The sequence below is a fragment of the Sphingomonas gellani genome (genome assembly GCF_900110035.1).
In the GTDB taxonomy this organism is placed as follows: Bacteria; Pseudomonadota; Alphaproteobacteria; order Sphingomonadales; family Sphingomonadaceae; genus Sphingomonas; species Sphingomonas gellani.
On the sequence record NZ_FOCF01000007.1, the window covers coordinates 1 to 115,343 of the forward strand.

Sequence of the window (115,343 nt, forward strand, 5' to 3'; positions counted from 1 at the left end):
CGAAGGTGCCGAGGCTCTGCCAGCCGGTCTGGAAGGCGATGTCGATCACGGGCAGGTCCGTGTCGCGCAGCAGCGCCTTCGCGCGCTCGATCCGGCGGGTCAGCAGGTAGCGGTGCGGCGGCAGGCCGAACGCAGCCTTGAACGAGCGGGCGAAATGCGCCTGCGACACGCCGCTGACGTCGGCCAGCCTCCGCACGGGCCATGGCTCGTGCGAGCCCGCATCGATCCTGTCCTTCGCGCGCAGCAGCCGTCGTAACAGGGCCGGCCAGCGTGCCGCATCACCATTGGCCATGAGAAGAAGCTGCCAACACGGACAGGCCTAGGCAAGCTCTCCACGATGCTGACACCATTCGCTTGCCCGACGACCAGCCTTCTGGCCGCTGCCAAGTCGCCCCAGAAGCGGTAGCTCAGCGTCGCTTTTGGTCCACCCACAAACTGCCATTCGTTAATCAAGCCGGACGACGACTGCGCATGCATGGCTCCGGTGGCTAAGGTGCACCAACTCGGCGGACGGTCTGCAACACATTGCCCTGTACAGCCAAGTGCGATCCTAGCTGTCAGCGGCACCCAAACCGCTGATCGACCAGGTGCCGCCTAGCGCAACGAGCGAGTCACTGCGCATCGACGACCCGCTGATAGATAAGGTCATGGAGCTGGCGAACTGGCGGGCTCAAGCGGTCGCGCCGCCGTAAAATGCACGTCACCTGCGGTAAGCTCGGAAGAGCCTCATCCGGAAAGCTGGGCAAACCTGCAAACAGATCGGTGCGGCAGGTAACGCCGACGCCGCCCAGTACTGCAGCCCGCAAGACCGACAGGCTCGCCGTCTCTACAACCAACTGATACGTCCTGCCGGCCTGCTCCAAGGCGGAAATCGCTGCATCCCTGAAACGGCAGGGACGCTCGAGTACCGCAAGCAGAACTGGATCGCGCTCGGAGAGGCCCGACTGGCCAAACCAGCGCATGGCTTCCGTGCGGATCGCTGCCGGATCGCCTGGTGCTCCCATACCCAGGATCAGGTCCAGACGGTCGCTGTCGAGCAGCTCGTGAAGGTGCGGCGTTCCGCCCACGCGGATCTCCAGTCGAGCTTCGGGATGCAAGGCGGCGAATTGCGCAAGCAGGCCCTGCAGCAGCGTCTCGGCGAAATCCTGGACGAAGCCGATCCGCACCGGGCCGGCGAACATGTCGCCGCTCAACGCCGCCACGATGCGATCGTTGAGCGCCAGCATCTCGCGTGCATGCGCCAGCACCCCCTCGCCCTGCGGCGTCAAAACCAGCCGTCGGCCTTCGCGGACGAACAGCGGCAGCTGCAGCAGTTCCTCCAGCCGCTTGATCTGCAGGCTGACCGCCGGCTGGCTGAGAAATACCCGCTCGGAGGCGCGCAGCATCGAGCCACCATCCACCACGGCCACGAAGCTGCGCAACACGTCGATCGGAAGGTTCAGCGCCATGACGCGGCTTATAAGCGGCACCAATCAGCCAGGTAAGCAAATCTATATTGATCCAGTAGGAGATAAGCTGTCCCTTGTCGTCATCCCCGGCCCCCGCCGGTGGAGGGAGCGACATGGCCAGCATCGATGCCAACCCCGAACAGCGGCGCTCGCCGCGATCGCGACGACGCCCGGCTGCCCGTGCCGGCGCCCGCTGGTTCTCGCCGCTGGTGTTGCTGGCCCTGTGGGAGGCAGGATCGCGGATCGGGCTGATCCCGCCGCGCACGCTCGCCGCACCGTCGGCCGTGCTGGCGACCATGGCCGGCATGATCGCCTCGGGCGAGCTCGGCCACAACGTGCTGGTGTCGCTCGGCCGTGCCGGGCTCGGCCTTGCCGTCGGCGTGCTCGTCGGCGGCGCGCTCGCCATCCTCGCCGGCCTGTCCAGGCGCGGCGAGATCGCGATCGATTCACCGGTGCAAATGCTGCGCACGCTGCCGACGCTGGCGCTCACCCCCTTGTTCATCGTTTGGTTCGGGATTGGTGAGACGCCCAAGATCGTGCTGATCGCCGTGGCAACCACCTTTCCCGTCTACCTCAATCTCTACAACGGCATCCGCGGCGTCGATAGTCGGCTAATCGAAGCCGCGCGCGCCTTTGGCCTGTCGCACGCGGCGATCGTCCGCCACGTCGTGCTGCCCGGCGCGCTGCCGGCGTTGCTGGTGGGGCTGCGCTATGCGCTGTCGATCTCGGTGCTGATCCTGGTCGTCGCCGAACAGATCAACGCCTCGTCGGGGCTTGGTTACCTGATCAACAACGCCCGCGACTTCATGCGCACCGACATCATCGTCGTCTGCCTGATGGTCTATGCCGCGCTCGGCCTGGGCGCGGACGCGGCGGTCCGGCTGGTCGAGCGCCGCTCGCTCGCCTGGCGGCCGACGGTGCTGGCGGCGTGATCATGACCGATCCAATCCCCTTCCCCACCCGCCCGCAGCCCGCCGTCAGCCTGCGCGGCCTCACCCGCCGCTTCGGCACCAACACCGTGATCGACGGCCTCGACCTCGAGATCGGCGATGGCGAGTTCGTCGCCCTCCTCGGCCGCAGCGGTTCGGGCAAGACCACGCTGTTGCGCACCCTGGCGGGGCTGGATACCGCCACGGCCGGCGACGCCATCGTGCCGGCGTCGCGCGCGGTGGTGTTCCAGGACGCGCGGCTGCTGCCGTGGAAGCGGGTGTGGCAGAATGTCGCGCTCGGGCTCGGCGGCCGCGACGCGCGCGCCCGCGCCGACGCGGCGCTGGCGGAGGTGATGCTCGATCACCGCGGCGACGCCTGGCCGCTGACCCTGTCGGGCGGCGAGGCGCAGCGCGCCGCCCTCGCCCGGGCGCTGGTCCGCGCGCCCAGCCTGCTGCTGCTCGACGAGCCGTTCGCCGCGCTCGATGCGCTGACCCGGCTGCAGATGCATGATCTCGTGCTCGGGCTGTGGCGCCGCCACGCCCCGGCGGTGCTGCTGATCACCCACGACATCGACGACGGGCAGTGGGACTATTACCGCTACTACAACACCCATTTCGCCTCGGCGGTCGCCGACCTGGACGCGGACAAGGCAGCATCGATGGCGTCGATCTACAGGCGGGGCGACCCGTCCGTCATGGAGAAGCCAGCGGAGAACGCCAGGGTCACGCGCAGCTGCGTGCATAGGAGCGCAGCGCAGCCTTGGTCGCGGCGTAGGTGCTGAAGGGCGTCACGCCCATGACGTCGGCGATCGAGCCGATCAGCACGACCGATGCGCCATCGCTCAGCACGGGCAGCGCCGCCTGAACGCCGAACAGCGCACTGCGGACGTTGACCGCAAAGTGCCGGTCGAAATGCTCCGCCGATGCCTCCGCGATCGTCGCAGGTTCAGACAATCCGGCGTTCAGCACCAAGGCGTCGATGCGGCCGTGCAGATCACGGGCTTCATCCACGACCCGCTCCAGATCGGCTTGAGAGGCCGCGTCGGCCACCATGCCGTGCGCAGACGAGCCAATGCTTTCGGCCGCCCCTGCGACTTCGTGCTGTCTGCGTCCGGTCAGGATCACGTAAGATCCATCCTCCGCGAGCGCGCGCGCCGTTGCGAAGCCGATCCCCTTCGCGCCGCCGACCACGACTGCGACTTTGCCTGCCATTCGTCCCATTGCCCGTCCTTCATTCGTGACGGCTGTCCAGATATAGGAAGCATATCTGCTATCAAGAACGCACCTGGAGTAGAGTAGATATGGCCAGCGATACCGACCTGGAGGCGCTGTCGTGCAAGGCGATGGTGGATGTGCCGCGCATCCGACCCGTGCTGGACAAGATCGCGGACAAGTGGACGATCATGATCCTGACCGTTCTGTGCCCTCGGCCCGCACGCTTCAACGACATCAAGCGCCGGCTCGACGGCATCACGCACAAGTCGCTCGCCGACGCGTTGAAGCGGCTGGAACGCCACGGACTGGTTATCCGCACCGTGCTTCCCACCAGCCCGATCGGTGTCGAATACACGATCACTTCGCTGGGCCATTCGCTCCGCGAGCCCTTCGAGGCGCTCTGTTCGTGGGCACTGGCTCATGAGCAAGACTTGGCCGCCGCTGCTGTCGATTATGATCAGGCGCGCGGGTGAGGATTGCGCTTGAGCCCGGTCCAAATGTTGAGAATGTCCGGGGCAACGTGGATAGCGGCCCTCAGATGACGGGGATGCCGAATGGGAGCCGCGTCCACGGGATCGCCAGTGGCTGCCGCAAAGCGCCGGCACGAACCCCGAAGGCTTTCGTGCGGGCGCCCACGACGATTTCGCGCAGTATCGTCGGTTGATTCAAGCGACGCAGATGCCCGGCACTGAGACACGCTGGAACAGATGAGGCGCGATCACCGCGCTCGCGGGATAGTCGGCCAGCTTGGCCTGGAACTCTGGATTGCCGAACGCGGCGCGGAACGCTTCAAGCGTCTCCCACACCGCTTGGTTCAGATAAGCCGGGCTGTTGCCCACCGCGCGATGCAGTTGCGTCGAGATGAAGCCCGAACGGCCCTTCATGTAGGCGGCATCCACCGCCCACGCATCGAGAAAGGCTGCTTCGTCCGCCGGATCAAGCCTGAACAGGTTCACCAGCACCACCGGACCATCGACGGTCAGCGTCAACTGCTGCTGGATGGGAAAAGCGGGATCGAGGGGTTGCATCTGCATAATAGCGCTCCTTTGACAATATGCTGTCATACGCCGTCTGGACATTCTTTTGTCAACATGCTGTCATTATCGACATGCCCGACACCTCCCCTGAAGCTATGACCGAGCTGATCCTGCGCATCTTTCGCGCGAATGGCGCGTTACTCGCGGCAGGTGATCGGCTGGTGGGAGAGCTGGACCTGACCAGCGCACGATGGCAGTTGCTGGGCGGTATCTCGGAGCAAGATGGCCCACTCACCGTCTCCCAGTTGGCCCGGAACATGGGGGTCACGCGCCAAGCGGTGCAGCGCATCGCTAACGAGCTGGAGAAAGACGGCGTGGTCGGGTTCAGCGCCAATCCCCATCATCGCCGGGCGCAACTGATCGAACTCACCGAGCGTGGCCGCGACCTCTTCGCACGCGCCATGGATATCCAGCGGCCATGGGCTGAAGCCTTGGGCCGCGCTGTCTCGTCAACCCAGTGCGCCGCTGCGCGCGAAGCGCTCGACACTCTGTTGGCCGCACTTCGCGAGATGGAGGCCACCAGCTCGAGCTAGATCAATGTTTGCGGGCATTATCGACGTGATACGCCGTCTTGTCCTGAACGAAGTGCTAAGACGGCCGGGACCGATAGGAAAGGGACGGCAACCAGGCCGGAATTGATAAGGGGCTGAGTTTCGCATCTTAGCGCAGCCCTGCCGCGGCGATTGATACTCGAGTGGCACCCTGTCCTCACGACAAGTATGAGCAAAAAGGAAACCCAGGATGCACATTCGTGGAGTGCTGACCCGCCGGCTTGTCATGGTCGAGGACTTTGACGACGCAGTTGCCTTGTATGAGACTCTGTTCCGCCAGCCGGTCCGAACGCGCTTTGACTACAGGGAAAAGGGCTTGCGGGTTGCACAAGTGGGTCAGGTGCTTCTTATCGGCGGAAGCGCCGCGTCCCTTGAGCCTTTCCGCGCCACGGCCATGACGTTTCTGGTGAGCGACTTGTCAGGATATGCCGCGTATCTGCCGACAATCGGCGCCACCATCGTTCGCGCGATCCAGAAAGTGCCGAGCGGTCGTAACATGCTCGTGAGGCATTCTGATCAAAGCCTCATCGAATATGTGGAGCATGATAACCCTAACCCGGCAGATGATGTTCTCGGTTTAACTGAGAGCGAGTGAGTGCCTCCATCCTCGTCTCCAACACGTCGTTGATCGGCAGGATGACAATCGCGTGCCGCCCTTGGCCTGGATACACTCGACCATCGGCTGCGCAGTTCTCCCCTTGGTCGCTGATTGTAGAATTCGCACGCTCCTCCGCAGCGCCAAAGCGATCGCCGCGCGATCACGCGCGGTGACGCTTGGAAACACTGTCAGTCGTTCCGGACGATCAGCTTCTTGCCGCTACGCTTGCCCCCGAAGAGTTTGAGTAACGTGGCCGGAAGCTCACTGAAGCCATCCACATATTCTTCGCCGTAGATGACTTCCCCATTCGCCACCAACGGCGTGACCTCGGCGAGGAAATCGGGGAACGTGTCCATCACATACGGTGTGGCGAACGCCTTGATGCTGATGAAGCGGTAGTGGATCAGCGAGATCAGGCGCGGCAGATAGTTGGTACCCTGAGGTGGCTCAGCCTCGCTGTAGTCCGAGATGGTGCCGCAAATCGTCATCTTCGCATGCTGGTTGAAATGCTCCATCAGTACCGGAAAGATCGGCCCTCCGACGTTCTCGAACAACGCGTCCATGCCATCGGGCAGTGCGCGCTCAAGTTGCGCCTCGAACTCGTCGGCCTTGTAGTCGACCGCCTCATCGGCCCCGAGCGTCTTCGTCAGCCATGCGGTCTTCTCAGGGCCGCCAGCGATGCCGACGACGCGCAGGCCGCGACGCTTGGCAAGCTGCACCACCATCGAGCCGACCGATCCTGCCGCTCCGGTGACGACGAGCGTGCCACCCGGCTTGAAATCGTGAACGCGGGTGAGGCCGTACCAGGCGGTAAAGCCCGTCAGTCCAAGTGGGCCGAGGGCCGTTGATAGCGGCGCGGCATTCGGGTCGAGCTTTCGCAGATCGGACCCGTCCGAGACGGCGAAATCCTGCCACCCCGTCCATGTCTGAACATGGTCACCGACCCCGAACTTGGGGTTTTTACTTCCCTCTACAACGGCGATGGTGGGGCCACCCATGGGCTCCCCGATGGCGATCGTCGGCCACTCGGACGAGCCGTTGCCCATCAGGTTGCGTTGGTAAGGATCGATCGAGAACAGGGTGTTCCGGACCAGAACCTGGCCGTCCCCCAGCGCAGGCACTTCGCTTTCTACGAGAGAGAAGTCGTTGAGCCTCGCTGGACCATTCGGGCGCGCGGCGAGCGTGAACTGACGGTTCCTTGGTTGCTGCATCGGGCATTCCCTGTAATGATCGTTACGTAACATTCGTTATGCTCACTGGACGTAAGCCGTCAAGCGGTTTAGTAACGATCATTACGCAAGCAGGAGCAAGGAATGCCGCGCCCGCGCAGGATCGATCGAGAGGAGGCTTTGGAAGCCGCGCTCGGCATGTTCTGGCGCAAGGGATACGAGGGTACATCCTACGCCGATCTGGTAGCGGCGACGGGTGCGGAGCGCCCCGCGCTGTATGCTGCCTTCGGAAACAAGGAGGCGCTGTTTCTGAAGGCGCTCGACCGCTACGGCAGCCATTACGGCGCATATGTCTGGGAAGCACTGAAGCAGCCGACTGCGCGCCAGGTCGCGCAAAGCATCTTCACGGGCGCCATCGATCTCGCAACCCGGTTCCCTGACCGTACGGGCTGTCTCGGCCTCAATGGCGGGCTGGCGGGAACGGACGAGTCCGCGAGCGTGCGTCAGGCACTGATCGATTGGCGGGCATCGGGCGAGGATGCGCTTCGCACCCGACTGGAACGCGCAAAAGAAGAAGCCGACCTTCCTTCAGACGCCGATTGCGCCGCTTTGTCGGCCTTCGTCCTTGCCGTCGCCCACGGCATGGCCATCCAAGCCAAGGCAGGCTTTTCGCAGCAGACGCTGACGGCGGTCGCGCAGCAGGCGCTTGCGGGCTGGCCGACACGCGCCGAATAGCAGCCTTTGCCTGTAGCCCGATCTTCCAAACGGCCTGCGCAGGGATCGATCAACGAGGACGCTATTGTCTCTCCTGCGAGACGGCGCGTCTAGATCTCGTATCTTCTGCTGTACCGACGGGTCACTTACCTACCGACCTGTCGAGCCGTGGGCGGTTTCGCCGCTCCTCGACACCGGGGGCAAGGACGATCGGCTTACGAATCTTACGCTTCTTCGCAGACTTGGTCGGCGCCTGGCGCGGACGTGGGCGGCCGAGGACCAGGTGCTCGAAACGCTGGCGTTCACGCTCAGCGCTGGTGTTGACGGTCATGCTGCTTCCCCGGGGCTATCCGGGTCAGGCAGGTAGCGGAGCGTGGGCAGGCGCGGCAGCTGGACGTGCGGATAGGGGGTGGGCGCAGGCGGCGGATGATCGTTGAAGTTCCAGCCTAGCCGATTGAGGACCTCGCTCAGCACCTCGCGCGATGCCGCCACATCGCGGACGACGAGGCGCCGCTGCGCGCCTGGCCTGCGTTCCAGCCGTCCCTCCGCCACCAGCTGGCCGATCAGCTGGTGGACCCTGCCCTTGCTGACATCGAGGGCGCCAGCGATCTCCTCGAGCGTGGGGCTCACCCCATCTCGTGCGATTCGCTCTATGATGCACGCCAACACCAGATCCCGCCGTCGCGGTTCCGGTGGTGGCCGAAATGGCGCGACCATCGACCCCCGGTCTACATGCCCCATCCGGCCATCCGGAACATAGCGTGAAGAAGCGGATGTAGGAAAGCGAGAGGTCCTCCGCTCCCCATCGACGACCGGAACCCGCTAATTGTCCTGGCGGATCGTGCCGGCGCGCGGAAGCCATCCCTTCGGCGGTGGCGAGTCCCAGACCCATCTCCGCGCATCTTGCGGCAGCACCTGCGGCGCCAGCCAGCCGCCCTGCTCCAAACGATAGCGGATTACCGCCATAGGTTCCTGCAGACCACTTGCGGCGGGGCGCTGCGCGTTCCCTGCCCTCTCCCACAGCTCACGGATCGGCTCCGGATCGCGGATGTACCGATGCACGACGAGGAGCGCGAAGCGCAGATCAAGCGTCGCCACCTCGCGGCCCGGTGATCGCGCGACGATATCCTGCAGAACGCCCACAGCAGCTCCGATCAGCTGTTCGTCATATTTGCCGATGCGTCGCTTCAGGTTCGGCTGCCGACGCGCGTAGGGCACCACCAAAGCCTTCAGCCGGCGCGAACCGCAACCGAAGCGGCTACAGGTCATGTAGCGGGTAATCTCGGACCAGGTCGTGTTCCCGCCGATCAGGCGCAGGTGCCGCGTCAGCGCCTCCACAGTCCAGTCGTCCTCGTAACGGCAGTCCCGGCAGACGATCCGCACGTCCGCCTCGATCTTCGTCAGGTCTGAGAGGTGCTTGGGATCGCCGACCATCCGGGCGACCTAGCGAGAACAAAACGTGATTCGCCACAGCTTTGCGGCGAACCATGGCGGATACCCTGTCCGCCTTGTTCGCCGAACACGACAGAATTCGGTGGGGTCTAACCAGCTGATCTTCCGACGATACCCCGCCGATACCCCTTCACATGCAGTGATGACGCCGGCTGGCAGGGGCAGCCCCTGCCCCTGCCAGCCTAACCGGGTCAAGCCTTCGTTCCGGGTGCCTTGCGACGGCGCGCGGCCGGCGCAGAACCCTCTGTCGCTTCGTCACCGCTGCTGGGGCCCGGCTTGCGGCCCAGGCCGATCTTCTTCGCCATGGCACGGCGGCTTTCCGAATAATTTTTGGCGACCATCGGATAATCCGGCTTCAGGCCATAGCGGTCGCGGTATTCGGCCGGCGTCAGGCCGTTGGTCGCCAGATGGCGGCGCAGCGTCTTGTACGGCTTGCCGTCGATCATCGAGATGATGTGATCCTTGGACGCCAGCGACTTGCGGGCGGTGACGGCCGGGACGTACTCGGCCGGCTCTTCGGTCGGCTGCTCCGTCGATCCGCCGCTGCCAAGCAGTGCCGACACGGTGTCGTGCACCTTGCCGAGAAACGCCGGAACCTCCTCGGCGGAAATCCGAGTGTTAGGGTTGCCCAGCCACGCAATGGTCAGCTCGGTCGCCAGTTCGACCGCATTGAGGTCAGGGCTCTCAGTCATTGTCATGCACTCCTTCAAATCAAGACATTCGCGAACGCGGTCTCGCCGGCATCAGCCACTACCAACCCAACTCAGCATTTAGCACGGCGGTGAACTGTCAAATTCTTCCAATTAATGCCGCAACAGCCAGAGAGAAGTCCTTGACCTTAACTGGCTTACAAAGAAATTTGCTCGCCCCTGCTGCCAAGCAGGCATCTTCGACGCCACGCTCGGTTGACGCTGTAATGGCCAGGATTGGCGTTTCCGCCGTTTGAGGATGACGGCGCAGGTGTGCGATCACGTCCCGTCCGTCGATATCGGGTAGCAGGACGTCAACGATGATCAAATCCGGTTCCGTGGCAGCAGCCATGGCAAGGCCCTCTCGCCCTCTCAGGGCAGTGGCCGACAGGATCCCTTCGCCTTTGAGCAATTCGACAAACAGCCGGGCATGAAGCGGCTGGTCTTCAACAATCAATGCCAACGCGGCCATCCACCCTCCAGGATTGATCGCAACCTGCAGGCTGCACTCACGCAACTGATCTACGAGAGCGCGGTAGAAGCGCTTCGACAACGCTTGTTAGCTGGCGAAGCGAAATATCTTGAGCGTTCGTAACATATGTTGCCCTAGCAACGCTTGGCTGTGTGGGCCAGCCTAGGCGCTCGATAATGTCCGGCGCGCTCCCGAGGTGGAATAATGCTGCAAATCGCCTATACCAGCCGCGCTGCCGGCTCCTTCGGCGAAGCGGACTACAATTCGCTGATCGGACAGGCGCGGAGCAACAATGAGCGCGATGGGCTCACGGGTCTGATCCTGTTCGATGGATCGCGGTTCCTCCAGGCAATTGAAGGGCCGAAGGCTTCCACAAGTCACTGTATGGCTCGCATAGCGTCTGACGGCAGACATCATGATATCGACATTGTGAAGCAGGGCGATATCCGTGATCGCGACTTCGCCAACTTCTGAATGGCGAGCCGCATTCCACAGCCCAGCAATCCTGATGCTTTCGTAGAGGAGGTGAAAGCGCTCGTCGGCGAGGTCCGGTGTCATCACATCCAGGCGCTCTTTATCGGTTTTGCTGTCCTAGGCCGTGATTGATCGCCTTGGGCCTAGTGCGCATGGAACCCACTCCGGTCGCGGCAGGAACAAATCACCGCGCATCGACATTGATCGGGCTTACGGCCGGCGCAGGAGCGTGCCGTTCTCTCGCGCTAGGAATCCCGATTGACTGACGAAACCTCCGAAACACCGCCCGGTGGGCCGCCGCCGCATCTCGCCGGGTTGGCGAACCACGACATGGGCGATGATCAGAACACGATCTTCTTCGCCGCGGTGAAGACCACGCGGATGCCGATGATCGTGACGGACCCGAACAGGCACGACAATCCCATTGTGTTCGCCAATCCGGCTTTCCTCAACATGACCGGCTATGGCTGGGACGAGCTCATCGGACATAACTGCCGGCTCCTCCAAGGGCCAGAGACCGACCGAGAAACGATAGCAGAGGTTCGTCGGGCGATCGAGCAGCGGCAGGAAACTTCGGTCGAGGTGCTCAATTACAAGAAGAACGGCGCCGCATTTTGGAACGCGCTCTTCATCTCGCCCGTCTTCGACGCCGATGGAAAGTTGATCTACTTCTTTGCATCACAGCTTGATGTGACCCGCCGGCGCGACGCCGAGGACGCCCTGCGGCAGGCACAGAAGATGGAAGCGGTGGGCCAGCTGACCGGTGGCGTCGCGCACGACTTCAACAATCTCCTGACCGTTATCCAGGGTTTCGGCGACATCCTCCGCAATCAGCTCGCCGGAGACGGCGCCTTCGACAAAAAGCGCGCGACGCGGTCGATCGATGCGGTAATGCAGGCGGCCGAGCGCGGCGCGACCCTCACGCAGCAACTCCTCGCTTTCTCCCGCAAGCAGAAACTGCAAGGGCGTGTGGTCAACTTGGTCGAGTTGCTCGACCAGCTTCGGCCGCTGATCGAACGGACAGCCGGGGGTTCGGTCACTATCGACATTCGCCATCCCGGCAGGACGTGCAACGCCAGGATCGATCCGACACAGGCCGAGCTCGCCATCATCAACATCCTCATAAACGCGCGCGATGCGATGCCGCGGGGTGGCAAGATCACCATCGAGACGGCATCCCGCACGATAGAAGCCGGCGACAAGGGTTTTGGCGAGTTGAACCCCGGCAACTACGTGATGCTCACCATCACGGATGAAGGAACCGGCATGTCGCCGGAGATCCTCAGCCGGGTAACAGAGCCATTCTTCACCACCAAGGAGCAGGGCAAGGGCACAGGCCTTGGCCTGTCGATGGTCTACGGTTTCATGAAGCAGTCGGGTGGCCTGCTCCGACTGTACTCCGAAGAGGGTTTTGGCACGACCGTCCGGATGCTGTTCCCGTGCGAGGATGCCAAGGCCGACGCGCCTGCTCGCCAGCCGTCGCGTACGCTTGATGACAAGCGCGGCACCGAGACCATCCTGGTCGTCGAGGACCAAGTGGACGTGGGCGACTATGCCGAGATGGTCCTGACAGACTTTGGCTATACCGTGATGCGAGCCGAGAATGCCGACGCAGCGCTGGAACTATTGGACGGCGATAAGTCGATCGACCTCCTGTTCAGCGATCTCATCATGCCCGGCGGCATGAACGGCGTGATGCTGGCACGGGAAGTGAAGCGCCGCCGTCCTCGTATCCGTGTCTTGCTGACCACCGGCTATGCCGAGTCATCGATCGAGCGCATCGACGCACGCGGCGCGGAGTTCGAGCTCATCCAGAAGCCCTACAAGCGTACCGACCTCGTGATCAAAGTCCGGCAGGTGATCGAAGGGCCGACCGGCGTGGGAACGCATGGTGCGTAGGTACAAGGACGCCGAGAGGTCATTGATGAGCGCCGTTGCTGACCATGGCGGAGACGTCCTCCGTCATGGTTCACGGAACTGGCGGAAATGCGTGGCTCTACCGTGTTGAAGGCGGCTGAATACCCCAACGGCACCCCATCGTCGACCAGGTGGAATTAGGGGCCGGTCCGCATCCTTGGGTGGTGAGCGGCACGACCGCTTTGAGGCGCTACCGCCGTCAGGGCATCCGCACGAAGCCCTGAAAACAGCCAAGTTGGCCTGAACCAACGTCCGCTCTCCCAGCCCGCTCAACCCTGCACGAACGGCCGACTTTGGGTCCACCTGTCGCCGGGCGACCCCAGCGGCAGGTGGACGGGTTTACGGAAGATCAGGCGCCGGCGAGCCGAGCCGCGGCCTCGCGATAGCTGTGAAGCGGACGGCCGAGCAGCGCAGTCAGGCGCTCGACGTCGCGGGCCTCGGGGATCATGCCGTCGCTGACGTAGCGCTCGGCCATCAGCCGCATCTCATAGGCGGTCCACTTGGGCATGAACGTCGCCATGTTGGCCTCGAAGCCGCTGGGATCGTCGCCGCCATAGACGATCGGACGACCGAGCACGTCCGACCAGATCGCCGCCACCGCCTCGCCGGTCAACGTGTCCGGCCCGACGACGTTGATCGTCTCGATCGGCAGCATGGTCTCGGCGGCGTCGCGGCGGATCAGCTCGATCGCGGCGACCTCTGCGATGTCACGAGCATCGACCATCGCCACGCCCTTGCCGCCGATCGGCATCGGATACCCGGCCTATTCCGCAATCGATGAGGGCTATGCGTCCTACGTCGTCGTGGACGCATCGGGTGCCTTCAGCCAGACGCAGCGAGAGGCGGGAATCGCCCGGATGACGCAGAAGGGCGTCATTCTGACAGATTACCTCTCGATCATGGTCGAGATCATGCGGACCAACGCCGATCCCAAGGCGCTTGACGTCTACAAGGCGCTGGACGTCGACTTCTCGGTCCTCATCGAACAGATCAGCGCCGCTGACGCCGAGAAGGCCAAGAAGTCCTAACCTATGCTTCAAGGGTCCGGGGAGCGGCCGCATTGTTGCGCCAATCTCCGGTCCTGCCTTCAGCCAGATGGGAAGGGTGATTGATGCGGGAGCAACAAGGCAACGATCCCCGCTGGGTCGATGTTCTACTCGACTGGCGATGGACGTGGACGATCGCGCGCCTGCTGGTCGTCGGCCTCTATTTGATCAGCGGCATTCTGAAATTGGTTCAGTTCCCGTCGGCGGTCCAGGAGCAGGCAGCGGTCGGCCTGCATCCACCTGCCCTTTGGGCGGCCCTGACGATCCTGGTGGAGATCGGCGCGCCGCTGCTCATCCTCTCTGGACGCTTCATATGGCTCGGCGCCGGAGCCCTGGGCGTCTTCACAGGCCTAGCGGCGTTCATCGCCCATCACTTCTGGACGCTTCATGGCGTCGCGCGGTTCAACGACATGAACGACTTCATGGAGCATTTCTCCATCATCGGTGGCTACATGATGACTGCCCTCGTCGCGGAACATATCGAGCGTACGAAGCGCGCGAGACAATGAAGTCGCGCCGGCTGTCACACCGGCAACGAGGGCGTAGCCCGGCGCCAACGCTTAGCTGCTGGAGGGCTTGTCACCCTTCTGAGTCGTTTCAGGAATGGCAGTGGATTGCACCGCGATGAGCAGCCAGCCGCCCCCGCTCTTTGCCCACACGGATAGCGCCGTGGAGTGCACGGGATGAACGTCGCCGTTGAAAACCACCGTCATATCGAGCTGATTGCTGACGAGCGCCGCATCACCGAGTTCGGTGATCGTCTCGTCCGAGCGGCGGACCTCGCGGTACACCCAGACCTTGTTGGCCAGATCGGACAGGTACTGGTCCCGATTTTGAACCGTTCCACTCTAATGGATGTATCGCAGGTCTTTGTGTAGCAACGGCGCAAGGGCGTCTGCGTCACCTGAGAGGACGGCAGCGTAGCGACGGTTCTCGTATTCCCGTATTTTGTCGTTCACAGGTGTTACCCCTCTACTTAATACGCCCTCATCTATGGCGTTGCATGGTATAACGCGGACAGTAGGGGATGGCCCTTCCGATTTCAGCAAGGCCCCTTGTCATACAAGGTTTTCGCCGGTTCAAACTCTCTACCTGACCTGCGACAAACTTGAACGCTGCCAACCAGGCGAGCCGCAACGCGCGCCCGGCCATCCTCGATACTCACAAGACGGTTCGAATGGGCAGGATAGCGGCTTCGTTGTTCCACTTCGCGAGGTCAGCACGGATTGCATCGGCATCATAATCACTGATTGCCAGCAAGGCCGCGCGACCGATCCGGCGGGGCCGATTAGGGCGTCGCTCGCCTTGGCGTCTGCCGCTGTCGCCGCTCGTCGGGACGTCGTGCGCTTGTCCGCGGACATGGCCGACCCGTTCCACATGCGAAAACACACGACCGCGTCGCCTTGCGACAAAACGGGTGTGTGGACGGGTGTCCGTCCCGCACTGAGCGCGCGGGACGGGCACCGGTCGCCGAGCGTCAGCCGCCGACGATCTCCTTGGCCTTTTTCGCGGCGCGGCTGATGAAGCCTTCCTCAGCCTCCTCGGCCTCTTCCTTGGTCTTGTGCGCGACGCCGGCAGGTTCGGCCGGCGGGGCATAGACGGAGAACAGCTTCAACGGGGTCGTGCCCTTGTTGACGATGTTGTGCTCCGCGCCCTTCGGGATCACGATCAGGTGGTTGCCGCTCACCTTGGTCGAGTGACCGTCGACGATCGCCTGCCCCTCGCCCTCGACGAAGAAGGTCGACTGGTCGGCGCGGTGGCTCTCCATGCCGATTTCCTCGCCCGGCTTCAGGCTCATCAGGACGATCTGGATCTGCTTGTCCAGATACACTTCCTTTTGGAAGAAGTCATTGCCGCTCGCCAGCTTCACCATGTCCTTGTTGAAGATCGCCATTGCTTGTGCCTTTCGCGTGGTTCGGCGGCCCAACGCACATCACGGCGGATGGAGCCGTGGCGGGTTTCCCCCGCCCTCCGGCACGTTTATACCGACGCCGACGATGCCCCCCGCCGCCCCCCTCCTGCCGCCCGCCCACTGGCGCGACTTCCTGGCCCTGACCAAGCCGCGCGTGATGACGCTGGTGGTGTTCACCGGCCTGTGCGGGATGCTGGCCGCGCCCGTTTCCGTGAACCCGGTGATCGGCTTCACGGCGATTCTGTGCATCGCGCTGGGCGCGGGCGCGGCGGGTGCGCTGAACCAATGGTATGAGGCGGATCTGGACGCGCAGATGCGCCGCACCGCCCGTCGCCCCCTGCCCGACGGGCGCATGGACCGGCAGGCGGCGCTGCATTTCGGGGTTGGGCTGGGCAGCTTTTCCGTGATCCTGATGGGGCTGGCGGTGAACGTGCCGGCGGCGGCGATCCTGACGCTGTCGATCCTGTTCTACGTGCTGATCTACACCGTGTGGCTGAAGCGCCGTACGCCGCAGAACATCGTGATCGGCGGCGCGGCTGGGGCGTTCCCGCCGCTGATCGGCTGGGCGGCCGCGACCGGACAGGTGGCGCTGCTGCCGCTGCTGCTGTTCGCGCTGGTGTTCCTGTGGACCCCGCCGCATTTCTGGGCGCTCGCGCTGTTCGTGAAGACGGATTACGCCAATGCCGGCGTGCCCATGCTGCCGGTGGTCCGGGGCGAGCGGGTGACGCGCGCGCAGATCGGACTGTACACCATTCCCATGGCCCTGGCCGCGCTGTCGCCCTGGCCGCTCGGGCTGACGGGGCCGATCTTCGGCGTGACCGCCCTGGTCACCACCATCGTCTTTGCCGTCCTGGCCGCGCGCGTCGCGACCCGTCGCCAGGTGCCCGGCGACCCCATGAAGCCGGAGAAGCGCTTGTTCAGCTATTCCATCCTCTACCTGTTCGTGGTGTTCGGGGCGCTGGTCGCCGACCGGTGGCTGGCATGATGCCCGACGATCAGGATCTGATCCGCCGGCGCCAGCGCGGCCGCGCCGTGGTAATGGCGCTGCTGCTCGGCGGCCTCGTCATCCTGATCTTCGCGATCACGCTGGCGAAGATCCGCATGGGCATGCTCGGGTGAAGCGGCGCCTGACGCGCACCGGCCGCACGGCGCTGCTCGCGGTGCTGGGGCTGTGCTTCATGACCGGCCTCGCCTGGGCCAGCGTGCCCTTGTACCGGGTGTTCTGCCAGGTCACCGGGCTGAACGGCACCACCCAGCGCGGGCAACAGGCGCCCGGCGGCGTCGATCATCAGGTGCGCATCGACTTCGACGCCAATGTCAGCCCCAATCTGCCGTGGAAGTTCCGGCCAGAGAATCCCTCGGACACGGTGTCGGTCGGCGCCCGCGACATGGCATTCTTCACCGCCACCAACACGTCGGACCACCCGATCACCGGCACCGCGACGTTCAACGTCACGCCTAATCAGGCGGGGAAGTATTTCACCAAGATCCAGTGTTTCTGCTTCACGCAACAGACGCTGGAACCGCATGAGACGGCGCGCATGCCGGTCATCTTCTACGTCGATCCGAAGATGCTGAGCGACCCCGATGCGGCCGACGTGGAAACGATCACCCTGTCCTATACGTTTTATCCCGTAGATTCCGGCAAGTCTCGCAGCTAGACATCCGGTCGAAGAGCCTTTGAAAGGGGGATGCCACGCATGGCCGGCGCCAAGAACCACGATTACCATATCCTGCCCCCCGACATTCACCCGTTCCTGGTGTCGATGCTGGCGCTGGGCACGGCGGCCGGCTTCATCGGCTGGATGCATGGCGGCCATACCGGGCCGGAACATGCCAACGGCCTGGGCTGGGTCGCGCTGATCTCCGGCGGGTTGCTGATCGCGACCGTCTTCTCCTGGTGGGCCAGCGTGATCCGCGAGGCGCATCACGGCGACCACACGCCGGTGGTGCAGCTGCATTTCCGCTATGGCATGATTCTGTTCATCGCGTCGGAGGTGATGTTCTTCGTCGGCTGGTTCTGGGCGTTTTTCGACTTCTCGCTGTTCCCGACCGCGATGCAGGTCGTGGAGGGCCAGGTGGAACGCGCGACGGAGGGTGCAGCCGCAATCGCCGCGCAGTGGCCGCCAAAGGGGCTGGAGGTCATCGACCCGTTCAAGCTTCCCCTGCTCAACACCTTCATCCTGCTGACCAGCGGCACCACGGTGACCTGGGCGCACCACGCGCTGATCCATGGTCAGCGTGGCGGCGAGAAGCGCGGCCTGTGGGGCGCGCTGGGCGTCGGCGACCGCGACGGCGTGCTGAAGGGGCTGTGGCTGACGGTGATCCTGGGCGCGCTGTTCAGCTGCATCCAGGCTTATGAGTATGCCCATGCGCCGTTCCCGTTCAAGGGGATCAACTATGGCGCGGCCTTCTTCATGGCGACCGGCTTTCACGGTTTCCACGTGCTGGTCGGCACGATCTTCCTGATCGTCTGCCTGATTCGCGCGTACAAAGGTGAGTTCACGCCGCGCCAGCATTTCGGGTTCGAGGCGGCGGCCTGGTACTGGCACTTCGTCGACGTGGTGTGGCTGTTCCTGTTCGTCACCATCTACGTCTGGGGCGGCTGGGGCGCGCCGATCGAAGGCGCCTGAGGTCGTGACCGGGGTGGACGACACCTCCACCCCGCCCCGCCCGGCTGATCCCGATGCCGCGTCGGCGGCGCTGCCTGCCACCGGACCGGCTGTTCCGTCAGTTCAAGCGGTTGCTCTGAAGGGACTGTGCCCGCGCTGCGGCGCAGGCACGCTGTTCGACGGTCCGATCCGGTTCGCGCCATCGTGCCGCGCCTGCGGGCTCGACATCGCGGGCTTCGATGTCGGTGACGGTCCGGCGGCGTTTCTCACTCTTATTCTGGGCGCTCTGGTGGTCGGCCTGGCAATCTGGCTGGAACTGGCGCTGTCGCCGCCGCACTGGGTGCACCTGATCTGGATTCCGGTGACGATCGGCGGCGTGATCGGATCGCTGCGGCTGGCCAAGGGCGCGCTGATCGCACTGGAATATCGCAACGCGGCGCGGGAATGGGCGGCACCGCCCTCCGCAGAGCGCGCGGCCATCCCGCAAGACGACGCCCGGTCGTGAGGCGCATCCCCGTCCTTCCCACCCTGTTGGTGACGCTGGCCGTGGCCGCGATGATCGCGCTCGGCCTGTGGCAGCTGGTCGACCGTCGCCCCGCGAAGCTGGCCTATCTCGCCCGACTGGAGCGCAATCCGGCCCTGCCCGCGATCGCCTTCCCCCGCATGCCCAACGACACGCTGCTGTTCCGGCGGACCAGCGGCTATTGCCTGCAACCCGTCGGCGTCACCCTGGCCGGCGCCGGATCGGCGGGGTTCCGCGCGATCGCTGCCTGCCGTACCGGTGCGGAGGGGCCCGGGATGCTGGTGCAGATGGGCACGACCCGCGATCCGAAGGCCGCGCCACGCTGGTCCGGCGGCCCGGTCGTCGGCTATCTCAGCCACGCGCCCGACACGCGGCCGCTGATCGCCACGCTGTTCCATCATGAGCCGCAGCGGATGATGCTGGTGTCCACGCCGCCGCTGGCGGGCCTGTCACCCAATTCACCGCCGGATGTCGGGTCGGTGCCAAACAATCACCTTGCCTATGCCGGGCAGTGGTTCTTCTTCGCCGCGGTGGCCGCGATCGTGTACGTACTGGCGCTGCGACGCCGCCTGCGCTCCGCCCCGCCACGCTGAGCACCTGTTGTCAGGTCGGCATCGGCCGGTTACGCCCGGCGCCATGCGCTACATCAGCACTCGCGGTACCGCGCCGGTCATCGGCTTTCGTGACGCCACCCTGACCGGTCTCGCCTCCGATGGCGGCCTTTACCTGCCGGAGGCATGGCCGACGATGTCGGCGGAGGCGATCGCCGGGCTGGCGGGCCTGTCCTACGCCGAAACCGCGGTGCGGGTGATGTTGCCCTTCGTCGGCGACGACCTGTCGGAGGACGCGCTGCGCGACCTGTGCGAGGCCGCCTATGGCCGTTTCAGCCATGCCGCCGTTACGCCGCTGGTCCAGTTGAGCCACGACCAATGGCTGCTGGAACTGTTCCACGGCCCGACGCTGGCGTTCAAGGACGTGGCGCTGCAACTGCTCGGCCTGTTCTTCGAACGCTTCCTGACCGGCACGGACAAGCATCTGACCATCGTCGGCGCGACCAGCGGCGACACCGGCTCGGCGGCGATCGACGCGGTCGCCAATCGCGCGGGCGTCGACATCTTCATGCTCCACCCGGCAGGACGCGTGTCGGAGGTGCAGCGGCGCCAGATGACCACCGTGTCCGCGCCCAACGTCCACAACATCGCGATCGATGGCGATTTCGACACCGCCCAGGCGCTGGTGAAGGCGATGTTCAACGACCGTGCCATGGCCGACCGGTTCAGCCTGTCGGCGGTAAACTCGATCAACTGGGCCCGGCTGATGGCGCAGGTGGTGTATTATTTCTACGCCGCCGTCCGGCTCGGCGCGCCGGAGCGTACAGTCGCCTTTTCGGTGCCGACGGGCAATTTCGGCGACGTTTTCGCCGGCTATGTCGCCGCGCGCATGGGGCTGCCGATCGCGCGCCTGATCGTCGCCACCAACGTCAACGACATCCTGCACCGCGCCTTGTCTGCGGGCGATTACAGCAAGGGCCGGGTGGAACAGACCGCGACACCGTCGATGGACATCCAGGTCTCCTCCAATTTCGAGCGGCTGTTGTTCGACATCGGCGGACGCGACGGCGCCGCGCTCGCCAGCCAGATGCGCGGGTTCGAGGGGTCGGGCGCGATGCGGCTGACCAACGCGCAGAGCGGCGGCCATGCCGGCCTGCTGACCAGCGCGCGGATCGATGCGGACGCGATGGCCGGCGCGATGCACTGGGCGCATGACGCCGCCGGCCAGTGCATCGACCCGCATACCGCGATCGCCCTTGCCGCCGCGCGCACGACGGCGGGCGATGTGCCGATGGTGACGCTGGCGACCGCGCATCCCGCCAAGTTCCCCGACGCGGTGGAGCGCGCGATCGGCCTGCGCCCCTCCCTCCCCGCCCGTGTCGGCGACCTGTTCGAGCGGGAGGAGCGGTTCGTCACCCTGCCCGCGACGTTCGAGGCCGTGTCGGGCTATATCGCCGAACGCGCGGTGCCCTCCGCGTGAAGCTGGAATCGCTGATCGGGGAGCCATGGGCCGATTACGGCCTGATCGATTCGGGTCATGGCCGAAAGCTCGAACGCTATGGCCGCTACCGCTTTATTCGACCGGAGCCACAGGCGATGTGGGCGCCGGCCAATGCCGAGTGGCAGGCGGATGGCGAGTTCGTGCCGGGATCGGACGAGGATGGCGGCGGCCGCTGGACCTTCAACCGCCCGACCCCGCGTGACGGCTGGCCGCTCGCCTGGGACGATGTCCGCTTCACCGCGCAGACCACGCCGTTCCGGCACCTGGGGTTCTTCCCCGACATGGCGCCGGTATGGGGCTGGATGCGGGAGCAGGTGGCGGGCACCGACGCGCCCGAATGCATGAACCTGTTCGGCTATACCGGGGTCGGCACGCTGGCGATGGCGGGCGAAAAGACAGCTGCGCGCATGGTGCATGTCGATGCGTCCAAGAAATCGGTGGAGGCGGCACGCGCCAATGCCCGGCTGTCCGGGCTCGACTCGGCACCCGTCCGCTGGATCATCGACGACGCCGCGAAGTTCGTCGCGCGCGAGGTCCGGCGCGGCCGCCGCTATGACGGCATCCTGCTCGATCCGCCCAAATACGGTCGCGGGCCGGAGGGTGAGGTGTGGCGGCTGGAGGAGGATCTGGCGCCGCTGGTCGCCAACTGCCGCCAGCTTCTCGACGCCGACAGCCGCTTTCTGTTCCTGACCGTTTATGCGGTCCGGATGAGCGCGCTGGCGATCGGCGAGCTGCTGCGCCAGCTCTTCGCCGATCTGCCCGGCACCGTGGAGGCGGGGGAGCTGGGCGTGCGCGAGGAGGCACGCGGCCTGGTCCTGCCGACCGCGATCTGGGCGCGGTGGCACCGCTAGCAAACTGTAACCGCACGATAGTTTTTCACGTGCGCTAACCTGCATCACGGACTCGATCCTGGGGCTTATCTAGGATCATCCGGTCTCGATTTGCGAACAGGGGATTTCGCTGATGACCGAGGATGCACTCTATTATTACCGCCGGGCGGAGCGGGAACTTGCCATGGCGCGACAGGCCGTGGTGCCGGAGGCGAGCAAGGCGCATTACACGCTGGCCGGCCATTATCTCGACCGCGTGTACGGCGGGCCACAGGGGGACCGGACCTTGCCGGCCCTGTCGCTGCCGCCGATCCAGGCCTGATCCGGCTTCCTGGCGTCAGTCGCGTGCGGCACCGATCGCCGCCGCCGCGACATAGGGCGCGCCCGCCAGGTACAACAGGCTGACCGCGCCCAGCAGCTTCAGCGCCCCGGTCCCTTGCTGCACCGCGCCCGCGCCGAAGATCAGCAGCGGCACCGCCAGCGGCAGCATCAGCAGCCCCGCCAGCGCGCCGGCACCGCGCAATCCGGCGGTCAGCGCGCCCGTTGCGACCGCCAGCGCCGCCAGCCCGACGGTGCCGATCGCCAACCCGGCCTCCACCCGCGCCAGGGTGACGGCCGACAGGTCCAGCAACCCCGCGGCGATCAACGCGGCGGCCATCAGCGCGGGTGCGAAGCCCAGCCAGTGCGCGGCGGTCTTGGCCAGCATGACCATCGGCACCGACACGCGCCGGACCGTCAGTTGATCGAGTATACCGCTGTCCAGATCGGGCGTGACCAGCCGCTCCACCGGCAACAACGCGGCGAGCAGCGCCGCCGCCCAGATCACCCCGCCTCCGACCCGCGACAACAGCGCGCCGTCCGGTCCCACGGCGAAGGGGAACAGCACCGCGACCAGCAGAAAGAACACCACCGGCGTGATCAGCCCGCCGCCCGTCCATGCGCGGCGCAGCTCGCGCAGGATCAGCGCGCCGATCACAGCCGCACCTCGACGGCGTTTGGAAGAGTCACCGGGATATGCGTCGCGATCACCACCGCGCCGCCGCCGGCGCGGTGCGCCGCCACCAACTCACCCAGCAACGCCGTGGAATCGGCATCCAGTCCGTTCGCCGGCTCGTCGAGAAGCCACAGCGGCGCATCGCTCGCCACGACCCGCGCCAGATTGGCCCGCTGCCGCTGACCGGTCGACAGCAGCCGCACGGGCACCGCCGCCAGATGATCCAGCCGCAAGGCCGCCATCGACTCGTGCGTCCGCGCCTTCCCGCTCCAGAAACGCAACGCCCGCTCCAGCGGCAGTTCGTCGTCCAGCGCCAGCCGGGCATCCGCCAGCGCGCACGGCGCCGCCTCCACCGTCCCGACCGCAGGCGGCAATAGCCCGGCGCACAGCCGGATCAGGCTCGACTTGCCGACCCCGTTGGGGCCGGTGACCAGCGCCGCGTCACCCGGCTCCAGCGCGATCGAGAGCCCCTCGACCAAGATGCGCCGCCCCCGCGCGACCGTGACCCGATCCAGCACCAACAGGGTCAATCGCGCGCCTCGTCTTCCAGTGCGTGCATGTCCGCATCGCTCAAGCCGAAATGGTGGCCGATCTCATGGATCGTCACGTGCCGCACCAGATCGTCCAGCCGCACGCCCGTCTCGACCCATTCGTCCAGGATCGCGCGGCGGTACAGGTGGATGCGATCGGGCATCGCGGCCGGATCCATCGACGATTTGTCGCCCACCGGCCGACCATGGTAGACGCCGGTCAGGTCCAGCGGATGCTCGATACCGAGTGCGGCCAGCGTCTCCTCGTCCGCCACCTCCTCGACCAGCAGCACCACGTCGCCGAGATGCGCGCGGAACTGCGCCGGCAGGCGCGCGATGGTGTCGCGGGCGATCGCTTCGATCGCGTCCGCGTCCGGCGCCGGCCCCGTCATGCTGATCGCTTGCCCGTTCATCCTGCCTCGCATACCCGTGCCGCCACGGCGGGGAAAGGACGGGAACATGGTGGAAGCGTTGAACGAGACCGAACGGGCCGACGCGCTCGATGGTCTGCCCGAATGGGACTATGACGAGGCGCGCGACGCCATCACCCGCCAGCTGGTGTTCGCCGACTTCGTCGAAGCGTTCGGCTTCATGACCCAGGTCGCGCTGATCGCGGAACGGATGAACCACCATCCCGAATGGACCAACGTCTGGAACCGCGTCGACGTGCTGCTCACCACGCATGACGCCGGCGGCCTGTCCCCCCGCGACATCGAGCTGGCCGAGGCGATCGACGCCATCGTCGGGGATTGAACGACGCCGGCCCGCGCCGTGGCGCTTGACGGGAAGGCGCCGCTCAGAAGAACAGCTTGCGGATGGACAGGCGGACCGATCGGCCGAGCGGGTCGAGATAGCCGGGCTGGAAACTGATCGGCGTGACGCCTCGCGCGTCGCGGACCTGCTGGCGCTGGTTGAACAGGTTGTCGAACGACACGGTCAACCGGGTGCCGCGCAACCAGGGGTGCTTGCGGAACAGGTCCAGCCGACCGCCGAAATCCGCGAACAGTCGCAGGTTGGCGGTGGTCAGGCTGGAGAAGTCGAGGACGTTGGGACTGGCGGGGGTGCCGCCGTTCACCGTCGTGCCGCTCTGATAATTGACCGACAGGCGCGCGCCCAGGCCGTTGTTGCTGTATCCGGCCTGCCCCTCCAGCTCGTGGCGCGGCTGGCCACCGGTCTGGCCGATCGCGTCGCCGTTGAGCAGGTCCAGGAACGGGCCGTTCGCCCCGATGTCGACCCGGTCGGTGAAGTGCCAGGTGTGATACAGCGCGAATTGCAGCCGACCGCCGGCGCCGCCCCGGCCGCGGAAGCCGCCACCACCACCGCCCGGCCCACCGAAGCGGCCGCCGCCGGGACCGCCGGGGCCGGAGACCGCGCCGCCAGCTTGTCCAGGGGCAGGCGCGGTGTCGCCACGGTTGCCGCCCGCCGCCGCTCCATTACCACCCGGCGCGCGCGCGGCGTTGCCGTCCGCTTGCCCGCCCGATCGCGCATCACCGCGCCCGTCGCCGCCCCACGGCCCACGTCCGCCACCCGGTGGGCGAAGTCCGGCGAACGGGTTCGGTCCGGTCCCGGCGCGGAATGCTTCCAATTGCTTCTGGATGCTCGACTTCAACGGCACGGACAGGTTGAAGCCATAGCGCAGCTCCGACCGCTCTGACCGGGCGAAGTTGATCGGTCGCGAATCGAGCTGGAGCAATTGCCCGTCCGCGCCGCGCAGGAATCGCTGCGGGAACGCCGCCTCGATCGCCGCCGTGGGCGTGGGAAAGCCGGCGATGACGTCGTCGGTGTCGCTGTTCACGTAATTGGCCGACAGCGTCAGGTCGGTGGTCCTCAGCGGCTTCACCGTCAGGCCGATCTTCGTGGTGTGGCTGTTGTTGGCGTTCAGCAAGGGATTGCCGCCGGTGATCGTGGTCACCACCGCGTTCGCACCCGACACGTAATCGAACACGCGCACGTTCGGCGTCACCACTGTCGGATTGCCCAGCTGCGCGGCGCTTGGCGCGTTCTCGTCATCGGTGTGCGACGCGATCACGCGCACGCCCTCGATCGGGCTCCAGTTCGCGCCATAGCCGACCGTGGTCAGCGTGCCGAAGTCCGACAGCTGGTCGATGCCCAGATTGGCGTTGAGCGACAGGGTGCCGATCGCGCCCAGTACCGCCCGGTCGCGGCTGGTGATCGGCAGGTCGATGTTGAGCTGTCCGCTGGCGATGTCGCGCGACACGTCGCCACGCGTCGTCACGCCGGACCGGAACGATCGGCTCGACAGGTCGCTGGTGGTGCCGCCCACGCGCAGGCTGGTGGTGATCGGCCCCGCCGGCAACGAAACGGGCGACCCCGTGACCAGCGCGTTGATCGCCCCTTCCGTGCTCAACGAGTGGCCGCGATTGCCCGGCAGCAGGGAGAAGTCGCCCGCGCCCAGCGTCGCCGCACTGAACGCCGCAAAGGGGTTGGCGGTCGGATCGCCGGCATTCAGCCGATCCTGAAACGCCCGCGCGTCGATCCCGAGGTCGGTGTCCGTGTCGCTGGCAATACGGTCGTAGCTGCCCGTCACGTTCCACTGCCACCCGCCCAGCGACCCGTTGACGGTGGTGCCCAGATGGGCGGAAATGCTGGACCCGCGCTGTTCCAGCGGATCGAACGCGCTCAGCGCCTGGGTCAGCGTCACCGTGTTCGCAAAGGGGGAATAGGGATTGCCAGCGGGTAGCGTCAGCGACAGCGAGGGCAGGCCCAGCGTCGACCGGTTGTCGCTCACCTCCAACGTGCCGTTCAGCGTCGCGCCGACGCTGCCGAAGCTGCGCGCATAGGTCGCGTTCGCATTGAACTGCCGCGAACTGCCCAGCAGGGTGCGATAGGCGCCCTGGTCGGCACTGGTCGGTGCCACCCCGGCGAAATCGCCCAGGATCGGCCGCGCGCCGGCAAACGAACCCGGCACGCCGACCACGGTACCGGTGCCGAGCAATGGGTCGATCACCCCGCTTCCCGTCGCCACGATGTTGCCCGGCGCGCCGAACAGGCTCGGCTGTTGGGTGATCCCCCGCTCCGCCTCCGTCAGCGGAGAGCTGGCCGTATAGTCGAGGTGCAGGTTGACCCGCCCCCCGTTCGCGATGCCGAGCAGGTCGAGGCGCGGATTGGCGGTGTTGCGCCCGCCGGAGGTCGGAATGCGGTCGGCCAGCTCGACCGTCGCGGCGCGGAAACGTCGGCGCAGGACGAAGTTCACCACCCGCTGATCGGCGCGATAACCATATTTCAGCGCGACCTCCTCGGGCAGGATGTCGACGCGCGCGATCGCTTCCGTCGGCAGGTCGCGGACCTCCTGAAATCCTGAGATGCGCCGCCCGTTGAGCAGCACCACCGGCCGACCGCCCGACCCGCGCCCGCTGCGCGTCTGTGGCGCCAGTTCGTCGAGCAGCTCGCTGACCGAACTGACACCATAGGAGCGGATGTCGGACGGGCCCAGCTGCACCTCAGGCGGGATATCACCAATCACCGCGCCGGGCAGGTTGCGGCGACCCTGCACGATGATGTCCGGTTCGTCGGGCGTGTCCTCCTCCTGCGCGGCGGCCTGTTGGGCCTGCGGCGTTTCGGGGGCAGGCGCTGGCTCGGGCGCGGCGACGCCGGGCTGGGTCGGGTCCGCGCGTTGCGGATCGGGCGCGGCGGGAGACACGGGCACAGCCGATGCCGCCGGGGGGCTGACCTGCTGCGCCACCGCGGGGCTCGCCACCACCGCCATCAATCCGATACCCAGCGTCCGCATTCTCGTGTTCCGGCAAATTTCGTGTCAGGCGCGGCCGTAGTGGCGATTTGTCGCACAATTGTGCCGGGCGCGCGCGTCAAAGGGAAAGCCAGTCTGCCACATCCGCGCCGCCGTCTCACCGCGTCAGCGTGCGACAGCCCCAGCCAGCGCCAGCGTGCGCCGCGCCTCCTCCAGGTGCAGCCGTTCCACCATGCGCCCGTCCAGCCGGATCGCGCCGCGATCGTCCTGCGCAAAGGCGTCGACGACGCGCTGTGCCCACGCGACCTCCTCCGGATCGGGCGCGAAGGCGGTGTTGGCGGCCGCGATCTGGCTGGGATGGATCAGCGTCTTCCCGTCGAAGCCCAGGTCGCGCCCCTGCCTGCACTCCGCGTCCAGCAGGTCGCCGTCGCCGATCGCGTTGCATACCCCGTCCAGGACCCCCAGCCCCGCCGCCCGCGCGGCCAGCACGATGCCGGTCAGCGCGGACACCAGCGGCGCGCGCGACGAGCCCGGCCGGCATCGCATCTCCCGCGCCAGATCGTTGGTCCCCGCCACCAGCACCGCCAGCCCATATCCCGCATCGGCGATCGCCGGCAGGGTCAGCACCCCGCGCGCGGTCTCCACCATCGCCCACAGCGCCGGCCCCTCGCCCAGCAGCGCACGCGCCTGTGCCAGCGTGTCGGGCGACGACACCTTGGGCAGCAGCACGGCGTCCGCGTCGATGCCGGAAAGCGCGGACAGGTCGTCCGCCGCCCATTCCGTGTCCAGCCCGTTGACCCGCACCACCAGCTCGCGATTGCCCCAGCCGCCACCCCGGACCGCCGCCACCGCCGCCTCTCGCGCCGCCGCCTTCGCCTCCGGCACCACGGCATCCTCCAGATCGAGGATCACCACATCGGCATCAAGGCCGCGCGCCTTCGCCACCGCCCGCGCATTGGAGGCCGGCAGGAACAGCGCACTGCGGCGGGGACGGATGGCGGGGGTCGTGTAGTCAGGGGTCATCCCGCCTTCTCTCCCGCCCACGTCCGCCATTCAAGCGCGCGCGGCCAAGACAGGCGGCGGTGGGACCAGGCTTCGCCAGCAACCGATCCGCCGGCGCATGCCGAGGTCCAGAGCCCGGCAGCACATCGTGCGCCCGGATCGTAGAACCAGACCGGCACGGGGTGGAAATCGAAGCTGTCCTACATCACCACGCCAAGCCATGGCGGCGGCATGTCCGGTTTCGTCGCCTCTCCGCCATCCCTGCCCAGCACGCGACCGCCAACCGGAGGCAAAGTGGAGAAACGCGTTTCAGCTCTCCACTTTCTCCACTTCACCCCGCGGGCGGGTCACGCGCCCTCTGGCGGAACGGTGGTGCGGCGGGCACGTTGCGGTGAGCATGGCTGACGATTTCCTGATCTTCACACCCGATGCCGTCGACCTGTCCCGCTCGCCGCTTCGGCGCGGGATCGATGCGGACACCTATGTGCTCGGCGCCTTCAACCCGGGGCTGACGCGGCTGCCATCCGGCAACCTGCTGCTGATCGTACGGGTGGCGGAGGCGCTGCGCGAGCCGGAACGCGACGGCCATGTGCACGCGGTGCGCTGGACGCCAGACGGGTATGTGCTCGATACCCATGCCATGACCGGCGTCGACATGGCCGACCCGCGCCAGTTCGAGTTCCGCGGCGCCGCGCATCGCATCCTCGGCCTGACCTCGCTGTCGTGGCTGCTGCCGGTGGAGCTGACGCCGGACGCCGCGGAGGTGGTGGCGGTGCATTACGACCGCGCTATCGAACCCGCCGCACCATGGCAGGATTACGGGGTGGAGGACGCCCGCATCAGCCGCATCGGCGACCGCTGGTACATGACCGAATGCTCCGTCTCGGCGCAGCGGCACTGCACCGCGCTGCACACCAGCGACAACGGCCTGGACTGGCGTTTGGAGGGGATCATCCTCGACCACCAGAACAAGGACATGCTGTTCTTTGAGGGCAAGGTGGATGACCGCTTCGTCGCCCTGACCCGGCCGCTGGGGGAGGTGTATTTCACCTATCCGGCCGAATCACCCTATGTCGGCGGCCCGTCGATCAACCTCGCCACTTCCCCCGACGCGCTGCACTGGAGGCCGCTGGAGGCGCCGGGCATCCGCGCACGGAAAGGGTCGGCCAGCGCGATGAAGGTCGGCGGCGGCACCCCGCCGATCCTGACCGATGCCGGCTGGCTGCACATCTGGCATGGGGTGGAGCGACAGGGAAAGGTCGGCATCTATCGCAGCTTCTGGGCGCTGCACGACCGCGACGATCCCGGCGTGCTGCTGCGGCTGGAGGATACCGAGCCCCTGATCGAGGCGAACCCGGCCCTCACCGCCGGCATCGCGCACCAGATGTACCTGCCCACCCCGGTGGTGTTCTCGACCGGCATCGTCGATGCGGGCGACCATTACATCGTCGCGTCGGGAGAGGCCGACCTGGCGTGTCGCATCACCCGCCTGCCCAAGAGCCGCTTTTCATGACGGAGGAACGCACGCCGTGGTGGCGGACGGGATCGATCTACCAGATCTATCCCCGCTCGTTCCAGGACACGGACGGCGACGGCATCGGCGACCTGGCCGGCATCACGCAGCGTCTGGATTATCTGGTCGACCTGGGCATCGACGCGGTCTGGATCAGCCCCATCTTCCCGTCACCCATGGCGGATTTCGGGTACGACGTGGCCGATTATGTCGGCATCGACCCGCGTTTCGGGACGCTGGACGATTTCGACCGGCTGCTGGCCGCCGCCCATACCCGCGGGCTGCGCGTGCTGCTCGACTTCGTGCCCAACCATTCGTCCGACCGGCATCCCTGGTTCGTCGAAAGCCGGTCATCGCGTACCAATCCGAAGCGCGACTGGTACATCTGGCGCGATGCGAAGCCGGACGGATCGCCGCCCAACAACTGGATCAGCGACTTCGGCGGCCCGGCATGGGAGTGGGACGCGGCGACGGGGCAATATTACAGCCACGCCTTCCTGCCGCAGCAACCCGACCTCAACTGGCGCAATCCGGCGGTGGTCGATGCGATGCTGGACGCGATGCGCTTCTGGTTGGAACGCGGCGTGGACGGGTTCCGGATCGACGTGCTTTGGCACATGGTCAAGCATGCCGAGTTCATCGACAACCCGCTCAACCCGGACTGGCATGCCGGCATGGGCGACATGCACCGCGTCCACCAGACCCACTCCACCGACCAGCCGGAGGTGCACGACATCGCCGCGCGGATGCGTGCGCTGGCGGAGGCGTTCTCCACGCCCGATTGCGAGCGCGTCCTGATCGGGGAGATCTACCTGCCGTTCGAGCGGCTGATGCAGTATTACGGCACGGCGGAGGCGCCGGGCGTCCACCTGCCCTTCAACTTCACGCTGATCGATGCGGCGTGGAACGCACGCGCGCTCGCCGCGCTGATCGCGGAGTATGAGGCGGCGCTGCCTGCGGACGGCTGGCCCAACTGGGTGCTGGGCAATCACGACCGACCCCGTTCCGCCACCAAGCGGGGCGCCGCACAGGCCCGCGTCGCGCAGATGTTGCTGCTGACACTGCGGGGCACGCCGACGCTCTATTACGGCGACGAGCTGGGCATGGAGGATGTCGCCATTCCGCTGGGCCAGGTGCAGGACCCGCGCGAACTGCGGGAGCCCGGCCTGGGCCTGGGTCGCGATCCCGTTCGCACGCCGATGCCGTGGAGCGATGCGGCGAACGCAGGATTTTCCACCGGCACGCCCTGGCTGCCGCTCGGCCCCGACTGGCGCACCCGCAACGTCGCGGCGGAGCGTGACGACCCCGCCTCCATGCTGACGCTGGTGCGGGCGTTGCTGGCGATGCGGCGGGCGCAGCCGGCACTGTCGGGCGGCGACCTGCGCCTGCTGGAGGCGGAGGGCGACGTGCTGGCCTATACGCGCGGCGACGACGTGCTGGTGGCGCTCAACCTCGGCAGCAATGCGCAGCGCCTCTCCCTGCCCACCGGAGCGTTCGTGCCGCTGCTGACCAGCGACGGCACGGGCCTCGATCTGGAGTGGTCAGGCGGACTCGCGCTGAAGCCGGATCAGGGTATCATCCTGCGCCGCATCCGCTAAGCAGCCGGCGCATGAAGATCGCGATGCTCGCCCCCATCTCCTGGCGCACGCCGCCGCGCCATTATGGGCCATGGGAGCTGGTCACCAGCCTGCTGACCGAGGCGCTGGTCGCGCGCGGGGTCGACGTGACGCTGTTCGCCACCGCCGACAGCCGCACCGCCGGAACGCTGTCCGCCGTGGTGCCGGCGCCCTATTCGGAAGACCCGTCGATCGATGCCAAGGTGTGGGAATTCCGCCACCTCGCCCATCTGTTCGAACGGGCCGGCGAGTTCGACCTGATCCACAACCAGGCCGATTTCCCGGCGCACGCCTTTTCGCACCTCGTCCCCACGCCGATGGTCACCACCATCCACGGATTCTCGTCGGACCGCATCCTGCCGATGTACAAGCCGTATGAGGACCGGGTGCATTATGTCGCGATCTCCGACGCGGATCGCTCGCCCGATCTGCGCTACGCCGCGACGATCCATCACGGTATTCCGATCGCGGACTTCCCCTTCGACGCGAACGGCAGCGAGGACCTCCTGTTCTTCGGCCGCATCCATCCCGACAAGGGCGTGCGCGAGGCGATCGACGTCGCACAGGCGACCGGCCGCCGCCTGTTGATGGCCGGCATCGTGCAGGACGAGGGCTATCACCGCGAGCGCGTCGCGCCGATGATCGACGGCGACCGCGTCGTCTACAATGGCCCGCTCGGCGGCACCGACCGCGTGCGGGCGCTCGGCGGCGCGAAGGCGCTGCTGCACCTCATCAACTTCGACGAACCGTTCGGGTTGTCCGTGATCGAGGCGCTGGCCTGCGGGACGCCGGTGATCGCGATGCGGCGCGGGTCGATGGGCGAACTGATCGACCATGGCGTGACCGGCTTCCTGGTCGACTCGCTGGACGAGGCGATCGCGGCCGTGGATCGGCTGGACGAGATCGACCGCGCTGCCTGTCGCAAGGCGGCGGTGGACCGATTCAGCGTCGAACGCATGGCGGACGCGTACATCGAACTTTACCGCGAGATTCTCGCGCAGCGCTGACGAGCCGTCGTCGCCTCAGGCGTGCGACAGGATGTTGAGCAACCGGCCGAACGGATCGCGCACGAAGAATCGCCGCACGCCCCAGGGCTCTCGCATGGGTCCATATTCGGGAACGAGGCCGGCATCGATCACCCGGCGGTGAATCGCGTCCAGATCGTCCACCTCGATCGATAGATCGGGCACAGGGGTGCCCGACCCGCCTTCGCTGGCGAAGCTGATCTGCGGCGTCGCCATTCCATCGCCGGCGAAGGTCACGATCCAGCCATGATCCATCACCGGCTCCAGCCCCAGGATCGACCCGTAAAAGGCTCGCGCGGCGTCCATCCGGTCGGTGGCGATGTTGGACACGATTCGCTTCACCGCCACGCCGACCTCCTTCCCGATCAGACTGGTCTCAGCGGCAGCCGCGCCTCACGACGCCACCACCAGCTTCACCAGCGTGCCCGCCCGCAACGGCTGATCCGCAGACAGCCCGTTGAGGGTCAGGAACCGTTCGCGGCGCAACGTCGGGAACGCCATCCGTGCGGCCAGTGTGTCCACCGTATCCTTCGCGCCAACGGTCACGATGCTGATCTTCTGCCGGTCCTTGGCCTCGCCATAAGGCAGGCCGTTCAGCATGCGCAGGAACGCGGTATCCTGCGCCGGCGTCACCTCCGGCCGACCGGTGGCTGCGGCCAGCTGCACCGCGCGCTTCACCCGAGCTTCCGAATTGGGATGGGTCGACGCCCAGGTCGGCACGTTGCCCCCCGCCTTGCCCGCAGCCTCAGCCGACAGGCCGGTCGACGCGTCCAGCGCGCTCAGGATATCGGCCGAGGCGTAGGGATCGTAACCCGCCGCCGCCATGTAGCGGATGCCGAGCGCGTCGGCCTGGTATTCCTGATCGCGCCCGTATTTCAGCGTGTAGAGCTGCGCGCCCGTGCCGACCGCCCGCGTCGCCAGATCGCTGCCCGTCGCCGCGCCGACGCCGGCCGCGAGCAGGGAGCCCAGCGTCGCGCGGGTGTTGCGGCTGTTCGCGTGACGCGCGGCGACATGGCCGACCTCATGCCCCAGCACCGACGCCAATTCCGCCTCGGAATTCATCAGCGCCAGCAGTTGCCTGGTTATGTAGATATAGCCGCCCGGAATGGCGAAGGCGTTTTCGACCGGTGAGTCGAGCGTCGTCACGGTGAAGTCGCCGCTGGCGTTCGACAGGCCGGACTGCACCGCGACCCGCTTGCCGACGCGCTCCACAAAGGCTGCCTGCGGCCCGCGATAGGCGCCGCCGAATTGTGCAATCAGCTGGGGATTGGCGGCCGCGCCCTGTTGCTTGTCGGATGCGGAGATCGACCGCACAGTGGATTGTCCCTGTTGGGCGAACGCCGGCAAGGGCGTCAGTAACATGGACAGGCTCAGGACACAGGACATGCTTGGCTTCACGGTTCACTCCCTTGTTGGTCGAGTGAATGACCGTGCCCGCGCCCCGGTTCCCCGGCAGGCGGCTCCAACCTGTGTTAGTCCGTTTCCGCGCTGACCAGCAACTTGTCGATGCGGCGGCCGTCCAGATCCACCACTTCAAACCGCCATCCCTGCATGGAGAAATGCTCTCCCTCCGCCGGCAGGTGCTTGAACACGTCGAGCGCCAGCCCCGCCACCGTCGCGAAATCGCGATCCTCGTCCAGGTCCAGTCCCAGTCGCTCGGCAAGCAGATCGGCGGAGGCGGTGCCCGCGACCAGCAGGGATCCGTCCTCCCGCTCCACCACCGCAGGCGATTCGTCCGGGTCGGTGTCGGACGCGAACACGCCCGCGATCGCGGCGAGCAGGTCGGCCGGCGTCACGATCCCCTCGAAATGGCCGTACTCGTCATGGATCAGCGCCATCGGCACGTCCGCCTCGCGCAGCGCGGTCAGCGCGTCCATGGCGTCGATGCGGTCGATCACCACCGGCGCCTTGCGCATCAGCCGGGTCAGGTCCAGCGGTTCGCCCCGGAACAGCGCGGTGGCGATGTCGCGCGCCTGCACCACGCCGACCACCGCGTCGATCGATCCGTCGCCGACCGGCAGGCGGGTGTGCGGCGTCGCCAGCAGTTTCTCGCGGATGCCCACCGCGTCCAGCCGGCAATCCAGCCAGTCGACCTCCGTGCGCGGCGTCATCACCTCACGCACCGGCCGGTCGGCCAGCCGCACCACGCCCGAGATGATGGAGCGTTCATGCTCCTCGATCACGCCGGACTTCGATGCCTCGGCGACCACAAGATGCAGTTCCTCGGCGGTGACCTGCTCCTCCGCCTCGCGCTTCAGGCCCAGCAGCCGGAACAGCAGCCCCGTGGTCGAATCGAGCACCCACACCACCGGCGCGGTGCCGATCGCCAGCCACTGCATCGGCCGCGCCATCACCGATGCGATCGGTTCCGGATTGCGCAGCGCGAACTGCTTGGGGACCAGTTCGCCTGCGACCAGCGAGGCGAAGGTGGTCAGCCCGATCACCAGCGCATAGCTGGCATGGCGCGCCGTTTCGATCGTCAGCCCCGCCGCCTGCAAGCGCGCCGCCACCGGTTCGCCCAGGCTTGCACCCGAATAGGCGCCGGCGATGATGCCGATCAGGGTGATTCCGATCTGCACGGTGGACAGGAACTTGCCGGGATCCGCCGCCAGCGTCAGTGCCGCGCGAGCGCCGCTGCGTCCAGTGCGGGCCATCGCCTCCAGCCGCGCCTTGCGGGCCGAGACGATCGCCAGTTCGCTCATCGAGAACACCCCGTTCAGCGCGACAAGCGCCAGGATGATCAGGACGTCGATCCAGGGAAAGGGGGGAAGCGGCGCCATGGGTGGGACCCCCCTTCTGCCGCACATATCCGTGTGACACAATGTTCATGTTTGGGCTCCTGCTTGGGGGCGTATGCGGATCGCCGGCTCGGTTCGCATCCGGAACAAGGGTGGAGGCGCCGTGTTGAAGTCGACATCACCATCACCATCACAGGGAGTTTCCATGCGTTCCAAGCTGATCGCCACCGCCGCGCTGTTCGCGCTGGCCGGCACGACCGCCGCCTGCACCACCGACCCTGACACCGGCGAACGCCGCATCTCCAAGACCGCGATCGGCGGCATCGGCGGCGCCTTAGGCGGTTACCTGCTCGGCGACGTGGTCGGCGGCCGGCATGACCGGACGGAAAAGCTGGTCGGCGCCGGGCTGGGCGGCCTGGCCGGTGCGGGCATCGGCGCGTACATGGACCGGCAGGAGCGCGACCTGCGCGCCCGCACCGCCGGTACCGACGTGCAGGTGACGCGCCAGGGCGACGATCTGGTGCTGAACATCCCGTCGGGCATCACCTTCGCCTATGACAGCGCGGACGTGCAGCCGCAGTTCCGCCGGACGCTGGACCAGGTCGCGTCGACCCTGTCGCAGTATAACGAGACGCTGGTCGACGTGTACGGCCACACCGACGCGACCGGCAGCGACACGTACAACCAGGGGCTGTCGGAGCGTCGGGCGGTTTCCGTCGCGGACTATCTGTCGGGCCACGGCGTCCAGTCGCAGCGGATCGCGACGCGCGGCTATGGCAAGACGCAGCCGATCGCCTCCAACGACACCGATGCGGGCCGGGCTGCGAACCGCCGGGTCGAGATCAAGATCGTGCCGATCCGTCAGGAAGACGTGCGGGGCTGACTTGAAGGGGGCGAGCCGGCCTGACCGCCGGTTCGCCCCACCCACCGTCGTTCAGCGGCGTTCGCGGAAGAACTCGCGCAGCAGGAGTGCCGCCTCCGCGTCCCCGATCCCCGGATAGATGTCCGGACGGTGGTGGCAGGTCGGCTGCGTGAACAGGCGGGGCCCATGCTCCACCGCGCCACCCTTGGAATCGGGCGCGGCGTAATACAGCCGCCGGATGCGCGCATGGGCGATCGCACCCGCGCACATCGCACAGGGTTCCAGCGTCACATACAGGTCGCAATCCTCCAGCCGTTCGCGCTTGAGGCGGGCAGAAGCGCCGCGGATCACGCGCATCTCCGCATGGGCTGTCGGATCGCACGATTCGCGCGGCGCGTTGGCCGCCACCGCGATGACCTCGCTACCCCGCACCAGCGCCGCCCCGACCGGCACTTCACCTGCAAGCGCAGCCTGCTTCGCCGCGTCCAGCGCCAGTCGCATCGGGTGGGGCAGCGGAAACATCGCCTACCGCCCCTGCCCATTCCGGCCCCATCGTACAAGCTTAGCCGGATCGGAGCCCGCCGCCTTACTGCGCGGGCGCGGCGGTGTTGTCCGCCTTTTGCACGTCGATTCGCGGCACCTGTACCGTCTTGGTCTCCGTGCCCATGGTGACGCGGCCGACATCCGCCTTGAACTGCGGCGCCTGCACCACGGCCGGACGGGTCTGATCGATGCTGAGCATGCCCGTCATCAACAGGCCGGCGCCGACCAGCAGCACCAGCGCGAGCACCACCAGGATTACACGCATCGCCTTCTCCCCTATCATCGTCTAAATGGATCGTGCGCGTAACAACGCGGTCGAAGGGGGGCGGTTGCACGGGCGGTCGACCGTACCCATTGCCCGGATCGCAGTTGACCTTTTCCGATCGTCCCGTTAGGGGCGCAGCCTTTCCGTCCAACGACGAACCAGGATTTGAACGCCATGTCGCGCATCTGCGAGCTGACCGGCAAGGGCCGGCAGGTGGGTAACAACGTTTCCCACGCCAACAACAAGACCAAGCGCACGTTTCTGCCCAACCTGCAGAACGTCACGCTGATCTCCGATTCGCTGGAGAAGAGCGTTCGCCTGCGCGTGTCGACGCACGGCCTGCGTTCGGTGGAGCACAATGGCGGCTTGGACAACTGGCTGGTCAAGACCTCCGACGACAAGCTGTCGCTGCGCTGCCGCCGCCTGAAGAAGGAAGTGGTGAAGAAGCTGGCGGCGGAGCCCGTCGCGGCCTGAACCGCCCGACACGGTTGACGCTATCCGCGGCCCGCCCTTCACATGAAGGGCGGGCCGCTGGCGCATGGGAGCGTTTCGGGCGCTTGCCCGCGAATCACCCGTCCAGTCGAAATCGCAGCAGCAGCGTGCGTTGCAGGAACGGCGTCCGGTTGTCGTCGGACACCAGCCAGATGACGGTGCTGCCCCCCTCGCGGGTTGTGGCGATCCCTTCGAAATTGTCGTGGATCAGCGGCGCGTCCAGTTCCGCCAGCAACCGGCCGCGCACCACCGCCCCCGGCCGCACCGCACCCGCCGCGATCAAGACGATCCGGTTGTGGAAGCGATAGGGCCAGTCGAACGCCCGCTCCAGAACCAGCATGCGGCCATCGGGCAACATCGCCGCGTCCGCCACGTCGTAACGCCCCACGGTGACATAGGTGAAGCGGGTCGGTTGCGGCGTGGTCGGCTCCACCGGGTCACCGGACCAGATCAACCCCTCTCGCGCCTGCCCTCGTCCCGGCCCCGGCCACACCCGCCGCGAGGGACGCCGCATCTCGCTGATCGCGAAGAAGCTGCCATCGGCGCGCCGCACCAGCGACTCCGCCCCGCCGGCCTTCGGCCATTTGCGCATCGCGGCGGGACGCACCAGCCGCTCGCCGCGCGTGAAGCCCGGCGCATAGCGCATGATCGCGTTGTGGTTCTCGAACCCGACCCACAGCCGGCCGGTGGCAGGGTCGGTGGCCAGCGACTCGCTGTCCCGATCGGCCTTGTCCCAGCCGATCCCCGGCCCGGAGGGCAGGTTGGCAAAGGCCGGATCGCGCGGCTGGCCCCGCGCGTCGAGGGTGAAAGCCGCGACATTGCCGCCATCGCTGAGCAGCGTCACCCGGCGACGCGCAGACGTGACGGAAACGTGGATCGCGGAATAGCCGCCGAACGCGCTGTCCGGACTGGTGAGCACCAGCCCATCCAGATAGGTCAGCGCACGCAGCCGCCGCCGCGACGGGTCACGGGGGTCGAGCGCCACCGGCGCTGCGGAAAGGTGCGCCGTCCGCCCCAGTTCCGCCAACCGCGCGTCGCCGGTCCATCCCGGCACCACGGCCAATACCGCCAGCCAGACGAACGCGATTGTGGCGGGGCGGCGCATCGCCCGCCCTCTTAGATGCAAGCGCGCGCCGCGAAAGCCTGAATGATGGATAACGGGCACATTCAGGCAACGCTCAAAGCGAATCACCCATAAGCCCTTCATCGAAGACGGCGCCCCGCCGCCAACGAAGGGAGTTCAACCATGTTCAAGAAGCTCGTTCTTGTCGGCTCCGCCCTCGCGATGGGCGCCTCGACCCTGGTCGCCGCCGCCCCCGCCGATGCGCAGCGTTATCGCGGTGGGTATTACGACCGCGGCTACAACGATCGCGGCTATGCCTATGACGAGGCGTATCGCGACGGCTACAATCATCGCCCCCGCTATTATCGCGGCGACCGCGGCCGGTATCGCGGCCGGGGCTGCGACAACACGGGCGGCACCATCGTCGGCGCGATCGCCGGCGGCCTGCTCGGCCGGACCATCGACCGTCGCGGCGACCGCACCCTGGGTACCGTGCTGGGCGCAGGTGCCGGTGCACTGGCCGGAAACGCGATCGATCGCTCCGACAATCCGTCCTACTGCCGCTGACGAGGCGGGCCGCGCCCAACGGTGCGGCCCGACCATCCGGCAGTGCGTACAGCTTCCCGCGTAGCGTATCGGGAGGCGGGGGTCGGCCTTAACAGGCCGGCCCCTTTGTTTTTCCATCGTTTTTCAGCGTATCCGATTGCCCAGCTTCAACATGGGAATTCGGAAGAAAAGCTTGACGCGCTTCAAGCATCCATGTTGTGGCACCGCCTTCCCGGCTGATTAGGAGGAGGCTGGAATCGGCCGATCGTCAACAGGCGTGGCCGGACAACAGGGAATTCGCCATGCCACGCATCCGCGCCGTTGTTCTCGTCAGGGCATCGACGATCGCGCTCGCCGCCGCGCCCGCCGCGTTCGCGCAGCAAACCCCGACGGAACAGCCGACGGCCGAGGAGGCGCAGCAGGCGCCCGCAGCCGGCGCGGCGACACCCGCCGACGAGGGCAACGACATCATCGTCACCGGCACCCGCGCGGCCGGCCGCACGCGGCTGGACTTTGCGGCGCCCGTGGACGTGCTGAGCGGCGCCAGCCTGCAGCGGCAGGGCACGACCGAGGTGGCGCAGGCGCTCGCCTCGGTCGCGCCGTCGATCGACTTCCCGCGTCCCTCCGCGAACGACGGCACCGATTCGATCCGCCCGGCGACGCTGCGCGGTCTTTCGCCGGATCAGACGCTGGTGCTGATCAACGGCATTCGCGGCCACAGCTCCGCCTATCTGAACACCAACGGCGTGGTCGGGCGGGGATCGTCCGCTGTCGATCTGAACACCATCCCGACCGTGGCGCTGGACCGGATCGAGGTACTGCGCGACGGCGCATCGGCACAGTATGGGTCCGACGCGATCGCAGGCGTGGTCAATCTGCGCCTGCGCCAGGCCCGCTCCGGCGGCGGTGCGCAGGTGAATTACGGCTTCTACGACACGCAGGTCGACACCGCGCGCGGCAGCCGGCACGTCACCGGCGAACATGCCGTGACCGCGTCCCTGTGGCAGGGCATCGGCTTTGGCGAGGACGGCTTCATCACCGTCACCGGCGAATATCTGAAGCGGCAACCGACCAATCGCGCCGACTATGATCCCCGCGTGTCCCCGACGCGGATCACCGGCCGCTACGGCGATCCGGAAGTCGAGCAATATACCGGCTTCGTCAACGCGGGCACCTCGCTGACCGACACCTGGAGCCTGTATGGCTGGGCCGGGTATCAGGAGCGCGATTCCAAGAGCGCGGCCTTCCCCCGCAATGCCAGTGCGACGACGACGCTCGCCGGATATCCCAACGGCTTCCTGCCGATCATCAACGCGAAGACCAGCGACCTGAACAGCGCGCTGGGCGTGCGCGGCCAGCTGGGTGGCTTCGACGTCGACCTGTCGGCCAGCTACGGGCGCAACCGCATCGACTTCCGCACGCTGAACTCCGCCAACTACGCCTATGGCGCGGCGACGCCGACCAGCTTCGATGACGGGCGGATCATCTACGACCAATATGTCGTCGGGCTGGATTTCACCCGCAAGTTCGACGTGTTCCAGTCGCTCAACCTCGCCTTCGGCATCGAGGGCCGGCGTGAGGGCTACAAGATTGAGGCGGGCGAGCGGGCGTCCTACGACTATGCGCCGGCGGGCACCGTCACGGGCGCCATCCTGACCAACACGCCGGGCGCACAGGGCTTTGGCGGGTTCTCGCCGCTGAACGAGGTCGAGCGCAGCCGCCGCAACGGCAGCATCTATGTCGACCTGGAGGCGCAGGTCACCGACGCGCTGCTGCTCGGCATCGCCGGGCGGGCGGAGAAATATTCGGACTTCGGCAGCACCGCCAACGGCAAGCTGTCGGCGCGCTACGACATCGCGCCCTGGCTGGCGCTGCGCGGCACCGCGTCCACCGGTTTCCGCGCGCCGTCGCTGCAACAGCAATATTTCACGCAGATCGCGACGGTGGTCCAGAACGGCGTCCCGATCCAGACCGGCACCTATCCGTCCGTTTCCCCGGTCGGAACCGCGCTCGGCGGCCTGCCCCTCGACCCCGAAAAGTCGACCAACCTGTCCGCGGGCGTGGTCGTGCGCGCCGGTGGGTTCGACCTGACCGTGGACGCGTATCGCATCCACATCCGCGACCAGATCGGCCTGTCGGAGAACATCAGCGCGGGCACGCCGGGCACCGCCAGCTACAACCCGGCGGTGGCGGCGCTGCTCGCATCCACCAACACCGGTGCACAGGCGGCGCGCTTCTTCATCAACGGCCTCGCCTCCACCACCAAGGGCATCGATGCGGTCGCGCATTACCGGCTGCACACCGACGCGGCGGGCGCGTTCGATTTCACCGTGGCGGGCAACATCAACGACGTGAAGGTGACGCGGGTGCCCACCTCCACCGCGACGCTGAACCCCGCGCCGACGCTGTTCGCGCGCAGCCGCATCCTGACGCTGGAGGACGGCACCCCGCAGCAGAAGGTGACGGGCACGGTCGACTGGTCGCTGGACCGGCTCGGCGCACTGGCGCGCGTGACCTATTATGGCGACGTCAACCAGCCCGGCACGGTGGAAAGCGCCGACGTGCACACGGGCAAGCATGCGATCACCGACCTGGAGCTGCGCTACACCGCACCGAAGGGGGCGCAGATCGGGCTGGGCGTCAGCAACCTCTTCGACGTCTATCCCGACCGCATCATCCCGGCCAACAACTCGACCGGCGTGCTCGGCTATCCATATTACTCGCCGTTCGGCTTCAACGGTCGCTACCTGTACGTTCGTGCCGGCCTGAACTGGTAAGTCCCGGGCCGAAGCGTGGCAGCGGCGGGCCGGTCCGCCGGAACGGGTGGTCGGGTCCTGCCGTTCTTTCCTTGCGATGACGGAGCCTGCGGACGGGCTTTCCCAAAGCCGCCGCAGGTTCTACCCTTGCCGGGAAGGAGGCACCTGCCGATGATCGACACCCTGTTCACCCGCCACCCGCGCAGCGTGGGCGAAAGCTATGGCGAACATGCGCGTGTCGCGAGCGGCTTCGGCTTTCAGATGATTCGCGGCGGGCTGGCCTGCCTGGTCCATGCGGTCGTGCCGGGCCTGTGCACGACCACCGGCAGCGACACGATCCGGCGCCTGCATGCCCGCATGGGCGCACGCCGCCCGGCGACTGTCAGCCGAGTGGACGCCGCGCCGGCCTGGCAGCTCACCTACGAGATCTAGACGCGCGTCCACGCTTCCATGATCGAGCATGTCGCGATCGTCGGCGCCGGCTTTTCCGGTGCGTTGCAGGCGATCAACCTCCTCCGCCACGACGGTCCCCGCGCGACGCTGATCGAACGGGCGCCGACGCCGGGTCTGGGCATCGCCTATGGCGCCGCGCACCCCAGCCATGTGCTGAACGTCCGCGCCTCGAACATGAGCGCCCTGCCCGACCAGCCGGATCACTTCGTCCGCTGGCTGACCGCGCGCGGGGTCGCGGATGCCGCCGCCGCGTTCGTGCCCCGGCTGACCTATGGCGACTATCTGTGCGAGCTGCTGGACGAGGCGCGTCGCACGGCCGGACACCGGCTGGAGGTGGTCCGCGACGGCGTCGACGATGTCGAGCAGCGTGACGACGGCGGCGTCACCCTGCGCCTGTCCGGCGGGGGAAGCGTCGGGGCCGATGCGGCGGTGCTGGCGGTCGGCAACCTGCCGCCCCACGATCCGCCGGGCCTGCCGTCGGAGGGGCTGGGCGACGATCGCTACCATGCCGATCCATGGTCGCCCGGCGTCGCGTCCGGGCTGACCGATGCCGACACCGTGCTGCTGATCGGCACCGGGCTGACCATGGTCGATGTCGCGTTGCAGCTGGAGGCGAGCGGTTTCGGCGGGCGGATCCTGGCGCTGTCCAGGCGCGGGCTGTTGCCGCGCCGGCACGACGCCCCCTCCCCGCCGTGGCAGCGGCTGGGCCAGCGCCCGGCTTCCGTCGCATCGCACCTGGTCCAAGACACCCGCGCCCGTGGGCAGGCGATCGGCTGGCGCAACGCGGTGGATGAGCTCAGGCCCTTCACGCAGGGGATGTGGGCCGCCGCCGACGCGGATACCCGCGCGCGGTTCCTCCGCCATCTGCGCCCCTGGTGGGACGTGCACCGGCACCGGCTGGCCCCATCGGTCGCGGACCGGGTTGCGGCGATGATCGCGCGCGGTCAGCTGACGATCGTGGCGGGCAAGACGCTGGCGCTGACCGCCTCCAGCGACGGCGTGCGCGTCGCATGGCGCCCACGCGGCGTGGATCAACCGCAGGAGATGGCGGTGCGGCGGGTAGTGAACTGCACCGGCCCACAGGGCGACCTGATGCGCAGCACGGAGCCGCTGCTCTCCCGGCTCGCCGCGCGCGGCACCATCCGGGCGGACGCGGCGCATCTGGGTATCGATGTGGACGGCGACGCGCGCACGATCAATGCCGATGGCGCGGCGAACGACTGGCTCTACGCACTCGGCCCGATGACGCGCGGCGCCTTCTGGGAAATCGTCGCCGTGCCGGACATCCGGGTACAGACCTGGGCGGTGGCCCGCCGCCTGTCCAACGCGCATTGGGTGGAGGGCGAGGGGCTATAGTCCCCGCTGCGGCGGTCGGGCGCCCAGTCGACTCCTCACGCGTGCGGCGGCGGCGTCGCCCCGATCGGCGGCACATCGCTGCCCGGCATCGGCACCAGTTCCAGCCGCTGTGGAACGGTGCCGATGTCGATCTGCTCGTCCCGGAAACGGGCGAGCAGCGCCATCAGCACCGCACTGCGCGCCGAATAGGCGGCACGCGGCGACGCGACATGGGCGAAACAGTTGAACATGATGCGCCCGTCGCTGATCGTGTCGATGAACACGGTCGGCGCGGGTTCGTCCAGCACCGCCGGCTCTACGCCGAACAGCTCGCGGACGATATCGCGCACCCGCTCCGCATCGGTGCCGATGGGCACGGAGAACTGGATCTGCATGCGGCCGAGCGGGCTGGCCAGCGTCTTGTTCAGCACCGACTTGGTGATGAGTTCGGAATTGGGAACGATCAGCGTGGAATGATCCGCCAGCTCGATTTCCGTCGAGCGCACGCTGATCCGTTTCACATCGCCCTCGTCGGTACCGACGCGCACCAGGTCGCCGATCTTGATCGGCCGTTCCGCCAGCAGGATCAGGCCCGACACGAAGTTCTGCGTGATCGCCTGCAGACCGAAACCAATGCCGACCGACAGGGCGGACAACAGCAGCGCGATCTTTTCCACGCCGATGCCCAGCGACGCCAGCGACCAGATCACCGCCAGCGCGATGCCGACGTAGCGGGCGATCAGGCTGACCGAGTTGCGCCCCGATCCGTCCAGCGCGGTCGCCGGCAGGTAGCGCCCCTCCAGCCACCCCATGAACGCACGGACCAGCGCCATGCCGACGAACAACACCGCCACGCCGCGCAGGATGGTGCCCGGCGAGATGGACACGCCACCCACCTCCACGCCCTGCGCCAGCCCGCCCAGCCGGCCGAACAGCGAACCCACGCCGTCGCCCGCGCCGAACGGCGACAACAGCATGCCAAACGCGACGGTGGCGAGCCCCAGCCGCAGCACGCCCGACAGCAGCACGCCGAACTGGTCGATGCTGCTGCCTCCCAGGCCCAGCCCCCGAGTCAGCGTCCGACCAAGTGGGCTGTCCTGCACGAACAGCGTCGTCGCCACGTCGTCCACCGTCACCATCAGCAGGTAGGTGGAGGACCCCAGCAACACCGACCATGTCACCAGCTGCACCAGGAACAGGCTGAACCCGACATAGCCCCACAACAGGGCGATGCCCGCCACCGCCGCGACGATCCACGCGACCAAAGTCGCCGCCGCCAGCCCGGCGCGCCGCGTTTCCCCGGCGGTGTCGCTGGTCTGCGCCGCCCGCACCCGGCCCAGCGCCAGCAGCGCGGCGCCGATCAGCAGCAGGTGCAGCGTCGCCTCCAGCGCCTCCGTCGCAACCAGCGCCGCATTGCTGGCACTGACCGCCTTGTTGAACGCGTCCAGCATGATGTTGACGAAGGTCAGCGCGGCCAGCAGCAGCGTGTACGGACGCAGGCGGCTCGCGGCCTCGTCACCGATCGGCGCGACGCGCCACGACGGCTGACGGCGCAGCAACAGCGCGCCGCCCACGGACGCGGTGAACCCGCTGACGCTCATCGCCAGCACCAGCGCGTCGAACATGTCGCCCCATCGGTCGGGCAGCAGGCCCGACCAACGCAGTCCCTGCAACAGCGCCAGTCCGGCCAGCATCGGCGCCAGCGTGCCGACCACGATCCGCCACAGCGCATAGCCCGATCGCCGGACCCGGTGGCCCGGCGCGCCGTCCACGAGGAAGCGCTGGCCGACCCGCTGCGCCGCCAAACGGCCGGGGATCAGCAGCAACAGCGCGACCACGATGCCAACGATCGCCTGCCACGGCAGGGTGTGCCGCCATCCGGTCTGGATCTGCGCGCCGCCGGTTTCCGCGAACAGACCGACGCGGCGCAGGTCGCGCGGTACCGAGCGCAGCACCGCGCGCCAGAATGTCGGCGACACGGGGCTGGGAACATGCGCGGAGATGCGTTGGCCGAACTGCTCCGCCTGACTCTGCTCGATCTCGTCCACCAGCTGGCTGGCGGTGACGCCGAGCAGCCGTCCCCGCTTCACCGCCGAATCCAGCGCAGCATGCTGGGCGCTCAGGCTGGCGCGCTTGGCGCGGATGTCGGGCGCCTCGGGGGTGCCGGCCGGCGCTGGTCCGAGTTGCGCGACTTGCGCATCGACCAGCGATAGCTGATCCTGCAACCGCCCCGACGCATCCGCTGCCGCGTCGCGCGCCGCCAGCGCCTTGCTGCGCAGCGCGGTGCGCGCGTCCTTGTCCACGCGGCTGTCCAGCGCATGGTCCACGGCCGCCAGGTCGGTTTCCGCCTGGGACAGCTGACGGGACAGAGTCGCCACCGGTGTCGCCTGGGCCAGCGCGGCCCCGGCATAAAGGTTGAACGCCAGCGCGAGCAGCAACGCGCAGAGGAGTCGCCCGCGGCGGGCCACGACTTTGGCTAACGACATGGCCGCCGTCCTAACGCCAAGGGGGGACGTGGGGAAACCCCGTGCCGCCAGGCGGGTCGTACCGGCTGCGTCCTTGTCATGCTCCAGACACGCGTCGTCATGACATGGTCAGCCCGGCGGCAAAGCGCTGCACAGCGACCCCGCCCGCCCCTCATCCCGGCGCGTTGACCGCAGCGACAAGGTCGATCAGCGCCGCACCCGCCGCCAACCCATTGGGTGCGCCGATGTAGCGCGACCGCCAGACGGGATCGAACTTGCTCTTGAACGCGCGCAGCCCGGCGAAGTGGTAGAAACGCTCGCCATTCTCGAACAACGTCCGCGCCAGCTTAGCCCAGGTCGGGGCCAGTCGATCGCCGTTAATGCCCGACAGGGGCGCCACACCCAGGTTGAAATGATCGAACCCGACCCGCTGCCCCCATTCCAGCAGCTCCACGAAAAGGTAATCCATCGCGCCATAGGGCATGCCGGAGCGGTGGCGCATCAGGTCGACCGACAATTCCCGACCGTCACCGCTGCTCCAGATATTGGCAAAGGCGACCACCGCAGCTCCATCGCGGACCACCGCCACGTCAAAACGGGTCATGTAGGCCTCCGCGAACACGCCCAGGCTGAACCCCTTTTCCCGCGCGCCGCGCGTGGCGAGCCATTCGTCCGACACCTGGCGCAATTGCGGCAGCACCGCCGGAACCTCGTCGCGGGACAGGATGGCGAAGCTCAGCCCGGCGGCCAACGCCCGTTTGCGGCCATAGCGCAACGCCTTCGCCTTCGGTCCCGCCAATGAGAAGTGCGCCAGCGGAATCTGCGCCTCCTCGCCATATTTGTACGCGCGCAGGCCCAGGTCGACGAACAGCGGCAGCATCGCCTCGCTCGCCTGAAAGAAACAGAGGCGGCCACCCACCGCATCGCACGCACGGCGGGTCGCCCAGACCAGTTCGCTCCACCGCGCACGCGGGCCGACGGGATCGCCCATCACGATCCATGTCCGGTTCTGGATGCCGTACATCAGGAACGCGTCGCCATCCTGCGACACGGTGAAGCGCTTCGCCCCAGTAAAGGCCAGGTTGGCATCGCTGCGCGGCGACGCGGCCAGCGCGCGTGCCGCTACCTCCTCCTCCAGCGGCTGTCCCGGTGGCGGTTCGCGTCTGCGCAGCAACAGCCGCCACCCGACCGCGGCCGTCATCATCACGCCCGCGGCAAAGCTGGCGCGCAGGAAGCGGGGCGCGTTGCCGTTCAGCGCGAACTGCCACCACAGGTCGGCGCTGTACGGCGTCCGCTTATAGGCGAAGAAGCCAGCCCACAGGCTGAGCCCCAGCGCCGCGACGCCCGCGCCGATCCACGCCCAATCCAGCGGCTCCGCCAGCACGCCGCCCTGCCGGTAGAAGGCTCGGCGGCTGTATTGCAGCAACAGCAGGACGATCAGCAGGATGCCCGCTTCCTCGTAGTCCAGCCCCTTGAGCAGGGAGAAGACCGCGCCGCCCAGCAACAGCGCACGCGCGACATGGAATCCGTTCGCCAGCCGCGCGTTCAACGCCGGCGCGACCAGCAACAGCGCGACACCCGCCAGGCTGCCGGCCAGATGCGATCCCTCCACCAGCGGCAGCGGCAGCACGTCCAGGCTGCCCAGCCGGTCGCGCGCGCCCGGCAACGCGCCCGATACCAGCAGCACCAGCCCGCCCGCGAACACCAGCACCGTCACCAGCGTCGGACTGAGCGCACGCGCCGCGCGGTCGAGCAGCGACAGACCGGTGCCGATCGGACGCCGCAACCGCGCACCCTCGATCCCGACCACCAGCACGCCCGCAATCAGCAGCGGCAACAGGTAATAGATCAGCCGGTACAGCAGCAGCGCCGCGAACAGCGCGGGCCGGTCACCGGGCAGCGCGGTCAGCATCACCGCCTCGAACACGCCGATCCCGCCGGGCACGTGCGTGACCACCCCCGCCAGCAGCGCCAGCGCATAGGCAAGGACCAGCACGGGCATGTCGCCCATCCCGATGCCCGGCACCAGGATGGCGAGCGCCGCCGCGGCAGTGGCCAGGTCGATCAGCGACACGGCGGCCAGAGCGCCGATCCCCGCCAGTCCCGGCGCCGGCATGGCGGCGATCCCCACCCGAACGCCGCGCCAGCCCAGCGCGCGCGCGGCGGGCACGGCGGCCAGTGCGAGCAGCACCAGCAGGCCCGACGCATGGGCCGCGCTGACGCCCAGGTGCAGGCTGCCCAACGTCACCTCCGCCGGCGCGGCGATCAACGCCACCGCGGCCAGACCCAGCACGCCGCCCCAGAATGCCGCACTCGCCAGCGCGCCGACCCGCACCACATCCGCCAGCGACAGTCCGACTGCCCGGTATGCGCGGTATCGCGCTGAACCACCGGTGATCAGCGCCAGACCCAGATTGTTGCTGAGCGTGTAGCTGGTGAACGATGCGAGCGCGGCCACGCGCCACGGCTGCGGCTTGCCGATCGCGCGCAGGCCGATCGCGTCATAGCCGGTCAGCGCCAGGTAGCTCGCCGCCGTCAGACCCAGCGCGGCAACGATCCGCCACGGTGCCGTATCCGCCACCGCCGCCCGAACATCCCGCAGGTGCACGTCGCGCAGCACCATGTGCATCGCCGCGAACCCCGCACAGGCCAGCGCCACCGCCAGCACCACCATCAGCCGCGCCCGGTTGGCGCGCAGCCACCGCATGACGCCATGCAGCCCGGCCCCCTTCGCCGCCACGCGCAGCGTCATCGCCGTGCGTCCGCGACCGGCGTCGCACGCTCGATTGCCTTCAGCACCGCCGCGGCCAGCGTCGGCGCGTCGCGGTGCATCACATGGCCGCCGGGCAGACCGACGGACGTGACGTTCGGAGCCTTCAGCAGGGGGCAGACGCTGTCCGTTTCCTCGATCCCGTGGATGCAGGTCAGCGGCACCCAGTCGATCCGCCGCAACGTGGTGGTCGATACGCTGTCAGGCCTGAACCCGTACAGGATGCCCAGCGGATCGGCACGGAAGAAGGTCTCCGTTCCCGGCACGATCAGCACCACGCCACCGATCCCGAACCGGAGCGAGCGGGGCAGCGCGGCAAGCCCGGTCTGCAGGATGTCCGCGCCATAGGATTGCCCGATCAGCACGACCGGCCGCGCCCCTGCGCGCTTTTCCGCATCACGCACCGCCCCGGCCACCACCGCGTTCACCTTTGCACGGTTGCCGCCCAGACGGAACACGGTGGAGGTGCTGAGCGCGGTGAAGTCTATGCCTCTCTCCGGAAAGCGATGGGCCATGTAGTTGCCCATGCCGAAGCGGATGCCCGCATCGCCCGAGAAGTACAGCACGGAAACCGGGGCCGGGCGCCCCTGCGCCGGAAACCGCCAGATCGGGTCGCGGTCTAGATACCCGCCTGTCCAGAGCCGCCCGATCAGCACCAGGACGAAGATGACACCGGTGACAGCCAGGACGCGCAGAGATGCCTGTGTGAATGAACGGGAAGCGACCATGGTGGCCTTTTCGGCCCCATCGGGTGACAGGGAGGTGAAGCGGCGGCGAATTTCCCGTAACGCCGCGCCGGTGCGAACCACGCCGGGCGAGTGGCCGACACGATCCGGACCGGCCGCCCGGCTCACGCGGCCTTGGCCGGCTCCTCCGCCATGTCGACGATCGCGTCCGTCGCCTCCGCCAGCGTGCCGACATAGCGGTCCGCGCCGATCATGCGCTGGATACCTGTATCGCTCAGCGCCGCCTCGCCCTGTGGCCACAGGCCGACCACGATCCGCGCACCCGGCGCACGAGTCCGCAACCGGCGGATCAGGTAGCGGAGCTGTGCTGGCGATCCGGCCAGTTCCAGATAGGACACCGCGATCACCGACACGCCCGTCAGGTCCAGTGTGGCGATCGTCTCGCGCGTGGTCGCCGCATTGTCGATGCGGCGCGCGGACAGGCCGCGCTGCGCCAGCAGTTGCGACAGCATCGCGGTCACCGCCTCGTCGAACGGGCCATGACCCGCCACGCACACGACCGAACCCGGCACCGGCGCCACGCCCGCGGGGGGCGCGGCATGGCTGTCCAATTCCCCGATCACCGCCTGCATGGTGCGCGTCATCTCGGCCGCGCGACGCCGGTTGATGGTGCCGCGCGCCTGATCCTCCACCGCCAGCTTCAGGCCCTGAAGCACGACCTCATCATAATAAGCGGTCAGCGGCTGGTCGGTGAGCAGTGTCTCCGCCTGCGCCAGCGCCTCGTCCGGGTTGCTGGCCAGCACCCGCTGGTAAAAGCTTTCAACCGGGGTCAGCGCCGGCCGGTCGCCCAGCAGCACGTCGAAGAACTCCAGGCTCTTCACATGACGCCCCATCACCACCAGGATCAGCGTCAGCGGGGTCGACATGATCAGGCCGATCGGACCCCACAGCCACGTCCAGAAGATCGCGGCGACGATCACCGATACCGGCGACAGGCCGGTGGAGTGACCATAAAGCAGCGGTTCGACGACATAGCCGGTCAACGGCTCCACCGCGACGAACAGCACCACCACCTCGATCGCCATGGTCCAGCCGGGATCGACCGCCGCCGCCAGCGCGGCGGGCGCGATCGCGGCCAGCAGCGACCCGACATAGGGAACGAAGCGCAACATGCCGGCCATCACGCCCCACATGGCGGGCGATGGCACGCCGATCGCCCACAGGCCCAGGCCGATGACAAGCCCGAAACAGGTATTCACCGCCAGCTGCGACAGGAAATATCGGCTCAGCCGGCGCCCAGCGTCGTCCATCGCACGCGTGGTGCGGTGCAGGTCGTTCGACCCGAACAAGCGGATGAAACGGTCGCGCAGGTCCTCGCGCTGCAACAGGATGAAGATCGCGACGATCAGCACGATCACCGTGGTTTCCAGCGGCCCCAGCACCGGCGCCAGCACGGTGCGCGCGATGGCGAAGGGGGATGTCTCGCTTTGCACCACCTCGACCGGCACGGGCCGTTGCCCGTTTGCGGTGCTGCGCGGCGCCTGACCGTTCAGACCGGGCTGGTTGGGCGCCGGCTGCACCTGAGCCGGGCGGTGGCTTGCCCCGCCAAGCGAGGTGACGGCCGACAGCTTCGCCAGGGCATAGCCACGCACGCCCTCGACCTTCTGTTCCACGGTGCGGGCATATTGCGGGGCGTTGTCGGTCAGCGCCGCCGCTTGGCTGCCGATCAGCACCCCGACGGAGCCCAGGACGCTCAGCGCCGCGAGGATGGCCAGCATAACCGCCGGCGCACGCCACAGGCGCAGCCGCTGGAGCAGGTTGACCAGCGGCGACAGCACGAAAGACAGCAGCACGGCCAGCGTGATCGGGATTAGCACCTCGCGCCCGAAATACAGCGCGGCGACGACCAGCGTTCCCACCACCACGCCCAACAGGCTGCGCAATTCGGGCGCGGAACTGGATGGAACCTGCGCGGCACCGGGCGGCACGTCGGCGGGATCGCGCGCCTCCGTGAACACATCCTTGTAGCCGGCGACGTCGTGCGAGATGGGCATGGAAGGCTATACCCTCCAACCGCCGCTTTGTGCCACGCGCGTTACGATCAAATCGTCGCGCCGCCGTTCCACCCCTTGCCGGCAGGACGGACGGCGGCTCGCGATCCGTCGCCCGCCCCCTTTCGCCGCCGTCAGACCAGCGTCATCAGGCTCGCATTGCCGCCCGCGGCCGTGGTGTTGATGGAGGTCGACACCTCCTCCACCAGCCAGTCCGGGCGATAGGGCGCGACCTGGGGCAGGAGGATCGGACCGGCCAGGTCTGCCACCTCGCGCAACGCGGCGAGGCGCTGGTCCGGGCTGCCCTCGATCAGCACGCCGGCATGGGGTGCCCCGTCTGCCTGATCGATCCAGGTCACTTGCCGCGCGACCTCCTCGGGCAGGCGCGCCAGCGCGGATCGCAGGGCAGGATCGCCCTGCACCACCGCGTCGTTGCCGGTGGCGAGCACGATGCCGATCTGCTCCATCAACCCGGCTTCGGTTCGGGCGATCAGCAGGATGCTGCCGCGCGGGCGATGGCTGTACAGGTTGCGCTCCCCCACCGGGCCGGCAAGCTCCACCTCGTCGGCGCTCGGCAGCCAGGTGCCGGTCGCATGCAGCCCCGCCTTGTCGCCCCGCCCTTCCGTCCAGCGTGCCAGCGCGGTCCAGGCGGGGCTGGGCGTGGTGCCCGTGCCCTCGATCGTGATCGCCGGGCCGTTGACCAGCCGGCCGAGATACAATGGCCCACCCGCCTTCGGTCCCGTGCCCGACAGGCCGCGTCCGCCGAACGGCTGCACGCCCACCACCGCGCCGATGACGTTGCGGTTGACGTACAGGTTGCCGGCATGGACGCGCGGCAACACCGTTGCCACCGTCTCGTCCAGCCGGGTGTGCAGGCCAAAGGTCAGGCCGTACCCGGTGGCGTTGATCGCATCGACCAGCGCGTGCAGGTCCTGCCGGCGATAACGGACGACGTGCAGGACGGGGCCGAACACCTCCCGCTCCAATTGCGCGATGTCGCTCAGCTCGATGATGGTCGGCGCCACGAACGTGCCCCACGCGGTGTCGGGCGACAGGTCGAGGCGTTCGACCCGGCAACCACGGTCACGCATCTTCGCGACATGCGCCTCGATGCCGTCACGCGCCTCCGCGGTGATGACGGGCCCGATATCGACACGCAGCCGGTCGGTGCTGCCGACGCGCAATTCGGCCAGCGCGCCCTTCAGCATCGCGAGCAGCCGGTCGGCCACATCCTCCTGCACGCACAGGATGCGCAGCGCCGAACAACGCTGGCCCGCGCTGTCGAAGGCGGAGGCGATCACGTCGCCCACCACCTGCTCGGCCAGCGCAGAGGAATCGACGATCATCGCATTCTGGCCGCCCGTCTCCGCGACCAGCGGCACCGGCCGCCCGCTTCGGTCCAGACGCCCCGCCAGCTGACGCTGGATCAGGCGCGCGACTTCCGTCGATCCGGTGAACATCACCCCCGCCGTGTCCGCCGCCGCGACCAGCGCCGCGCCCACCGCGCCATCACCGGGGACCAGTTGCAGCACGTCGTCCGGCACGCCCGCTTCATGCAGGATGGCGACGCCCGCGCCCGCGATCAGCGGCGTTTCCTCGGCCGGCTTGGCTAGCACCGGATTGCCCGCGACCAGCGCCGCCGCGACCTGCCCGGTGAAGATCGCGAGCGGGAAGTTCCACGGGCTGATGCAGGTGACCGGGCCCAGCGGCGTGTGCCCCTGCCCCAGCGCGCGCCGCGCCTCCGCCGCGTAATAGCGCAGGAAGTCGATCGCCTCGCGCACCTCCGCGATCGCGTTGGCGGCCGACTTGCCCGCCTCGCGCACGATCAAGCCCATCAGCATCGGCATGCGCGCCTGCATCAGGTCGGCGGCGCGTTCCAGGCAGGCAGCGCGGTCGTCGATAGCGGTTGCGGCCCAGCGGTCGGCGGCCGCCACCGCGCGCCCGACGATCTCACCCACGCGGTCCGGCGCGATCTCCTCCACCACACCGACCATATCGTCGGCGTCGGCCGGGTTGCGCACCTGACGCGGGATGCCGGCGCCCGTCGCGGGCACGGCCTTCCAACCCTGCGCGGCACTGTCCCGCATCGCTTCGCCAAGCGCAGCCAGCGCGTCTTCGTCGGCCAGGTCCAGCCCGTCCGAATTGCGCCGATTGTCATACAGGTCGCGCGGCAACGCCACCGCCGGGTGCGGCGCGCCGACATCGGACATGGCGCGCACCTCCGTCACCGGGTCCGCCACCAGGTCCGACACCGCCACCGCCGGGTCGGCGATGCGGTTCACGAAGGACGAGTTGGCGCCGTTCTCCAGCAGCCGTCGGACCAGATACGCCAGCAGCGTCTCGTGCGTGCCGACGGGCGCATAGATGCGGCACGGCCGATCCAGCTTGTCGGCCCCGACCACCTCCTCGTACAGCGGCTCGCCCATGCCGTGCAGGCACTGGAACTCGTAATCGCGTGCGCTCTCCGCGCCGCCCGCCATGTGATAGATCGCGGCCAGCGTCTGCGCATTGTGGGTCGCGAATTGCGGAAAGATCACGTCGCGCGCGGACAGCAGGCGCCGGGCGCAGGCCAGATACGCGACGTCGGTGTGGATCTTGCGCGTATAGACCGGGAAGTCCGATTGCCCGTCGACCTGCGCGCGCTTGATCTCCGCGTCCCAGTACGCGCCCTTGACCAGACGCACCATGATCCGCCGGCCGCTGCGCCGCGCAAGCTCCGCGATCCAGTCGATCACGAACGGGCACCGCTTGCCATAAGCCTGCACCACGAAGCCCAGCCCGTCCCAGCCGGACAGGTCCGGATCGACCGCCAGCGCCTCCAGCAAGTCCAGCGACAATTCCAGCCGGTCGCTTTCCTCCGCATCGATGTTGAGCCCGATGTCGTACCGCCTCGCCAGCGCCGCCAGCGCCTTCACATCCGGCAACAGCTCCGCCATCACCCGCCCGGCCTGCGCACGAACGTAACGGGAGTGCAGAGCGGACAGCTTGATCGAGATGCCCGGACCCTCATACGGGCCGCGTCCCGCCGATGCGGTCCCGATCGCATGGATCGCGGCGGTGTAGTCGGCCAGGTACCGCGCCGCGTCGTCGGCGGTCGTCGCCGCCTCCCCCAGCATGTCGTAGCTGTAGCGGAAGCCCCGCGCCTCCAGCGGACGGGCTCGCTCCAGCGCCTCCGCGATCGTCTCGCCCGTCACGAAGCGCTCGCCCATCATGCGCATCGCCGTGTCGACGCCGCGGCGGATCACGGGGGCGCCCGCGCGCGCGATCACCCGGCTGAGCGCGGCGCCCAGCCCGCGCCGCTCGGCGGCGGAGGTCAGCTTGCCGGTCACCGCCAGGCCCCAAGTCGCGGCGTTGACGAACAGCGGCCGGTCGTCGCCGACATGCGCGCGCCAGTCGCCGGGCGCGATCTTGTCGCGGATCAGCGCGTCGCGTGTCGCGGTATCGGGGATGCGGAGCAGCGCCTCCGCCAGACACATCAGCGCGACGCCCTCTTCGCTGGACAGCGCATATTCGCGGACCAGCGCCGCCACGCCGTCAGCCGGCCCGCGCGCGCGCAGCGCGGTGACCAACGCCGTGGCCGTGTCCGCCACCGCCCTCACCATGTCCGGCTCCAGCGTCGCCGCGTCGAGCAGCGGCGGCAGACAGTCGCGTTCCGGTCGCCGCGTCGCGGCGGTGATCGCCTCACGCTGCGGGGTGCGGGATGAAACGGCGGGCGCGAAATCTGCAAAGGGAACGTGGGACATGCGAAGATCCTCTCCTTTTCGCCCGTAGCAGGTCGGCCGCGTTGCCGATGGCCTGTTGTTCGCCGGATGTCGGGTCGATCGTACCGATTTACAGGTGTAAGGCCTAGCAGATGGCACATCCTTCATCAGCAGACAGCGGCATCGACCTGATCGACCGCAAGATCATCGACGCCTTGCGTCAGGATGCGCGCATGCCGATCGGCGCGCTGTCCGAACGGGTGGGCCTGTCCAAGACCCCGTGCCAGGTCCGCCTCAAACGGTTGCAGGAACGCGGCATCATCCGCGGGTTCCGCGCGGTGATCGATGCGGCGGCGCTGGGGCTGGATTATGTCGCGTTCACGGAGGTGAAGCTGCTCGACACGCGCGAGGCGGCACTGGCGGCGTTCCGGCAGGCCGTCCTGAAGATTCCGGAGGTGGAGGAATGCCACATGCTGGCCGCCTCCTTCGATTACCTGCTGAAGGTACGCACCACCGACATCCGCCGGTATCGCATCGTGCTGGGCGAGAGCATCTCCAACCTGCCGCATGTGGCGAGCACGTCAACCTTCGTGGTCATGGAGACGCTGCGCGAGGCGGCGTCCTGACGACACGCGGAGGCGTCATCGTCATTCCTGCCACGACCTTGGGAAGCCAGGCCCAAGTCTCGCCGGACTACCACCATGATGGGTGGTCTGGCGAAACATGGGCCGTCCGTCAGGTCAGAAGTTGTAGCGAAGGCCGACGCGGTAGAAGCGGCCGATCGTGTCGTAAAGCGCCGGGTTGATGTCCACGCCCGTGTTGGTCTGCGGCGAGGGTTCGGGATCGCGGTTGAACAGGTTGTCGACCTTGAAATAGGCGGTCAGCTTGTTCGCCAGGTTCACCGATCCGCCCACGTCGAAATAGAAGGCACCGGCCATGAAGTTGCGGTCGATGGTCGGATTGTTGACCGTCGACACGGGGCAGTTGCCCGCGCTGCACTCCACATATTGGTGGCCGATCACGCCATCGCTGAACCAGCGCTGTTGCAGCAGCAGCGTCCAGTCACCGCCGTCCCACGTCTCGATCGCCAGCCACTTCCAGTCGGGCGTGGCGCCCGAATTGGCGCCGGCCGCGTCGATCGGCGTGGTGCGCGGCAGACCCGTGTCGGTCGTGAACTTGCGCACATTGGTGCCCAGCCCGCGCAGCGTCAGGTTGCCCGGCAGGCCGAGCGGCCGCGTCATCTGGTAACTTGCCTCGATGTCGAATCCGCTGGTCTTGATCGACGCCAGATTGAACGACTGTACGTTGACGAAGGGCTGTTGGCTCGTGCCCGACAGGTCGAACGCGCCGCATGTGGCGGTCACCCCGCTGAAGCATAGGTTGACGACCTGTTGCGCCGACAGCGCGGCGATCACGCCATCGATCTTGATGTCGTAGTAATCGAACGAGACGCTGAACCCGGGCAGCCATTTCGGCCGTGCGAACACGATACCCAGTTCGGTGTTGCGGGCGCGTTCCGGCTTCAGGTCCGGATTGCCGATCGTGTTCTGGAAGATGTTCACCGATCCGTTGGTGAACGGATTGGTGAAGTTGGGCACGTTGACCGAAATGGGCGCCGCGAACAGCTCGGACAGGTTCGGCGCCCGCACGTCGCGCGAGGTGACCGCGCGCAGCCGCAGGCCATCGAGCGGCGTGTCCCAGGTGCCGCCCACCTTCCACGTATAGACCGTGCCCGAGGTGCTGTACCGCGTCGCACGGCCTGCGGCGTTCAGGTTGGCCCGGCCCAGCGCATCGGAATTGAGCAACGGGATGTTGGTTTCGAGGAAGCTTTCCAGCACATTGTACCGGCCCGTGCCGCTCTGATAATTGCCCGCATACCAGTTGTTGCCGTTGGTGCTGAGCAACGGATCGGCGGGATAGTTCGCATCATACTGGCTGCCGAAATCCAGCCCGTTGCCATACGGGTCGCCGGTGACGCGGTAGAATTCGCGGCGCCATTCCACGCCGGTCGCGATCGAGACGGGCCCTGCCCATAGGGCGAACGGCTCGCCGGAGATGTTCGCGCTGATCACATCCTGCGTCTGGCGGGTGTGCTGGAACGGCCCGTTCTCCGGCTCCAGATAGGCGAGTGCCGCGTCGGACGGCGTGTTGCCGCCGAAGATGTTGATCGGCACGCATCCGTTCGCCCGCGCGATCGGGTTGGCGCAGACGATGTCGCCGTTCAGCCGGATCGCCTGGATCGCGGCATTGTAGCGCGGGGTCAGCGTGATGTTGTCGACATGGATGTCGGTGATGTTCTCGCCATGCTCGTAATACACGTCATAGCGCCAGTCGCCGCCGACGAACGGCAGCTTGCCCGTCGCACCGCCCACGAAGCGATATTGCTTGCGGCTCGGCGACACCTTGATGTTGGGCAGGATCGCGTTGCTCAGGCCGTACTGGAACTGGGTGATGTTGTTTGCGGCGCAAGCCTGCTGGACGGACAGCGGCACGAACGGGTTGGAGCATTGGATGGTCAGCCCGCTTTTCGCCGCGCCGGGATTGGGCTGGTTGCTGCTGTTCACCTTTGCGATGTTGACGGCCGCATAGATCTCGTTGTCGGCATCGAGGTCGAAGCCGACACGGCCATAGCCGTTCATCCGTTCCAGAGAGGATTTCAGGGACGTGCCGATGCCGACATTGCCCGACAGGTCGCCGCCGACGCAGAACCCGCCCGAGGTATAGCAACCGCTGACCGTACCGGAGGCATTGCGCGAGGGAACGCCGTTGGAGCCGTACTGGAACGGGAACGGGTTGCCGTTGACGTCGAACGCCGTGCCCTGAAGCGGGCCGGCGCTGATCAGGCCGTATTTGGTGTACTGATAGGCTTGCGCATGGTCGCGGTACAGATATTGCGGCGCGCCATCGTTGGTGATGCCGCGATTGAGCAGGGTCGTGGTGCGATACCAGTCGCGCCTGCCGGGTGCATCCTCGCCAAAGCTGCCGGCGGGTACGCCCGCCTCGCTGTCATATTCGCCACTCAGGATCAGGTGCAGGCGGTCGTTGGCGAACGACTTGCCCCACGCGACCTGGAACAGCGCCGTTTCGTCATCGCCGTAATCGGAGATGCCGAACTGCGCGTTGGCCTTGATCCCCTCGAACCGCTTGTCGGTGATGAAGTTCACCACGCCGCCCACCGCGTCGGACCCGTAGGAGGCGGAGGCGCCGCCGGTGACCACGTCGACCCGCTTGACCAGCAATTGCGGAAACAGGCTGACGTCCGGCACGCCGGTCACGTTGGCGCCGACCACGCGCTGTCCGTCGAGCAGGGTCAGCGTGCGGATCGTGCCCAGCCCGCGGAGCGAAAAGGAGCTGAGCCCCTGCGTGCCGCTGGACGTGCTGTTGGTGCCGGTGCTCGCGCCCGTCGATCCCTGCAAGGAGGGCAGCTGGGCGATGGTGGTGAAGATGTTGGACTGTGCGTTGCGCGCGATCTGCTCGGCGCCGATGACCTGGGTCGGCGTCGGCGCGGTGAAGCCGCTGGAGGTGATGCGCGAACCGGTGACGACCACGTCCGCCCCGCTTTGCGACGGTGGCGCGGCGGAGTCCTGGTTGACCGTGGTTTCCCGCGTCAGCTGATCCGGGCCGGCGGGATCCGCCGTGCTGGTCGTCGTGGGCAGGCCGTTCTGCGCCACCGGCGGTTGTTGCGCGCCGGCCGGCGTGTCCTGCGCCTGCGCGACGCCGCCGACGAACAGCGCCGCCGCCCCGCACAGCAGCATGCCGCGCGTCCTGGCGGCGTTCGATGCGCCCGGCCGGGCTGCGGTCCCCTTGGTCATGATGGTTCCCTCCTTGTTTTATGTTGTGCTTCTCGGCTGCGGCCCCCTTCAGGGTTCGGCCGCGTAAAGTGCGTGATGGGTCAGGATGAACAGCGTCCGGCCGCCCGGCCCGCCGAACAGCAGTTGCAGCGGCCGTTCGGGCACATCGATCTGTCCCGCCTCGCGGCCGTCGGCGCCGAACACGAACACCTGACCATTGGCGATGAAGACGCGCCCATCGGGGGCTGTGGCGACGCTTTCCCCGCCGCGTTCTGCGAATGGCTTCAGGTCCGTCACCGCGCCCCCGGGACCGAGCAGGCCGCTATAGGTGCGATCCTCCGACCCGTTGGCGACATACACCCGCTCACCGACGCGGCCGGTGACGAAGCCATAGGTGTCGAGCGTGTCGGAAAAGCGCCAGCCGCGATGATCGGCCGGTCCCTGCTGCCGTACGCGGTACGCCGGGAGCACCAGGCTGCCGTCAGGCGAAACATATTCGCGCGGTTTCACCACCGCCATGTCGCGCGCGAACATCTCCGCCAGCGTGGTGAAGCGGCCCGTGGCGGGGTCGTACTGGTCGCGGAACTCGCCATTGTTCCACAGGCTGACCGGCAGAGCGACCCGCGCGGCGCGGCGGTCGGGCACAGCGGCCGTGGGACGGATCACGGTGACGCCGAACGGATCGCCGGGCTTGATGCTATAGACGCTGCCTTCAGCCCCGTCGGACGACAGCACCATCAGCCTGCCCGAACGATCCACCGCCAGGTTGACGGGATCGAGCGGCGCGTCGGCGACGATCGACAGCCCCTCCGCCGCCGACCAGCCATGGATACGGTTCATGCTGTGGTCGACGAAGAAGAGTTTCCCGCTGGCCGGGTCCACCGCGCCGCCGCCCAGCGAATAGAAGCCGTCGGCCAGCTTGCGCACCGGCACCATCGACGCGGCGGCGGCCGGCGGTGGTGCGTCGGTGACGTCCAGCACCGCGAACTCGCGCTCCCGCACCTCCGCGCCGCGCGTCATGTCCTGGATCGCGTTCTCGTACGGGAACTTGCTGGCCCGCAGATAGGTGCCGCAGCCATTGGCGTCGCAGGTCGAGAAGCCGCTTTCGGCATTCACATGGACGTTGCGGAACCGGATGTCGGTCGAATTGTACAACCGGACCGCCGCCGGCGCGGGCTGAAGCGACCGCGTGACGCGATAGCCGTGATAGTTGGCGAACAGGATATTGCGCGAATTGCGCACCTCCAGCGACACGGTGGCACGCCCCTCGCCCGCTTCCTCCTCCGTCTGCGGTGCCAGGAATTCCCAGTTGCGCACCCCGTCCAGCACGATCTCCGCACGCAGGTGATGCTCGGCGGACATTTCGTAGACATGCCCCGGCGTGCTGGTGTCGGACACGTACAACCCGGCCTGGGCGTAGGTATTGGGCGTCCACAGGTTGCTGAACGTGCCCCCGCCGCCATCGGTCACCCAAAGGCTGGCATATTGCCCGTCCCACCGCTTCTTCGGATCGGGATCGGCGGAGTGCGTGTCGTTATACGGATCGAAACGGCTGCCGTCGAAGCGGTTGGTGCCGTGGCCGCCCTGGAACTTCACGTCGTCGACCAGCGACCGCTCCCCGGCCTTCCACAGCAAGGCGGTGGCGCGCGGGTTGCTGCCGCCGGTGAACAGGCCCAGCCCCGACACGATCGCGTCGCCGCCCTTCGCACTCTCCACCAGCCCCTTGGGACTGCCGATGCCGCGAAAGGCGGGCGTGTCCTCGTCCAGCACGATCTGGGTCAGGCTGGGGTGCAGCCCGATCAGCACGCTGTCGGCGCGCAGCCGCAGCGTGTCGGACACCCGGTAGAAGCCGGCGGGGAAGTACAGCACGCGGTGCGTATCGATCGCCCGCTGGATCGCGGCGGTGTCGTCGGTGGCGTTGTCGCCCTTCGCACCCAGGTCGCGCACGTTGAACCATGTCGCGCTGGCGGGCAGCGCGCGGATCGCCGGATCGCGTCGGCGCGGCAGCGATCCGATTGCGACGGCGTCCATGCGCGTGTCGATCCGCCCGGTCTGGCCCAGCGCCGGCACGGTCAGGCCATGGGTGAACGCCCGCACCCGGTACCGGCCACCGAGACCCGCCACCGTCCTGCCGCTGTCGCGAAAGCGGGCAAAGGTCGACGTGCCGGATGCGACCGCATTCTCGAACCCGATCTGGGTATAGGCATTGGTCTCGTTGCTGATGACGACGCCGGCGCGCGAGACATTCTCGAACCGGACGTCCTTGCCCCACAGCCAGTCGCCGTATCCGCGATCGATCTCGATCCCGACGGGCGTGTCGCGCATGGTCACGTTGACCAGCGTCAGCCCGGCCTCATGCTCCCGGATCGCGGCGTCGCGTTGTCCGTCGAACTCGGCGTCCAGCAGCGTATACTGCCAGGCGGGCGACGGCTTTTCGGTCAGGATACCGTACCGGCCACCATGGAAGCGCAGGTCCTGGCCGACATTGCCGACCTGGTAGATGCCGGCCAGCGCCGATCCGAGATGAAAGTCGATATGGCTCAGATACGCGTGCTGCGCGGTGTGGAAACGCACGGCGGTGGCCGCCGGGTTGCCCTCCGCGATCCGGAAATCGACGTTCGACAGCGCGGAATAGAATGTGCCGGAATTGGCATCGGAGATGGCGGGGTCGAACGGCACGCTGGTCGGCGGCGGCACCGGCACGCGCGTAGGCGCGACCATGCCGCCGGGTCCGGGCGCGGCACCGCCCGGGCGATTGCCGGGGAAGAAGACCATGGTCCCGACCCCGCGCTGGAAACCGGGGGTCACCGCGCCCAGCATGACGACCGGCCGCGTCCGGCCCACGCCGAACACCCGCACGCCGGGCCAGACATAGATGGTGCGGGTGATGCGATAACGGCCGGAGGGCAGGAACACGATGCCGCCGCCCCGCTTGGCCTCCGCCGCGTCGATCGCCGCCTGGATCGCGGCCGTGTCGTCGGCCACGCCGTCGCCGCGCCCCTGTACGGTCACTGCCCGCGCATCGACCGGCGCAACGGCAAAGGCGGACGTAGAGGCGACCGAACGCTCCGCGCCTAGGGCGGGTGTTGCCGCGCCGAGCAATATCGCCGCGCCGCCGGCCAGCCCCAATCCCGTGATCGTTCCCCTCGCTGTCATTCCTGTCCACCTCTGACCGTGACAGCGACCGCTGCACGCGGCTTGCTTCAACGGCGCCTGTGCCGGATAGCCTGCCCGACACGGGCGGGCGACCGCGACCAAGGTCGTAATGGCCAGGTGCGCGGACCTGTTCGATATCGCGGCCAACCGCGCGGCGCCCCACGGGACCGTCGCGCCACAACAACCAGGGTGGGCCGTGCCTGCACAGCGGAACAGGACCGACATGACCCCCCGCGCCATCGTCGTCATGGGTGTGAGCGGCAGCGGCAAGTCGACGCTGGGCGCGCTTCTCGCGGAAAGGCAGCGCGCCCCCTTCCTCGAAGGCGACGCATTCCACACCGATGCCAGCGTCGCCAAGATGCGATCGGGTCAGCCCTTGGACGACGAGGACCGCTGGCCCTGGCTCGATCGGCTCGGCCGCGCGATCGGCGAGGCGGCGGAAGCGCAGGGGCTGGCCGTCGCCGCCTGTTCGGCCCTGAAGCGCAGCTATCGCGAGCGGCTGGAGGCGGCCGCCGCGATGCCACTCATGTTCGTGCTGCTCGATGCCGACCCGCATGAACTGGCGGGGCGGATGGCGAGCCGGGCGGGCCACTACATGCCGGCCAGCCTGCTCGACAGCCAGCTTTCCGCGCTGGAACGGCCGGGTCCCGACGAACGCGCGCTGATCCTGGACGCGCACCTGCCGCCCGACCGGTTGTGCGAAACCGTCTGGGCCTGGGCGTGCGAACGGCCGGTCTGATCCGCACGGGAAGGACCGGCCGAACCGCTGCTCAGGGCATCAACCGCTTGCGCCCCTGCGACAGGTGCCATCGCATCGCCAGCGCAGCACCATCGGCGTCCTGCGCGCGGATCGCCTCCACGATCGTCTCATGCTCCCCCATCATCGCGTCTATCACCTCGGGCGGTCGCGAGCGGGAAATGTCGACGCCTGCCCGCATGATGCGCAACACCTCCGCCTGCAGGTGATCGAACAACGACACGAAGGCGGAATTGGCGGTGGCCAGCACGATTTCCCGGTGCAGCCGCCAGTCCTCGTCATGCGCGGGCGCACTGGACAGCAGCGCGAGGCGCAGCGCCGACAGGCTGTGTTCGATCGCCGCGAGCTGATCGGCCGAACGACGCGTCGCCGCCAGTCGCGCGGCCTCCGCCTCCAACACGAAGCGCACCTCGTACGTCCCCATCGTCGCGGACAGGTCGGCCATGGGCATATGCGCGCCCAACCGTGCGGAGGGGCGCCGCTTGACATAGGAACCGGCGCCGCGGCGCGCCTCCGTGATGCCGTCTGACGCCAGCCGCACCAGCGCCTCCCGCACCACCGTGCGCGACATGCCGAACATCTCCGCCAGCCCGGATTCGGAGGGCAGCCGGTCCCCGGTCGCCAGCTGGTCGTCGTTGATCAGCTGCACGATGCCGGCATAAGCCCGGTCGGCCAGCCGCCCTTCCCCCACCGGGGGCCGCCCCGCCGCCGCGCGCACTGCCGGCGCCTCGCTGCCCTTGTCCGCGTCCATCAGCTCACGAGGTAGCTCGCCGCCAGCACCATGGCGAGTCCGACCACTGAGATTGCGGTTTCCAGCGCGGACCAGGTGCGAAACGTGTCGGCCGTGCTGGTGCCAAGATATCCGCGTACCAGCCAGAATCCGGGATCGTTGACGTGGCTGAAGAACACCGACCCTGCCCCGATCGCCAGCACCACCAGCTCGGGCGAGGCTCCGGTGGCGGCCACCACGCCCGGCATCACGCCGACCGCCGTGATCGTAGCAACGGTGGCAGAGCCTGTCGCAAGGCGGATGGCGACCGCGATCAGCCAGCCGAGCAACAGGGGCGATATCTGTTGCAGCGTGGCCAGACGGGCGAGCAGGTCCGACAGCCCGGCGGTCACCAGCACCTGCTTCAGCGCGCCGCCCGCGCCGATCGCGAGCAGGATCGCACCGGCCGCACCCATCGCCTCCCGCCACACCATGTCCTGGATCGCCGTATCCCGCAGGCGGCGACCGAATAGCAGCGGCAGGGCGACCAGATTGGTGAGCAGCAGCGCCAGCACCGGATTGCTCGCGGCGGCCAGCCACGGCGAGCCCGCCAGTGCCGGCATCAGCTGTCCCAGCTCCCCCGCCGCGATCAGCAGCACGGGAAGCAGCACCACCAGCAAACCGGCGCCCAGCCCCGGCGGTGCCACCACCACCTCCGACCGGTTGGCCGTCGGCACGGTCAGCCGCACCCCGCGCGCCGTGACCATAGCAAGCGCCGGTCCGGCAAGCGCCGCGGTCGGGATCGCGATCAGGATGCCGTAGATCATGGTGCGGCCGAGGTCCGCGCCCAGTGCGTTGACGGCCAGCAACGGCCCCGGATGCGGCGGCACCAGCGCGTGCACGACCGACAGGCCGGCAAGCGCGGGCAGCATCAGGCGCAGCCGTGCCGCGTCCTTGCCCGCCCCCTCCGGCAATGCCGCCGCCGCCGCCGCGACGATGGGCAGCAACAGCACCAGCCCGGTCTCGAAGAACAACGGTAGCCCGATCAGGATCGCGATCGCCATGCTGGCCCAGGGCGCGGCACGGGGCCCCGTCATGCGCAGCCCCGCCGTCGCCAGCGCCGCCGCGGCACCCGACACCTGCAGCATCGCCCCGAGCGACAGGCCCAGCGCGACGACCAGGCCAGTACCGCCCAATATGTCGCCGACGCCCTTCTGCACCGCCTTCGCCGTCTCGGCCAGCGGCACGCCGGCCAGCAGGCCGACCGCGAACGCCCCGCACAGCAGCCCGACAAACGGGTGCAGGCGGCCCTTCACGATCATGACGACCGCCAGCGCGATGCCGAACAGCGCCGCCAGCAACAGCCGGATGTCGTCGGGGTTCATGCCCGCATCGCCCACGGTCGCACGTCGAAAGCCATCGGCATCCCGCTATCCTCCTCCCACCCGTTCCGGCCACCTGTCAGGTCGGTGTGCTCGCCTGCCGGTGTGGCACGATTACCTGTAGGACAGGTTTTTTGTGCCCGGCAACAGGAAAGCCCTTGCCGGGTCGGTTTTCGGCGCGCCATACAGGAAACCTGTCCAACTGATTCCGCAAAGATGGCGGCACGGTTCGGACCAACAACAGCCGATCGGGACAGCGGCGTCGCATGTATCCGATCGCAGACCGGCGCAAAGGCCGGAGGAGCGAGGATGACATGCAAGGCAGTTCCCAGACCGGCCGCCCCGCGCTTGACGCTTTGGCCAATCTCACGCCCACGCAGATGAAGGTGCTGCACGGCGTCCATTCCGGCCTGCTCAACAAGCAGATCGCGTTCGACCTCGGCATCGCGGAGGCGACGGTGAAGGCGCACATGACGGCGCTGATGCGGAAACTGAACGTGCGCAATCGTACCCAGGTGGCGATCGCCGCGCAGGCGATGGCCAACCAGCCGCTGTCCGCCAACGGCTGACCCGCCGGGGATCCCTGACGGCCCGCTCGCGCCGGGCATCGGCCGTCGCCGCTACAGCGCGGTCGCGTACAGCGAATGGTGGGTGAGGATGAACAGGGTCCGCCGATCTTCCCCGCCGATCACCAGTTGCAACGGGCGTTCGGGAACGTCGATCCGCCGTGTCTGCGTGCCATCGGGCGCGTAGACGAACACCTGCCCGTTCGCGACATAGACGTTGCCGCCCGCGTCCTTCACCACGCTTTCCCCGCCCCGGTTGGCGAACGGCTTCAGGTCGATGACGCTGCCGCCCGGTCCCACCAGCCCGCTATAGGTCCGGTTCTCCGACCCGTTGGCGACGAACACCCGCTCGCCCGGCGTGCCGGCGACGAAGCCGTAGCTGTCGAGCGCATCGGACCAGCGCCAGCCCCGATGATCGTCCGGACCCTGGTTCCACACGCGGAACGCCGGCAGCGCGATCGACCCGTCGGGGGAGACATATTCCATGGTCTTGGGTTGGCCGATGTCGCGGGCGAACATTTCGGCCAGCGTGGTGAACTCATAGGTCTTCGGATCGATACGATCGCGGAATTCGCCGTTGTTCCAGATGTTGCCCGGCAGCAGCGTGGCGGTTTCACGACCAGCCTCGACCGGGGTCGGCGGGATCAGGCGAACGTCGAACGGCGTGTCGGGATCGATCGAATACACCGTGCCGTCGCGCCCCGCAGAGGACAGGACCAGCAACCTGCCGGACCGGTCCACCGCCAGATTGACCGGATCGGTCGGCGCGTCCGACACGACCGACAGCCCGCCCTTGCGCGACCAGCCATGGATGCGGCTGAACCCCCGGTCGATGAAGTACAGCCTGCCACGCCCGTCCACCCCCGCGCCCGCGATGGAATAGAACCCGCCGGCCAGCTTCTCGACGCTGTCCTTGACAGGCGCCGCAGGGGATGCGGTCGCACTCCCGGCGCCGGTGGCGGGTATGTCGAGCACGGCGAACTCCCGCTCGCGCACCTCCTGACCACGCGTCATGTCCTTGATCGCGTTTTCGAACGGATATTTGCTGGCGCGCAGATACGTTCCGCATCCCTTCGCATCGCAACTGGCAAAACCGCTCTCGGCGTTCACATGGACGTTGCGGAAACGGATGTCGCCGGAGTTGTACAGCTTCACCGCCGCATCCATCGGGCCGGCGGTGCGCGTCACGCGATAGCCGTGATAGTTGGCGAACAGGATGTTGCTGGAATTGCGGATCTCGGTGGAGATCGCGGCGACGCCGTCGCGAACCTCCTGCTCGGTCTGCGGGGCCAGGAACTCCCAGTTGCGCACGCCGTCCAGCACGATCTCCGTGCGATAATGGTGCTCGGCAGACAATTCGTAGACATGGCCCGGCGTGCTGGTGTTCGACACGTAGAACCCGGCCTGTGCCAGCGTGTTGGGCGACCAGATCGCGGCGAACGTGCCGCCGCCCCCATCGGTGACCCAGATGCTGGGATGCTGGCCGTCCCAGCGCGCGCGCGGGTCGCCGAAACCGATGGGGCTGCCCTTGGTCAGCGCGGTTCCGCCGCCGCCCTGGATCTTCACGTCGTTGACCATGGAGGCCGCGCCCGCCTTCCACAGCAGCGCGGTGGCGCGTGGATTGACGCCGCCCGTCCATAGCCCCAGCCCCGACACGATCGCGTTGCCGCCCTTCGCGCTCTCGATCAGCGCCTTGGGACCGCCGACCCCCATGAACGCGGGCGTCTCGTCGACGAGGTAGACGTGCGTCAGGCCGGGGTGCAGCGCGATCAGCACGCTATCCCGGCGCAGCTTCAGCGTGTCGGAAACACGGTAACGCCCGATCGGCAGATACAGGACGCGGTGCGTATCGATCGCCCGCTGCAAGGCGGCGGTGTCGTCGGTCGCATCGTCACCCTTGACGCCCAGGTCGCGGACGTTGGCCCATGCGCGGACCGGCGGCAGAGTTCGGATGGCAGGCGCGACGCGGGCGGGCACACGCCACAACGGCGTCATGCGCATGTCCGTCGCGTAATCGCCCATGCGGCCAAGCCCAGGCAGCGTCAGGCCATAGTTGAACGCCGCCACGCGGTAGCGCGCACCCGCGCCGGGCACGACGCGGCCGCTGTCGCGGAACCGGGCAAAGGTCGGCGTGTCGATCGCGACGGCGTTGTCGAAACCGACCTGGGTATAGACGTTGTTCTCGTTGCTGATGACCACACCGGCGCGCGAGACATTCTCAAACCGGACATCCTTGCCCCACAGCCAGTCGCCATAGCCGCGATCGATCTCGATCCCGACGGGCGTGTCGCGCATCAGGACGTTGACGAGCGTCAGCCCCGCCTCATGCTCCCGGATCGCGGCATCGCGCTGTCCGTGGAATTCCGAATCGATCAGCGTGAACGGCCAGGCCGGTGACGTCTTCTCGGTCAGGATGCCGTAGCGCCCCCCGAAGAAGCGAACGTCCTCGCACTCGTTGCCCGCCTGGTAGATGCCGGCCAGACCCGACGCGATGTGGAAATCGACGTGCCGCAGGAACCCGTGCTGCGCCACGCGGAAGCGGACCCCGATCGCTCCCGCATTCCCCTGGCCGAACTCGAAATCGACGTTGGAGAGCGCCGAATAAAAGGTGCTGGAGGTGGCGTCGAAGATCTTCGGGTCGAACGGCACGCTGGTCGGCGGGGGCACGGCGACATCGCCGACCCGGTACTGGTCCTCCCCCGTGAAGCTCAGCATCGCGCCGATGCCGCTCGCGAAGCCGGGCGTGTTGTCGCCCAGCACGATCACCGGCCGGGTCCGCCCCACGCCAAAGATGCGGACGGCGGAACGGACAAAGATGGTCCGGCTGATCCGGTATCGTCCGGCGGGCAGGAACACGACGCCCCCTTTCCCCTCGCGCGCGGCCATGTCGATCGCGCTTTGCAGGGCGGCACTGTCGTCCGCCCGGCCGTCGCCGACGCCCTTGACCACCACGGCACGCGGATCGTCGGGCCGGGTCAGATAGACCGATGACGATCGTCCCTGCGGCCGGGCCCCGGGCGCGCTCGCCGCAGAGGGAGACGCGGGCACCAGCATCATCGCGACGCCCGCCGCCAAAATCGCCTTCATCCGATCGCCTCCCGCAACATGTGATCGGCCCCCTAGCCCAATCATGCCGCGCGGATCATGCGCGACCATGGTCGTAATGACGACGGGCACGCGTGCGCGCACAAGGCCTGTCATGACGCGTTCCCATTCATGGATGCGGTGGCGGCTCGCCGCGATCGCGCTGGCCCTGCTGCCGATCGCAGGCAATGCCCTCGCCCAGGCCGACGCCACCGCGCCGGTTCAGGTCCCGCTATGGCCGGATGGCGCGCCGGGATCGCAGGCACATCGCGGTGAGGCCGAACGGGTCGAGAACAGCTACATCCACAACGTCCACGCGCCGTCGCTGACCGTGTTTCCTGCGGACCCGCGTCATGCCAACGGCGCCGCGATCATCGTCGTGCCCGGCGGCGGCCATCGCATGCTGGTATGGGTCAACGAGGGCGTCGGGCCGGCACGGGCGCTGAACCGCTATGGCGTGACCAGCTTCGTCTTGAAGTATCGCCTCGCCCGCGAACCGGGATCGACCTACACGATCGCGCGGGATGCCGCCGCCGATCTGGCTCGTGCGATACGCTGGGTGCGGGCGCATGCCGGTGATTACGGCATCGATCCGGCGCGCATCGGCGTCATGGGTTTTTCGGCCGGCGGCGAGCTGGTGACGCAGGTGGCCGACAATCCCGCGCCGGCCCCGCACGCACCGACCGATCCGATCGACAGGGTCAGCGCGCGACCGGATTTCCAGGTGCTGATCTATCCCGGCCCGCTCGGCATCCCCGCGCGCGAGGCGGTCGGTGCGCCGCCCGCCTTTCTCGCCGCCGGTACGCTGGACCAGTGCTGCGCAACGCCAGCGATCACGCTCTACACCCAGTTGCGCGATGCGGGCGTGTCGGCGGAGCTGCACCTGTTCGCCGACACCGACCATGCCTTCAACATCGGCGCGCATTCCGAACGGATATCGATCCTGCACTGGCCCGATCGGCTGGCCGACTGGCTGAGCGATGGCGGCTGGCTCAAACCGCGCTGGGCAGCGGCGGAAAAGCGCGTCAAACAGAACTAAGCCCTTACCGGGATTGAAAAGGATAGCGGCCATGGACCTTGGAAGACGCGAACTGGTGCTGGGCGGATTGGCGTTGACCGCCGCATCGCGCGCGGTGGCGCAAGGGCGTTCGCGCCCGCTCGGCTATGCGATCGTCGGGTTGGGCTATTACGGCCTGGGCGTCATCATCCCGCAGTTCAAGAATTGCGAGCACAGCCGGCTGGCCGCCGTGGTCAGCGGCGATCCCGCCAAGGCGAAGAAGGTCGCCGCAGAGCACGGCCTGCCTGCCCGCTCGATCTATTCCTACGCCAATTTCGACACCATCCGCGACAATCCGGACGTGGACATCGTCTATGTCTGCCTGCCCAACGGATTGCATGCCGAATACACGATCCGCGCCGCCAGGGCGGGCAAGCACGTGTTGTGCGAGAAGCCGATGGCGGTGTCCGTCGCGGAATGCGAGGCGATGATCGGCGCCTGCAAGCGCGCGAACCGCAAGCTGATGATCGGCTACCGCTGCCATTTCGAGCCCAACAACCTGGAGGCGATGCGCATCGCGCGAAGCGGAGGCGTAGGTCGCATCCGCTATGTCCGCTCCGAACATGGCTTCGTTCAGGGCGATCCGTCCGCGTGGCGGTTGAAGCGGGCGCTGTCCGGTGGGGGATCGTTGATGGACATGGGCATCTACAGCCTGCAGGCGGCGCGCTACATGACCGGCGAGGAACCGATCGCCGTCACCGCACGCGAATCCACCGATCGCAAGGATCCCCGTTTCAAGGAGGTGGAGGACATGATCGACTGGACGCTGGAGTTCCCGTCCGGTGCGCTGGGCGGATGCCTGTCGATGTACAGCGCCAATCAGAACCGCATCCTGCTGATGGGCGACAAGGGCCGGGTCGAGCTGGAGCCGGCGACCCGCTATGACGGCAATCGCATATGGACGGGCAAGGACGGCCGCGAGCAAGAGGTGACGCCGCCGCCCGGCCCCGGCAAGACTCAGTTCGCCGCGCAGCTCGACCACTTGTCGACCTGTGCCGTATCCGGCCGAGAGCCGATCGTGTCGGGCGAGGAAGGGCTGCGCGACATGCGCATCGTGGAGGCCATCTACCGCTCCGCGCGCGAAGGGCGCACGATCCGCCTGACGTCGGGACAGCGAGCATGAGCCGCGCTGCCCTCGCCGCCATGCTGGCGCCGCTTCTGGTCATGACAGCCGCGATGCCGGCCGGTGCGGCCGACGACCCCACCTCCTTCGCAAGCGCGGCCGAGGTCCGATCGACGATCACGGCGATGGAGCGGGAGATGAAGCCCGGTCAGGGCTTCGCATGGCGGCCCGTGCTGCGCAGCGGCGACACGGCCGTCGCGCTGGAGATATGGAAGAAACCGGGGCGTCCGGCTGTCCATCCCGACCAGGCGGAATATGTGACCGTGATGGCGGGGTCCGGCACGCTGATATCGGGCGGACGCCTGGACGAGCCATCGACCACCCGGCCCGACCTGATCGAGGGACGCCGGATCGTCGGCGGCACGACACGGGCTCTCAAACCCGGTGACGTCGCGCTGATCCCCGCAGGCACGCCGCACTGGTTCGGCATCACCGGTAGCCGTCTGGTGTTGCTGGGCACCAAGCTGACGCAGGCGTCGCGCTAGCCGAGGGACGCAGCCCCCGGGTTCATGGCGCACTCACCGCCGCCATAGAGTGGAACGCCATGAACTCGGCAGGGATGCTGTCGCTTTCCTGCCACGCGCCCACGCCAACCTGTCACATTCCTGCAACATGGTTAACGAAATGATGCATCTCCGGTGGGCGACGCAGCTTTCGCATCTGGTCTCGCCGATCATTCCACGCGTAATAATTGTGCATTGCGAAACCGAATAGGGAAATGCCGATGCGCCGGACGATGTGGATGATGCGGTCATCGAGTATGGCAGTAACAGCGTCGCTGGCACTGATCGCAACCAGCGCGGCGGCCCAGATCGCGACCGATCCCCAGACGCCGACCGCACCCGCCGCGACCGAGGCGCCGGCCGACGACATCGTCGTGACCGGATCGCGCATCCGGCGCGATCCGCTGGACCAGCCTTCGCCGGTCGTCACCGTGGACGAGAGCGCCATCGCGCGCACCGGCCTGTCGTCGGTCGCCGACGTACTGCAGCGCCTTCCCGCCTCATCGGGCGGTCTCAACTCGAAGTTCAATAGCTCGGGCAATTTCGGCAACCCACCCGACGGTGGCGGCGTCGGCGCGGGCTCGGCGGTTCTCGACCTGCGCTATCTGGGTCCGAAGCGGACGCTGGTGCTGGTCGACGGCCTTCGTTACGTCAATGGCGCCTCGGCAAGCGGCATTCCCGCGACGGTGGACCTCAATTCGATCCCGTCATCCATGATCGAACGGATCGAGGTGCTGCAATCCGGCGCCTCGACGCAATATGGATCCGACGCGATCGCCGGCGTCGTCAACATCATCACCAAGCAGAACCAGAAGGGGTTCAAGGCATCCGCGCAATACGGCCAGTTCCTGGGCGACAATGACGGCGAGACGCAGGATTACCAGCTGAGCTACGGCATCGGCAGTCAGGGCGTGCACGTCGTGGCTGGCGGCTATTACACCAAGCAGAAATCGGTCAGCGCCGCAGACCGCGACATTTCGCAGTTCCCCAATCCCGGACAGACCAGCTGCACGGACCCGATCGGCGGCTGTTCCAGCTTCACGCCGCTCGGCCGGTTCCTGGTCAACGGCCAGAACCTGACGCTGCGCGGCCCCGTGTCCGGCCGGCCGGTCTATGACCCGACGCTCGCCACCGGCAACTTCAAGCAGTTCACGGCCGCCGACCGCTTCAACTTCGCGCCGCTCAACTACTTCCTGACCCCGGTCGAACGCTATGGCGGCTTCATCAACACCCGTGCCGAATTCTCCGACGCGCTCAACCTGCGCGTGAAGGCGGTCTACAACCGCCGCAACTCGCAGAACCAGGCCGCCTTTCTTCCGCTCGGCATCGGGCCGGACGTCGGCAACGGCAACCTGCTCGACACGCTGTCGGTGGACGCGACCAACCCGTACAACCCGTTCGGCGTGACGCTGGTACCCGGCCAGAACTACACCGCGATCTTCCGCCGGTTGGTGGAGGCGGGACAGCGCACCTATTCGCAGCAGGTCGACACCATGTCGCTGACCGGCACCCTGGACGGCAAGTTCCAGATGCTGGGTCACACCTGGTACTGGGACGCCAACGCGGTGATCGGGTACAACGACGCCAAGCAGCTCTTCACCGGCAACATCAATTCGGCGAAGCTGGCGCAGGCCATCGGCCCGGTCAGCCAGTGCACCGGGCCGTGCGTGCCGTTCAACTTCTTCGGCGGCGTCGGATCGATCACGCCGGAGATGCTGGCCTTTATCGGCTTCGACGAGCATGACCGCAGCCGGCAGAAGCTGAACGACTATACCGCCAACCTGTCGGGCGAACTGTTCGACCTGCCCGGTGGTCCCGTCGGCATCGCGGTCGGGTACGAACACCGCGCGCAATATGGCAGCTTCACCCCGGATCCCGTGATCCAGGCCGGCCTGGGCGCCGACATCCCGGCACAGGCGGCAAGCGGCCGGTTCAACGTCGACGAGGTGTATGGCGAAATCCGCCTGCCGCTGCTGCGCGACGTGCCGTTCTTCTCGTCGCTGGAGCTGAACGGCGCCGCCCGGCATTCCAACTATTCCACCTTTGGCGGCAACACGACGTTCAGCGGCGGCGCGCTGTGGAAACCGGTCAGCGACCTGCTGCTGCGCGGGCAATATGCGGAATCGCTGCGCGCGCCGTCGATCGGTGAGCTGTTCGGCGCGCAGTCCCGCTTCGACGCGTCGATCGACGACCCCTGCACCAGCGCGACGGGCGGCCAGTTCGCCGGCAACGCGACCGTGCGCAGCAACTGCATCGCGAACGGCGTGCCCGCCAACGGCAGCTATGCCGAACCGCAGGGCGGCCAGTTGCCGGTGCTGACCGGCGGGAACCCCGACCTGCAACCCGAAACCTCGCGCACGCTGGTGTTCGGCGGCGTGTACAGCCCGACATGGGCACGCGGCGGCGCGCTCTCCGCCCTCAGCCTGGAGGCCAACTACTACGACATCAAGGTCAGCGACGCGATCGCGTCGATCCCGGCGCAGGTGCTGCTCAGCCGCTGTGCGCAATCGGGCGATGCGCTCAGCTGCGGCGCGATCCGTCGCAGCCCGAGCGGGATCGTAACCGCGATCAACGGCCTGCTGCTCAACACCGGCGGCATCCGCACCAAGGGCGTCGACGCGACGCTGACGGTGCGCAGCAGCGAAACCGGCGCGGGCCGGTTCGGCCTGTACGTCTCGGGCAACTACCTGCTCAAATATGCCGAGCAGACCCCGTCCACGGACGGCACCACCTCCACCGACTATGTCGGGACGGAACGGGGTTCGCCGGACCAGGCCTATCCCCATTTCAAGGGGCTGGCGACGATCGACTGGTCGCTGGGTCCGATCGCGGCCAGCGTCACCGGACGCTATATCGACAACGTGCATGAGATCGCGCCCGAGAACGAGCTGAAGAGCCGCTTCTACACCGACTTCCAGATCCAGTTCCGCCCGGCCTGGATGGATTCGAGCATGGCGCTGACGCTGGGCGTCAACAACCTGTTCGACAAGGATCCGCCGGCCTGCTTCAGCTGCAGCCTGAACAACTTCGACCCGACGACCTACGACATTCCCGGCCGCTTCGGGTACGCGCGTCTGTCCTACGGCTTCTGACGATCATGGGCAGGGGCGGCCTGTACGGGCCCACCCCTGCCCCTCCCCGTTCCGGTGCCGCTGAAAGGCGGCACCTGCTTGTCAGCGCGTTTGAGCGGCCACCACGGCATCTAGGGCAAGCGCGACGGATCCCAAGGGTCCGGCCAGCGTCGCAAGTTCCGGCGCGACGATGTACGGGCCGCCCTCCGGCAGATCCATGTACCCGTTCAGGCTGGCCCTCAGCGCCGCTTCGATCCGCGGCAACAGCTGCGGCTGGCGAGACGGGACGCCGCCGCCGATCGCGATGCGCAGGGGGCCGGTGGTGCAGACAAGCGCGTGGCACATCCCCGTCAGCGCATGGACGATCGGGTCCCATACGGGATCGTCCGGCCCGACCGCGTCGATGTCCCGACCGCCAAGCCGCATCCGCAGCGCCGATCCGGACGCCAACCCCTCGATACAATCGTCATGAAAGGGGCAGGCGCTGGGGACGTCGTCGCCGGGCGCGCGTGGCACGCGCAAATGCCCCACCTCGCTATGGCCGATGCCACGGGTCGGCGCGCCATGGACGATCAGACCGACGCCCACGCCAGTCCCGACCGTTACATAGGCAAAATCGATCAGCCCCCGCGCGCAGCCCCAGCGCATTTCCGCCAACGCAGCACCGTTGACGTCGGTATCGAACCCGACGGGAACGCCGAACGGCGCGGACAGGATCGCGCGCACGTCCGTGCCCGGCCAGTGCGGCTTGGCGGTGGCGAGGATCTGTCCGTAGCGCGGCGATCGCGGATCGAGGTCCAGCGGGCCGAACGAGCCGATGCCGATCCCCGCCACGCCGTGCGCCCGCTGCCATTCGTGCAGGATGTCGAGGATCGCAGGCAGCGTTTCGGATGGCGCGCGGGTGTCCACCGTGCGCTGATCGACGATCTCGCTGGGACTGGTGGCCAGGGTGCAGACACATTTCGTGCCGCCCAGCTCGATACCCGCCAACGGCCCCGGAAAACGACCCTCCAAAGCCGCGTCGCCCTCCACCCCGCTCATCAGCGCGGCGCCCATTGCAGGAGGCGACGTGTCTGACGCCCAGATGCCATGTCCCTGGCCTCGTCGGTCGGCGCGCACCGTACCTGCCCCATGTCCCCTGCCACCATGATGATGTTCATTTCCCCTCCCTCCGCGCAGCTGCCCGTCGGAGCTCGCGGCAACGTCCGAATACTTCTTCGCAGCAGGATTAATTAGCCAAATTGCATAATACAATCTGAATGACGTGCCCGCATCATGTTGCGGTGGAGACGCGCACGCGTGTGGGTCATGGACATGGGGCAGTCATGCTGCGATGGTTGGCCGTTCATCCCGATCGTCGCCAGGCTCCCGCATCGACCATGCTCCATCCACTGTGCCCGCATCGCCCCCGATTATCGATCACAGAATCACCGGGGCGGCGGACCGCAGCGCAAGGGGCCGCGCGATGACGGCGACGGCGCGCACCCGCCCCCGCCTGTCGGGCACCAACCTGGAACGTGCGGCCGACCATAACCAGCGAGTGACGCTGCATGCGATACGTGTCTGCGGCTCCCTGACCCGCGTCGACCTCGCCGGGATAACCGGCCTGACCGCGCCCGCGATCGCCAACATCACGCGTCGGCTGCTTCAGGATGGCCTGATCGAGGAGGCGGGGCAGCGCCGCGGCGGACGCGGACAGCCGCCCACCAAACTCGTGATCCGGCGCGACGCCTGTTACTCCATCGGCATCAACATCGACCGCGATCACATCACGATCGTCCTTGTCGACTTCGCCGGACAGACGCTCGCGCGCATCTCGGAAGAGGTCGACTTCGCGCTGCCCGACCAGGTGCGGGCGCTGTACCGTGCTTCCGTGCGAAAGATGTTGCGCAGCGCAGGCGTCGACATCGCGAAAGTCGTCGGCTTGGGCGTCGCCATTCCGGATCAGTTGGGCAGCGTCGACCTGCCCGGACGGCCCGAAGCCTATGCGACCTGGGAACAGGTCGACATGGCCGACCTGTTCGCCCGCCCCCTCGACCTGCCCGTCTTCACCGAAAACGACGCCGCCGCCGCCGCGATGGGGGAGATGCAGTTCGGGCTGGGGCAGACCTACAACAGTTTCTTCTACATCCTGATCTCGTCCGGTCTGGGCGGCGGCCTGGTGGTCGACAACACCTATATCCGCGGCTCCGATGGGCGCAGCGGCGAGCTCGGCTTCATGCTGGTGTCCGATGGCGGCGCGGCGCGGCAGCAGGTGCAGCGCATGGTGTCGCTGTCCGGCCTGGCCCGGCACCTGCACGACCATGGTCACGCCTTGCAGGACGTCATGCGCGCGCAGGGCCCGCTCGATCCGGCGCTGGACGCCTGTGTCGATGCTTGGATCGAACAGGCCGCGACGCATCTGAGCGCACCGCTTTCGGCGATCAACTGCCTCATCAACCCGGCCGTGGTGCTGGTCGGCGGTCGCCTTCCGACGGACCTGCTGGAACGGCTGGCGGACCGGGCCAACGCGTTGATGAGGGCCGCCGCCGACACCCTGCCCGCCCGTGCGCCCGTCGCCCGCGCCGCCCTGTCGGCGGATGCGCCCGCGGTGGGTGCGGCGATCCTGCCGTTCAGCCACTTCCTGCTGCCGAAGCCGGGCGCACTGTGGAAGGCCCCGTCCGCGACACCGGGTGACGGTCGCGCCGCAACCGCCTAGCGCCCGCACGCGCGATCGGGGCGGCCCGCCACGCGACGATCCCGCCCGTGGATCACTCCGTCGCGATCTAAACCGCCGCTTGGCCGAATGATGGCGGCCGGTCTGCCGGAGCGGTCCCGAACCGCGACGGCGCAGGGCCCATCCGGAACACCAGCTCGCCGCCCTTGACCAGATCGGCATGGGAGATCCAGTTGCGCGTATAAGGTCGCCCGTTCCACCGCACCGATTGGACATACGGGTTCTGCGCGCCGTTGCCCTCTGCCGTGATCCGCAAGGTGCGGCCATGGCCGACAGCCACCTCCACCCGGTCGAACAGCGGCGATCCGAAGACATAGGTCGCGCTGACCGGATCGACCGGATAGAATCCCAGCGCGCTCATGATGAACCACGCGCTGGTCTGCCCGCAATCGTCGTTGCCGATCACGCCGTCGGGATCGGCCTTGTACATTTCCACCATTAGGCGCCGGACCATGGCCTGCGTCTTCCACGGCGCGCCGCAATAGGCGTACAGGTAGGCGACGTGCTGGTTGGGCTCGTTGCCATGGGCATATTGGCCAACCAGCCCGGATATGTCGGGCGGTGCGTTTTCGGGCAGGGTCGATGGCGCGTTGAACAGCGCGTCCAGTCGCGCCTCGAACGCCTTGTCGCCGCCCATATGCGCGATCAGCCCGTGCACGTCATGCTGGTTCAGGAAGGTCGCCTGCCAGCCGTTCGCCTCCGTATAGTCGCGCCACCACGGCTTTGGCATATGACCCAGCTGGATGGGATCGTAGGGCGTCCACCACTTGCCGTCGGAGAATTTGGGCCGGGCAAAGCCGATCTTCGCATCGATGACGTTGCGATAGTTGCGGCTGCGCTTGCGCAGCGCTGCCGCGTCGTCATGCGCGCCCGCCGCATCGGCCAGCACCGCCATCGCCCAGTCGTCATAGGCATATTCCTGGGTGCGACTGACCGACTCCCACACCTTGTCCGCGGGAATGTAGCCGCGATCGTAATAGTCGCCGCGGCCGAGCGAGCTGTCGCTGTCCTTGAACGTGCGGTCGAACGCGCGCCGGCGGATGTTGGGCCATGCGGCGGCGTAATCCGCGACGATCCCCTTCGCCTTCGCCTCCGCCATGATGACCACGGAATGCCACCCGATCATCGTGCCGGTCTCGACCCCCTGGAGCGGCCAGACCGGCGGCCCATAGGGGCTCTCGCGCGTTTGTCGGATCAGGTCGTGGGTGAACATCGCCGCCTGTTCCGGCCTGACCAGCGTCAGCAACGGGTGCAGCGCGCGATAGGTGTCCCAGGTGGAATAGGTGGAAAAGGCGGGCTGGCCGGCCGGCGCCTGGTGGACCTGGCGATCGAGCCCGACATAGCGCCCGTCGCGATCGGTGAACAAGGTTGGCGCCAGGAACGCATGGTACAGCGCGCTGGCCATGATCGTGCGCTGCGCCTCGGTGCCGCCCTCAACCCGGATAGAGTCCAGGTCGCGCGCCCAGAGATTGTGTGCCGCCTTGCGCACCCCGTCGAAGTTCCAGCCCGGTGCCTCCGCCGCCAGCGCCGCGCGCGCGCCCTCCACCGCGACCGCCGACACGCCCGTCTTGATCAGGATCGGCGCCTTGCCCGCATCGTCGAAGAACAACGCGACCTTCAGGCTGCGGCCCGTGACCGACGTCGCGCCCTTCGCCGTCGGCCTGTCGTCGTCGCCGAAGAAAGCCACGCGGTCCGGGCGGCGGGACAGCTGCATCGCGAAATGGATGTTGCGCCCCTTGGCCCAGCGGTTCACCTGGCGGCTGCCGGTCAACATCCCGTCGGACGCGAGCGCCAGCGACGCGTTCTCGATCAGCGCGCCCTTGTCCCAGCTGTCCAGGATCATGTGTGCGAAATCGATCAGGATGTGCCCGGGCCCCTGCGGGAAGCGATAGCGGTGCAGCCCGACCCGCTCCGTCACGGTCAATTCCGCCAGCACACCAGATTCCAGCCGCACCCGGTAGTATCCCGGCTCCGCATGTCCGTCGGAGAAGCGCTGGCGATAGCCGCCGTCCGGATCACCCAGCTTGCCGGGCTTCAGCTCCAGCGGCCCGCGTGTCGGTACCACCAGCACGTCCAGCATGTCGCCGATGCCGGTACCCGACAGGTGGGTGTGGCTGAACCCCATGATCGAGCCATCATCCTTGTGATAACCCGAACATGCGTCCCACCGCGCATTGTCCGTGTCGGGGCTCAGCTGTGCCATCCCGAACGGCAGCGACGCGCCCGGAAAGGTGTGGCCGTGGCCGCCGGTGCCGACGAACAGGTCCGGCGTGCCCGCCACCGGCGCCTGCGCGCCCGCCGCGCCGGGCACCATTCCCGCCAACAGGGCAAGGCCGCTTCCCGACAGGAGCTGGCGCCGGTTCGTCGTCATCATGGTAACAGGCTCCGAAGTCAGTATGTCGCCGCGAGCAGCGCCGGCTTGCGCCGTTCCAGGTCGAGGATCATGTCGCCGAACAGGCCGTTGGCCCAGGCGAACCAGGACCGCGTGAACTTGGCCGGATCGTCCTTGTTGAAGCTTTCGTGCATGAAGCCGGTGCCGCCGTGCGTCGCCTTCAGCCAGGACAGGCACTGGCGGATCACCGCGTCGTCGTCGCTCAGGATGGCGCGCGTCACGATCGACATCGGCCAGATCATGTCCATGCCGACATGCGGGCCGCCGATCCCCTGCGCCGCGGTGCCGGCAAAGAAATACGGATTGCGCGGGCTCCAGGCAAGCGCAGCGGTGCGGCGGTACAGCGGGTCGTTGCGGTCCGCCGATCCCAGCAGCGGCAGCGCCGCCAGGCTGGGCACGTTGGCATCGTCCATGAAGATGGCGTTCCCGTACCCATCCACCTCGAACGCCCAGACCTGACCACCCTGCCCGTCCGAGATCCTGCCATGCGCATCCAGCGCCTGCCGGACGCTCGCCGCCAAGGCTTCGGCCTGAGCCGCGCCGGCGGTGTCACCTCGCGCTTCCCGCAGCACCACGGCCAGCATGCGCAGCGCGGACACGGCGAACAGGTTGGACGGGATCAGGAACGGGTACACGCACGCATCGTCCGACGGTCGGAAACCGGAATGGATCAGCCCCACCTTGCGCGTCGGTGCGCCATAGCCGCCGAACATCAGCGTCTCGGTCGGCGACAGATCGCGGCGCTGGAAATGGTACGACCCCGGCCCGTCCAGCCGCTGCTGTTCCGTCAGCGTGGCGACCGCGCGAGTCATCCCCTCCGCCCAAAAAGCGTCGAAAGGCGCCTTGTCGCGCGTCGCCGTCCAATAGGCGTGCGCGAGCCGCATCGGGTAGCAGAGGGAATCGATCTCCCACTTCCGCTCCGCCACGCCCGGCTTCATGTCCGTCGCGTCGTTGATCGCGGGCAAGCTGGACCGCGCGGTGGTGTCCTTCATGAAGGCGTTGGCATACGGGTCCACCTGGATGCAGCGCGACTGGCGTTGCAAGACGCCGTGAAACAGGCGCCGCAACGCCGCATCCTTCGGCGTCAGGTGGACATAGGTCTGCAACTGCGCCGAACTGTCGCGCAGCCACATCGCGTCGATATCGCCGGTGATGACGAAGGTATCGGGCTTGCCGTCCAGCGTGCCGGGCTGGACCGTGGTGTCCAGCGTGTTGGGATAGCAATTCTCGAACAGCCACGTGATTTCGGGGTCCACGATCTTCGCCTTCACCCGCTTGATCTCCGCCTCCACGGCCGGGCTGGTGAAGTTGCGCCGACCGGCGGGCGGACGCTTGCTTGCGAACGGAGCGGCAGCGGCGGTCGCGGCTGTGGGCAGCAGCGTGGACAGCGCCAGCGCGCCGGCACCGGAGACGAGGTCGCGTCGATTCAGGTCCATGTCGGTCATCCCCTCACCGCGTCGGTGCGCTCATGGAATAGGGCACGGCATCCTTGCCGCTCGCCCAGGCGGTGTTCGGCTTCGGCCCCATCACGAACCGCAAGGTGCCGCCGCGCTGCAGGTCTTCGCGCGAGAACCACGCCTTGTCATACGCCCGCCCGTTCAGCGTCACGGACTGGATGTACACATTGTCCGGGCCGTTGTTCTGCGCCTCAATGGTCAGCATCTTGCCGCCGGGCATCGTGACCTGGACGTTGCGGAACAGCGGGCTGCCGACCGCATACTGCCCCACCGCCGGCGTCACCGGATAGAAGCCCAGCGCGGAGAAGACGTACCAGGCGGATGTCTGGCCATTATCCTCGTCACCCGGATAGCCGTCGGGGGTCGCGGAGTAGAGCTTCTTCATCACGTCGCGGACATGATGCTGCGTCTTCCACGGCGCGCCGGCCCAGTCGTACAGATAGATCATGTGCTGGATCGGCTGGTTGCCATGGGCATACTGTCCCATGTCGACGATCTGCATCTCGCGGATCTCGTGGATCGTATGTCCGTAATAGCTGTCGTCGAACAAGGGCGGCGTGGTGAAGATCGAATCCAGCCGGTTCACGAACGCCTGCCGGCCGCCCATCAGGTCGGCCAGTCCCTGCACGTCCTGCATCACCGACCAGCTGTAATGCAGCGCATTCCCTTCCGTGAAGGCATCGCCCCACTTCAACGGGTTGAACGGAGTCTCCCAGCTGCCGTCCTGGTTGCGGCCGCGCATCCAGCCGGTCTGCGGATCGTACAGCTTGCGATAGTTCTGCGCCTGCGCCGCGTACTTCTGCGCATCCGCGGTCTTGCCCAGCGCCGATGCCAGCCGCGACAGGGAGAAGTCGGCGGTGGCATATTCCAGGCTGCGCGCGGCATTCTCGTTGATGCCGACGTCATAGGGAACGTAACCTAGGCGGTTGTAATATTCGACGCCTTCGCGCCCGACCGCGTCCAGCACGTTGCCCTTCTTGTCCTTGGGCCGTCCCTCGGACGTCGTCGCATTCTTCACCATCGCCTGGTACAGCGTCTCGACGTCGAAACCGCGCACGCCGTTCAGATACGCGTCCGCGATGATGTTCGCGGAGTTCGACCCGATCATTACGCTGCGATGGCCGGGGCTCGCCCACTCCGGCAGCCAGCCCGATTCCATGTAGGTGTTGACCAGCCCCTGCATGATGTCGCTGTCGACATCGGGGTACATCAACGCGAAGAAGGGGAACACCGCGCGCCACGTGTCCCAGAACCCGTTGTCGGTGTACATCGGCCCGTCATGCACCTTGCCGTCGTATGGGCTGTAGTGGACCTTGCGACCCTGCGCATCGATCTCATGGAACATGCGCGGGAACTGCAGCATGCGGTACAGCGCCGAATAGAAGGTGCGGCGATTGTCGATGCTGGGGTCGCTGACCCGCACGCGGCCCAGCTCCTTTTCCCAGATCGCCTTCGCCTTCGCCTCGGTCTGCGCGAAGCTGTCGCGGCCGACCTCCTGCGTCAGGTTGCGCTCGGCCTGTTCGGGGCTGATGAAGGACGAGGCGACCTTGACGCCGACCTGCTCGCCCCTCTTCGTCTTGAAGCTGACCACCGCGCCGACATGCCCGCCCTCGCTCTTCAGCGTGTCGTGCAGCTGCCAGTTCTCGTCCCACGTGCGCGACACGGTGAAATCGTGGTCGAACTCCAGCACGAAATAATTGTGGAAGTTGTCGGGCACGCCGCCGCTGTTGTTGCGGACATAGCCGGTGATCCGCCGCCGTGCCGGATCGACGCTGACCATCGACCCCTTGTTGTAGGCGTCGAGCACGATATGCGCGTCGTCGCTCTGCGGGAAGGTGAAGCGGAACTGCGCGGCGCGGCTGGTCGGCACCACCTCCGCCGTCACGTCATGGTCGGCCAGATAGACCTTGTACTTGTATGGGTGGCTTTCCTCCGCCTTGTGGCTGAACCACGATGCGCGCTCGTCCTGCTTGATGCGCAGCGGCCCCGTCTCGGCCATGATCTCGAACGCGGCATAGTCGTTCATCCAGGGGCTGGGCTGGTGCGTCTGCTTGATGCCGCTGATCTTCTTGTCGTGATAGGTGTAGCCCCAGCCCGACCCCATCTTGCCCGTTACCGGCGACCAGAAGTTCATGCCCCATGGCACCGCCACCGCGGGATAGGTGTTGCCATAGGACAGCGTGTAATCGGAATCCGTGCCCATCAGCGGGTTGACCAGATCGACCAGCGGCTGGTCTTCGCGCGCATCGGCCGCCTGCGCCATCAACGGTGCAGGGACCGCGAGGCAAACCGCCACCAGTGCAGCGGTAGTGGTCCGCAACACCGAGACAAGACCCTTTTTCACCATCATTCTCCTTATCTCGTCTCGCACCGCCAGGGGCGTCACTTTGCGCCGCGGATCGGCCGGGGCGCCACGCCCTTGTTGGTCATGACCACCGGCCGGATCGTGCCGTCGGTGTTGAAATACATGTGATCGATCGCGAGCTGGCGATGCTCGCCGCGATCGGTGTCGAGCGGCCGGCGGTGATAGGCGATGTACCATTCGTCCGTGCCCGGCACCTGCACCACGGAATGGTGCCCCGCCCCGCGCGCGATGCGAAGGTCCTGCTTCAGGATCTTGCCCATCGGCTTGAACGGACCGACCGGCGACGGTCCCATCGCATAGGCGACGCTGTAGTCCGGCCCGGTCCAGCCGCCCTCGGACCACATCAGGTAATACACGCCCTTTCGCTGGATCACGAACGATCCCTCGACATAGCCGGGGGGCGTGATCTCCTTGTAGGTCGTGCCGTCGGGGAACGGGACCACCGACTTCAGGTCGGGGCTGAGCCGCACGACGTTGCAGTGCTGCCAGCCGCCATAATACAGGTACACCTGCCCGTCCCTGTCCCGAAAGGCAAAGGGGTCGATGGGCTGCGCGCCATTGTGGAACGCGCCGATCAAGGGCTTGCCCAGCACGTCCTTGAACGGACCACCCGGCGTGTCGCTGACTGCCAGGCCGATGCCGCCCAGCTCCTTGTCGCTCTGGATGTCGTTGGCGCTGAAGAACATGTAGTAACGCCCGTTCGCCGCCAGCACGGACGGTGCCCAGATCGCATAGGCGGCCCAGCCGGCATTCGTCACGTCGAACACGTGGCGGTGCTTTGTCCAGTGCACCAGGTCCGGCGACGAGAAGGCGTTGAAGAAGGTCTGATAGGCATAGGACGGGCGCACCGTATGCCGCTTGCGCGCCTCCTCCTGCTGCGGGGTGAAGCGGGTCGTGCGATCCGGCGTGCCGAAATCGTCCGAATAGGTCGGGTAGATCCAGTATTGCTTCCCGAACGCGTGGATCTCCGGATCGGCATACCAGCCGGCGACGATCGGATTGGACGCTGACGCCAGCCCGCACATGGAAAGGGCCGAAAAGGCAAGCGCGCCACGGAGCCAGCGTTTCGTCATCGGGTCAGGGCTCCGCTTTATTGAACATCTCCTGCCGCACCAGAAAAATGGATGGCCCCCGCAAAGGGGCCATCCAGGCGGAGGAGCGGTTAGATCACATCAGAACTTGTATGACAGGCCGACATAGGCACGACGACCCGTATACTCGTTGTAGAGGAAACGATCCTTGGTATCATTGCCCAGATGCTGACGTTCCTCAGACTTGGTCAAATTGACCACCGATGCGGTCAGTTGGAGATTGTCGAAGAAGTTGTATGACGCGTTGAGGTCGAACTGCTCATATGGATCGGTGTAGACGTTCAGGCCCGACTGGATGCCACCGACACGCTCACCCCGGCGATTGTACGAGGCTCGCAGCAGCAGCCGCTTGTTTTCATAAAACACTGACGCGTTCACCTGCGTCTTGGAACTGCCGACCAGCGGCGATGTACCCACTGATTGACCGTTCAACGTGACATCGGCAACTGAGGTATCGTTGTAGGTGAAGTTCACCTGAGCGCCCAGACCGAACGGAAGCGTGTGCTGCGCGTAGAGTTCGACACCCTGTGACACCGCTTTGGAGCCATTCGCGGAGGTCGAATATTGCTGCACCAGCACTGACTGGCCGGCCACCTCCGACTGGATGTCAAGCACCAATGGGACGATGAAGTTCTTCACATCCTTGCGGAAGGCGGTGGCACCGACAACAGAACCGCGCTGGAAGTACCATTCAATGCCGACGTCGTACTGCCACGCGCTGAACGGCTTCAGGTCAAAATTACCGCCACCGCCAAACCAGCCCGGCAGCGCGCCGAACTGACGACGATCGTAGACAAACGCGTCGGAGTTGAACGTCAGCGACCGGGCACCTGCCAAATCGCCATAGCTCGGCCGCGCCACCACCTTCGACGCTTCGCCGCGGACCAGCAGGTTAGGCGTAACGTCCCAGGAAATGTTGAAGCTTGGCAAGAAGTCTGTGTAGCTCTTGTTCTCGTTGTTCGTGCTGAACACCTTTACTTCTCGCTGGGCGAGCGGCAGCACCAAGCAGTTTCCGTCCGGTCCGACTGGCGGCGGTGTGAACGGGTTCCCGTTAGTGTTCACACAGTAATCATTCTCGTAATAGAGAACGTCAGTCGACACGCCCGACTGCTTGGTGTTCGCGACACGAAGACCAATGTTACCGCGGACGGTATCAAACTTGTAGTTCAGCTGCGCATAGCCCGCCCAAATCCGCTCCTTAATATCGTACTGGTTCTCAGGCTCTGGCACGCGCACCGGGCCGTTATACGTCGTGTTCAAATAGTTGAGATAGTTGTTCATGTTGAACGCGGGAAACACGGTGGTGTTGAAACCACCTGCGATGTTGCCGATCGGCTTACTCAGGAAGAAATCGGGCTGTGTGACGGCCGCGCCGGCCGTATCCTGATAACGGAGCGTGTTAGCCGGATCAGAATACCACTCAAACCGGCCCGTTTCACGATGGACGCTCGCGTCGCGCCACTTGGCACCAACCTGGATGGAGTCGATGAAAGTGTCGAAGTGGCGGGTCAGGTCGATCTGCGCATAGCGCTGCTGCACGCTGCTGTTAGAAAAACCCGATCCTGTCGAACCGAGGTCGACCTGCGAGATGCCGTTAGTCAGGTTCTGCTGCAACTCCGGCGAGAACGCCATGTCGACCGACTGGTTATTGAAGCTCCACTGGCTCAACAGATTACCGTTGACGTTGCCGGCGAAGCCGTTGCCCGTCACCTTGCGCGGCTTGGCCTGCACGAAGAAGGTGAACGACGGGCCGCCATGCGCCCGCGTCTTGCCGAGAGTGAATGACGCGTCAAAACGGTCATGAGTATAGTCACCATGAACGTCATAGGTGTTCGAGACGTACTTCGTGCGCGTCAAAGAGCTCTGCATCGCAGGCGTCTCCATCGTGCATGGATTACGGGCGGAACCGTTAGCATTAACGGTAGTGCGGCATCCCGTCCCATCAGCCGGCACCTGGAACGTCGCCGACTGGAAGATCGTCCCGCTCTTGTCGAGCGTCGCGCCGGTGAAGAAGTCGCCATAGCCCCATTCAGGGATTTTTAGGGTGTTGTTGACGTTATTTCCCTGCAGTTGGAACCGGAAATAGTTCGCGGTGATGTTCATCCCCTCGAACGGCTGCATCTGCGCCGTTGCTTGAATGCCGAGCCGCTTGCGCTTCTGGATAAATACCGATTCGTCCACTGACTGCGGGGCCCAGTAGCCACTGTAATGCGTCCCGTCCTTCGCGGTCGTGCCACTTCCCCAATACGAAATCGCATCATTGTTAGCGAAAGGCTTGCCGTTGACGTCGGTCGCCGGAGTGGCGGTGTCATTGTCCGACCACCAGTGCCAGCTTTCAGTGCCAGCACTCAACGTACGGTTCGTGCGCTCCTGATAAGTCACGCCACCGAGCAGGCCAAACGTCTTGTCTTCGTTACGCCAGGACAGCAGGCCGGACACGTTTGGCTCGACTTTCTTGGTTACGTCGGCATAGGTCCCTTCCGCCTGAATGTTGCCGGACCAAGGCTTCAGGTCGAACGGTTTGCGTGTGTGATTGATGATGACGCCGCCCACGCCGCCCTCGTCTAGCCGCGCTTCCGGCGACTTGAACACCTCGACGCTACCGATCAGGTTGGCAGGCAGCAGAAGATAGTCGAACGATCGCGACGGATTGTCGTCAGCCGATGCGATGAAGTTACCGTTCAGCTCGGTCAGCGTCAGGTCGGAGCTGAGGCCGCGGATACTCACGCGGGCGCCTTCACCGCCGTCACGCTCAATTGTGACACCGGGAACGCGCTGCAACGCGTCGGCGACGTTCTTGTCTGGGAATTTGCCGACATCCTCGGCGGTGATCACGTCGACGAACGCGTTCGCCTCACGCTTCTGCGACAGGCTTTCCTCGATCGAGCGGCGATAGCCGGTGACGACGATGTCCGCACCGTCCGCCGGACCCTCGGCCGCGGCCTGTGCCCCACCGGCGCCGGAATTGGCGCTCGTCGCGCCCGAGTCGGCGTTGGTGCTGAGCGGGTCCTGCACCTGGCCGGCACCCTGTGGCTGGGGCTGAGAAGTCGGCGCCTGCTGGGCGTGCGCGGCGGGGATGATGCCCACGATCGCGCTTGCCGAAATCATCAGGCCGCGCATGCGCCGCCGCCGAGTGGCCGAAATCGCATGCCGATGCACCACGCCCATGTTCGCTTCCCTCCCAAAAAGTGATCCGGCCGCCCCGGCGACCTGTTCTTGCCCCACCACCGGCCCTTTTCAGGGTCGATCGGCCACCGTGGTTGTACTGTGCGGCCGAACGCATTGAAGAATATGAAAAGCAACTTGTCAATTAGAAGTGGCGGTTGACGCGGCCTGCTATTTCGACCGCGCGAAGCTGTGTCGTTACGGCAACAAAATGGAAGCGCTCACACACCTTAACCAACCGGGATGAGCGATGCCTGCCCCCCGATCGACCGATCCGGCGCGCTCCTATCGCGCCGACTTCTCCGGCCACAAAGGCGCGACGATCGAAGACAGCGCCTCGGGCGATGCCTTCTCCTGGGCTCGATCGAAGGTCAGCAGGCCGTTGATCTCATCCTCCACATCCGTGGTCTGCGTGTACACGGACGCGCTCAGCCCATGTTCGCGCGCCTGTCGGATCACGCCCTCCATCTTGCGGCGATAGCGTGCCAGGTAATCGGTGCCGTCCTTCGCGGCCTGGTACCCCCAATTGTCCTTGCCGGGCCGCCAGAGGTGATTGGCGACGGGCAGGCCGATACCGCCATACTCGCCCAGCACGATCGCCCGCCGGCTTTGCCGCGTCGGCACGTTCGGCACGTCCTCATAGGTGTGGATGTCGAACACATCGGACACGTCCGGGGCGACGTCCAGCCAGCCGCTGTCCGCATTGACCAGCCGGCTGGGATCCATGCCCTTCACGTAACGCGCCAGCGTGGCGGAGTCATATTGGCCCCACCCCTCGTTGTTCACCACCCACATGACGATGGAGGGAAACGCCCGCAGGTCGCCGATCATGCGCGTCAGTTCGCTCTGGTTCTCGGCCATCATGTCCGACGACATCACCGCCTGCGCCTTGCTGGACCCGGTGACGAACTGGTCCTCGCCCCCGCCGGACGGCATGTCCTGCCAGATCAGCATGCCCAGGCGATCCGCGTCGTAGTAGTATTGCGCAGGTTCGACCTTGATATGCTTGCGGACCATGTTGAAGCCCGCCTTCTTCAGCCACTCCAGGTCGTACCGCATCGCCTCCTCGGACGGTGGCGTCCACAGTCCGTCTGGCCACCAGCCCTGATCCAGCGTGCCGTTCTGGAAATACGGCTTGTTGTTGAGCAGCAGTGCCGGCTGACCCGCGACGCGGCCCGGCCCGACCGAGATCTTGCGCATCGCGAAATAGCCGTCGACCCGGTCGCGCACCGCACCCACTACCGGCGCGGCGGCATAGTTCGCATCCTCGGCGGGCGTGAAGCGTGAGTCATACGAACTGCGATCGCCCTCCTTGCGCCCTCTATAGGGGTCGCGCACCGTGACCAGTTCGGCGGTCAGGTCGTACAGGAATGGGGTTTCCGGCGACCACAGCCGCGCATTCGGAATGGCGAGTTCAGCGCGACGATTTGCGCGGATGATCGTCGACGCGATCGCCTTCCCACCCGAACGCGCGGTGATCCGCACCGCATCGCTGTCGTTCGCCCAGGCGCTCAGCGCGACCTCCACGTCCAGCACGCCGCGGTCGATATCCGGCGTGGCGCGCACGTCCGCGATGTGCAGCTTGGGCACCGGTTCCAGCCACACCGTCTGCCAGATGCCGCTGACCGCCGTGTACCAGATGCCCGACGGGTCCAGGATCTGCTTGCCGCGCGGCTGGCTGCCGGCGGAGGTCGGGTCTGCGACCTGCACGACCACCTCGTTCTGGCCGGGATGGAGCTGATCGGTGATGTCGATCCCGAACGCGTCGAAGCCGCCGGTGTGCGACCCCGCCACCGCCCCATTGACCCAGATCGTGGCGCTGTGATCGATGCCGCCGAAGTTCAGCATGACCCGCTGCCCCGCCCAATCCGTCGGCACGGTGAAGCTGCGGCGGTACCAGATGCGGTCGTCCGGCATCACGCGCCTTGCGACACCCGACAGGCGCGATTCGACGGGAAAGGGCACCAGGATCTTGCCGTCCATGCGCGTCGGCTGCACCGCCGACGCCTTGGTGATCGCATAATCCCACTGGCCGTTCAGGTTCTGCCACGCCGTTCGCCGCAGTTGCGGCCGCGGATAGCTGCGCCATGCATTTTCGGGCGTCACCTGCTTGCCCCAGCGCGTGGTGACAAGGCCCGTATAGGCCGCACCGGTCGGACTGGGCGGGGCCGTCTGCGCCCCCGCCCCGCCGGTCGCCACCATCATCGCCAACGCCGCAGCGGTCAGCTTCAACATCTGCATTCTCTCCATGATCAGCGTGCCCGGTCCGACATGGACGGTGGCGCCGCATCGGGGCCGCTGCCCCATGCGGGGTTCGGCCTTGGACCCATGACGAACGCCAGGACGGCGCCGTCCTTGATGTCGTCATGGCTGAACCACGGCTTGGTCCAGGGACGCCCGTTCAGCGTCGCCGACTGGATGTACATGTTGGCCGCGGAGTTGTTGCGGGCCACCACCTCCAGCGTGCGGCCGTTACCCAGCCGCATCCGCACCCGGTCGAAGATCGGGCTGCCGATGATGTAGTTGGGCGTGGACGGATCGACCGGATAGAAACCCATCGCGCTCAGCGCGTACCAGGAGGATGTCGAACCCTGGTCGTCCATGCCGGGATAGCCGTTGCCCGCCGCGTCGCTGCCGTACAGGTCGGCCAGCACCCGCCGCACCAGCGCCTGCGTCTTCCACGGCTGACCGCTCCAGGCATACAGATAAGGGGCATGCTGGTCGGGCTGGTTGCCCTGCACATATTGCCCGATCACCCCCGTACAGTCGCGGCAGATGCCCTTGGGTGCGTAGGGGGTGGAAAAGAACTGGTCGAGCTTCGCGTTGAACGCCGCCCGTCCGCCGAGCAGCGTCATCAGGCCGCCCACGTCGTGCGGCACCAGCCACAGATTGGACCAGCCCGACGCCTCCTTGCTGGCGAAGTTGTAATAAGGCTCGCGCGGGTCGAACGGCGTGATCCAGCGACCGTCGTCGGTGCGCCCGCGCATGAAGCCGATCGAGCGGTCGAACACGTTGCGGTAATTGCCCGCGCGTTTCATCAGCGCCGTCGCATCGTCGCTCTTGCCCAGCTGCGCCGCCATCACCGCCAGGGCATGGTCGTCCCAGGCATATTCCAGCGTCTTGTCCATGCCCGCCTTGCCGCCGGCATAGGGCGGGCTGGGGTTGCCCTCCGGCACGACGTCGGAGATCCAGCCCTTGCCCACATACTCGTCCAGGAACGGGCGCGGTCCCTTCGGATCGGTCGCGTTGCGCCTCAGTGCGTCATAGGCGGCGGCATAGTCGAACGGGATGCCACGCCGCATCGCGCCCAGGTACATCAGCACCGCATGGTCGCCGTGGAATGAGGTGTTCATGAACCCCCGCTCGCGCGCCGCGTCCAGTTCGGACTGCATCACCTCGCGCAACAAGTCCGGCTCCATCAGCTCCAGCAGCGCGATCTGGTTCCGGGCCGTGTCCCAATAGGGCACCGCGCTGTACCGGTTGTGCGCAGCCACCGACACCTTCCCCCCACGGCCGATCACCTGTTCACCGGCCTTGGCAATCAGGCGCGGGCTGGCAAAGGATTGGAACAGCGTCGAATAGAACAGCCGCCGTTGCTGCGGCGTGCCGCCGGTGACCTCGACCCGGCCCAGCAGATCCGCCCATTCCCGCCGCGCCGCCGCACGCACGCCGTCGAAGTTCCAGCCCGGGCTCTCCGTGCGCAGCCTCTGCTCCGCCTCGGCATAGCTGTGGCCGTGCGCGATCTTCACCAGGGTCGTGTCGCCCTGCCGCGTGGCGAAGGTGGCATAGGCGCCGGCGAAGCCGCCCGATATGGTGCGCCGGCCCGGCTCCACATCCTTGTCCCCAATGCCCCAGACCGGCTGGTCGCCCGGCGACTTGCGGAACGTGCCGACGTCGCGGAACGGGCGCGAGAACTCGGCGACGAAATACGGTCCATCCGCGGAGTCGTCGTCCCGCCCATCCTCCGCCGCGCCGCGGATCTTGCGGTCCCCGACCATCTCGACGGTGCCACCCGCGCGCGGCAAGTTGACGAGGATGCTGGAGCGGTCGCTGGCGGGGAAGGTGAAGCGCATCAACCCGGTCCAGCGGGTCGCGGTCAGCTCGACGCGCGTGCCGCCATCCAGATCGACCGAATAATATCCCGGCGACGCCGTCTCCCGCGCCTTGTCGTAATGGACCTGGGTATAGGCTGGCGGCACCGTCCAATCGCCGACGATCGGCATGATGAAGGGCTTGGCATGGCCGCCATAGGTCGACCCGCCGCCGGCGGTGAAGCCCATGATCGTTGGGTTGGGGTAATGGTAGGGCGCGCCGACCCCGGTCGGATAGCTCAGTTCCAGATTAACGTTGACCGGCGCCACCTCGACCGAACTGTGCGGCAGGCGCGCACCGGGCGAGGTCTGGCCCGAATAGACCGGCTCACCCGGCGGCGGAGCGTTGCCGACGAACTCGCGCCGATCCAGCGGCGCGGTGCCGACCAGCGGGCTGGCCTCGTCCACCGGCTCTCGCGCGGCGGCACGCGGCGGGCCGGATTGCGCGCCCGACTGCGCATGCACCGACGCGGTCAGGGCGGTGCAGGCAAACAGCGCGGCGATCATCGCCCGCGATATCGGGCGACGCCCGGCCGAAATCGCGTGTGTTCGAGCAAGCATCATCTGGCCACCCTTTGTCGCGAGGGCTGTCGCCCTCTCCCATGCACACACCCCTCGCCCTGTCTTCGGCGAGTCAGCATGACGGGAGGATCGAATAACGAAATCAATTTGTCAAATGGAGCAGCTTCGTGTGCGCGGCAGGCCATAACAAAAGACGTTTTCGGTTTTCACGGCGGCGATGTCGTGCTTTCTTGAAGCACCGATCCGGCGGTGTATGCGTGGCGGCGCCCGGTCCGCCATCCGCATGCATCGGCCGCGTCCAGCGTTTCGAAAGGTTGAAGACCCGCATGGCCCGCTTGCACACGCTGTCCCTCGCCGCGCTCGCTCTCGGCCTGGTCACGGCCGCCGCTCTCACCCCTGCCACCGCCGCGCCCGATCAGTCGGCCGCCGTCGACCCCTTCATCGGCACGGGTGGCGAGGGTCATACCTTTCCCGGCGCGGTGGCGCCGTTCGGGATGGTGCAGCTCAGCCCGGATACGGACACGACCTGCACGATCCGCGACTGCTACGGCCATGCCGCCGGCTATCGCCATGACGATCCGACCATTCAGGGTTTCTCGCTGACCCACTTCTCCGGCGCGGGCCATTCGGACCTGGGCGATTTCCTGATGATGCCGGCATCGGGCGACACTGTGTCGCTGGAACCCGGCGATGCGAAGGTGCCGGGCAGCGGTTACCGCTCCCGCTTCAGCCATGCCAACGAACAGGCCGTACCCGGCTATTACGCGGTCACACTGGACGATGCGAAGGTGCGCGCGGAGATGACGGCGGGCACGCGCGTCGGCGTGCATCGCTACACCTTCCGCCCCGGCGATGCCGCGCATCTGGTGTTCGACCTGCGCACCTCGTTGTACAATTATCCGGGCAAGATGCTGTGGTCGTCGATCCGGCTGCACCCCGACGGCACCGTTACCGGCACGCGCGAAACGCGCGGCTGGGCACCGGACCGCAAGCTGTTCTTCGCGATGCGCTTTTCCGCGCCGCTTAAGGATCATGCCTTTGTCGACACCGAAAAGGACGTGACCTACAAGGGGTTCCAAGGTCCCGGCCGCGGCAGCGACGATCTGCCCGAGCGGCTGGGCCGCGCGCTGGTGGCACGCTTCGACTTCGGGCGGCTCGACCGGCCGCTGGAGGCGAAGGTCGCCATCTCGTCGGTGGACGAGGCGGGCGCGATCGGCAATCTCGACGCGGAACCGGGCGATTTCGACGCGATCCGCACCGGCACCACCGCCGCCTGGGCGCGCGAGCTGGGCGCGGTCGAGATCGACGCGCCCGCGCCGATGAAGCGGATGCTGTCGACGGCGCTGTACCACACGCTGATCGCGCCGTCCGTCGCGGGCGATGCCGACGGGCGGTATCGCGGTCCCGACAATGCGGTCCACAAGGCGGAGGGCTTCACCTTCCGCTCCACCTTCTCGCTATGGGACACGTTCCGCGCCGAACAGCCGCTGATGACGCTGATCCAGCCCGATCGCGTCAACAACGAGATCGTCCGCTCGCTGGTCGCCAGCCAGCAGGTCAGCCCCTACGGCATCCTGCCCGTGTGGCAGTTTCAGGGTCGAGAAACCTGGACCATGATCGGGTACCACGCGGTCCCGGTGATCGCGGACGCGTATCTGAAGGGCATTCGCGGCTTCGACGCCGACGCGGCGCTGGACGCGATGGTGAAGAGCGCGACCTACGCCCCCTATGGTGGTCTGGGCGAGTACATGAAGCGCGGCTACGTGCCCATCGACCGGGAGCCGGAGGCGGCATCGAAAACCGTCGAATACGCCTATGACGACTGGACCATCGCACGCATGGCGGCGGCAATGGGGCGCAAGGATGTCGCCGCGCAATTCGGCAAGCGCGCCGGCAACTGGCGCAACAGTTTCGACGTGAAGACCGGCTTCCTGCGCGCGCGCAAGGCGGACGGCAGCTTCCGCACCCCGTTCGATCCCACCGCGATCAACTACGGCTCCGACTATACGGAGGGGAATGCCTGGCAATATAGCTGGTTCGTTCCGCACGATCAGGCCGGGCTGTTCCGCCTGATGAAGGGCGACAAGGCGGTGGTCGCGAAGCTCGACCAGATGTTCGAGTATGACAACAGCAAAATCGATTACAGCCATGCGGAGGATATCGCCGGGCTGATCGGCCAGTACATCCACGGCAACGAGCCGAGCCACCACGTCGCCTATCTGTACAGCTATGCCGGCCAGCCGTGGCGGACGCAGGAACGGTTGAAGCAGATCGTCGACAGCCAGTACAAGGCGACGCCCGAGGGGCTGTCGGGCAATGACGATCTGGGCCAAATGTCCGCCTGGCTCGTCTTCACCGGCCTGGGATTCTACCCCGTCGCGCCGGGCAGCCTGGAATATGTGATTGGGCGGCCGTTCGTGAACCGGGCGGTGCTGAACCTGCCGAACGGACGCCGCTTCACGATCGTGACCGACGGGCTCAGCGACGCGAACCCCTATATCGGCGGGGTGACGCTGAACGGCAAACCGCTCGACCGCGGCTATCTGCGCCATCAGGAGATCGTGGCGGGCGGCGAGCTCCGCTTCCGCATGCAGGCGACGCCCAACCGCAACTGGGCCACCGCACGGTCGGCGCGCCCCTTCTCGACCAGCACCGCCCGCAAGGGCGGCTAAGCGCCGGTGCGGGGCGGCCCGGAAACGGCTGCCTCGCCCCTACTCCGCTTGCCGCCGCCGCTCCGCGCGCATCACTTGTCGCGCGGCGCCCGGTCGAAGCTGAGCCGCGCCCAGATCGGGAAGTGATCGGACGGATAGGTCGACCCCTGGTGATACGTGTCGGTCACCACCTCGCTGGCATGAAGCCCGCGCAGGAACAGGTAATCGATCCGCCGGTCTGCTACGCCGGTGAAATCGTGGAACGTCATGTCGGGACCGCGTCGGGTGGGCGCCTGCTCGCGCGCATCGGACAGCGCGGATGCGAGCGTGCGATAGGCCGCGGTATCGGGACGCGCGTTCATGTCGCCGGCCAGTACCACCGGCAATCCTGCGGCCAGGCTGGGCAGGCGATCGAGGATCAGCCGCACCGCCTTGTCCCGCGCCGCATCGTCCTGGTCGCGGTGCGCGAGATGGGTGTCGACGAACAGGAACCGCCGCGGCGGACCGCCGATCGTCTCGAACACCGCCCAGTTCGCCATGCGCGGCAGGTCAGTGCCCCAGCTCATGCTGCCCGGCTGATCGGGCGTGTCCGACAGCCAGAAATCGCCCTGCTGCACGACGCGCAGGCGGTCGGTGCGGTACAGGATGCCCATATGCTCGTTGACATGGGTCCCGTACCGGTCGCGTCCGAACCAGCGATAACCGGGCAGCGCCTGCACCAGATCGTCACCCTGGCGCTGCAGCAGTTCCTGCGTCCCGATCAGGTCCGGCCGCGCCTTTTGCAGCAGTGCCACCATCACCGGCCGGCGCGCCTCCCACCGGGTCGGCCCCTCGTCGGAGGCATAGCGGACGTTGAAGCTCATGACCTTCAGCGATGGCGCACAGGCGGACAGCGACGCCAGGAACAGCATGGCAGCGGCACGGCGCAACGATCGACCCATCGAACTTCTCCCATCGCGGCAGGTCGAGGCACCCGCCCTCCGGCTCGCCCCAAAGGCGGCCGCCAGTCGGTGGCGACGTATGCGGAGCCGGCGCGCGGCGGGTCAACCCCTCGGCCTCGGCGCCATCACGCCAGCCCCACGAACCTCGTGATGGCGGCGGCCGCCGCTATCGCTCCGAAACGCCGGGTCGATCGAGCAGCGCGCGCGTGACGCCGTTGGTCCAGCCGAACCCGTCCTGTACCGGATATTCGCCACCACCACCCGGCCGGCCGGTATCGACGTCGTACTTCTCGACCAGCCGCCCGTCGCGGGCATAGACGCCGGCGACCGTGCGGACCCAGCGCGTCGCGATGGCGTCGGCCAGGCGCTTGTGCCCGTACCGATCCAGACCGGTAATCGCGATCCACTGCAACGGCGCCCAGCCATTGGGCTCATCCCATTGCTGTCCGGTCGCGGCCGTCGTCGTGGCAACGCCGCCGGGCCGCAACAACCTGGCCTCCACCGTCCGTGCGACGCGATCGGCCTGCGCCCGCGTGGCGAGACCGACGTAGAGCGGCATCGTCGTCGCGATCGTCAGACGGTCGCTCCGCCGGCCGCTCTGCCAATGAAGATCGGCGAAGGCGCCCGCCGCGTCGTCCCACAGATACCGCCGGATCGCCGCCGCGCGCGTCTTCGCCTGCCGGTCGAACGCGGCCGCGCATTGCCGATCGCCACGCCGCGTACAGCCGGCGGCGATCGCCTGTTCCAGCCCGTAAAGCAGGGCATTCAGATCGACCGGCACCAGCGCGGTCGTTTCGATCGTTTCCAGCCGCCGTCCGTCGGCCAGCCAGCGCGAGCTGAAATCCCATCCGCTTTCCGCCGCGGCGCGCAGATCGCGGTACACCTCGCCCACCGGACGGCCCGATGCGGCGGCAGTGGCGACATCCTCGCGATAGGATTCGTCGCGCGGCGTCGCGCGGGCGTCCCAATAGCGGTTGAACAGCGTGCCGTCGGCCAGCCGCACGACGTGCTTCGCCGCGGTACCGGGACGCACGTCCTTTGCGCCGTCCATCCAGTACCGATGCTCCGCCATCAGCGCGTCGAGGTAACGGGCGTCGGCGGCGGCCGGATCGGCCGGCGAGGTCAGCGCCACCATCTGGTAGAAGAACGGCGGCTGCGACCGCGACAGGTAATAGCTTCGCGTCCCGTTCGGGATATGTCCATAGCGCGCCAGCAGGTCGGCGAAGTTGTCGGCCATCGCCGTCACGTCTTTCGCGCGACCGTCACGTACCAGGCCGAGCATCGTGAAATACGCGTCCCAGTAATAGAATTCCTGATAGCGCCCGCCGGGCACGATGAACGGCCGATCCAGCGGCAGCGCCGAACTGTATGCCGGCGGGGACAGCGGCGGTCGCACCAGATGCGGCCACAATGCGGCGATATGGTCGCGCAGGGACAAGGACGGCAGCTGCGCCGCGGCCGGTTGCGGCGGAAAGCTGAACTCGCGCAGCACGAACCGACGCAGCGCCTCCGTATCGGCGGGCCGTTCGCGGCGATAGTCGGCCATGATCTCCGATGGCGCGCGACGCGGCACGGCATCGACGAACGTCTTGCTGTCGCGGAACAGCGGCGCCAGCTGAACCCGCACGAACAACTCGCCGAACAGGTCGGCCGGCGAGGATGGCCCGGCGACCTGTCCCGACGCGACCTGCGCCCTCGCCACCGGTTCGGCGTGCGCGACACGCTGGGCGCCGCTCCATGCCGGAGCGGCCAGCAGGGTGGCGATCAACGGGGCGGCGAACCGAAGAATGATGCGCATCGCTCTACCTTAAACGATTTGGGACGGGCGATGAACTCCTGCCGCCAAGGCCCCGCTACACCAGCTCACACGCAACCAACTGCCTTCTGCTGCCGGCGGAACGCGTGCAGCAGCGGCTCCGTATAGCCGCTCGGTTGCCTCGCTCCGTCGAACACCAGCGCGCGCGCGGCCTGCATCGCCAGGCTGCCGGGTTGGAGCAGCGACCGGTACGCCGGATCGCCCGCATTCTGCGCATCGACCTTTGCGGCCATGCGGGTCAGCGCCGCCTCCACATCCTCCGCCGAGCAGACGCCGTGGCGCAACCAGTTGGCCATATGCTGCGACGAGATGCGCAGCGTGGCGCGATCCTCCATCAGGCCGACGTCGTGGATGTCCGGCACCTTGGAACATCCCACCCCCTGGTCCACCCAGCGCACCACATATCCCAGCAGTCCCTGTGCGTTGTTCTCCAGTTCCTCGCGCACGTCGTCGGGCGACCAGTTGCTGGACGCGATCGGCATGGACAGCAGCGTGTCGAGCGCCGGCACCGCCTCCGCCGCGATGTCGCGCTGGCGTTCCGTGACGTCGACCGAGTGGTAATGCATCGCGTGCAGCGTCGCGGCCGTCGGGCTCGGCACCCAGGCGGTGCTGGCGCCGGCCATCGGATGCGCCACCTTTTGCGCCAGCATGTCCGCCATGCGATCGGGCGCGGCCCACATGCCCTTGCCGATCTGAGCACGCCCGGCCAATCCGCAGGCCAACCCGATGCGGACGTTGCGATCCTCATAGGCGGAAAGCCACGCAGAACCCTTCATCTCCGCCTTGCGGATCATCGGACCCGCCTCAAAATCGGTGTGAATCTCGTCCCCTGTGCGGTCGAGAAACCCGGTGTTGATGAAGCAGATGCGGTGCCGGACCGCATGGATACACGCGGCCAGATTGGCGGAGGTGCGCCGCTCCTCGTCCATCACGCCCACCTTGATCGTGTGGCGCGGCAGGCCAAGCAGATCCTCGACCGCATCGAACAAGCGGTCGGTGAAAGCGCATTCGGTCGGCCCGTGCATCTTGGGCTTCACGATGTAGATCGCGCCGGTGCGGCTGTTGCGATAACGGCCCTGCCTGCGCAGGTCGTGCACGCCGGTCAGGCTGGTGACGATCGCGTCCAGAATACCCTCCGGCGTCTCGCTCCCGTCCGCCATCCGCACCGCATCCGTCGTCATCAGGTGCCCGACGTTCCGCACGAACAACAGGCTGCGGCCGGGCAGGTGGAACGTCTCCCCCGCGTCATCGACATAGGCGCGATCTTCCGCCAGCCGCCGCGTCACAATGGTGCCGCCCTCGTCGAACGTGTCGGTCAGGTCGCCCCGGATGACACCCAGCCAATTGGCATAGGCCGCCACCTTGTCCGCAGCGTCGACCGCGGCGACCGAGTCCTCCAGATCGACGATGGTGGTCAGCGCGGCTTCCAGCACCACATCGGCGATCCCCGCAGGGTCGTCGCGCCCGATCGGATGCCCCCGGTCGATCACCACCTCGAGGTGCAACCCGTGATGGCGCAGCAACAGGCTTTCACCCCGCCGCCCGATCAGTTGGGCAGGGTCGGCGAGCGGCAGCGTGCCGCCGACCCATTCGGCCCAGCGCATGCCGTGCAGCGGAACCGCTTCGTCCAGGAACGCCTTCGCCCGCGCGATCACCGCCGCGCCCCGCGCCGCGTCATAGCCACCCGCTGCCGGTGTGCCGGGCAACGCATCGGTGCCGTACAGCGCATCGTACAGGCTGCCCCAGCGCGCGTTCGCCGCATTGAGCAGGAACCGAGCATTTAGCACCGGCACCACCAGTTGCGGACCCGACAGGCGCGCCACCTCCGCATCGACGCCCTGCGTGTCGATCGCGAAGGGGTCCGGCTCGGCGACCAGATAGCCGATCCCGCGCAGGAACGCCGCATAGGCCGCGGCATCCTGCGGCTGGCCACGCCGCGCGCGGTGCCACTCGTCGATCGCTGCCTGCATCCGATCGCGGGTCGCCAGCAGCTTCCGGTTTTCCGGCGCGAAGCGGGACAGAATCGCGGCGGTGCCTTGCCAGAACCGATCCGGGTCGATCCCGGTCCCGGGCAGCGCCTGTTGCTCGATGAAGTCGGCCAGTACGCGGGCGACCGACAATCCTGCGCGTTCGACGCGTTCGTCCATGGGCTTCCTCAATCCAGCCGGCCGAGCCGGTGATAAAGGTTGCTGTACTTGATCGAATACGGACTGTCCTCGACCGTGCGCAGGTGGGTGAGGACCGCCGCCTTCAACAACCGGAAATCCTCGGTCGAGAACACCGCGCGGGCGCGGCCCGGTTCCTTGGTCAATGGGGTCGTGGTCATCGCAACCTCTCCTCTCGTGATGAATGGGCTTCGTCGCCTTCATGCGGCGAACTGGTTCATGGTGTTGTGGGCGCCGCCGGCCTTCAGCGCGGCCTCACCGGCAAGATAGTCCTTGTGGTCGTCGCCCAGGTCGGACCCGGCCATGTTCTGGTGCCGGACGCAGGCGATCCCGTCGCGGATCTCACGCCGCTGCACGCCCGCGACATAGCCCAGCATCCCCGCCTCGCCGAAATAGTCGCGCGCCAGCTGGTCGGTGGACAATGCGGCCGTGTGATAGGTCGGCAGGGTGATGAGGTGGTGGAAGATGCCCGCCCGCGCGCTCGCCTCCCGCTGGAACGCGCGGATGCGCTCGTCCGCCTCCTGCCCCAGCGGCGTCGCGTCGTAGATCACGCTCATCAACGCGCTGCGTTCATAACGGGCCATGTCCCGACCCTCCGCCTCCCACCGGTCGAACACCTGCTGGCGGAAATTCAGCGTCCAGTTGAACGAGGGCGAGTTGTTGTACACCAGCTTGGCGCTCGGCACCTCCTCCCGGATACGGTCGACCATGCCCGCGATCTGTTCGATGTGGGGCTTTTCCGTCTCGATCCACAACAGGTCCGCCCCGCCGCGCAACGCGGCGACGCAGTCCAGCACGCACCGGTCCTCCCCGGTTCCTGAGCGGAACTGGTACAGGTTGGACGGCAGCCGGCGCGGCCGCATCAGCCGCCCGTCCCGCTCGATCAGCACGTCACCGTGCAGGCCGCTCAGCTCGGTCACCTCCTCGCAATCGAGAAAGCCGTTGTACCGATCGGCCAGGTCGCCCGCTTCCCGGCTATAGGCGATCTGCTTGGTCAGCCCGGCGCCCAGCGAGTCCGTCCGTGCGACGATGATCCCATCCTCCACGCCGAGTTCCAGGAACGCGTAGCGGCAGGCGCGGATCTTCTGGAGGAAGTCCTCGTGCGGCACCGTGACCTTGCCATCCTGATGACCGCACTGTTTCTCGTCGGACACCTGGTTCTCGATCTGCAGGGCACAGGCGCCCGCCTCGATCATCTTGCGCGCGAGCAGATAGGTCGCCTCGGCATTGCCGAACCCGGCGTCGATATCGGCGATGATCGGCACGACATGTGTCTGGTGCGCGTCGACCTCCGCCATCAACGCCGCCGCCCGCTTGGCGTCGCCCGCCGCCTCCGCCGCATCGATCGCCCGGAACAGCCCGCCCAACTCGCGCGCGTCCGCCTGACGGAGGAAGGTGTAGATCTCCTCGATCAGCGCCGGGACGCTGGTCTTTTCGTGCATAGACTGGTCCGGCAGCGGCCCGAACTCCGACCGAAGCGCGGCGACCATCCAGCCCGACAGGTACAGGTAGCGGCCGCGCGTGGTGCCGAAATGCTTCTTCACCGCGATCATCTTCTGTTGCGCGATGAACCCGTGCCAGCAACCCAGCGACTGCGTGTAGCTGGACGGATCGGCATCATAGGCGGCCATGTCCTCGCGCATGATCCGCGCGGTGTAGCGCGCGATGTCCAGCCCGGTCGCGAACCGGTTCTGCCGCCGCATGCGCGCCACCGCGTCGGGCGCGATCCCGTCCCACGCCGCACCCGACCGGGCGATCAGCGACTGGGCCATGGACAGGTCGGTGGCATACGGCATCGTGTCTCTCCGCGAATGTGTCGCACCCGGCTACCGTGCGGACGCACCCCCTCTCCAGTCGCGGCGATGTGGAGTTGTGGAGCTTTACAAGCTCATACTGTAAAGGTGTCGAGCAACTTACACGCGGGAGGTGTCACGTATGGCCGTCGAGCGCAGCGCCTATCTCGGCCCTCGATTGCGCCGCCTGCGTCGCGATCTGGGCCTGACCCAGCCCGACCTGGCCGCCGCTCTGGAGATTTCGGCCTCCTATGTCTCCCTGATCGAGAGCAATCAGCGGCCGATGACGGCGGACCTGCTGCTCCGGCTCGCGCGGACCTATCATATCGACCTGTCCGACTTTGCGGGCGATGGCGGGGAAGCGTTCACGCGCCGGCTTCAGGCCGCGTTGAAGGACCCGCTGTTCGCCGACCTGGACCTGCCGCGCCTGCAATCGGCCGATGTCGCGGCGAACTATCCGGGCATCACGGAGGCGTTTCTTCGCCTGCATAGCGCCTACGGTGCCGAACAGCGTGTCCTGGCGGAGGGGCCGCGGGACGCCGACTCCGACGATGCCGATCCGGTGGTGGAGGTTCGCCGGCTGCTGCTCGCCCGCCGCAATCACTTCCCCGCGCTGGACGAGGCCGCGGAGGCGCTGTCGGGTGCGGTCGCCGATGCGGGCGGGTTGCAGCCGTTCATCGAGGCGCGCCACCGCCTGCGCGTCCGTCGCCTGCCGCCCGACATCATGGCCGGACAGGTGCGCCGCCATGATCCCCATCACCGCGCGATCTTTCTGGACGACAGCCTGGACGGGCCGACCGCGCGGTTCCACCTGGCGGTGCAGCTTGCCTATCTCTCGCTGCCTCGCGAGTTGGACCGGGCCGAAGCGGACAGCGGCTTGGCCGACTCCAACGCCCGCCGGCTCGTCCGACGCACACTAGCCAATTATGCGGGCGCGGCGATCCTGATGCCCTATGCCGCCTTCCACCGCGCGGCGGAGGAACGCCGATATGATGTGGAGGCGCTGGCACGACGGTTCGAGGTCACCTGGGAGGCTGCCGCCCATCGCCTGACCACGCTCGCCCGACCCGGGCAGGAGGGGGTCCCATTCTCCTTCATCCGCATCGACGCGGCCGGAAATGTCTCCAAACGCTATGACGGGGCCGCCTTCCCGTTCGCCGGGCAAGGTGGCGGATGCCCCTTGTGGAGCATCCACACGACCTTCCGCACGCCGGGGCGGGTCGTGACGCAATGGCTGCAACTGCCCGACGGACAGCGCTTCCTGTCCGTCGCCCGCGCCGAGGAGAGCGGCGGCGGCGGCCACGGCCTGCCGCGAACGGAGCGCGCCGTGGCGCTGGTCTGCGCCGCCGAACATGCGGGCCGGCTCATCTATGCGGAGCCGGCCACCGATCCGACGCCGATCGGCATCACCTGCCGCCTATGCCAACGCGCCCGCTGCCACGCCCGCGCGCTGCCACCGATCGGCCGCCAGATCCTGCCCGACGACTACCACCGCGGTCGCGCCCCGCTGGGCTATGCCGACGACTGACCGGAGTCGGGGGGGGGGGTGATCTTCCATCGTTATCGAGCAGTACGGCCGCCGGACCCCTATCGCCCGGATCTTTGCAAAGGTCAGGGCGCTGGAGCCGTGGTCTGCCGGTGAACGATGCCCGCCGCGATCGTAACCGGAGCCGCGTCACCCTGGCTGTGGCGCCTCTCCTCGATGATGAGCCGTACCGCGCAGGAGGCCACCTCCGCGATCGGCTGCACGATGGCGGTCACCGGCGGATCGGCATGTCGCATCGCCGGCGTGTCGTCGAAGCTGACTAAAGAAAGCTCCCGCGGCACCGCCAGGCCCCGTTCCCGCGCCACCTCCAGCACGCCGAGCGTCATCTGGTCGTTGCTGACGACCAGTGCCGTCGCCCGCTGGTCCAGCGACAGGAGCTGCGTGGCCGCCGTTCGCCCCGACCCGTGGCTGAAATCGCCGGTGGCAAGCAGGTCGGTCGTATCCAGCCCGGCATCGACCATTGCCGCCTGCCATCCGTCGACGCGCCAGCCGCTGAGTTCGTAATCCGCCGGCCCCGCGACAAAGCCGATGCGGCGATGCCCCAGTCCGATCAGATGTTCCGTGGCGAGCCGTGCCGCCCGGTCGTCGTCCATGGTCAGCTTGATGCCACCCCCCGGCCGCAGGGACCCGATCCTGGCGAAGCTGATGCCTTGGTCCTCCAGCAACGTGACGATCCGGCTGTTGCCCGAATGAGGCGGGGTGAGGATGATCCCGTCGGGCTGCACCGCAGCGATCGCGGCCAGCAACTCGCGTTCCAACTGGTCGCTGTGCGTGTCGATCAGTTCTATGATCATCCTGTAGCCATGCTCGGCACAGGTCAGCATGCCGCCCAACAGCATCTGGTCGACCCAGTCCGTGCCCTGGCGGGATCGCCACTCCGCGATCGTTCGCTCCCGGTCGTTCAGCGCGAGGATGAAATAGGAATGCGCGCCCGCCATGCGCTGCGCCGCCAGCGAGGGGACGTAGCCCAGGCGGTCGATCGATTCCTGAACCCGCTGCATCATTTCCGGGCGGACGTTCGGCGCCTTGTTTACGACGCGGCTGACCGTCTGCAACGACACGCCGGCATCGGCGGCGACGTGCCGGATGGTGATCGCTCGGGGACGCTTGGCCATGAACGACGCCTTCCTGCCTAGCGGGCCTGACCCTGTGGCAACACGCCGCAATATCGGGCGACATAGGCACCATGATCCGGCAGGCCGGCCACGGTCCGCCGCGTCGTCTCGCGCAGAGTCTCCAGCAGTTTCGCCAGTTCGTCGTCGCGCAGCTTGCCCGCGATCGGGTGCCGTTCCTGCGGCACGATGCCCTGCCCCATCATCACCTGCACCCAGCTGTTCTCCGCAAACAGCTCCTCGTTCCGGCGAAAGACGCGGCCCGTTTCGCGGAACAGCTCGATCTTCTGCGCCAGCGTGTCCGGGATCTCCATCGCCGCGCATTGCCGCCAGAACGGGCTGTCCCGACGTTCCGTCACCTTATAGTGCAGGATCAGGAAATCCCGGATCTGCAGCATGTCGGCGTTCTGCTGGTCGTTGAACTCGGCGATGTCGCGTTCGCTGACCGGGCCGGCGGGCATCATGCGGATCAGGCGAAGGATCGCTCGCTGGATCAGGTGGATGCTGGTCGATTCCAGCGGCTCCATGAACCCGCCGGACAGGCCGATGGCGATGCAGTTGCGGTGCCATTGCTTGCGGCGGGTTCCCGTCACGAAGCGCAGGCGGTTGGGCTCGGTCAGCACCGGCCCCTGCACATTGCCCAACAGCCGTTCCTGTGCGGCGTCATGGTCGAGATACCGGCTGCAATAGACGATGCCGTTGCCGGTCCTGTGCTGAAGCGGAATGCGCCATTGCCAACCGGCATCATGGGCCATGGCGCGCGTGAACGGCGGCGGTGGCTCCGCACTCTCCGTCTGCACCGCGATGGCGGAGTCGCAGGGAAGATAATGCGTCCAGTCGTCATAGCCGGCATGCAGCGCCTGTTCGATAAGCAGCGCGCGAAACCCGGTGCAATCGAGGAACAGGTCGCCCTCGATCCGTACACCGGAATCGAGCACCAGCGCCGCGATATTCCCGCTTTCGCCATCAAGCGCCACCTGCTGGATACGACCCTCGACCCGCCGCGCGCCGTCCGCCTCCGCCAGTCCGCGCAGGAACCGGCCGTACAGCGTGGAGTCCAGCTGATAGGCGTAGTTCATCCGCTCATCGGGCAGATGCGCAAACCGATTGTCGGCGGCCGCCAGCAGTTCCAGGCAGTACGCGTCGTAGGGCTGGGTGTGTCCGCGGCGCAGCCCCTCCAGCCAGAAATGCTGGAACCCCGCCGACCAGTGATCCTTCCCCGTCAGGCCAAACGAATGGAAATAGCTGTCGCCCGCCCGCTTCCAGCCATCGAACATGATGCCCAGCTTGAACGTCGCGCGGGTGGCGCGCATGAAGTCGGCCTCGTTGATGCCGAGCAAGCGGTTGTAGGTGGCCAGCGGCGGGATCGTCGATTCACCGACGCCGACCGTGCCGATCGCGTCGGACTCGACCAGCGTCAGGTCGACCGCCTTTCCCATCGTCCGCGCGATCGCGGCCGCCGCCATCCACCCGGCGGTGCCGCCGCCGGCGATGACGATGCGATACGGGGCAGGCCCGGTCATCGGCTCAACGACCGCAGCAGAAACGCACGCAGGCGTCCCGCGCTTTCCGGCGTCAACCGGTCCAGGATGCTGCGCGCCGGTCCGGGTATATGCGCCGTGACGCTGTCGTCATTGTCGAAGACGTAATGGTCGAACATGTCCCGCCAGTGCCTTTTCTGATCCTCGGGCAGGTCGCGCACCGCGAGGATGGCATGATTGAGTGCGTCCTGCGGCTGGCCCATCCAGGGGGCGGCCGTCCGCCACCAGTAATTCACCAGGATGTTGAACGCCGCCAGCCCTTCGACATGGTGCCACCACATCGCCGGCACGTAGAGGGCGTCGCCCGCGTCCAGCTCGGCCACCTGCGCATGCTCCAGCGCATCGCGGAACCTGGGATGCGCGTCGAAGTCGGGTGCGTGGAAATCGACCATGCTGACCGCACGACCGGCCGGCGTGTTATCGATCGGCCCGAGGTACAGGTTGCGGAACTGCTCCCGCGGAAACAGTGTGAACCGGCGCCGACCCACCGCAACGCAGGCGAGATTGTCCGGCACATCATTGTGTGCGGCGATCCTTGTGCGCGTTCCCATCCAGATGCTCGCCAGCGGCGCGCGATCGCCCAGATCGACATGGTTCGCCTCGTGCAGGCCGTCGAAATAGCCGAGCACGTCGATGGACGCGAAATAGATCGGCCGCAGGTCCGGCGCGTTCTCGTTGACGTCCAGATGGGCGAACACCTCGTCCAGCCTGGTCTGCACGGTGGCGAAGTTCATCGCCATCGCATCGTCGTAGAACAAGCGTCCGTCGCCGCCCCCCGCGCCCACCGACACGGTGAACGGTCGGTCGCGGCGATGATCCAGCAGATACCGTCGCGCGTCCTTCGCGGAACGTAGGCCCGCCTGTACCAGCGGCCAGTCCGCCACCAATCCGCGTACCACGAACGGCCGGTCGGCCGTTTGCAGCATTGCGTCCAGGGCAGCCGCATCGGCGACCTCCCGTTCCGGAACGCGCGGCAGATCGGCGAATATGTCGTCAGACGGGTCAGCCATGGCGCAACGTCTTGTTCTTGCGCCCGATCAGCTCCGACAGGTTCCCCTGCGACGCCAGCGCCATGAAGATCGGCATCAGATGGCCCTCCCGGTGCAGGTCCGCCACTTCCGACCCGTCCAACGCACGCAGGCGATCCTCGTCGATCACATGAAATCCCACCAGCCGGTTGGTCGATCCATCGTCCAGCGGAACCTCCAGCGTCAACGGCTCCAGCAGGTCGTACCGCTGAAGCGCCGCGAAAAACGCGGCACTCGCCCGGAACCCGACGTCGAGGGCGCCGAGCTTCTCGATCCTGGCGTCCAGAAAGGGCGTCGGGCGTCCATCCGCGTCGAACAACCGCTCGCCTTCACCGTCGCTCAGGCGGGGGCTCGCCATGTCGATATGGACCTGACCGCCCTGCGTGCCCGACGGCGCGCTGCCGATCAGCAACGGCTGGATCGCCATGGCGAGCGGCACGTACCCGGCGTTCCACGTCCCCTGCTCCAGGTACAGGTTCTCGCCATTCTCGAACCCGAACAGCGCCAGCGCGACCATCGAACCGTCTTCCAGGTTGCGCCGAAACAGAATGACATAATCGTTCTGCACGCGCCGGAACTCATCGGGCACGACCAGGCAGCTCATGATCGCATCGCCCATGTCGGCGCTACGATCCTGCCGGATGCGGGTATCGGCATGCGTGGCGGGGGTCAGAATGGCGTGGTCGGGCATGTCATACGGTCCAATGCGACGGTTTCTGTTCTGTAGCGCCACCGGGCACGGCGAAACAGGGATCATCTCTGCCCGGATCACGGTGGGATCGCACGCCAAGCCCGATGCAAGTCCCGCCTCCGCCAAGAGACTTTTTCAGGCGTGATACCGCAGCCGGTCGACCCCTTGCGTCAGAGTTGGAAGCCGTTGCCGTCCCACGTCAGATGCAGCACGCCGAACAGCGTCCTGCCCCGCAAAGCCCACCGCGTCGCCGGCGAGCCCGTACGTCGTGCATCTCACCTGTGACGTCGCCCCACCTTCGCTCCGTCGTCACCGGCGGTCACGCGTTCGGCGGCGGACATGAAAAGGGGCCACTTCCTTTCGCGGAGATGGCCCCTTTCCGTCGTTTCGCTACCAGGTCGGGATCAGAAGTTGATCCGAACGCCGCCGGAATAGCGCGCATCCTGCTTGACCACGAAGGTCACGTTGCGATCCGATCGACGGTGACCGCGCCTGTCCGCACCGGTCAAGTTGATCGCCTCGGCGAACACGGTCACCCCGGGGATGAACTCCCAGCTGGCCGTCGCGTCGAGCTGTCCGTACCCTTCGGTGTAGTACGGGTTGATCCCGCCACCGGCCAGGAACTTCGCACGCCAGTTGTACGACGCGCGGGCCTGGAGGCCGTTCTTGTCGTAGAACACGCTGGCGTTGGCGCTGTCGGACAGGCCGTTCACCGAGAACTGCGACACGCTGGCCGGCAGCGCGTTGTTGTAGTCGCGGTTCCCGTTGACGATCGTGTAGTTCAGGTTGGTACCGAAACCCGTGTTCCAGAAGCTGTGCTGGATCGCGAACTCGAACCCGTCGATCGTCGCGCTATCGTCGCTGTTGAACGGCGTCGAGATCACGAAGTTGACGGGCGCATCCTCCGGCGTGCCCAGGATGGTCTGGACGACACCGTCCGCATCGCGGGTTACCGTGTTCGGATAGTTGGTCGCGATGTAGTTGCGGATGTTGGTGAACGTCGCCTCCTGCCCGCTTGCCGCCAGCGCAGCCAGCGCCGCACGGTAACGCGGTCCGTTCGACGGATCGGTCAGGCCGAACGCGGTCTGACGCACCTGTGTCGTACCGATGTAGTTCGAGACCTTTTTGTGGAAGTATCCGGCCGAGATGTAGCTCTCGGGCGTGTAGTACCACTCCGCCGACAGATCGATGTTCTTCGACTTGAACGGCACCAGGTTCGGATTGCCCTGTCCGCCCGTGCCGTTGCCGCCCGCGCGGAACAGCTGGTCGATCGTCAGGCCACCCTGCAACGAACCGTAATCGGCACGCGTGATGGTGTGGCTGTAAGACGCGCGCAGCTTGACGTTGCGGATCGGCTGCACGTCGAAGTCGAACGAAGGCAACCACTCGTCATAGCTGCCGGTGAAGGTCGTGAAGGTGTTCTGGCCCGGCACGTTGATGACGTTGAACTCGTTCTGCGAGTTCTGGCGGGTACCGCTCGGCAACGGCACCAGCGCGGTCGAACGCACGGTCGTATTCTCGTACCGCAGGCCCGCGATGAAGTGGGCCGGGTTGTTGAACAGGTCGAACTTGTTGTTGATCTGCAGGTACGGCGCGACCGTCTTTTCACGGATGCGACGATCGGTCGTGTACGGCGTCAGGCAGTTCCCGTCGCCGCCGCAGATGCCATAGCGCTGGTCGAGCAGGCCGACGACCTGTTCGAAATTATAGCCGTAGAACTGCTGCGCCATGCCGGCAGCGCCCGTACCATCGATGCCCTTGAACTTGCTGGGGATGTCGATCGGCTTGAAGATGTCGTCCGGCAGCAGGGCCGCCGCGGCCGCCCGCGCCGCCGGGCTGTCGCCGCCGGTGCCGCCCCACGTGTCGTTCTGCAACACGCCATAGGCCGAACGCACCTTGTTGTCGGTGTACGCGAAGCCCCAGTCGATCGAATCCAGGAAGCTGCCTTCGTGGTCGTAATGACCCTTCACCTGCACCTGGTTGATCCGGTCGCGGAAGTACGAGTTGCGGAACGCGTTGCCCGTCGGCGTGATCAGCGCCGCGTTCAACGGGTCGATGCCCGGCTGCATCGCATAGGAGATGACCGGCAGGTCGTTGTCGAAGTTGATCGACTGGCTAGCCACGCCGAAGATCGCCGTGCCCAGCGAGTTGCTGTTGCCGTACTTGTTGGTCGGCTTGGACTCGGCGGTCGAGTGATGCGCGTCGATCGCCATGGTGACGCCGCCCGGCGCTTCCCAGGTCAGGTTGCCGCCAAGCGACTTGTTCTCGGTCCGGTACGCGGTCAGCGCACTGGAATAGGACAGGTCCTTCGCCTCGCCCGGGGTGAAGCGCTCGGTGTAGAAGACAGGCCCCGCGACCGGGCCATCAGTCCATGCCGACGAGGTGTTGTTGTGGTTGAACCAGATGCCGACATTGGCATTGCGGGTTTTCACCTCGTTACGCGAATAGGTGTAGTCGACCGTCGCGGTCAGGCTGTCCGTCGGCTTCGCCTGCAGGACCAGCTGCCCGTTGATACGCTCGCGGCTGATGTCGTTGACGTCGTAGGACGCGTTCTGCGGCACTTCGTAGACGTCGTTCGGACCCGGCCGGTTGGTGATGTTGGCGGCACGCGGATCACCCGGCTGCGCCAGCGAGCCCCAGTTGTTCTCGGAACCCAGATAGCCGTCGCGATAGCCGACGTTCGCCTGGTTCACCGACGCATGACGCTTCTGATACACCCCGTTGAACAGGATGCCGATCCGATCGTCGGCGAAGGTGGTCGAGAAGATGCCCGACACCTCCGGCGTGATATCGTTCTTGCCGTTTTGCGACGTGTCCACCACACCGCGCGCGGCGACGGACCCCCGTGTCCCCATCTTGTCGAACGGGCGCGGGGTGCGGATGTTGATGGTCGAACCGATACCGCCCGACGGCACGGACGCACGGCCCGACTTGTACACCTCGAGCGCCGCGATGCCTTCGGACGCCAGGTTGGCGAAGTCGAACGCGCGCGAACCCGGCGCGCTGTTGCCGTCACCGATCACGGAGGTCGGCAGCTGGCGACCGTTCAGCACGACCAGATTGTATTCCGGACCCAGGCCGCGGACGGTGACGAACGACCCTTCGCCGTTGGAACGGTCGATCGACACGCCGGTGATGCGCTGCAGCGACTCGGCCAGGTTCGTATCGGGGAACTTGCCGATATCCTCGGCGGAGATGGCATCGACGATGCCCTGCCCCTCGCGCTTGATGTCCTGCGACGCGCGCAGGCTGGCGCGGATGCCGGTTACGACGACGTCCTCGCCGGCCTCGGTCGGATCCACCGTCGCGGAGGCAGGCTGACCCGCATCAGACTGCGGCTGCGGCGCGATCTCGGAAGAACCGCTGTTGCCGACGGTTGCGGCAGCGTCCTGCGCCCACGCCGATGCGGACACGCCCGCAAGCGCGACAGCCGACGTGCCGATGAAAAAACGCGAAAGCGAGCGAGCCGTGAAGCCACGCATCCAGTATCCTCCCCATATAGACGCGCATCGCTCGCGCCTTGAAACATGAGAACGTTCACTCTTTTGCCGTCGCCAACTTGTCAAGGCGACGCGCATGGTTATTGTGAACGTTCCCCCGAACGCGACGCCGATCCGTACGCAGGTGTGACAATTCTGCACCTGACCGGATCAGGACGCTCCGCGCGGCGTAAATGGTTAAAAACAGCGTGCGCTTCGGACCCGACCGTCCTGACGCACCAGAGGAGAGACGATGTCGAAGTTGCTGCGCGCCGCCCTGGTCGGCGCATCCATGATGACGGTTGTCGCAACGGGCGCAGGCGCGCAGAGCGGCACGTCCGTGTCGCCGTCGCCGGCTACCTCGGCGCAGGCGCGCGCCCGTGCCGACGCCATCGTCGCGCGCATGTCCCAGGATGAAAAGTTGGCGCTGGTCCACGGCCTGTTCCCGCCGATGGCCGCCGGCAAGAGCCGCAACGAGCTGATCCCGTCCGCTGGTCACATCGACGGCGTGCCGCGCCTTGGCGTGCCGCTGGTTCGGGAGAGCGATGCCTCGCTGGGGGTCGCCAACCAGGTCGAGCAGCGCAAGGGCGATGTCGCCACGGCGCTGCCCTCCGGATTGGCCACCGCGGCGACCTTCGATCCCGCTATCGCCCGCGCAGGCGGCGCGATGATCGGGTCGGAAGCGCGTGCGAAGCGCTTCAACGTCCTGCTTGCGGGCGGCGTCAACCTGACGCGCGATCCCTGGAACGGCCGCAACTTCGAATATCTGGGTGAGGACCCGCTGCTCGCCGGAACCATGGCCGGCGCGCACATCGCCGGTGTGCAAAGCAACCGCATCGTGTCCACGGTCAAGCACCTTGCCCTGAACGCGCAGGAAACCGGCCGCATGGTGGTGGATGCCCGGATCGACGAGGCGGCGTTGAGGATGAGCGACCTGCTCGCCTTCCAGATCGCCATCGAACAAGGAAAACCCGGATCGGTCATGTGCGCCTACAACAAGGTGAACGGCGACTGGGCGTGCGAGAACAACCACCTGCTGAACGACGTGCTGAAGCGGGATTGGGGCTATCCGGGCTGGGTCATGAGCGACTGGGGCGCGGTGCATTCCACGGCAAAGGCGGCCAATGCCGGCCTGGACCAGCAGTCCGGCCAGGAACTGGACAAGGCGCTGTATTTCGATGCGGCGTTGAAGCAGGCAGTGGACAAGGGGACCGTGTCGGCACGGCGACTGGACGACATGGTCGCGCGCTATCTGACCGGCCTGATCGAAACAGGCGCCTATGACACGCCGATGCCGACGGCCGCGCAGACGCCGCCCTACGCCCGCAATGCGGATGTCGCGCAGCGCGCCGCGGAGGCCGGCATCGTGCTGCTGAAGAATCAGGGCAACCTGCTTCCGATCGCGCGCTCGGCAAAGCGCATCGTGGTGATCGGCGGCAATGCCGATGTCGGCGTGCTGTCGGGCGGCGGTTCGTCGCAGGTGCGGTCGGTAGGCGGCGCGCCGGTCGAAATCCCGCTCGCCTATGGCGGATCGGCATCGTTCGCACGCATCACCTACCACGCATCCTCACCCCTTCTCGCCCTGCGCAAGGCGCTGCCGGGCGTGGAGGTCAGCTGGGTCGACGGTCGCAACCTGAACGCCACGGTCGACGCGGCGAAGGCCGCCGATCTGGCCATCGTGTTCGCGACCCAATGGACCACGGAGGCGGACGACGTGCCCGATCTGCGCCTGCCCAATCAGCAGGACGCGCTGATCGCCGCGATTGCCGCCGCGCAACCGCATACGGTCGCCGTGATGGAAACGGGTGGTCCGGTGCTGATGCCGTGGATCGATCACGTGCCCGTCGTCGTCCAGGCCTGGTACCCCGGCCAACGCGGCGGCGAGGCGATCGCCAATATCCTTACGGGACGGGTCAACCCGTCCGGCCGACTGCCGATCACCTTTCCCGCCGACGCGTCGCAGCCTGTGCGTCCGCGCCCCGTCGGACTGGATCGCCTGAACGGGCTGGACGCGGCCGCCGCCGCCAACCCCGCTGCCGCGTCGACCCAGACGCTGCAAAGCTTTCCCGTCGACTATGTCGAGGGCGCCGATGTCGGCTATCGCTGGTACGAGAAGAAGGGGATGAAGCCGCTGTTCCCGTTCGGATACGGGCTCAGCTACACGCAGTTCGCCTATCGCAACCCCGTGGTGACCGGCGGTCGCACGCTGACCCTATCGTTCGACGTGGTGAACACCGGCTCCCGCGCCGGGGCCGATGTGCCGCAGATGTATGTGACACGGGAAAAGGGCGGTGCACCGATGCGCCTCGCCGCGTTCACCCGCGTGACCCTGAACCCGGGCGAGACACGGCGCGTGACGCTGACCGCAGAGCCGCGGGTGGTCGCCGATTACGACGTGAAGATGCCGGGGTGGCGGATCGATGCCGGCCGCTACACCGTCGCGCTGGGGCATGACGCGGCCGATCGCAGCACCGTGTCATCCGCCACGCTGCAAGCCGCCACGATGAAGCCCTGATCGATTATGAGGCCGCGTCCCGGTTGTGGGACGCGGCCATCGCGGGCAGGGTCGATCAGCGATGCTGTCCCGTTCCTCGCCCACCCGGCCGCCGCGCGGATTGTTGTTGATCTTCGCCCTCGCCAATGTCGGCGGCGTCGCCGCGTATCTGCCGCTGCTGACGCTGCTGCTGCCGCTGAAGATCGAGGCGTTGGGCAAGGGCGACCATATCGGCGTCTTCACCGCCTGCGTCACGGCGGGCGCGGTCGCGGCCAGCCTGTCGAACATCCTGTTCGGCTGGCTCAGCGACCGGGCCGTGTCGCGCGGCCGGGGTCGGCGGACATGGATGGCGGGCGGCCTGGCCGCCACCGCCGCCAGCTATGCCGCCCTCACCCTCTCGGCGACACCGCTCCAGATCGTCGCCGGGGTGGTCGCCTTCCAGTGCGCGGTCAACGCGCTGCTTGCCCCGATGCACGCGATCATGTCCGAGGAAGTGCCCGACGCGCAGAAGGGTATGCTGGGCGGCCTGCTGGCGCTCGGCAGCCCTGCGGCCTCGGCACTGGCGACGCTGCTGGTCGGATGGAACACGCTGCCCGATGCCGCCCGCTTCATGCTGGTACCGACAGCCGTCGCCGCCTGCACATTGCCGCTGCTCGTTGGCCGAGCCCGGTTGGCCGTCGCACCGCCAGCGCCACACCTCCGGGAGCCGGCGCCCACCCGCGACCTTGCCGTGGCGGGCATCGCCCGGTTGCTGGTGCAGATCGCCGCGGCCGTGACCCAAGCGTACCTGATCTATTATTTCGAAAGTCTGGTCGACGATCCGCATCGCGCCGCCCTTCCTGCGCGGATCGGCCATCTGCTGACGATCGCGTTCCTGCTTCCGCTGCCCATCGCGCTGGTGCTCGGACGCGTGTCGGACGTGATGCGTCGGCGAAAGCCCGTGCTGCTGACGGCGGCGGCTGTCGCGGCGGCGGGGTTGGCCGGCATGGCGCTCGCCCGAGACTGGTCGAGCGGCGCGGTCGCGTTCAGCGTGTACACCGCCGGATCGGCCGCCTTTGTCGCACTCCATGCCGCGTTTTCGATGCAGTTGCTGCCCGACCCACAGCATCGCGGCCGCGATCTTGGCTTGCTCAACTTAGCAAACACACTGCCATCGCTGCTGGGGCCGCCGTTGACCTGGATGCTGGCCACCCCGCGCGACTTCAGCGCGGCGATGCTGGCGCTGGCCGTGCTGACTTTGTGCGGTGGGCTGACGATGCTGGGCGTCAGGGCCTGGCGATAGGGAGACGCGCTCGGCAGAGCGGCGTGCGCATCGTTGACCGCATGGACGATCGACCCCTTTCCCCCCGCCAGCGAAATGGTCGTGACGTGCACGCCCGGCGTTCGCGGCATCTCCATCGCGCTGTCCAGCACGATGTTCGGGTCGGCTGTGAAATCGGCGTAGATGCCCATCCCGGCCGCGTCGTGCGTGCTGACATGATCCGCGACCTTGTTGGCGGCCCAACCCCGCCCGCTGCCCGCCATATACTCGGTCTGTCTGTCGCGTCAGAAGGACCGTCGGCCCTATCGCCCTTGGAAACCGGGACGTTTTGTCCAATGGCCGTGGCGGCCCTGCGTCCTACATGATCGTCATGGACCCTCGATCGAACGAACCGCCCGTGACACCGGCAGGCGACCAGAAGCTTCGCTGGATCCTGCGCTGTGGGTGGAAGGGGCTGTGTCCGCGCTGCGGCGAGGGGCGGATGTTCAAATCGTGGCTGAAGATCACCGATCGGTGCGACCGGTGCGGGCTGGATTACCGCTTTGCCGCGCCGGACGACGGGCCCGCATTCTTCTCGCTCTGCATCATCTCGGTGCCGCTGGTCGCGTTCATGGTGTGGCTGGAGGCGGTGCATAGCCCGCCTTTGTGGGTGCACCTCGTCACCTCCGTGCCGCTGTTGCTGATCGGGACGTTGCTGCCGCTGCGTCCGATCAAGGGATGGCTGGTCGCGTCGCAGTTCGTGAATCGCGCGCAGGAGGCGGGCACCGGGCGGCTGTGGACGCAGCTGCATGGCACGGCGGCCGACACCAACGATTTCGACCAATGACGCGCGTTCACATGGGCCATCTCCGCCTCAGCCGAAGGCATCGGGCCGCATCCGCCCGGTAGCGCGCAACAGCGCGGCCTGGCTGGTCAGGACATCCGACCGCGCCCGCGCGACGTCGAGTTGCGCCGCGCGGAAGCTCTGGTCGGCGACCAGGATGTCGATGGTGGAGCGCAGGCCGAACCCATATTCCGTCCGCACTCCCTTCAGCGCCAGATCGGCCGCCGCCAGCGCCTCGATCCCGGCACG

At 67.1% G+C, this 115,343-nt stretch carries 94 protein-coding genes and 1 pseudogene (1 of these 95 running past the window's edge); 42 read left to right on the top strand and 53 right to left on the bottom strand.

All coding sequences use genetic code 11. The features are described from left to right. On the bottom strand, nucleotides 1-292 hold a 292-nt coding region (locus BMX37_RS13435), incomplete at its 3' end, for a helix-turn-helix transcriptional regulator (protein ID WP_139198091.1). Nucleotides 293-611: 319 nt separating this feature from the next. Beyond that, on the bottom strand, nucleotides 612-1,448 hold the full coding sequence (locus BMX37_RS13440; protein WP_093666285.1) for a LysR substrate-binding domain-containing protein: 837 nt from the start codon (nucleotides 1,446-1,448) through the stop codon (nucleotides 612-614). 113 nt (nucleotides 1,449-1,561) lie between these two features. Between BMX37_RS13440 and BMX37_RS13445 the strand changes: the two genes are divergently transcribed. Together BMX37_RS13445 and BMX37_RS13450 are read left to right on the top strand one after the other, a co-directional pair. Next, entirely contained in the window at nucleotides 1,562-2,380 is an 819-nt protein-coding gene (locus tag BMX37_RS13445; RefSeq protein WP_093666286.1) for an ABC transporter permease, read from the top strand. 2 nt (nucleotides 2,381-2,382) lie between these two features. Beyond that, nucleotides 2,383-3,159 (top strand): ABC transporter ATP-binding protein, encoded by a 777-nt coding sequence (locus BMX37_RS13450; RefSeq protein ID WP_093666287.1) that lies wholly within the window; start codon nucleotides 2,383-2,385, stop codon nucleotides 3,157-3,159. On the opposite strand, the gene BMX37_RS13455 is transcribed toward BMX37_RS13450, so the two are convergent. Then, nucleotides 3,101-3,589, bottom strand: a complete 489-nt coding sequence (locus BMX37_RS13455; RefSeq protein ID WP_212611446.1) for an SDR family NAD(P)-dependent oxidoreductase — start codon at nucleotides 3,587-3,589, stop codon at nucleotides 3,101-3,103. The genes BMX37_RS13450 and BMX37_RS13455 overlap by 59 nt on opposite strands. 89 nt (nucleotides 3,590-3,678) lie before the next feature. Here BMX37_RS13455 and BMX37_RS13460 point away from each other — a divergent pair, with 89 nt between their 5' ends. Then, a complete protein-coding gene (locus BMX37_RS13460) occupies nucleotides 3,679-4,065 on the top strand; it encodes a winged helix-turn-helix transcriptional regulator (protein ID WP_093666289.1) in 387 nt (128 codons plus the stop codon). 192 nt (nucleotides 4,066-4,257) lie between these two features. Here BMX37_RS13460 and BMX37_RS13465 read toward each other — a convergent pair whose 3' ends face one another. Next, the gene (locus BMX37_RS13465) at nucleotides 4,258-4,626 is read right to left on the bottom strand and encodes an antibiotic biosynthesis monooxygenase family protein (protein ID WP_212611447.1); all 369 of its coding nucleotides are present in this window, start codon (nucleotides 4,624-4,626) and stop codon (nucleotides 4,258-4,260) included. Between the two features lie 98 nt (nucleotides 4,627-4,724). On the opposite strand from BMX37_RS13465, the gene BMX37_RS13470 reads away from it, so the two are divergent. Continuing rightward, nucleotides 4,725-5,162 carry a MarR family winged helix-turn-helix transcriptional regulator gene (locus BMX37_RS13470; protein ID WP_212611448.1) on the top strand — a complete coding sequence of 146 codons (438 nt, stop codon included), beginning with the start codon at nucleotides 4,725-4,727 and terminating at the stop codon, nucleotides 5,160-5,162. A 208-nt stretch (nucleotides 5,163-5,370) separates the two neighbouring features. Further along, entirely contained in the window at nucleotides 5,371-5,775 is a 405-nt protein-coding gene (locus tag BMX37_RS13475) for a VOC family protein (protein ID WP_093666291.1), read from the top strand. A 191-nt stretch (nucleotides 5,776-5,966) separates the two neighbouring features. On the opposite strand, the gene BMX37_RS13480 is transcribed toward BMX37_RS13475, so the two are convergent. Continuing rightward, on the bottom strand, nucleotides 5,967-6,989 hold the full coding sequence (locus BMX37_RS13480; RefSeq protein WP_093666292.1) for an NADP-dependent oxidoreductase: 1,023 nt from the start codon (nucleotides 6,987-6,989) through the stop codon (nucleotides 5,967-5,969). Nucleotides 6,990-7,127: 138 nt separating this feature from the next. Here BMX37_RS13480 and BMX37_RS13485 point away from each other — a divergent pair, with 138 nt between their 5' ends. Then, nucleotides 7,128-7,682: a TetR/AcrR family transcriptional regulator gene (locus tag BMX37_RS13485; protein WP_244501584.1), complete on the top strand. Its 555-nt coding sequence runs from the start codon at nucleotides 7,128-7,130 to the stop codon at nucleotides 7,680-7,682. A gap of 121 nt (nucleotides 7,683-7,803) precedes the next feature. On the opposite strand, the gene BMX37_RS18545 is transcribed toward BMX37_RS13485, so the two are convergent. The 5 genes from BMX37_RS18545 to BMX37_RS13505 form a co-directional block, all read right to left on the bottom strand. Next, the gene (locus BMX37_RS18545; protein WP_139198092.1) at nucleotides 7,804-7,992 is read right to left on the bottom strand and encodes a hypothetical protein; all 189 of its coding nucleotides are present in this window, start codon (nucleotides 7,990-7,992) and stop codon (nucleotides 7,804-7,806) included. After that, a complete protein-coding gene (locus BMX37_RS13490) occupies nucleotides 7,989-8,291 on the bottom strand; it encodes a LexA family transcriptional regulator (RefSeq protein WP_093666294.1) in 303 nt (100 codons plus the stop codon). The genes BMX37_RS18545 and BMX37_RS13490 overlap by 4 nt, the downstream gene beginning before the upstream one ends. A 192-nt stretch (nucleotides 8,292-8,483) precedes the next feature. Beyond that, entirely contained in the window at nucleotides 8,484-9,095 is a 612-nt protein-coding gene (locus BMX37_RS13495; protein WP_093666295.1) for a hypothetical protein, read from the bottom strand. 209 nt (nucleotides 9,096-9,304) lie between these two features. Further along, on the bottom strand, nucleotides 9,305-9,811 hold the full coding sequence (locus tag BMX37_RS13500; RefSeq protein WP_425288463.1) for a Ros/MucR family transcriptional regulator: 507 nt from the start codon (nucleotides 9,809-9,811) through the stop codon (nucleotides 9,305-9,307). 91 nt (nucleotides 9,812-9,902) lie between these two features. Beyond that, on the bottom strand, nucleotides 9,903-10,274 hold the full coding sequence (locus BMX37_RS13505) for a response regulator (RefSeq protein ID WP_093666297.1): 372 nt from the start codon (nucleotides 10,272-10,274) through the stop codon (nucleotides 9,903-9,905). A gap of 204 nt (nucleotides 10,275-10,478) precedes the next feature. Between BMX37_RS13505 and BMX37_RS13510 the strand changes: the two genes are divergently transcribed. Both BMX37_RS13510 and BMX37_RS13515 read left to right on the top strand, forming a co-directional pair. Then, complete coding sequence (locus tag BMX37_RS13510) at nucleotides 10,479-10,748, top strand: BLUF domain-containing protein (protein ID WP_093666298.1); 270 nt, start codon at nucleotides 10,479-10,481, stop codon at nucleotides 10,746-10,748. Between the two features lie 258 nt (nucleotides 10,749-11,006). Then, on the top strand, nucleotides 11,007-12,647 hold the full coding sequence (locus BMX37_RS13515; RefSeq protein ID WP_093666299.1) for a histidine kinase famiy protein: 1,641 nt from the start codon (nucleotides 11,007-11,009) through the stop codon (nucleotides 12,645-12,647). A 367-nt stretch (nucleotides 12,648-13,014) separates the two neighbouring features. Here the strand turns inward: BMX37_RS13515 and BMX37_RS13520 are convergent, their stop codons facing one another. Next, nucleotides 13,015-13,389, bottom strand: a complete 375-nt coding sequence (locus tag BMX37_RS13520) for a Rossmann-fold NAD(P)-binding domain-containing protein (protein WP_244501585.1) — start codon at nucleotides 13,387-13,389, stop codon at nucleotides 13,015-13,017. Here BMX37_RS13520 and BMX37_RS13525 point away from each other — a divergent pair. Together BMX37_RS13525 and BMX37_RS13530 are read left to right on the top strand one after the other, a co-directional pair. Further along, on the top strand, nucleotides 13,370-13,693 hold the full coding sequence (locus tag BMX37_RS13525; RefSeq protein WP_244501586.1) for an isochorismatase family protein: 324 nt from the start codon (nucleotides 13,370-13,372) through the stop codon (nucleotides 13,691-13,693). The two genes, BMX37_RS13520 and BMX37_RS13525, sit on opposite strands and share 20 nt — an antisense overlap. A gap of 83 nt (nucleotides 13,694-13,776) precedes the next feature. Further along, nucleotides 13,777-14,220 carry a DoxX family protein gene (locus tag BMX37_RS13530; protein ID WP_093666301.1) on the top strand — a complete coding sequence of 148 codons (444 nt, stop codon included), beginning with the start codon at nucleotides 13,777-13,779 and terminating at the stop codon, nucleotides 14,218-14,220. Between the two features lie 51 nt (nucleotides 14,221-14,271). Here BMX37_RS13530 and BMX37_RS13535 read toward each other — a convergent pair. Next, a pseudogene (locus BMX37_RS13535) lies at nucleotides 14,272-14,547 on the bottom strand (nuclear transport factor 2 family protein); the annotation flags it as partial. Nucleotides 14,548-15,188: 641 nt separating this feature from the next. After that, nucleotides 15,189-15,605, bottom strand: coding sequence for a cupin domain-containing protein (locus BMX37_RS13540; RefSeq protein ID WP_093666303.1), 417 nt, complete (start codon nucleotides 15,603-15,605; stop codon nucleotides 15,189-15,191). A gap of 103 nt (nucleotides 15,606-15,708) precedes the next feature. Here BMX37_RS13540 and BMX37_RS13545 point away from each other — a divergent pair, with 103 nt between their 5' ends. The 9 genes from BMX37_RS13545 to BMX37_RS13580 all read left to right on the top strand — a co-directional run bounded on the left by BMX37_RS13545 (nucleotide 15,709) and on the right by BMX37_RS13580 (nucleotide 21,962). Then, entirely contained in the window at nucleotides 15,709-16,608 is a 900-nt protein-coding gene (locus tag BMX37_RS13545) for a heme o synthase (protein WP_093666304.1), read from the top strand. Further along, a complete protein-coding gene (locus BMX37_RS18860; RefSeq protein ID WP_170841976.1) occupies nucleotides 16,605-16,742 on the top strand; it encodes a hypothetical protein in 138 nt (45 codons plus the stop codon). Before BMX37_RS13545 ends, BMX37_RS18860 begins: the two co-directional genes overlap by 4 nt. Continuing rightward, nucleotides 16,739-17,284 carry a cytochrome c oxidase assembly protein gene (locus tag BMX37_RS13550; protein WP_093666305.1) on the top strand — a complete coding sequence of 182 codons (546 nt, stop codon included), beginning with the start codon at nucleotides 16,739-16,741 and terminating at the stop codon, nucleotides 17,282-17,284. Before BMX37_RS18860 ends, BMX37_RS13550 begins: the two co-directional genes overlap by 4 nt. A 39-nt stretch (nucleotides 17,285-17,323) precedes the next feature. After that, nucleotides 17,324-18,256, top strand: coding sequence for a cytochrome c oxidase subunit 3 (locus BMX37_RS13555; RefSeq protein WP_093666306.1), 933 nt, complete (start codon nucleotides 17,324-17,326; stop codon nucleotides 18,254-18,256). A gap of 70 nt (nucleotides 18,257-18,326) precedes the next feature. Further along, complete coding sequence (locus tag BMX37_RS13560; protein ID WP_093666420.1) at nucleotides 18,327-18,740, top strand: DUF983 domain-containing protein; 414 nt, start codon at nucleotides 18,327-18,329, stop codon at nucleotides 18,738-18,740. Then, a complete protein-coding gene (locus BMX37_RS13565; protein ID WP_093666307.1) occupies nucleotides 18,737-19,351 on the top strand; it encodes an SURF1 family cytochrome oxidase biogenesis protein in 615 nt (204 codons plus the stop codon). Before BMX37_RS13560 ends, BMX37_RS13565 begins: the two co-directional genes overlap by 4 nt. A gap of 43 nt (nucleotides 19,352-19,394) precedes the next feature. Then, nucleotides 19,395-20,789, top strand: coding sequence for a threonine synthase (gene thrC, locus BMX37_RS13570; protein ID WP_093666308.1), 1,395 nt, complete (start codon nucleotides 19,395-19,397; stop codon nucleotides 20,787-20,789). Beyond that, entirely contained in the window at nucleotides 20,786-21,661 is an 876-nt protein-coding gene (locus tag BMX37_RS13575) for a class I SAM-dependent methyltransferase (protein WP_093666309.1), read from the top strand. The genes thrC and BMX37_RS13575 overlap by 4 nt, the downstream gene beginning before the upstream one ends. Before the next feature lie 112 nt (nucleotides 21,662-21,773). Beyond that, nucleotides 21,774-21,962, top strand: coding sequence for a hypothetical protein (locus tag BMX37_RS13580; protein WP_093666310.1), 189 nt, complete (start codon nucleotides 21,774-21,776; stop codon nucleotides 21,960-21,962). 15 nt (nucleotides 21,963-21,977) lie between these two features. Here the strand turns inward: BMX37_RS13580 and BMX37_RS13585 are convergent, their stop codons facing one another. From BMX37_RS13585 to BMX37_RS13595, 3 genes are read right to left on the bottom strand one after another with little or no spacing between them, the layout of a single operon-like run. Next, the gene (locus BMX37_RS13585; protein WP_093666421.1) at nucleotides 21,978-22,613 is read right to left on the bottom strand and encodes a heme exporter protein CcmB; all 636 of its coding nucleotides are present in this window, start codon (nucleotides 22,611-22,613) and stop codon (nucleotides 21,978-21,980) included. Further along, nucleotides 22,613-23,164: a heme ABC exporter ATP-binding protein CcmA gene (gene ccmA, locus BMX37_RS13590; protein ID WP_093666311.1), complete on the bottom strand. Its 552-nt coding sequence runs from the start codon at nucleotides 23,162-23,164 to the stop codon at nucleotides 22,613-22,615. The genes BMX37_RS13585 and ccmA overlap by 1 nt, the downstream gene beginning before the upstream one ends. Next, complete coding sequence (locus BMX37_RS13595; protein WP_244501588.1) at nucleotides 23,161-23,556, bottom strand: metallopeptidase family protein; 396 nt, start codon at nucleotides 23,554-23,556, stop codon at nucleotides 23,161-23,163. Before BMX37_RS13595 ends, ccmA begins: the two co-directional genes overlap by 4 nt. Before the next feature lie 67 nt (nucleotides 23,557-23,623). Between BMX37_RS13595 and BMX37_RS13600 the strand changes: the two genes are divergently transcribed. Then, nucleotides 23,624-23,917, top strand: a complete 294-nt coding sequence (locus BMX37_RS13600) for a 4a-hydroxytetrahydrobiopterin dehydratase (RefSeq protein WP_093666313.1) — start codon at nucleotides 23,624-23,626, stop codon at nucleotides 23,915-23,917. A 43-nt stretch (nucleotides 23,918-23,960) separates the two neighbouring features. Here BMX37_RS13600 and BMX37_RS13605 read toward each other — a convergent pair whose 3' ends face one another. Then, nucleotides 23,961-26,915: a TonB-dependent receptor gene (locus BMX37_RS13605; protein ID WP_093666314.1), complete on the bottom strand. Its 2,955-nt coding sequence runs from the start codon at nucleotides 26,913-26,915 to the stop codon at nucleotides 23,961-23,963. Between the two features lie 123 nt (nucleotides 26,916-27,038). Then, nucleotides 27,039-27,896: an HpcH/HpaI aldolase/citrate lyase family protein gene (locus BMX37_RS13610; RefSeq protein WP_093666315.1), complete on the bottom strand. Its 858-nt coding sequence runs from the start codon at nucleotides 27,894-27,896 to the stop codon at nucleotides 27,039-27,041. Between the two features lie 376 nt (nucleotides 27,897-28,272). On the opposite strand from BMX37_RS13610, the gene BMX37_RS13615 reads away from it, so the two are divergent. The 3 genes from BMX37_RS13615 to BMX37_RS13625 are packed head-to-tail and all read left to right on the top strand — an operon-like array spanning nucleotide 28,273 to nucleotide 32,011. Next, the gene (locus BMX37_RS13615; protein ID WP_093666316.1) at nucleotides 28,273-29,388 is read left to right on the top strand and encodes a glycoside hydrolase family 130 protein; all 1,116 of its coding nucleotides are present in this window, start codon (nucleotides 28,273-28,275) and stop codon (nucleotides 29,386-29,388) included. Next, the gene (locus BMX37_RS13620) at nucleotides 29,385-30,986 is read left to right on the top strand and encodes an alpha-amylase family glycosyl hydrolase (RefSeq protein WP_093666317.1); all 1,602 of its coding nucleotides are present in this window, start codon (nucleotides 29,385-29,387) and stop codon (nucleotides 30,984-30,986) included. The genes BMX37_RS13615 and BMX37_RS13620 overlap by 4 nt, the downstream gene beginning before the upstream one ends. A gap of 11 nt (nucleotides 30,987-30,997) precedes the next feature. After that, nucleotides 30,998-32,011, top strand: coding sequence for a glycosyltransferase family 4 protein (locus tag BMX37_RS13625; protein WP_093666318.1), 1,014 nt, complete (start codon nucleotides 30,998-31,000; stop codon nucleotides 32,009-32,011). Nucleotides 32,012-32,026: 15 nt separating this feature from the next. Here the strand turns inward: BMX37_RS13625 and BMX37_RS13630 are convergent, their stop codons facing one another. From BMX37_RS13630 to BMX37_RS13640, 3 genes are all read right to left on the bottom strand, one after another. Then, nucleotides 32,027-32,377 (bottom strand): VOC family protein, encoded by a 351-nt coding sequence (locus BMX37_RS13630; RefSeq protein WP_093666319.1) that lies wholly within the window; start codon nucleotides 32,375-32,377, stop codon nucleotides 32,027-32,029. 45 nt (nucleotides 32,378-32,422) lie between these two features. Beyond that, nucleotides 32,423-33,415: a M48 family metalloprotease gene (locus BMX37_RS13635; protein WP_093666422.1), complete on the bottom strand. Its 993-nt coding sequence runs from the start codon at nucleotides 33,413-33,415 to the stop codon at nucleotides 32,423-32,425. Nucleotides 33,416-33,501: 86 nt separating this feature from the next. After that, nucleotides 33,502-34,809, bottom strand: a complete 1,308-nt coding sequence (locus BMX37_RS13640; protein ID WP_093666320.1) for a hemolysin family protein — start codon at nucleotides 34,807-34,809, stop codon at nucleotides 33,502-33,504. Nucleotides 34,810-34,972: 163 nt separating this feature from the next. On the opposite strand from BMX37_RS13640, the gene BMX37_RS13645 reads away from it, so the two are divergent. Next, nucleotides 34,973-35,650 carry a YiaD family glycine zipper/OmpA-like lipoprotein gene (locus tag BMX37_RS13645; protein WP_093666321.1) on the top strand — a complete coding sequence of 226 codons (678 nt, stop codon included), beginning with the start codon at nucleotides 34,973-34,975 and terminating at the stop codon, nucleotides 35,648-35,650. A gap of 51 nt (nucleotides 35,651-35,701) precedes the next feature. Here BMX37_RS13645 and BMX37_RS13650 read toward each other — a convergent pair whose 3' ends face one another. Both BMX37_RS13650 and BMX37_RS13655 read right to left on the bottom strand, forming a co-directional pair. Further along, on the bottom strand, nucleotides 35,702-36,130 hold the full coding sequence (locus tag BMX37_RS13650; protein WP_093666423.1) for a nucleoside deaminase: 429 nt from the start codon (nucleotides 36,128-36,130) through the stop codon (nucleotides 35,702-35,704). A gap of 85 nt (nucleotides 36,131-36,215) precedes the next feature. Then, on the bottom strand, nucleotides 36,216-36,437 hold the full coding sequence (locus BMX37_RS13655; RefSeq protein ID WP_093666424.1) for a hypothetical protein: 222 nt from the start codon (nucleotides 36,435-36,437) through the stop codon (nucleotides 36,216-36,218). 174 nt (nucleotides 36,438-36,611) lie between these two features. Between BMX37_RS13655 and rpmB the strand changes: the two genes are divergently transcribed. After that, on the top strand, nucleotides 36,612-36,911 hold the full coding sequence (gene rpmB, locus BMX37_RS13660; protein ID WP_093666322.1) for a 50S ribosomal protein L28: 300 nt from the start codon (nucleotides 36,612-36,614) through the stop codon (nucleotides 36,909-36,911). Nucleotides 36,912-37,005: 94 nt separating this feature from the next. Here the strand turns inward: rpmB and BMX37_RS13665 are convergent, their stop codons facing one another. Then, on the bottom strand, nucleotides 37,006-38,034 hold the full coding sequence (locus tag BMX37_RS13665; RefSeq protein ID WP_093666323.1) for an esterase-like activity of phytase family protein: 1,029 nt from the start codon (nucleotides 38,032-38,034) through the stop codon (nucleotides 37,006-37,008). A gap of 141 nt (nucleotides 38,035-38,175) precedes the next feature. Here BMX37_RS13665 and BMX37_RS13670 point away from each other — a divergent pair, with 141 nt between their 5' ends. From BMX37_RS13670 to BMX37_RS13685, 4 genes are all read left to right on the top strand, one after another. Beyond that, the gene (locus tag BMX37_RS13670) at nucleotides 38,176-38,559 is read left to right on the top strand and encodes a glycine zipper 2TM domain-containing protein (RefSeq protein ID WP_093666324.1); all 384 of its coding nucleotides are present in this window, start codon (nucleotides 38,176-38,178) and stop codon (nucleotides 38,557-38,559) included. Nucleotides 38,560-38,840: 281 nt separating this feature from the next. Next, nucleotides 38,841-41,315, top strand: coding sequence for a TonB-dependent receptor plug domain-containing protein (locus BMX37_RS13675; RefSeq protein ID WP_093666325.1), 2,475 nt, complete (start codon nucleotides 38,841-38,843; stop codon nucleotides 41,313-41,315). Nucleotides 41,316-41,465: 150 nt separating this feature from the next. Then, nucleotides 41,466-41,726, top strand: coding sequence for a DUF6356 family protein (locus BMX37_RS13680; RefSeq protein ID WP_093666326.1), 261 nt, complete (start codon nucleotides 41,466-41,468; stop codon nucleotides 41,724-41,726). A gap of 18 nt (nucleotides 41,727-41,744) precedes the next feature. Further along, nucleotides 41,745-43,103 carry an FAD/NAD(P)-binding protein gene (locus tag BMX37_RS13685; protein WP_093666327.1) on the top strand — a complete coding sequence of 453 codons (1,359 nt, stop codon included), beginning with the start codon at nucleotides 41,745-41,747 and terminating at the stop codon, nucleotides 43,101-43,103. A 35-nt stretch (nucleotides 43,104-43,138) separates the two neighbouring features. Here BMX37_RS13685 and BMX37_RS13690 read toward each other — a convergent pair whose 3' ends face one another. From BMX37_RS13690 to putA, 5 genes are all read right to left on the bottom strand, one after another. Next, nucleotides 43,139-45,568, bottom strand: a complete 2,430-nt coding sequence (locus tag BMX37_RS13690; protein ID WP_093666328.1) for a DUF3772 domain-containing protein — start codon at nucleotides 45,566-45,568, stop codon at nucleotides 43,139-43,141. 151 nt (nucleotides 45,569-45,719) lie between these two features. Beyond that, nucleotides 45,720-48,299: a bifunctional lysylphosphatidylglycerol flippase/synthetase MprF gene (gene mprF / locus BMX37_RS13695; protein ID WP_093666329.1), complete on the bottom strand. Its 2,580-nt coding sequence runs from the start codon at nucleotides 48,297-48,299 to the stop codon at nucleotides 45,720-45,722. Beyond that, on the bottom strand, nucleotides 48,296-49,171 hold the full coding sequence (locus BMX37_RS13700) for an AcvB/VirJ family lysyl-phosphatidylglycerol hydrolase (protein WP_093666330.1): 876 nt from the start codon (nucleotides 49,169-49,171) through the stop codon (nucleotides 48,296-48,298). Before BMX37_RS13700 ends, mprF begins: the two co-directional genes overlap by 4 nt. Further along, nucleotides 49,168-51,057: an AI-2E family transporter gene (locus BMX37_RS13705; protein WP_093666331.1), complete on the bottom strand. Its 1,890-nt coding sequence runs from the start codon at nucleotides 51,055-51,057 to the stop codon at nucleotides 49,168-49,170. Before BMX37_RS13705 ends, BMX37_RS13700 begins: the two co-directional genes overlap by 4 nt. 131 nt (nucleotides 51,058-51,188) lie before the next feature. Beyond that, nucleotides 51,189-54,797 carry a trifunctional transcriptional regulator/proline dehydrogenase/L-glutamate gamma-semialdehyde dehydrogenase gene (gene putA / locus BMX37_RS13710; protein ID WP_093666332.1) on the bottom strand — a complete coding sequence of 1,203 codons (3,609 nt, stop codon included), beginning with the start codon at nucleotides 54,795-54,797 and terminating at the stop codon, nucleotides 51,189-51,191. A 110-nt stretch (nucleotides 54,798-54,907) separates the two neighbouring features. Here putA and BMX37_RS13715 point away from each other — a divergent pair, with 110 nt between their 5' ends. Then, complete coding sequence (locus BMX37_RS13715) at nucleotides 54,908-55,381, top strand: Lrp/AsnC family transcriptional regulator (protein ID WP_093666333.1); 474 nt, start codon at nucleotides 54,908-54,910, stop codon at nucleotides 55,379-55,381. 114 nt (nucleotides 55,382-55,495) lie between these two features. On the opposite strand, the gene BMX37_RS13720 is transcribed toward BMX37_RS13715, so the two are convergent. Together BMX37_RS13720 and BMX37_RS13725 are read right to left on the bottom strand one after the other, a co-directional pair. Further along, nucleotides 55,496-58,567, bottom strand: a complete 3,072-nt coding sequence (locus BMX37_RS13720; protein ID WP_244501589.1) for a TonB-dependent receptor plug domain-containing protein — start codon at nucleotides 58,565-58,567, stop codon at nucleotides 55,496-55,498. A gap of 48 nt (nucleotides 58,568-58,615) precedes the next feature. Beyond that, on the bottom strand, nucleotides 58,616-61,702 hold the full coding sequence (locus tag BMX37_RS13725) for a glycosyl hydrolase family 28-related protein (RefSeq protein WP_093666334.1): 3,087 nt from the start codon (nucleotides 61,700-61,702) through the stop codon (nucleotides 58,616-58,618). Nucleotides 61,703-61,925: 223 nt separating this feature from the next. Between BMX37_RS13725 and BMX37_RS13730 the strand changes: the two genes are divergently transcribed. After that, on the top strand, nucleotides 61,926-62,441 hold the full coding sequence (locus tag BMX37_RS13730) for a gluconokinase (protein ID WP_244501590.1): 516 nt from the start codon (nucleotides 61,926-61,928) through the stop codon (nucleotides 62,439-62,441). Between the two features lie 31 nt (nucleotides 62,442-62,472). Here BMX37_RS13730 and BMX37_RS13735 read toward each other — a convergent pair whose 3' ends face one another. Both BMX37_RS13735 and BMX37_RS13740 read right to left on the bottom strand, forming a co-directional pair. Beyond that, a complete protein-coding gene (locus tag BMX37_RS13735) occupies nucleotides 62,473-63,150 on the bottom strand; it encodes a FadR/GntR family transcriptional regulator (RefSeq protein WP_093666427.1) in 678 nt (225 codons plus the stop codon). A gap of 59 nt (nucleotides 63,151-63,209) precedes the next feature. Next, the gene (locus BMX37_RS13740) at nucleotides 63,210-64,553 is read right to left on the bottom strand and encodes a GntT/GntP/DsdX family permease (RefSeq protein WP_093666428.1); all 1,344 of its coding nucleotides are present in this window, start codon (nucleotides 64,551-64,553) and stop codon (nucleotides 63,210-63,212) included. 311 nt (nucleotides 64,554-64,864) lie between these two features. Between BMX37_RS13740 and BMX37_RS13745 the strand changes: the two genes are divergently transcribed. Further along, nucleotides 64,865-65,119: a helix-turn-helix domain-containing protein gene (locus tag BMX37_RS13745; protein ID WP_093666429.1), complete on the top strand. Its 255-nt coding sequence runs from the start codon at nucleotides 64,865-64,867 to the stop codon at nucleotides 65,117-65,119. Nucleotides 65,120-65,170: 51 nt separating this feature from the next. On the opposite strand, the gene BMX37_RS13750 is transcribed toward BMX37_RS13745, so the two are convergent. Further along, nucleotides 65,171-68,203, bottom strand: a complete 3,033-nt coding sequence (locus BMX37_RS13750; protein ID WP_093666335.1) for a glycosyl hydrolase family 28-related protein — start codon at nucleotides 68,201-68,203, stop codon at nucleotides 65,171-65,173. A 112-nt stretch (nucleotides 68,204-68,315) separates the two neighbouring features. Here BMX37_RS13750 and BMX37_RS13755 point away from each other — a divergent pair, with 112 nt between their 5' ends. The 4 genes from BMX37_RS13755 (at nucleotide 68,316) to BMX37_RS13770 (ending at nucleotide 73,975) form a co-directional block, all read left to right on the top strand. Beyond that, a complete protein-coding gene (locus BMX37_RS13755) occupies nucleotides 68,316-69,239 on the top strand; it encodes an alpha/beta hydrolase (RefSeq protein ID WP_244501591.1) in 924 nt (307 codons plus the stop codon). Between the two features lie 31 nt (nucleotides 69,240-69,270). Then, nucleotides 69,271-70,380 carry a Gfo/Idh/MocA family protein gene (locus tag BMX37_RS13760; protein ID WP_093666337.1) on the top strand — a complete coding sequence of 370 codons (1,110 nt, stop codon included), beginning with the start codon at nucleotides 69,271-69,273 and terminating at the stop codon, nucleotides 70,378-70,380. Beyond that, on the top strand, nucleotides 70,377-70,865 hold the full coding sequence (locus tag BMX37_RS13765) for a cupin domain-containing protein (protein ID WP_244501592.1): 489 nt from the start codon (nucleotides 70,377-70,379) through the stop codon (nucleotides 70,863-70,865). Before BMX37_RS13760 ends, BMX37_RS13765 begins: the two co-directional genes overlap by 4 nt. A 275-nt stretch (nucleotides 70,866-71,140) precedes the next feature. Then, the gene (locus BMX37_RS13770; protein WP_244501593.1) at nucleotides 71,141-73,975 is read left to right on the top strand and encodes a TonB-dependent receptor domain-containing protein; all 2,835 of its coding nucleotides are present in this window, start codon (nucleotides 71,141-71,143) and stop codon (nucleotides 73,973-73,975) included. 81 nt (nucleotides 73,976-74,056) lie between these two features. Here BMX37_RS13770 and BMX37_RS13775 read toward each other — a convergent pair whose 3' ends face one another. Next, nucleotides 74,057-74,995: an ROK family protein gene (locus tag BMX37_RS13775; RefSeq protein ID WP_093666432.1), complete on the bottom strand. Its 939-nt coding sequence runs from the start codon at nucleotides 74,993-74,995 to the stop codon at nucleotides 74,057-74,059. Between the two features lie 424 nt (nucleotides 74,996-75,419). Here BMX37_RS13775 and BMX37_RS13780 point away from each other — a divergent pair, with 424 nt between their 5' ends. Beyond that, nucleotides 75,420-76,652 carry an ROK family transcriptional regulator gene (locus tag BMX37_RS13780; RefSeq protein WP_093666433.1) on the top strand — a complete coding sequence of 411 codons (1,233 nt, stop codon included), beginning with the start codon at nucleotides 75,420-75,422 and terminating at the stop codon, nucleotides 76,650-76,652. Between the two features lie 67 nt (nucleotides 76,653-76,719). On the opposite strand, the gene BMX37_RS13785 is transcribed toward BMX37_RS13780, so the two are convergent. The 7 genes from BMX37_RS13785 to BMX37_RS13815 form a co-directional block, all read right to left on the bottom strand. Beyond that, nucleotides 76,720-79,044 (bottom strand): GH92 family glycosyl hydrolase, encoded by a 2,325-nt coding sequence (locus BMX37_RS13785; RefSeq protein WP_093666338.1) that lies wholly within the window; start codon nucleotides 79,042-79,044, stop codon nucleotides 76,720-76,722. A gap of 17 nt (nucleotides 79,045-79,061) precedes the next feature. After that, on the bottom strand, nucleotides 79,062-80,498 hold the full coding sequence (locus BMX37_RS13790; RefSeq protein ID WP_093666434.1) for a glycoside hydrolase family 125 protein: 1,437 nt from the start codon (nucleotides 80,496-80,498) through the stop codon (nucleotides 79,062-79,064). Nucleotides 80,499-80,511: 13 nt separating this feature from the next. Then, a complete protein-coding gene (locus BMX37_RS13795) occupies nucleotides 80,512-82,863 on the bottom strand; it encodes a GH92 family glycosyl hydrolase (protein WP_093666435.1) in 2,352 nt (783 codons plus the stop codon). Between the two features lie 38 nt (nucleotides 82,864-82,901). Beyond that, nucleotides 82,902-83,957, bottom strand: a complete 1,056-nt coding sequence (locus BMX37_RS13800; protein WP_093666339.1) for a glycoside hydrolase family 43 protein — start codon at nucleotides 83,955-83,957, stop codon at nucleotides 82,902-82,904. A gap of 99 nt (nucleotides 83,958-84,056) precedes the next feature. Continuing rightward, on the bottom strand, nucleotides 84,057-87,143 hold the full coding sequence (locus BMX37_RS13805) for a TonB-dependent receptor (RefSeq protein ID WP_093666340.1): 3,087 nt from the start codon (nucleotides 87,141-87,143) through the stop codon (nucleotides 84,057-84,059). A 282-nt stretch (nucleotides 87,144-87,425) separates the two neighbouring features. Further along, nucleotides 87,426-89,375 (bottom strand): glycoside hydrolase family 2 protein, encoded by a 1,950-nt coding sequence (locus BMX37_RS13810; protein ID WP_244501594.1) that lies wholly within the window; start codon nucleotides 89,373-89,375, stop codon nucleotides 87,426-87,428. 17 nt (nucleotides 89,376-89,392) lie between these two features. Further along, nucleotides 89,393-91,738: a GH92 family glycosyl hydrolase gene (locus BMX37_RS13815; RefSeq protein ID WP_093666341.1), complete on the bottom strand. Its 2,346-nt coding sequence runs from the start codon at nucleotides 91,736-91,738 to the stop codon at nucleotides 89,393-89,395. Nucleotides 91,739-92,079: 341 nt separating this feature from the next. On the opposite strand from BMX37_RS13815, the gene BMX37_RS13820 reads away from it, so the two are divergent. Further along, nucleotides 92,080-94,425: a GH92 family glycosyl hydrolase gene (locus BMX37_RS13820; RefSeq protein ID WP_093666437.1), complete on the top strand. Its 2,346-nt coding sequence runs from the start codon at nucleotides 92,080-92,082 to the stop codon at nucleotides 94,423-94,425. 71 nt (nucleotides 94,426-94,496) lie between these two features. Here BMX37_RS13820 and BMX37_RS13825 read toward each other — a convergent pair whose 3' ends face one another. The 5 genes from BMX37_RS13825 to BMX37_RS13840 all read right to left on the bottom strand — a co-directional run bounded on the left by BMX37_RS13825 (nucleotide 94,497) and on the right by BMX37_RS13840 (nucleotide 101,122). Further along, nucleotides 94,497-95,345, bottom strand: a complete 849-nt coding sequence (locus tag BMX37_RS13825; protein ID WP_093666342.1) for an endonuclease/exonuclease/phosphatase family protein — start codon at nucleotides 95,343-95,345, stop codon at nucleotides 94,497-94,499. 166 nt (nucleotides 95,346-95,511) lie between these two features. Beyond that, complete coding sequence (gene treF / locus BMX37_RS13830) at nucleotides 95,512-97,143, bottom strand: alpha,alpha-trehalase TreF (RefSeq protein WP_093666343.1); 1,632 nt, start codon at nucleotides 97,141-97,143, stop codon at nucleotides 95,512-95,514. Nucleotides 97,144-97,208: 65 nt separating this feature from the next. After that, complete coding sequence (locus tag BMX37_RS13835; RefSeq protein WP_093666344.1) at nucleotides 97,209-99,308, bottom strand: malate synthase G; 2,100 nt, start codon at nucleotides 99,306-99,308, stop codon at nucleotides 97,209-97,211. Between the two features lie 8 nt (nucleotides 99,309-99,316). Next, nucleotides 99,317-99,487 (bottom strand): hypothetical protein, encoded by a 171-nt coding sequence (locus tag BMX37_RS18865; protein ID WP_170841977.1) that lies wholly within the window; start codon nucleotides 99,485-99,487, stop codon nucleotides 99,317-99,319. A 39-nt stretch (nucleotides 99,488-99,526) separates the two neighbouring features. Further along, entirely contained in the window at nucleotides 99,527-101,122 is a 1,596-nt protein-coding gene (locus BMX37_RS13840) for an isocitrate lyase (RefSeq protein WP_093666345.1), read from the bottom strand. Nucleotides 101,123-101,261: 139 nt separating this feature from the next. Here BMX37_RS13840 and BMX37_RS13845 point away from each other — a divergent pair, with 139 nt between their 5' ends. After that, complete coding sequence (locus BMX37_RS13845) at nucleotides 101,262-102,647, top strand: helix-turn-helix domain-containing protein (RefSeq protein WP_093666346.1); 1,386 nt, start codon at nucleotides 101,262-101,264, stop codon at nucleotides 102,645-102,647. 83 nt (nucleotides 102,648-102,730) lie between these two features. Here BMX37_RS13845 and BMX37_RS13850 read toward each other — a convergent pair whose 3' ends face one another. The 5 genes from BMX37_RS13850 to BMX37_RS13870 form a co-directional block, all read right to left on the bottom strand. Next, on the bottom strand, nucleotides 102,731-103,780 hold the full coding sequence (locus BMX37_RS13850) for a LacI family DNA-binding transcriptional regulator (RefSeq protein ID WP_093666347.1): 1,050 nt from the start codon (nucleotides 103,778-103,780) through the stop codon (nucleotides 102,731-102,733). A 17-nt stretch (nucleotides 103,781-103,797) separates the two neighbouring features. After that, nucleotides 103,798-105,300, bottom strand: coding sequence for a tryptophan halogenase family protein (locus BMX37_RS13855; protein WP_093666348.1), 1,503 nt, complete (start codon nucleotides 105,298-105,300; stop codon nucleotides 103,798-103,800). Further along, nucleotides 105,297-106,328 carry a cupin-like domain-containing protein gene (locus BMX37_RS13860; protein ID WP_093666349.1) on the bottom strand — a complete coding sequence of 344 codons (1,032 nt, stop codon included), beginning with the start codon at nucleotides 106,326-106,328 and terminating at the stop codon, nucleotides 105,297-105,299. Before BMX37_RS13860 ends, BMX37_RS13855 begins: the two co-directional genes overlap by 4 nt. Continuing rightward, on the bottom strand, nucleotides 106,321-107,037 hold the full coding sequence (locus BMX37_RS13865) for a SapC family protein (RefSeq protein WP_093666350.1): 717 nt from the start codon (nucleotides 107,035-107,037) through the stop codon (nucleotides 106,321-106,323). The genes BMX37_RS13860 and BMX37_RS13865 overlap by 8 nt, the downstream gene beginning before the upstream one ends. A 404-nt stretch (nucleotides 107,038-107,441) precedes the next feature. Further along, nucleotides 107,442-110,519 (bottom strand): TonB-dependent receptor, encoded by a 3,078-nt coding sequence (locus BMX37_RS13870; RefSeq protein WP_093666351.1) that lies wholly within the window; start codon nucleotides 110,517-110,519, stop codon nucleotides 107,442-107,444. A gap of 250 nt (nucleotides 110,520-110,769) precedes the next feature. On the opposite strand from BMX37_RS13870, the gene BMX37_RS13875 reads away from it, so the two are divergent. The 3 genes from BMX37_RS13875 (at nucleotide 110,770) to BMX37_RS13885 (ending at nucleotide 115,097) form a co-directional block, all read left to right on the top strand. Beyond that, a complete protein-coding gene (locus BMX37_RS13875; protein WP_093666352.1) occupies nucleotides 110,770-113,031 on the top strand; it encodes a beta-glucosidase family protein in 2,262 nt (753 codons plus the stop codon). 61 nt (nucleotides 113,032-113,092) lie between these two features. Then, nucleotides 113,093-114,292: an MFS transporter gene (locus tag BMX37_RS13880; RefSeq protein ID WP_093666353.1), complete on the top strand. Its 1,200-nt coding sequence runs from the start codon at nucleotides 113,093-113,095 to the stop codon at nucleotides 114,290-114,292. 349 nt (nucleotides 114,293-114,641) lie between these two features. Continuing rightward, nucleotides 114,642-115,097, top strand: coding sequence for a DUF983 domain-containing protein (locus BMX37_RS13885; RefSeq protein ID WP_093666438.1), 456 nt, complete (start codon nucleotides 114,642-114,644; stop codon nucleotides 115,095-115,097). Between the two features lie 27 nt (nucleotides 115,098-115,124). Here BMX37_RS13885 and BMX37_RS13890 read toward each other — a convergent pair whose 3' ends face one another. Next, nucleotides 115,125-115,343 carry the 3' end of a TolC family outer membrane protein gene (locus BMX37_RS13890; RefSeq protein ID WP_093666354.1) on the bottom strand. The gene runs 1,035 nt beyond the window's last position, so only the last 219 of its 1,254 coding nucleotides appear in the window; its start codon lies off the right edge, out of view; the stop codon is at nucleotides 115,125-115,127.

Coding starts and splice junctions, on each gene's coding strand:
- BMX37_RS13440 (WP_093666285.1), bottom strand. CDS start 1,448: ATGGCGCTGAACCTTCCGATCGACGTGTTGCGCAGCTTCGTGGCCGTG.
- BMX37_RS13445 (WP_093666286.1), top strand. CDS start 1,562: ATGGCCAGCATCGATGCCAACCCCGAACAGCGGCGCTCGCCGCGATCG.
- BMX37_RS13450 (WP_093666287.1), top strand. CDS start 2,383: ATGACCGATCCAATCCCCTTCCCCACCCGCCCGCAGCCCGCCGTCAGC.
- BMX37_RS13455 (WP_212611446.1), bottom strand. CDS start 3,589: ATGGCAGGCAAAGTCGCAGTCGTGGTCGGCGGCGCGAAGGGGATCGGC.
- BMX37_RS13460 (WP_093666289.1), top strand. CDS start 3,679: ATGGCCAGCGATACCGACCTGGAGGCGCTGTCGTGCAAGGCGATGGTG.
- BMX37_RS13465 (WP_212611447.1), bottom strand. CDS start 4,626: ATGCAGATGCAACCCCTCGATCCCGCTTTTCCCATCCAGCAGCAGTTG.
- BMX37_RS13470 (WP_212611448.1), top strand. CDS start 4,725: ATGACCGAGCTGATCCTGCGCATCTTTCGCGCGAATGGCGCGTTACTC.
- BMX37_RS13475 (WP_093666291.1), top strand. CDS start 5,371: ATGCACATTCGTGGAGTGCTGACCCGCCGGCTTGTCATGGTCGAGGAC.
- BMX37_RS13480 (WP_093666292.1), bottom strand. CDS start 6,989: ATGCAGCAACCAAGGAACCGTCAGTTCACGCTCGCCGCGCGCCCGAAT.
- BMX37_RS18545 (WP_139198092.1), bottom strand. CDS start 7,992: ATGACCGTCAACACCAGCGCTGAGCGTGAACGCCAGCGTTTCGAGCAC.
- BMX37_RS13495 (WP_093666295.1), bottom strand. CDS start 9,095: ATGGTCGGCGATCCCAAGCACCTCTCAGACCTGACGAAGATCGAGGCG.
- BMX37_RS13500 (WP_425288463.1), bottom strand. CDS start 9,811: ATGACAATGACTGAGAGCCCTGACCTCAATGCGGTCGAACTGGCGACC.
- BMX37_RS13505 (WP_093666297.1), bottom strand. CDS start 10,274: ATGGCCGCGTTGGCATTGATTGTTGAAGACCAGCCGCTTCATGCCCGG.
- BMX37_RS13510 (WP_093666298.1), top strand. CDS start 10,479: ATGCTGCAAATCGCCTATACCAGCCGCGCTGCCGGCTCCTTCGGCGAA.
- BMX37_RS13525 (WP_244501586.1), top strand. CDS start 13,370: ATGTCACGAGCATCGACCATCGCCACGCCCTTGCCGCCGATCGGCATC.
- BMX37_RS13520 (WP_244501585.1), bottom strand. CDS start 13,389: ATGGTCGATGCTCGTGACATCGCAGAGGTCGCCGCGATCGAGCTGATC.
- BMX37_RS13530 (WP_093666301.1), top strand. CDS start 13,777: ATGCGGGAGCAACAAGGCAACGATCCCCGCTGGGTCGATGTTCTACTC.
- BMX37_RS13540 (WP_093666303.1), bottom strand. CDS start 15,605: ATGGCGATCTTCAACAAGGACATGGTGAAGCTGGCGAGCGGCAATGAC.
- BMX37_RS13545 (WP_093666304.1), top strand. CDS start 15,709: ATGCCCCCCGCCGCCCCCCTCCTGCCGCCCGCCCACTGGCGCGACTTC.
- BMX37_RS18860 (WP_170841976.1), top strand. CDS start 16,605: ATGATGCCCGACGATCAGGATCTGATCCGCCGGCGCCAGCGCGGCCGC.
- BMX37_RS13555 (WP_093666306.1), top strand. CDS start 17,324: ATGGCCGGCGCCAAGAACCACGATTACCATATCCTGCCCCCCGACATT.
- thrC (WP_093666308.1), top strand. CDS start 19,395: ATGCGCTACATCAGCACTCGCGGTACCGCGCCGGTCATCGGCTTTCGT.
- BMX37_RS13580 (WP_093666310.1), top strand. CDS start 21,774: ATGACCGAGGATGCACTCTATTATTACCGCCGGGCGGAGCGGGAACTT.
- BMX37_RS13595 (WP_244501588.1), bottom strand. CDS start 23,556: ATGACGGGGCCGGCGCCGGACGCGGACGCGATCGAAGCGATCGCCCGC.
- BMX37_RS13600 (WP_093666313.1), top strand. CDS start 23,624: ATGGTGGAAGCGTTGAACGAGACCGAACGGGCCGACGCGCTCGATGGT.
- BMX37_RS13605 (WP_093666314.1), bottom strand. CDS start 26,915: ATGCGGACGCTGGGTATCGGATTGATGGCGGTGGTGGCGAGCCCCGCG.
- BMX37_RS13610 (WP_093666315.1), bottom strand. CDS start 27,896: ATGACCCCTGACTACACGACCCCCGCCATCCGTCCCCGCCGCAGTGCG.
- BMX37_RS13615 (WP_093666316.1), top strand. CDS start 28,273: ATGGCTGACGATTTCCTGATCTTCACACCCGATGCCGTCGACCTGTCC.
- BMX37_RS13620 (WP_093666317.1), top strand. CDS start 29,385: ATGACGGAGGAACGCACGCCGTGGTGGCGGACGGGATCGATCTACCAG.
- BMX37_RS13625 (WP_093666318.1), top strand. CDS start 30,998: ATGAAGATCGCGATGCTCGCCCCCATCTCCTGGCGCACGCCGCCGCGC.
- BMX37_RS13635 (WP_093666422.1), bottom strand. CDS start 33,415: ATGTCCTGTGTCCTGAGCCTGTCCATGTTACTGACGCCCTTGCCGGCG.
- BMX37_RS13640 (WP_093666320.1), bottom strand. CDS start 34,809: ATGGCGCCGCTTCCCCCCTTTCCCTGGATCGACGTCCTGATCATCCTG.
- BMX37_RS13645 (WP_093666321.1), top strand. CDS start 34,973: ATGCGTTCCAAGCTGATCGCCACCGCCGCGCTGTTCGCGCTGGCCGGC.
- BMX37_RS13650 (WP_093666423.1), bottom strand. CDS start 36,130: ATGCGACTGGCGCTGGACGCGGCGAAGCAGGCTGCGCTTGCAGGTGAA.
- BMX37_RS13655 (WP_093666424.1), bottom strand. CDS start 36,437: ATGCGTGTAATCCTGGTGGTGCTCGCGCTGGTGCTGCTGGTCGGCGCC.
- rpmB (WP_093666322.1), top strand. CDS start 36,612: ATGTCGCGCATCTGCGAGCTGACCGGCAAGGGCCGGCAGGTGGGTAAC.
- BMX37_RS13665 (WP_093666323.1), bottom strand. CDS start 38,034: ATGCGCCGCCCCGCCACAATCGCGTTCGTCTGGCTGGCGGTATTGGCC.
- BMX37_RS13670 (WP_093666324.1), top strand. CDS start 38,176: ATGTTCAAGAAGCTCGTTCTTGTCGGCTCCGCCCTCGCGATGGGCGCC.
- BMX37_RS13675 (WP_093666325.1), top strand. CDS start 38,841: ATGCCACGCATCCGCGCCGTTGTTCTCGTCAGGGCATCGACGATCGCG.
- BMX37_RS13680 (WP_093666326.1), top strand. CDS start 41,466: ATGATCGACACCCTGTTCACCCGCCACCCGCGCAGCGTGGGCGAAAGC.
- BMX37_RS13685 (WP_093666327.1), top strand. CDS start 41,745: ATGATCGAGCATGTCGCGATCGTCGGCGCCGGCTTTTCCGGTGCGTTG.
- BMX37_RS13690 (WP_093666328.1), bottom strand. CDS start 45,568: ATGTCGTTAGCCAAAGTCGTGGCCCGCCGCGGGCGACTCCTCTGCGCG.
- mprF (WP_093666329.1), bottom strand. CDS start 48,299: ATGACGCTGCGCGTGGCGGCGAAGGGGGCCGGGCTGCATGGCGTCATG.
- BMX37_RS13705 (WP_093666331.1), bottom strand. CDS start 51,057: ATGCCCATCTCGCACGACGTCGCCGGCTACAAGGATGTGTTCACGGAG.
- putA (WP_093666332.1), bottom strand. CDS start 54,797: ATGTCCCACGTTCCCTTTGCAGATTTCGCGCCCGCCGTTTCATCCCGC.
- BMX37_RS13715 (WP_093666333.1), top strand. CDS start 54,908: ATGGCACATCCTTCATCAGCAGACAGCGGCATCGACCTGATCGACCGC.
- BMX37_RS13720 (WP_244501589.1), bottom strand. CDS start 58,567: ATGACCAAGGGGACCGCAGCCCGGCCGGGCGCATCGAACGCCGCCAGG.
- BMX37_RS13725 (WP_093666334.1), bottom strand. CDS start 61,702: ATGACAGCGAGGGGAACGATCACGGGATTGGGGCTGGCCGGCGGCGCG.
- BMX37_RS13730 (WP_244501590.1), top strand. CDS start 61,926: ATGACCCCCCGCGCCATCGTCGTCATGGGTGTGAGCGGCAGCGGCAAG.
- BMX37_RS13740 (WP_093666428.1), bottom strand. CDS start 64,553: ATGAACCCCGACGACATCCGGCTGTTGCTGGCGGCGCTGTTCGGCATC.
- BMX37_RS13745 (WP_093666429.1), top strand. CDS start 64,865: ATGCAAGGCAGTTCCCAGACCGGCCGCCCCGCGCTTGACGCTTTGGCC.
- BMX37_RS13750 (WP_093666335.1), bottom strand. CDS start 68,203: ATGAAGGCGATTTTGGCGGCGGGCGTCGCGATGATGCTGGTGCCCGCG.
- BMX37_RS13755 (WP_244501591.1), top strand. CDS start 68,316: ATGACGCGTTCCCATTCATGGATGCGGTGGCGGCTCGCCGCGATCGCG.
- BMX37_RS13760 (WP_093666337.1), top strand. CDS start 69,271: ATGGACCTTGGAAGACGCGAACTGGTGCTGGGCGGATTGGCGTTGACC.
- BMX37_RS13765 (WP_244501592.1), top strand. CDS start 70,377: ATGAGCCGCGCTGCCCTCGCCGCCATGCTGGCGCCGCTTCTGGTCATG.
- BMX37_RS13770 (WP_244501593.1), top strand. CDS start 71,141: ATGGCAGTAACAGCGTCGCTGGCACTGATCGCAACCAGCGCGGCGGCC.
- BMX37_RS13775 (WP_093666432.1), bottom strand. CDS start 74,995: ATGAGCGGGGTGGAGGGCGACGCGGCTTTGGAGGGTCGTTTTCCGGGG.
- BMX37_RS13780 (WP_093666433.1), top strand. CDS start 75,420: ATGACGGCGACGGCGCGCACCCGCCCCCGCCTGTCGGGCACCAACCTG.
- BMX37_RS13785 (WP_093666338.1), bottom strand. CDS start 79,044: ATGATGACGACGAACCGGCGCCAGCTCCTGTCGGGAAGCGGCCTTGCC.
- BMX37_RS13790 (WP_093666434.1), bottom strand. CDS start 80,498: ATGGACCTGAATCGACGCGACCTCGTCTCCGGTGCCGGCGCGCTGGCG.
- BMX37_RS13800 (WP_093666339.1), bottom strand. CDS start 83,957: ATGACGAAACGCTGGCTCCGTGGCGCGCTTGCCTTTTCGGCCCTTTCC.
- BMX37_RS13805 (WP_093666340.1), bottom strand. CDS start 87,143: ATGGGCGTGGTGCATCGGCATGCGATTTCGGCCACTCGGCGGCGGCGC.
- BMX37_RS13810 (WP_244501594.1), bottom strand. CDS start 89,375: ATGTTGAAGCTGACCGCTGCGGCGTTGGCGATGATGGTGGCGACCGGC.
- BMX37_RS13815 (WP_093666341.1), bottom strand. CDS start 91,738: ATGATCGCCGCGCTGTTTGCCTGCACCGCCCTGACCGCGTCGGTGCAT.
- BMX37_RS13820 (WP_093666437.1), top strand. CDS start 92,080: ATGGCCCGCTTGCACACGCTGTCCCTCGCCGCGCTCGCTCTCGGCCTG.
- BMX37_RS13825 (WP_093666342.1), bottom strand. CDS start 95,345: ATGGGTCGATCGTTGCGCCGTGCCGCTGCCATGCTGTTCCTGGCGTCG.
- treF (WP_093666343.1), bottom strand. CDS start 97,143: ATGCGCATCATTCTTCGGTTCGCCGCCCCGTTGATCGCCACCCTGCTG.
- BMX37_RS13835 (WP_093666344.1), bottom strand. CDS start 99,308: ATGGACGAACGCGTCGAACGCGCAGGATTGTCGGTCGCCCGCGTACTG.
- BMX37_RS18865 (WP_170841977.1), bottom strand. CDS start 99,487: ATGACCACGACCCCATTGACCAAGGAACCGGGCCGCGCCCGCGCGGTG.
- BMX37_RS13840 (WP_093666345.1), bottom strand. CDS start 101,122: ATGCCGTATGCCACCGACCTGTCCATGGCCCAGTCGCTGATCGCCCGG.
- BMX37_RS13845 (WP_093666346.1), top strand. CDS start 101,262: ATGGCCGTCGAGCGCAGCGCCTATCTCGGCCCTCGATTGCGCCGCCTG.
- BMX37_RS13850 (WP_093666347.1), bottom strand. CDS start 103,780: ATGGCCAAGCGTCCCCGAGCGATCACCATCCGGCACGTCGCCGCCGAT.
- BMX37_RS13855 (WP_093666348.1), bottom strand. CDS start 105,300: ATGACCGGGCCTGCCCCGTATCGCATCGTCATCGCCGGCGGCGGCACC.
- BMX37_RS13860 (WP_093666349.1), bottom strand. CDS start 106,328: ATGGCTGACCCGTCTGACGACATATTCGCCGATCTGCCGCGCGTTCCG.
- BMX37_RS13865 (WP_093666350.1), bottom strand. CDS start 107,037: ATGCCCGACCACGCCATTCTGACCCCCGCCACGCATGCCGATACCCGC.
- BMX37_RS13870 (WP_093666351.1), bottom strand. CDS start 110,519: ATGCGTGGCTTCACGGCTCGCTCGCTTTCGCGTTTTTTCATCGGCACG.
- BMX37_RS13875 (WP_093666352.1), top strand. CDS start 110,770: ATGTCGAAGTTGCTGCGCGCCGCCCTGGTCGGCGCATCCATGATGACG.
- BMX37_RS13880 (WP_093666353.1), top strand. CDS start 113,093: ATGCTGTCCCGTTCCTCGCCCACCCGGCCGCCGCGCGGATTGTTGTTG.
- BMX37_RS13885 (WP_093666438.1), top strand. CDS start 114,642: ATGGACCCTCGATCGAACGAACCGCCCGTGACACCGGCAGGCGACCAG.